This window comes from Rhizobium rhizogenes NBRC 13257 (assembly GCF_000696095.1).
Lineage (GTDB): Bacteria > Pseudomonadota > Alphaproteobacteria > Rhizobiales > Rhizobiaceae > Rhizobium > Rhizobium rhizogenes.
In genome coordinates, this window is the sequence record NZ_BAYX01000007.1 from 281,211 (window position 1) to 395,340 (window position 114,130).

Below are 114,130 nucleotides of genomic sequence, written 5' to 3' on the forward strand. Positions count from 1 at the left end.
GAACCGGCGCTACCTGCTGGAAGAGCTGCGGCGCGCTCCAAAAACGGTCAACGAACTGGCGCGGGGCCTCCCCATCAGCCGCCCTGCCGTGTCGCAACATCTCAAGGCGCTGCTCGACAGCAATCTCGTTTCCGTCACATCCGAAGGCACGAAACGCATCTACGCGGTCAACGGCCCCGGTTTCGACAAGCTCAATTTGTGGCTGGATCAGTTCTGGGCCTGAGAGCGGCCCTTGGCGCCTTGTGGCGAATTCCCGGTATTTCACAGACAAATTGCGCCAGCTTCCACTCGTAACGTGTTGAAGCCGGCGCATCGATTTTAGCTGGAATGGTCACCACCTGCGACCGGGGAACTCTCCCCGGGGCCTTTTGGCCGGCCTGTCCTCCCAGGCCGTAATCGGTGGTTTTGTCCCTTATAAAGAACGTCGCGTCAGTGAACTGACGATTTCAGACGGTGAATTTCATCCTTGAGGCGCAACTTCCGGCGCTTGATGTCGGCTATTTCGGTATCATTGATAGAGGGAGATGTCAGTGCAGAATGCAGCGCCTCCTCGAGAGCGACATGTTTCTTTTCGAGCGATTCAAGATGTGCTTGAACAGTCATATGACCCTTCCTTCCTCTTACGATCCCCGGCTATCCGTCGCCAGAGCTCTAGGTGTCAACCCTACCACTGTGACATAATATTGAACCCTTGTCGAAGGCGAAAACGTGGCCTTTGGGCGACAAATTCATGATGCTGGATAACTTCCCGTCCCCGCCATTTGGTGATAGGAGCTTGCGGAATTCATGAGGCGGAACGAACGCGATTCCGCAAGCATTGGGGAAATAAGCATGGCCGATCAGGAACAGGCGGAAATCAGACTGATCGTGGCGCGGTTGCGCCAGGAGCATGAGGATTACGACGCCGCGATCAATGCCATGATCCAGACGGGCTGCGAGGCCCTCCGCATCCAGCGCATGAAAAAGAAGAAGCTCGTCATCAAGGACAGGCTGACCAAGCTGGAAGACCAGATCATCCCCGACATTATCGCCTGAGGAGCAAGACGCGCCGATGATGACAGAAAGACCGCCCGTTGCCATTATCATGGGCAGCCAGTCCGACTGGGAAACCATGAAGAGCGCCGCGGATACGCTGGAAGCGCTGGAGATCACCTATGATGCGCGCATCATTTCCGCGCACCGCACGCCGGACCGGCTGATGAGCTTCGCCAAGGGTGCGCGCGACGAGGGCTTCAAGGTCATCATCGCCGGCGCCGGCGGCGCTGCCCACCTTCCGGGCATGGCCGCCTCGATGACGCCGCTGCCGGTCTTCGGCGTGCCGGTGCAATCGCGCGCGCTGTCCGGACAGGACAGTCTTCTTTCCATTGTGCAGATGCCGGCCGGTATTCCCGTCGGCACATTGGCGATCGGCAAGGCCGGCGCCATCAATGCCGCCCTTTTGGCCGCCGCTGTGCTCGCACTTGGCGACGAAGAGATCGCCGACAGGCTCGACGAATGGCGCGCCCGGCAGAGTGCTGCGGTTGCCGAATATCCGATGGACGACCTATGACTGCAAAAACGATCGGCATCATCGGCGGCGGCCAACTCGGCCGCATGCTGGCCATGGCCGCGGCCCGGCTGAATTTTCAGACCCTTATCCTGGAGCCGCAGGCCGATTGTCCGGCAGCCCAAGTGGCAAACGAGCAGATCATCGCCGCCTATGACGATCCGGCGGCCCTTGCCGAACTGGCGAAGCGCTGCGACGTCGTCACCTATGAATTCGAAAACGTGCCGGTCGTTGCCGCCGAAAGGCTGGCCAAGGATGTCGCCGTCTATCCGCCGCCAAAGGCGCTGGAAATGGCGCAGGACCGGCTGACCGAAAAGCGCTTCATCAACGATTGTGGCATTCCGACCGCTCGCTTCCACGCCGTCGACAGCCAGGCCGATCTCGAAGCCGCCCTTGCCGATTTCGGCGGACAGGGCGTGCTGAAGACCCGTCGCCTCGGCTATGACGGCAAGGGCCAGCGTGTCTACCGCTCGTCCGCCGACAGCGCCGAAGGCGGTTATACAGCCCTCGGCAATGTGCCGCTGATCCTCGAAAGCTTCGTGTCCTTCGAGCGGGAGATTTCCATTATCGCGGCCCGCGGCCTGGACGGCGCAATCGCCTGCTATGATCCGGCGGAAAACATCCACCGCAACGGCATCCTCCACACCTCCACCCTGCCCGCGAGCATTTCCGCCGAGACGGCGGCAGCAGCCCGGGAGGCTGCGGAGAAGATCCTAACCGCGCTCGGCTATGTCGGCGTCATCGGCATCGAGTTCTTCGCGCTTGCTGACGGCAGCCTGATCGCCAATGAAATGGCCCCGCGCGTGCACAATTCCGGCCACTGGACGGAGGCTGCCTGCGTCGTCTCGCAGTTCGAGCAGCATATCCGCGCCGTCGCCGGCCTGCCGCTCGGCAATCCCGTCCGCCATTCCGACTGCGTGATGCAGAATCTGATCGGCGACGACATCCTCTCGGTCCCCGATTGGCTGCGCCGTGACGATGTGCTAGTGCATCTCTACGGCAAGACAGAGTCGCGTCCCGGCCGCAAAATGGGCCACGTCACGCAGCTTCGCCGCTAACAGTACAGGGAAAAAGCCCTGACGTGGTTGACAGGGCCCAGGCGACGAGGTATTTGCTCCCCACCCTAAAGAGCGCGCCCTGAGCGCGCTTTTGATTGTTAAAAGATACGGGCGAATGTGACATTCCCCCTCAGAGATCGCGGATCAGAAAAATGAAGATCAAGAATTCGCTCAAGTCGCTCAAGGCGCGTCACCGTGACAACCGTCTGGTTCGCCGCAAGGGCCGCATGTACATCATCAACAAGCTGAACCCGCGCTTCAAGGCTCGTCAGGGCTGATTTTGCGTGGAGCCCGGTTTGAGAACCGGGCCGGCCGTCCGACGGTCGGATTATGATCTCGCATCATAATCGTTCGGGATGATCACATCAAAATTGTTTTGATCTTCGACATTGGCGGGCTACTATGCCCGCCATGCGCGTTTTTGCTTTGTCATATCCGGCCCTGCCGATTCTCCTTGCCCTGACCGCCGTCGCACCGCATGTCGCGATGGCCGATGATTCTGGTATCGTTGAGAAAAAAGATCCCGGCACCGCTGCCGCGAGCCTGTCGCCGAAGCAGCAGGTCGACAATCTCTTCACAGCTCTGAAGCGCCAGCGCGATCCCGATCAGGCTAACCTGATTGCCGACCAGATCCGCGTGGAATTGAGTGATTCCGGCAGCGCCACCATCAATCTCCTGATGCAATGGGCCGACAAGGCCATCCAGGAAAAGCGCAATGCGGCGGCCATGGATTTTCTCGACCAGGTCATTTCGCTGAAGCCGGACTATGTCGAGGGCTGGAATCGGCGCGCAACGCTGAATTACGCCATCGGCGACTATCGCAAGTCGATGGAGGACATCAATCAGGTCTTGCGGATAGAGCCGCGCCATTTCGGCGCGCTCGGCGGCATGGCCGCAATCCTGAGCGAGACCGGCAAGGACGAGATGGCGCTGAAGGCCTGGGAACGCTTCCTTGAGGTCTATCCCGCGAATCGCGCCGCTCAGGAGCAAGTGAACACGCTCTCGGAAAAAATCGCCGGGAGCCGTACTTGAGATTTATCAACAACGGGCAAGCCTGCGACGGACGAGAGGTCATAAACGTCGGATAGGCTGACGGCCCCAATAGCTGCATCATACCGCAATGATCAATGTGCTGTTTTACGCCCTTGTTTTCATTCTGATCGCCGCCGCCGGTTTCTCGGCCTTCAAGACGCGCGCCATAGAGCAAGCCCATCCCAATATCGGCGAGTTGACCGATATCGGCGATCTCCGCATCAATGCCCTGCATCTACCGCGCCCGGCCACAGCCGACCTGCCGCCCCTGATCTTCATCCATGGTGCCAGCGGCAATCTGCGCGACCAGTTCGAAGCCTTTGCCGGCCCGCTTGCAGGCCGTGCCGAAATGCTGTTCGTCGACCGCCCCGGCCACGGCTATTCCGAACGCGGCGGCCCGGAAAACGCCCTACCTTCCGGTCAGGCCGACGCAATCGATCGATTGATGGAGAAGCTGGGCATCGCAAAGGCCATCATCATCGGCCATTCCTTCGGCGGTGCGATCGCCGCCTCCTTCGGCGTTCGCCACCCCGACAAAACTGCCGGCCTGCTCTTCCTCGCACCGGCGACGCATCCCTGGCCCGGCGGCATCGACTGGTACTATACGCTTGCCGCCATGCCGGTCCTCGGCTGGCTCTTCTCGCATCTGCTGGTGATACCGATGGGTCTGCGGCGGGTGGAAAGTGGCACGCGCAATATCTTCCGCCCCAACGAACGCCCGACCGACTACGTCGAAAAGACCGCCCCGGCGCTGGTGTTGCGGCCAAAGACCTTCCGCAACAACGCGGTCGATGTCGTCAACCTCTTTGCCTATGTTTCAGCTCTGGCGCCCCGCTATCGCGAGATCAAGGCGCCGACCGTCATCATCACCGGAGATAGCGACGATATCGTCATGGAGGAGTTGCATTCGCGCGGCCTGGCACGCGACATTCCCGGCGCAGAACTCGTCACCATCCGCAATCTCGGTCACAAGCCGGACTATGTGGCAACCGATGTCGCCATCGCCGCGATGGAACGCCTCGCGGGCGCATCACGCGACCTCCAGTCACTCGCCCGACAGGCGGAAGCGCGCATCGCCAACCTGAAGCCACAGCCGGCGACCGAAATCGCCGCGCCGTCTCAGGCAGTCTCGACCTCGTAATCCGGCTTGTCAGCAAAGACCCGCCCCTGCGGCATGGTCTCCACCGTCTGGCGCACCGCTTGCAGCATGATCGAAGCCAGCCGTTCCGTCGCCGGGCTCGCCTCCGCCTCGGCGCGATGCAGCACGAGATCGAGCTTCGGCAATGGCGGCAGGCCGGCTTCGCCTGCCATTAGCGGCCGCACCTTGTCCGGCAGGCCCAGCGGCGTACGCACCGTCACGCCCAGGCCCGCCGCCGTCGCGGCCCAGAGACCGCCAAGGCTCGGGCTGACAAAGGAAATCCGCCAGCCAATGCCGGCGCGATCCAGCACCTTCGTCGCAATCGACCGCAGCAGGCACGGCGCCTCCAGCGATGCCAGCGGCAGCGGCTCGCCTCCCGCGGCGCGCCAACGGATGGCCCCCTCAGCCGGCCCGACCCAGCACATCGGCACTTCGGCGATCCGTTCGCTGTGGGCGGTGCGAAATCCGTCGCTCCAGGCAAGCGCCAGATCGAGTTTGCCGGATGTTACCCGGTCGACCAGCTCCGCATTGCGAACCACGCGCGCCTCGATGCGGACCTTCGGATGGGCACGGGCAAAGCGCCCCAGCACCTCCGGTAGCAGCGTCTCGCCGAAATCCTCCTGCAGGCCAAGCCGCACCCAACCCTCCAAATCCCCGCCATGGATCGCGGTCGCGGCCTCGTCGTTGAGATCGAGCAATCGCCGCGCATAGGCGAGCATGGTCTCACCGGCCTCGGTCAGTGCCAGCCCGCGCCCGGCCTTGCGGAAGATCGGCGTGCCCGCCTGCTCCTCCAGCTTCTTCAGCTGTGCGCTGACAGCCGATGTCGAACGCCCGAGCCGGTCGGCCGCCTTGGCGAAGCTGCCAAGCTCCATGCCGGTGACGAAACTGCGCAGGACGTCGAGATCGAAGATGATTTTCCGCACGGCCAATCGTCCATATTTTTGGGACTATACGTCCAATATTTTCTGATTTTCAGCACGATTATCCCGTGACATGGTGAACTCGTCAAGTGGACAGAGAACAGGAGCACATCATGCCCTTCACCAATATTTCCCTTCTTCGAGGCAAGTCGACAGAATATCTGAAGGCACTCTCGGATAATTTCCACCGCGCCATGGTCGAGACCTTCGACGTGCCGCCGACCGATCGTTTCCAGGCGTTTCACCAGTTGGAACCGAACGAGCTGATCTTCGACCGCACCTATCTCGGCGGCCCGCGCTCGGACGATTACGTCTTCTTCCACATCACCATCGGCAAGCCGCGCTCGACCGAGGTCAAGAAGGCCTTCTACCGCCGTCTCGTCACCTTGCTTGCTGACGCGCCGGGCGTGCGGCCCGAGGATATCATGATCAACATCATCACCACCACGCGCGAGGACTGGTCCTTTGCGGACGGCATCGCGCAGATGATCGAGCAGGATTGACCACGATGAGCCAGAAAACCGCTGGGCAGTCACCCCCGATCCATCGCGCCGGCGCGAATACCCAACGTTCGCCCGAAGGCATCGCCAGCGCACTCTTTTGGGTGGAAATGCTGGTCGAGAGCAGAGAGGACGGCGGCCTGACCGCCATGCGCTGCACGCTCGAACCCGGCACTATGACGCAGTGGCATACTCATCCGCACGGCCAGATCCTCTACGTCCTCTCGGGCGTCGGGCTGACCGAACGCGATGGCGAAGCGGCCGAGGAGTTGCGCGCCGGCGACTGCGTCACTTTTGCGCCTGATGAGCGCCATCGCCATGGTGCTACACTGCATAGCACCTTCGCCTATATCAGCATCCAGGCTGTCCTAGGTGGCAGCGCCGTGACCTGGCTCGAGGATTGAACCATGATCGCCATGCAATACATCTTCACCCCACCCGCCGACTACGACATGACGATCATCGATCGTCGCATCCGTGAGAAAGGCCCCTTGCTCGACAGCTTGCCCGGCCTGAAATTCAAGGCCTATCTCACCGCCCGGAAAGGCGATGCGATAACCGGCAGCCGGGACAATTTCTACGCCCCCTTCTATGTCTGGAACAAGGACGAGGGCCTCAGTGATTTCCTCTGCGGTCCCGGCTTTGCCGGAGTGACCGAGAGCTTTGGCTGGCCACAGGTAAAGACGTGGGTGGTCTGGAGCGCTGACGTCTCGCCGGATATCCGCAAGGCCCGCTTCGCCACAAGGGAGATCATCCAGACTGAACCCTATGCGCCGCTTGCCGAGATTCGCCGGCAGGAGAGCGAGGAGGCCACCGCCGAAGTCGCCCGCGGCGAAGCGCTCGCCTCCGTCGCCGCCTTCGAGCCGACGAGCTGGACGCGGGTGCGTTTCCGGCTCTTCACCGATCTGCCAAAAGACGCGCTGCGGCCGGGCGTGCAGGCCTATAATGTCGGCCATCTTTCAGCGCCGGACGTAAGCTGAAGTGTCACCGGGACAAAGTCATTGTTTTAAAGAGGACCACGGCGTTTTATGGATGGAGAGATTTTCCGCAGCAAAAGAGTGATCCCTCCATGGTCGATATTGCAATGATCGAAGCTGCCCGCGCGCGTATAGACGGTCGCGCGCGGCGTACACCCCTTCTTTCCTCTCCCTTCCTCGACGAAATCGCCGGGCGGCGGCTGTTCGTGAAGGCGGAGTGCCTGCAGCACACGGGATCGTTCAAATTCCGGGGCGGCTGGTCGGCCGTGTCAGCGCTGGAACCCTCGGTACGCGCCAGGGGCGTCATCGCCTTTTCCTCCGGCAACCATGCCCAGGGCGTGGCGCTGGCCGCGCAACTGCACGGCATTCCCGCCGTCATCATCATGCCGTCCGATGCACCGAAACTGAAGATCGCCAACACCCGCGCATTGGGCGCCGAAGTCGTGCTTTACGACCGCGTGAAGGAAGACCGCGACGAGATCGGCGCACGGCTTTCTAGAGAGCGCGGCCTGACGCTGATCAAGCCTTTCGACGAACCGCAGGTCATTGCCGGCCAGGGAACGACCGGGCTGGAAATCGCCGAACAGGCGGCAGAAGAGGGCATCGATACCGCGACCGTGCTGGTCCCCTGCGGTGGCGGCGGCCTGACATCGGGCATCGCACTGGCGCTGGAAGCCCGCGCCCCCGGCTTCAAGGTCCGTCCCTGCGAGCCCAAGAATTTCGAGGATACCACTCGTTCGCTGGTCTCGGGCCAGATCGAGCGCAACGCCGCGCTGCAGGGCTCGATTTGCGACGCCATCATCACGCCGCAGCCCGGCAACATCACCTTCCCGATCCTGAAGCGCCTCTGCGGCCCCGGTCTGGTCGTGACCGATGAAGAAGCGCTGGACGCTATGGAACTCGCTTTCAAGCGCCTGAAGATCGTCGTCGAGCCCGGCGGCGCTGTGGCGCTGGCAGCGGCCCTCTTCCATGGCAAGGAGATCGACGGCGACACCGTGATCGCGGTCACCTCCGGCGGCAATGTCGATACGGACGTCTTTGAGGCGGCTCTGCGCCGCCATTAACTCTCAGTTTGCAGCGCGACGATAAAGCGCCAGCGAACCCGCCAATGCCAGGAGCGCGCCGCCACAGGCGCGTTCCAGCCATTTCGCACCTTCCGCCTTCAGGAACCGCACGGCCTGCGAGCCGAAAACGGCGTAGCCGAACATGATTGCGAAATCGAGCGCGGCGAAAACCAGCGCCAGGATGGCGTATTGCGCCATCAACGGCGCGACCGGATCGATGAACTGCGGCAGGAAGGCCGAGAAGAACAGATATCCCTTGGGATTGGTCACAGCCACCATGAAGCTCTTCAGCCCGATGGAAAGCACGGTGTCCTTCCCCTGCTCGGCATTGGCCCTCAGCATGCCGTCGATCGTGCCCTTGGAGCGCAGCATCATGATCCCAAGGAAAGCGAGATAGGCCGCACCCGCCCATTTCAGCGCCGAGAACCAGAATTCCGAAGCCGCCAGCAGCGCGCCGAGACCAATCGCAACCGCGCCGATCAGCACAAAATCCGACAACACGGCGCCGACCATGCCGGCCAGCGCGCGACGCACGCCGAAGCGGGAACCGTTGGTCAAAGCCAAGAGTACCGTCGGCCCCGGCGTCGCGATACCGATGAAGGAGACTGTGATGAAGGCAAGCAGAGTGGTGGCGTGCATGGTTTCCTCCCCTATGGTTGTCGGAAAGTTGCATGCGATGTCGCGCTTGGCAAGTGGGCGCCATTCCGACGGATGCGGCAATCCTAGCGCAGCAAAAAACCCGCTATCTTGCGACAGCGGGTTCAGGATGTTCTCAAAGGGTACGTCGGTAGGCGTTATACGCCGGACTGGCCGTCCGAACCGATATAGGCAAGGCGCAGCATGTTGGTAGCGCCGGGTGTGCCGAGCGGCACGCCGGCCGAGATGATGATGCGATCGCCGGGCTTTCCGAAGCCTTCCTCGGCAACGATGCGGCAGGCATTGTTGACCATATCGTCGAGATCGGTGGCGTCATGGGTGACGACGCAGTGCATGCCCCAGACCACGGACAGGCGGCGGGCCGTCTGGATGATCGGCGACAGCGCCAGAATCGGAACCTGCGGGCGTTCGCGCGAGGCGCGCAGGCCCGTCGTGCCCGACGACGTGTAACAGACGATGGCGGCAAGCTTCAGCGTCTCGGCGATCTGCCGGGCGGCGAGCGAAATCGCGTCGGCGCCGGTTGCTTCCGGCTGGGCGCGCTGCGCGTAGATGATGCCCGAATAATGCGGTTCGCGCTCGATCGTGCTGGCGATCGACGCCATCATCGACACGGCCTCGACCGGATAGTCGCCGGAGGCGGATTCGGCCGACAGCATGACGGCATCGGCGCCTTCGAAGACGGCGGTGGCGACGTCGGAGACTTCGGCGCGGGTCGGAACCGGCGCTGAGATCATCGATTCCAGCATCTGCGTGGCGACGACGACCGGCTTGCCGGAACGGCGGCAGGCGCGGATCAGCTGCTTCTGGATGCCGGGAACGGCTTCGAGCGGCATTTCAACACCGAGGTCGCCGCGGGCGACCATCAGAGCGTCGGAAAGCTCGATGATTTCCTCGATACGCTCGACGGCCTGCGGCTTTTCGATCTTCGACATCAGGCCGACGCGGCCGCGCGAGATCTTGCGGACTTCGGACAGGTCTTCCGGACGCTGAATGAAGGAAAGCGCCACCCAGTCGATTTCATTGGTAGCGAGCACGGCGTCGAGGTCGACGCGGTCCTTCTCGGTCAGCGCGCCGACGCCGAGCAGCGTATCGGGCAGGCTGACGCCCTTGCGGTCGGAAATCTTCGTGCCGGAAATGACGGTGGTGACGATGCTCTTGCCGTCGCATTTTTCAGCGCGCAGAGCCAGCTTGCCGTCGTCGATCAGCAGGCGATGACCGGGCTGAACCGCTTCCAGGATTTCCGGATGCGGCAGGAACACGCGGGTGTTGTCGCCGGGCGTGTCGTTATTGTCGAGCGTGAAGGTCTGGCCGGGCTTGAGATCGACCTTGGTATCGGCAAACTTTCCGACGCGCAGCTTGGGACCCTGCAAGTCGGCGAGAATACCGATCGGACGGCCACAGCGGGCCTCGACGGCGCGGATGCGCTGGATCAGCGAGCGCATGACGTCATGGCTGGCATGGCTCATGTTGATGCGGAACAGGTCGGCACCGGCCTCATGAAGCTTCTGGATCATCTCCTCGGAGGAGGAGGCCGGGCCCAGCGTCGCTAGGATTTTGACTTTTCTGTTGCGTTTCATCAGTTCTGGCTCTCTTGGCTGCCCGGAGTATCGGAAAGCTGAACCATCCAGCTCGCCTGACGCCCCGTGTCGTATTCCTTGAATCCCATTTTCTGGAAGCCGCGCGCGTAGCAATCCTTCACGCCTGGGATTTTGAATTCATTTTCCGCCACGCACATTTCGACGTCACCCGTCCAGCGGCCGCCACGGGCCGCATCTTCTGCGTAGAGGTAATAATAGCGGGACTGGAGCGGTCCCTCGATCAATGTGGCGCAGGTGGTGGCCGGAACTTGCCACCATCCCTCGGTGGTCCAACCTTCCTTCGCCCGATAGCCGATCGCCACGCCCACAAGATTCTGCGTACCGTTGCAGACACGGAAGTCGGCATGGGCTGCATTCGGCGCAAAGAAAAACGGCGCGGCGGCGGCAAGGATGAAAAAAGCGAATCGGGCAAGCGGCCCTGACCGCGTAACGAAACTTGGCGCGACTTGGCTGAACACGGCTTCCAATGGGCTCCCGGTTATTCGTTGTTGCGTCTTCTTGCGCCGCCATCCAACGAATGTCAACGCAACTCTAATCGATTATATTTTCTTCACGGGATGGTGACGACGCCCTCCAGCGCGCCTTACCCGATCAATCAGGCGAGCCTTGCACCTTCCGCCCTCGCATGCAATCAAACAACGAGATGAAAATGCAATAATCGACAATCCACATGAACGACTTCAAATCCTTCGAGACCATATTCGGCAATCGTGACAAAGGCATGGTCATTCTCGGCGATCATGCAATGCGCCACCTTCCTGAGGCTTATGGCCGGCTTGGCTTGCCCGAAACCGCCTTTACGCGGCACATCGCCTATGACATTGGCATCGAGGGCCTTTGCCGCCAGCTTGCCGCCCGGCTCGGCGTCCCGGCGGTGCTCGGCGGCTTTTCCCGCCTGCTGATCGATCCCAATCGCGGCGAGGACGATCCGACGTTGATCATGAAGATTTCCGACGGAGCGATCATCCCCGGCAATCATCCGATCACCGACGAAGAGTGGAATTATCGTATCAAGACCTTCCACCGACCCTATCATCGCGCTGTTGAGGAGACGATCGCCTCGGTCGCGGATGCCACCGGCAAGGCACCGCTGGTGCTGTCGCTGCATTCCTTCACACCGGCCTGGAAAGGCGTTCCCCGCCCCTGGCATGCGAGCGTGCTCTGGGACAGTGACGAGCGCGCCGTCTTGCCGCTTCTTGCAAAGCTTGGCGCCGATACCGATCTCGTCATAGGCGACAACGAACCCTATGACGGGGCGCTGAAAAACGACACCATGTACCGCCATTGCATGGTAAAGGGCATTCCGCATGCGCTGCTGGAAGTCCGCCAGGACCTGATCGGCGATGAGGCCGGCATTGCCGAATGGGCCGAGCGGCTAGCGCCGATCTTTTCAGCGATGAACGACGATCCGGCGCTGCACGAATACAAGATCTATCCGTCGCGCACTGGAGCATACAAAGAGGCTTGATCCCAAAAAGTGTGAAGCGGTTTTTGGATAAGATCATGCCATAGAGGAAATGTAAGGAAGCCAAGATGAGCGCGCTCAGCAAGCAACAACAGACAGAACTGGAAGCGGCAGCCTTCCGCCGTCTCGTCGCGCATCTGCGCGAACGCAGCGACGTCCAGAATATCGATATGATGAATCTCGCCGGCTTCTGCCGTAACTGCCTGTCCAACTGGTATCGCGAGGCAGCCGAAGAGGCGGGCCTGCCGGTAACCAAGGACGAATCGCGCGAGATGGTCTACGGCATGCCCTATGAGGACTGGAAGAATCTGCATCAGGCCGAAGCCTCGGCTGTGCAAAAAGCCGCTTTTGAGCAGAACAAGCCGAAAGAATAGACCGGCTTTCGCCAAGACGGCTTGACCTCGCGCTCCATTCGCGGCACGTCAACGGCCCGATCGAATTCGAAACCCCACGCACTCCGGAGACGATGTATCCGAGACTGCCGGCGTCACCCGCGATCAGCTTTGCGCTTCCGTCGAAGCGGATCGAGCGGATGGACGCGCAAGACAAGCGCATGGGATTTCGGCCAGGAATTTCGTAGTTCCCGCTTTTAAACAGGGAATTGCATGAACCACAGAGCAGCGCAGGCTGCTGCCTTGAAAGGAAAAGAAAATGGACGACACGACGAGTGTTGAGAATGTCGCCGCCGCCGAACTGCGGGCGTTCATTGAGCGTATCGAACGGCTTGAAGAAGAAAAGGGCGCCATCCAGTCCGACATCAAGGACGTGATGGGCGAGGCAAAGGGACGCGGCTACGACACCAAGGCGATCCGCACCATCATCCGCCTGCGCAAGAAGGACGCCAACGAGCGTCTCGAAGAAGAATCCATCCTGCAGACCTATATGGCTGCACTCGGAATGGAATAGGCCGCAGCCCGCCTTCGGGAGCTGTGCTGAAAACCTATGATCAACAAAACCCAACGGCCGGCATTGTCCGGCCGTCGATCGTTCCGCCTGCTCCATGGATCAGGCGCAGACCAAATTGCCGCATTGAGCTCACCTGACGAATGTCGTAGGTGCTTTATCTGCAAGAGGCGATGGGGACGATGGTGGGGAAAAAACTCTCCGGAACAACACAGTGGCTGCTGCGCATTCTATGCGCCTTCGCGCTGTTGTCCGTCGGCTTTGCCCATCAGCCGGCCATTTCCAGCGCCGACGAACTGACACCCGCTGCACTTGCCCAATACAGGCTGCCGGACGGAACCCTGCCGGTTCTCTGCGTCACCGAAAAGACGGCGGACGGCAAGGAACACAGCAAGGCGCATGCGCCGAGCTGCGAGGCCTGTCGTATCTCTTCGGCGGCTCTGCTTCCCTTACCGCCGGCGGATATCTGCGAGCATCTCGCCTTCGCAAGCCAGGATATCCCGGCCCCGAAAACCGAAGCCTTCCACCGCCAGCTCTATCCGCCGAACACCGGCCCGCGCGCGCCACCCATCCTCCGTATCACCATTGCCTAAGCCTGCGTTGCGGCCCGCGCCGTGACGCTCGTCGTCAACGGCGGCCGGACCATGCACGAGCTCTGATCGTGCCGGCTGCGGGTGGATTGCCTCCATGCTGATCATCACTGCGCGAAACGGGCGGCCTCGGCAGCCCGACCGTGCGCGCAGATCCGCATAAGGCTGAGACCGGAACGGTCGTCACCTCCCCCGCAGACAGGTCCTCCCGCCGCCAGCCGGATTTCCGGAGGATTTTTCATGTCTGCCTTCACCACGGCCGAACCTGCCGCTGCAACCACCGACACCATCTCGCTCTACCGCGCGATCTGGCGCTGGCATTTCTTCGCCGGCCTGCTCGTCATCCCCTTCATGCTCAATCTGGCGATCACCGGATCGCTCTATCTCTTCAAGAACGAGATCGACACCACCTTCTATGCCCATCGCCATGTCGTCGCCGATACCGGACCTGCGCTGGTACCGCAGCAGATCATCGACGCGGCAACCGCAGCTATGCCGGGCGCCAGGGCTACCTCCTATCGCGAAGCCCCGGCCGGCAATCGATCGGCCGCGGTCACCGTATCGAAAGGCGGCCAGTCGACCGTCGTCTATGTCAATCCGCACAATGGCGAAGTGCTGGATTCGGTCGGTTCCAAACAGGATTTCGGCTGGGTCGTCCGGCGGCTTCACAGCCTCGACTATTTCGGGACATGGACCAACCGGCTCATCGAGATTGTCGGCGGCTTCGCTCTCGTGCTTGTCGTCACCGGCATCTATCTCTGGTGGCCGCGCAAGCAGACCGGCGGCGTCCTTATCGTTCGCGGCACGCCTTCTCGTCGCGTCTTCTGGCGTGATCTGCATGCCGTCATCGGTGCCGGCGCGGGCGTCCTCATTTTCTTTCTCGCCCTCAGCGGTATGCCGTGGTCTAGCTATTGGGGCACCAATGTCAAAACCTGGCTGACGGAGCACGATCTCGGCTTTCCCGCCGCCCTCTGGGACAATGTGCCGACATCGACAAAGGTCACGGACGATATCCTGCCGGCGCCGGGCTGGATCGTCGAAAAGGCGCCAATTCCCCTATCCGATGTGGCCGCCACCCAATCGGCCGGGCCGATCGGCATCGACAGGGCGGTGGAGATCGCCAAGGGGCTCGGCATGGCGCCGGGTTTTGCAACCGCCATCCCTTCCGATGCAACAGGCGTCTACACCGCAGCACTCTATCCCGCCGACCTTGCCGACGAGCGCACCATCCACATCGACCAATATTCCGGAAAGCCGCTCGTCGATCTCTCCTTCAGCCAATACCCGGCTCTCGGCAAGGCGATCGAATGGGGGATCAACGTCCATCTGGGCCAGGAATGGGGCCTCTTCAACCAGCTTCTGATGCTGACGACCTGTCTGGCGATCATTCTGTCCTGCGTGACGGCCGTCATCATGTGGTGGAAGCGCCGCCCAGTGGGTCGCCTCGGCGTTCCGCCCATGCCGCCACGGAAGTCCGTCTATATCGGCCTATGGCTGATCGTCATCGCCTTCGGCGCAGCCTTCCCGCTCACCGGGCTCGCCATCGTCGCCATGCTGCTCTTCGACCAGATCCTGTTGCGCTTCGTGCCGCCATTCAGGCGCTTCTTCTCATGACGGCCTCTCCCCCATTTTCAAGAAGGATATCGATCATGCTGAAACTCGTCACAACGCTTACTGCCTTCGGCCTTGCATCCCTTCTGTCCCACGCCGCCTTGGCCGAGGACTTCGCCATCGGCGATCTCCGCATCTCCGATCCCTATGTGCGGGCCATGATACCGGGCGCGCCGGTCGGCGGCGGCTACATGACCATCACCAATACCGGCTCTACCGACGATCGACTGGTCGCGGCGAGCTCGCCGCGTGCGAGGATGGTCCAGATCCACGAGATGACGATGGACAAGGACGTGATGGTCATGCGCGAGCTTGCGGATGGCCTGCCCATCCCCGCCGGAAAGACTGTCGAACTGAAGCCTGGCGGCTATCACGTCATGTTCATGAAGGTCGGCGAGGGCTTCAGAGAGGGCCAGACAGTGAAAGCCACCCTCAATTTCGAAAAGGCAGGCCCCGTCGATATCGAGTTCCCGGTCGGCCCCGCCGCCGGCGGCAAGGTCAGCAATCGCGAAGACATGGGCGCGATGACCATGCCCGATGCGGCTGCGGGAGGCGCACATGCCGACCAGACGAAGTAAAGCCGCTGACCGCATTGGGGCGTTCCCTTGCAAACCGCTGAAGCCGCTTGTCCTCATGCCTGTCCTGCTGCTTTCGGGCTGCAACATGGTCGTGCTGGCACCGTCCGGCGACATAGCGATGCAGCAGCGCAATCTCATTGTCATCTCGACCCTGTTGATGCTGCTCATCATCATCCCGGTGATCTTTCTGACCCTGTTCTTCGCCTGGAAGTACCGTCAATCTAACACCGAGGCGGCATATGATCCCGAATGGCATCATTCCACACGCCTGGAGATCGTCATCTGGTCGGCACCATTGGCCATCATCGTCGCGCTCGGGGCCGTCACCTGGATCAGCACCCATCAGCTCGATCCCTATCGGCCCTTGGACCGGATCGATGCCTCGCGGCCTATTCCTCAGGGCATCAAACCACTGACGGTCGAAGTGGTGGCGCTCGATTGGAAATGGCTATTCCTCTATCCCGATCTTGGCATCGCGACGGTCAACGAACTCGTCGCACCCGTCGATATCCCGATCAACTTCAAGATCACCGCCGCTTCGGTGATGAACTCCTTCTTCGTCCCCGCTCTTGCCGGCCAGATCTATGCCATGCCGGGCATGGAGACGAAGCTGCATGCGGTCATCAATCGCGTCGGCGACTATGAGGGTTTCTCCGCCAATTACAGCGGCGCCGGCTTCTCCAATATGCGGTTCAAGTTTCGTCGCCTCGAAAAGATGGATTTCGAGGCCTGGATTGGCAAGGTCCGCTCGGGAGGAAGGCCTCTCGGCCGTCTCGAATATCTGAGGCTGGAGCAGCCGAGCGAGAAAGAGCCGGTCCGTTATTTCTCCTCCCTCGATCCAGCACTTTACGACGCAATTCTCAACATGTGCGTCGACCAGGCGAAGATGTGCGTCAGCGAGATGATGGAAATCGACGCCAAGGGCGGCGGCGGCATGGAAGGCATCAACAACATCATGCGGCTGACCTATGACGACCGTCTGGGCGGCCAGCAGACAAAGCGGCCAGCCGCCCCTTTCGTCGCTGCACTCTGCATCCCGAACGGCAACGGTCCGGGCGGCAGCGTCACCATCGCCGCGCCGGTGCAAAAAACCAACCTCGAATGAAAACGCAAGCGACGTGGCGGCGGCAATCGCGCCGCCGCTCGACCCGTACCCTACACGCAAAGGAGAATCCAATGTTCACGAGAGAGTGGACCATCCCCGCCATCCTGGGCATCGTCCTGCTGATCGTCTGCGGCGCGCTCGGTTATTTCACATGGAGCCTGATGCCGCGGGCGGACGCGGCGGAAACCAATATCGGCGCTGCGTTCACCCTGACCGACGACCGCGGACAGCCCATCACGGAGCAGGCGCTCAAGGGTCACCCATCGCTTATCTATTTCGGCTACACCCATTGCCCCGAAGTTTGCCCGACCACGCTTTACGAGATGGCCGGTTGGTTCAAGGCGCTTGGGGACCAGGGCGACGCGCTGAAGGCCTACTTCTTCTCGGTTGATCCCGAACGCGACACACCACAGATCATGCACAACTACACCGGCAACTTCACCGACCGGATCACCGGGATCACCGGCGATCCGAACGAGATGCAAAAAGCGATCAAGGGCTGGCGCATCTATGCCAAGAGGATGCCGACGCCGGACGGTGACTACACCATGGATCACACCGCTTCGGTTCTGCTGGTGGGTGCTGACGGCAATCTCAGGAGCATGATTGCCTATGGCGAGGATCCCAACATCGCCTTGCAGAAGATCCGTAATCTTCTGCAATAGAGGCGCTACCTCCCCCGATTACCCGGCCGGACAGGATCCGGACGGACTATCCAGCGGCCATGATCGACCGCCGGAAACCTGCCGCAGAAGCCCTGCGGATCATCGATCCTTAAAGGACAATCACCATGCCCCAGATGAAGAAACTCCTTATCGCAGCCTTCACCGCCAGCTTCGCCTTCGCAGGCCAAGCCTTCGCCCATGCCCATCTCAAATCAGCCGTGCCAGCTACCGACGGCACCGTGAAGGAGGTGCCTTCCGAACTCGACCTGACCTTTACCGAAGGATTGAACCTCAAATTCAGCGGCGTGACTGTCACTGGCCCTGACAAGACGGTCGTGAAGACGGGCGAAGCCATGCTGATGAAGGGTAATACCACGCTGATGATCCCGGTCACGGACAAATTGGCGGCCGGTAAATACACCGTCGAATGGCACGTCCTTTCCACCGACGGCCACAAGACGAACGGCACCTACAGCTTCACCGTCGCGCCGTAAGATCTTCATGATCCCATCGCCGCTAGACGTGCAGCCAATCTACCCGGAAACACATTTCCGGATGAAATGGAGCCAGCTGTCATTGCGGCGAACCGTGGCGCGCGGCAGACCAAAGGGATCATGGTCCTGCCGCGCCCTGCCCCGTCGTGTCGTCGTTGCCGCACTGTAGCCGGCCTCATAGGCCAGAACCCGATCAAGCGGCATTTCGTCCCCATAGGGGAAACAGAAGGAAGAGACGATCTCGTCCAGCATGTCCTCCAGCAGCTCCCGGGAATGGGCGATCTGGCGGCGGGCCTCCTGCATCGGCAATTGCGGAAGATGCACATGATCGAGCGTATGCGAACCGACCTCATGTCCGAGCGCCACCCATTTGCGTAGCTGCTCCAGCGACATGCAGGGCGCCCACGCCACACCGTTGGGAATGTCCCAGACGTTGCTGCCGCCGACCTGATTGGCAACTACGAAATTCGTGGCGGTGAAGCCGAACTCCTGCAAGACGGGCAAGGCGTTTTCGTAGACATTGGCATAGCTGTCGTCGAAGGTGATGGCGGCAACCTTGCCGGTCTTGGCGCCCTGGATGTAGGGGAGCGCCTCACGCAGCGAAAGACCCTGTACGCCCAGTCTTTTCAACCACGCCATCTGGTTATGGAAAGCCTCCGGATGCACGGCCATGCTTCTGAAAGGCGCGCGCCGCGAGGGCGGCACCGCGATCTGATGATAGAGTAGAATTGGAACGGCCAATGTGTATGGTCTCAGCTTGAACGGCGGGAACGTATTGCGATTTTTGCACGATAGAGCGGCCGCAGGATCTCTCTCGACAGCTTCTCGAACACGGTCTTTCTGCTCTTGATGGTGCTACCGCCGAGTTGCGAGGATATTTCATGCACACCGCCCGGCAGGACAGCGAGGGGCGACAGGCCGGTTATCCAGCGCATCTGGACGGTCGTGTCGACCGGACGGTCAAACAAGGCCGTCGCCTCCAGCAACCGGATGGCGGCGTCGCGACTGACGAGCTGCGCCACCATGCCAAGACCGACGCGGCCCGGCTGGATGACGCTGGCCTGACCATGCGTCAAAACGCACTCACCATGTTCCTTGCCCATCCGGAAAGGAAAGCGAATGAAGGCACCCGGCGTGAGGCATGCCTGTGCGGCGGCAAAAGCGGCGTGAAACGAGGCGTCGATCTCCACGTCATCTTCAAACACGAGGCCGGCATCGACACCCTGCTCGACGATCGCCGCCCATGCCTTGCGATGCGAGAGGAAACAGGCGATCTCGCCGACACTCATCTCGAAGGGATAGCGCGGTGTATGCAAATGCCGACGATAGACGAGGTCTATGTCCGCGTCAGGAAAAGCGCTTGCATCAACGGCCTGGATGATGTCGCTCCGAACCGGAAGCATGGCCGCGAGCCTTTCCACCTGGGGCAGACGATCGCGCGCGCGATCCAGGTGAATGATGAAGCCGCGTATGTTCGCCTGAGCCGGCCGCGCGTTGATCGTGCCCAAAGGAACTTGATCCGGCTCCAGCCCGGCATGAGCTCTTTCAAGCGGGGCGGCAGCCGAAAAGCCGATTTTATAGGTCTGCATCTATGAGATCTCGCTGTCTTATCCGAGACCCCGTAACAATCGTGAATGAAGGCGAACTTAGGCAAACCTGACGCGAAACTGAAAACGAACACTTTCAATGTTCCCGTGCAGGCGCATCGCCCCTGCACGGCGACGTTCTAGGCAAGCATGCTGATACGGCCGCTCGCTATCTGATCCTCGACCCAGCGGCGCTCGTCCTGCCAGGCATGGCGCTTCCACCCCTCCCAGCTGAATCCGCATAGTTTCACGTCCCATTCGCCTGCGGGAAATTTTGAAAGAACATGGCAAATGCCGAGAAACCCCGTGCTCGGAAACACCTCACGCATCCTGAGGCCAGAGACACCTAGAGCCGCGCAGCCATCAAGATAGAATTGCGGCGGCATGATGCGGATTTCCTTCCCCGCACTGCCGATCAGCTCGATTGCCTGCATCGTCCAATCGGCCCGCCTTCCCTTCATACGCGAGAGGATATTCGGCCTAGGGTGATATTTGCGGATGATACCCGGGTGATAGACCAGCACCACCTCTTTCACAGCCTTGAAGGCAGCGCTTTCCAGAAAGGCCGGATCGACCAATCGCCGCTGCATCGCCTTACTCGACGCAGCCAGCATGAGCATATCCGTACGCGTGCCGCTCATGCCGCCGGACAGGTTCGGCGCGTTGAAACGCATCACGAAGTCCGCATCGTCAACGATCCGCGAGAGATCGTGGTGCAATTTTCCATTGCCGATGATAACAGCCGTCTTGCACGTCAATAGAGGATATCCAGCCCTGTCGCTGTGACGGACTAGCAGCGCTTGCTGAGCCAAGGATGAAATTCCCGGCAGTTACAAGAAGCAACGGAGACATCACTCCACTAGAACCGGGTGAAATGATCTCCGCCTTGTTCACAATGGCAACGAAAGCTCGCCTGACGCTATTCTTTGCAGCGTTTGGACGAAGAGATCGCATTCCGCCTGCATTACGCGGCACTCGATAGCTGCTACATCGTCCGAAGGATTTATGCGAACTTCCGTGGCGGCGATGATACGGCCGTGATCGTATTCCGCGTCCACCAGATGGATCGTGGCCCCAGTCACGGGCTCCCGTGCGTCAAGAACGGCTTGATGTACTTTTCTGCCATACATGCCCACCCCGCCATATCTTGGCAGAAGCGCCGGGTGGACGTTCAAGATTCTCCCCTCGAAAATTGAGAGGGTCTTCGGACCCAGCCTTCGCAGATAGCCCGAGAGAATGACCAACTCGACGCCAGCCTCAACAAGGGCTGCATGCAGCTTTTCGTCAGCCTCGGATTCGCCCCCCTTTGTCGGAATGTACAAAGCAGGAATACGGCAAGCGGCGGCATAGTCGAACACGGGGGCGCTCAAACGATTGCTTACCAGAAGCGAAATGGTCGCATCGAGCTTGCCAGCAACAATCGCCTCGGCGATGGCGCGGACGGAGGAACCATTGTTCGAAGCCAGAGCTGCGATGCGAAGCGTTTTCATCGACGTTGATGCTCAACCGGTGTTCTCAACATCGTCCACGATGTTGAAAGAAAAAATCGCCCGCAGCGCCATGCTGCAAGCGATCTCATCTCTAACTCAACATTTTCGAAGAACCAGGATCGCCCCGACTACTCGACCGAATTGAACTTCTTGACCTGCAGGAAGTTCACGGCCGTGCCGCTGAAGCGCTCGGGATCCATCGAGGCGGTCTGCACCTTGAAGCCTTCCGTGTAGACGGCGGTCGGCTGGGCACGAAGCGTCGGACTGACGAAGCGCGGTGCCTTGACCGGGCGATTGACGATCTCGACGCGGGCATTGGCGATCGCCCATTGCGAAATCATCTTATCCGTCAGCTTCGGCGGGGTGGTAACCGCGGCGCGACCGGAATCGGCCACCACGGCATCCCGCTTGTTCGGGCGGCCGCCCTTCGTGGCGATGCCAGCGGCAATCGGACGTTCCTGCGGCGCCATCACTTCAAAACTGTCGTTGAAGCGGCGGCTGCTAGCCTTGCTTTCGCTGGCGGTCGGCGCAAGGGCCGCCACCTGCATCGGCATCTGCTGCACCGGCCGCTTCTGCGGCAGCACAGCGGCAATAGCGCGCACGGCATCATTGTCGGCCGCTACGCTATTCGCCGGCGGCACCTCATCCTTGGAGGCGACATTGTTGGCGACCGTATTGACGGCAACGCCTGCATTCGCATCCGACTGATCGGCGCGGCGCTGCTCGAGCGCGGCAACGATCGCGGGCGAAAGCGTACCCTGATCAGCCGCATCGTCGATCGCATCCGGGTCGGCATCGGCGGAAGCCAGAAGATTTTCGGCGATTTCCGGACGTTCGACCGGAACCGGAACACCGATGGCCTGATTCGTCACGTCAGATTCGGCAGAGGCCATTTCGGCATCACCGGGCGTGCGACGGTTGAGCAGGGCCGGAACCGGAACGCGATAGTCGCGCAGATCGGCATATTGCTGCTGCTGGGCATCCGCTGTCGGCATTGCCGCGGCAAGCGCATCCTGAGCGGCATTACGCGGCGGCGACATCAAAGCCGAAGCGACCTCGCTGCCGGCCTGGTTCCCGAAAGCCGGACGAACCTGCGGAACAGGCGCATTGACGCTGGCAACCTGCTGCGTCACCGGCTGGCTGTCGTCGCCGTCGTCCGTTGCTACAGGAGCCCGTTGGGTGTTCTTGGCAACCAACGTGGTCGGCGCTGCCGCTGCCGGCGCACCGGTATCCGCATTATCCTCTTCCTCATCAGCACCACCGCCGCCAAACAGCCGGGCGAAGAAGCCACGGCGCGAGGGCGAAGAGCTCGCGATCTGGATATCGTCGGACGACATGCGGCGCTTGTAATCCGCAACAGCCTGCTGGTAGCCAGGCAGCGGACGGCCGTCGGCCGGAATATGCATGGTCTTGCCATCGGGGAACAGACGGACGAGTTCCTGGCGATCCATACGCGGCCATGCGCGCACGCCGCCGACGTCCATATGTACGAAAGGCGATCCGGAGGTCGGATAGTAGCCGACGCCGCCGACCTGAAGCTTCATGCCGATTTCGCGCAGCTTGGTAAGCTTGACGTCGGGAATATAGAAATCCATCGCATTGCCGAGCATATGCTGGCTCTTCTTGGCGACGCCGGTATGGGCCGAACGCGTGCGCAGCATCTCGTTGGTTCCCGGCGAACGGAAGCCGCAGACGACATTGATGAATTCATGGGAGCCGCTTTCGCGGTAGACTTGCCAGATCAGGTCGAACAAATGCGGGTTCATCTTGGTCGGCTGGTTTTTACGCCAGTCGCGCAGGATGCGGTTCAGCTTCTCCAGACCGGCCGGGTCGAACTTGCCGTCACGCTTGTAAGTGATGACGGCCTTTTCGCCCGTATGCACGAAATAGATCTTGAGGCTGCGGGTCTCCCCGCTCGCTTTCGACGGCGAACCAACGAAAACAGGAGTAGAGACGGCCAGCGCCAGCAGGCCAACGGCTAGAACCTTGGCCACCTTGCGAAATATCTCAGAGCACGCAGAATGCCAGCTCAAGCTATTAGGCTTGGTATTTCCACTCAGATTCGGCAATTCGATCCCCGTCCGACAGACAATGTCGCATCGTGTTCCAAATGGCTGTCAATTGCGGTGACACGATGGCAAAAATGCCACACATGGTCGCCCTCTTCATACATGGTGAACGATGCACTAACAAGTGCTTTACGACAGGTAACAAAATATGCTTGCCTAAACGTTAAACCGTGCTCACGCCGCGTTTTTTTGCGGGTCATCCGGGTCTATCCCATAGTCTTTCAACTTGCGATAGAGCGTCGAACGGCCGATTCCGAGCTTCCTTGCCACCTGACTCATTTGCCCTCGATAGAATTTGAGAGCGAACCTTATGAGCTCTTCCTCGACATCCGCAAGCTTTCTGACATCGCCGGATGTATCGGTGCTGACGATGACATTATCCGACGCTTGCGCGGATGACGTGTCCACGATCGAGAGCGGCGAGGTTGTAGTTTCCTCCGATGACGCGACCCGCAAGCCGCGCTCAAACCTGTCTGCCGCGACGCTATCGGCGCCGTAGGTCTGGGAATTATCCACAACTAACGTCGGATGCTCGCCAGTGAAATAGCCGGGCAACTGCGCCGCGATCTGCGGAAAATCGGTTTCCAGCAGCTCCGGTCCCTCCGACAGCACGACCGCGCGGAAGACCGCATTTTCGAGCTGGCGGATATTGCCTGGCCAGTCATAGGACGTCAGCAGCGCCAAAGCGCCATGGCTGATCGCCAGCGAATGACCGAGCTTCTGTTCGAACGCGAACCGATCGGCGAAAGCGCGCGCGAGATGCGGAATGTCCTCCTTGCGGCGGCGGAGTGCCGGCATGGTGATCGGGAAGACGTTGAGGCGGTAGTAGAGATCCTCGCGGAACCGTCCGGCCTTCACCTCTTCGATCAAATCCTTGTTGGTGGCCGAAATCAGCCGGACATTGACCTTCTGCGCCACGCGGGCGCCGACCGTCTCGATCTCGCCCTGCTGCACGGCACGCAGGAGCTTGACCTGCACCTCCAGCGGCAGATCGCCGACCTCGTCGAGGAACAGCGTACCGCCGTCCGCTTCCATGAACTTGCCGACATGCCGTTCCGTGGCGCCGGTGAAGGCGCCCTTCTCATGACCGAAGAGAATGCTCTCGACCAGATTATGCGGAATGGCACCGCAATTGACCGTGACGAAAGGCTTGCCGGCGCGGTCGCTGGCGGCCTGGATGGCACGGGCCACCAGTTCCTTGCCGACGCCGGATTCGCCTTCCAGCACCACGGGTATATTCGATTGCGACGCGCGATGGGCGAGATCGAGCACCCGCATCATCGCCGGGCTCGCCGAGACGATGTCGTCGAAGCTGATCGCACTCGAGCGCGATTTGCGTCCGGCGCGGGCCTTGGCCTCGCGCTGATCGAGTTTCAGCGCGTTGGCGATCGACGCGCCTATCCGTTCCGGCGAAACCGGCTTGACGACGAAATCGAAGGCGCCGGCCCGCATGGCCTGCACCACGGTCTCGATACCGCCTTGCCCGGTCTGCACGATCACGGGAATATCAGTACCCATGTCGCTGAGAGCGCCCAGAAGCTCGAGGCCGTTCATCTCCGGCATCATGAGATCGAGCACGATCACATTGATCTGATCGCCATTGCGCTTCAGAAACTCGAGGCCGAAGCGGCCATTTTCTGCCAAGTGAGCAACGTGTCCGTGCCGCTCGATGGCATTTTTTAGCAGGCGTCGTTGGATCGGATCATCCTCAACAACGAGAACCTGCGCGCCCCCCTTGGCGCTATTCAATATGGTCATTGGTGCCTCACTTCATGCGAAACCTAGGGGAACCTTCGCAGAAAGGCTTGAACACGAAGTTTTGCCAAACCATCGTATTTTAATCATTATGACGAATGTAACATCGTCTATGACTCCATTGCCCGACCGCAGAAAATCCGCACTTGCAGCGGCCTTTTCGGCCGAATAGACACGAATTGACCGGATCGTTCTGAAAAGAAAATAGAGGAAATACCGTCCATGAGCCCGACCTCGCTGCATTCGTCCCTTAAGTTTTCCACCGGCCCGGCCGCTGCCGCGACCAATGCCGCGCTTGGGGATCTGCCCGCCTGGAAGCTCAGCGACCTCTATCCCTCGGCCACTTCAACCGCTTTCACCGGCGACATGGAAAAGGCCGGCAAGCTGGCCGTCGCCTTTGAAGAAAAGTGGAAGGGCAAGCTTGCCGAGGCCGCGACCAAGAGCGGTGACGCCGGTATCGGTGCGGCGCTGAAGGAATATGAAGCGCTGGACGACATCATCGGCCGCCTCGGTTCCTTTGCCGGTCTCACCTATTTTTCCAACACCAGCAATCCGGCCAACGGCAAACTCTATGGCGATGTGCAGACGAGACTGACCGACTATGCCGCCCATCTGCTGTTCTTCCCGCTGGAACTGAACCGCATCGACGATGCCGTCATGGATGCCTGCATGGCGAACGACCCCACCGCCGGCCATTATCGCCCCTGGCTCGTCGACCTGCGCAAGGACAAGCCCTACCAGCTGGACGACAGACTGGAGCAGCTGTTCCTCGAAAAATCCATGACGAGTGCGGCCGCCTTCAACCGCCTGTTCGACGAGACCATGGCGGAGCTGCGCTTCGAGGTCGATGGCGAGAAGCTGCCGCTGGAAGTCACCCTGAACATGCTGCAGGAAAAGGACCCTGAAGTGCGCCGCAAGGCTGCCGAGGCTTTGACCACAACCTTCAAGGCCAATCTGCGCGTCTTCACGCTAATTACAAACACCCTCGCCAAGGACAAGGATATCGCCGATCGCTGGCGCGGCTTCGAGGATATTGCCGACAGCCGGCATCTCGCCAACCGCGTCGAGCGCGAGGTGGTCGATGCACTGGCCGCCGCCGTGCGCGACGCCTATCCGCGCCTCTCGCACCGCTATTACAAGATGAAGGCCAAGTGGCTCGGCATGGAACAGATGAATTTCTGGGACCGCAACGCGCCGCTGCCGGAAACCTCCAACGCGCTGATCCCCTGGAGCGAGGCCAAGGAAACCGTGCTTTCCGCCTACGGCAATTTCGCCCCGGAAATGGCCGATATCGCCAAGCGCTTCTTCGATGAGGAATGGATCGACGCGCCGGTGCGTCCTGGCAAGGCGCCGGGCGCCTTCGCCCATCCGACCGTGCCATCGGCGCACCCTTATGTGCTCGTCAACTACATGGGTAAGCCGCGCGACGTGATGACGCTGGCCCACGAGCTCGGCCATGGCGTGCATCAGGTGCTTGCCGGCGGCCAGGGCGCGCTGATGTGCCAGACGCCGCTGACGCTTGCCGAAACCGCCTCGGTCTTCGGCGAGATGCTGACCTTCCGCGCCCTGCTCGACAAGACCACCGACAAGCGCGAGCGCAAGGCGATGCTCGCCCAGAAGGTCGAGGACATGATCAACACAGTCGTGCGCCAGATCGCCTTCTACGAATTCGAGCGCAAGGTGCACGCCGCCCGCAAGAACGGCGAACTGACCTCCGACGATATCGGCGAGCTCTGGCTCTCCGTGCAGTCGGAAAGCCTCGGACCGGCGATCAGGATTTCCGAGGGCTATGAGACCTACTGGACCTATATCCCCCACTTCATCCATTCGCCCTTCTACGTCTACGCCTATGCCTTCGGCGACTGCCTGGTGAACTCGCTCTACGCCGTCTATCAGAATGCCGAAGAGGGCTTTCAGGCTAAGTATTTCGAGCTGCTGAAGGCCGGCGGCACCAAGCATCATTCGGAACTTCTGAAGCCTTTTGGCCTCGACGCCACCGATCCGTCGTTCTGGAGCAAGGGACTGTCGATGATCGAAGGGCTGCTCGATGAACTCGAGGCGCTTGATAGGAGTGCTTGATACCCATTGATGAAGACCCGCGCATGGCCGATACCCAACCCTACGTCCTCTTTAGGGACGACAGCACAGGACAGGTAATGCTCTTCGCCGAACCGGCGGAGAGCATCATCGCCCGGACGCGCGCGGAATTCTTCGATGCCTTGGACCGAATGGAGAAGGCGAAGGCGGACGGAAAATGGTTGGCAGGCTATATGGCCTATGAAGCCGGCCACCTCTTCGAGGAAAAACTGGCACCCTTCACTGAAGAAAATCGCGAAACGCCATTGCTGTGCTTCGGCGTTTTCGATGCTCCGGCAGCCAACGACCATCCCCTCGCCCAACCCTTGCAGCGCCTTGAAAACCAGGAGTTCCTGACCGATGCGACGGCCGCATGGAATTTCCCTATATATAAAGAGAGAATCGACCGGCTGCATGGGCATATCCGCCAGGGCGATTGCTATCAGGCAAACCTCACCATGCCGATCACAGCGCGCTGGAACGGCGACATCAGGGCCGCGTTCTGGTCGCTGATCGAGCGTCAGCCGGTGAAGTACGGCGCCCTCGTCGATCTTGGCGGACCTATCCTTTTGTCACGCTCGCCGGAACTCTTCTTCCGCACGGACGACGACGGCTGGATCGAGACGCATCCGATGAAGGGCACGGCCAAGCGCGGCGCGAATGCCACGGAAGATGCCGAGATCATCAGCGCCATGCTTGCCGACGAAAAGACGCAGGCTGAAAACCGCATGATCGTCGACCTCCTGCGCAACGATATCTCCCGCATCACCGAGGTTGGTACGCTCGACGTGCCGAAACTCTTCGAGATCGAGACCTATCCGACCCTGCACCAGATGGTCAGCCATGTGCAGGCAAAGCTGCGCCCCGGCATGACCATCCGCGATATCTTCGCCGCGCTCTTTCCCTGCGGTTCGATCACCGGTGCGCCGAAAATGCGGGCAATGGAAATCCTGCACGACCTCGAAGACAGCCCGCGCGATGCTTATTGCGGGGCAATCGGCATGATCTCGCCCACCGGCGCCATGCGCTTTTCCGTGGCGATCCGCACCATCACGCTGTTCGACGACGGCCGCGCCGTCTTCAACGTCGGCGGCGGCATCGTTTTCGATTCGACGGCGGAAGCGGAATATGAAGAATGCTTCCTGAAGGCACGCTTCGCCGTGGGGGATCGATGGATCAAGCGCTAGAGGACTTCTCGCTGATCGAAACGCTGCGCTACGAGCCGCAAACGGGCTTCGTGCGTCTGCGCCTGCACCTTGCCCGGCTGCAACGCTCCGCCCGCCGGCTGGGCTTTCCCGCACCGAAGGATGCGCTGACGAAACTGGACGCCGCCGTCGCCGGCGCGACTGCGCCGTTGCGGGTCCGCCTGACCTTCGATCGTGCCGGGCAAACCGATATCACCACCGCCGTTTTCACGCCTCTTGCCGCCGACACCGTCTGGCGCGTCCGCATCGCCAAAACCCGGATCGATTCCGCCGACACGCTGCTGCGGGTGAAGACCACGCGCCGATCGGTCTACGAGGCCGCGCGCGCCGAATATCCATCGACTGAAGCGGACGAAATTCTGCTGCTGAACGAAAGAAACGAGGTCTGCGAGGGCACGATCACCTCGATCTTCCTGGACGACGGCTCGGCCCCGTTGCGAACACCGCCCATCTCTTGCGGCCTGCTTGCCGGTGTCTTGCGCACCGAACTCATCTGCCAGCGCAAGGCCCGCGTCGGCCGGATCAGGCTGGACGATCTGGAAAATGCCACGCTTTATGTAGGAAACTCCCTGCGCGGTCTGATCCGCGTGCAACTCATATGGAATTGACGCAATGCTCATCCTCTCGCTGACCTATCTCAAGGGCAATGACGAAGCCGACAAGCACATGGAGCCACATTTGGCCTGGGTAAAGGAAGGCTACGCCAAGGGCTGGTTCCTCGCTTCTGGCCGCAAGGTACCGCGCACCGGCGGCATCATCTTCGCCCGCGGCGACCGCGCCGAACTGGAAGCCTATGTCGCCGCCGACCCCTTCACCATCCACGGCGTCGCCGCCTACGACATCACGGAAATCGCCCTGACGACCCTGACGGAGGGGCTGGAGGCATTGAAAAGCTGAGAAACGGATGTTGGCGGATGCTCTTCCATCAGGGAACGCTGACGCGATAGACTCGACCCATGACACAACTGACTTACACGCCCTATGACGGTTCCGCCAAACCCTTCACCATCGGCCTTGTGCCACTGGACGCCGCCCGCTGGATCGAGCCCGATGCCGATCTCGGGCGCTATCTCGATGAGAAGCGGCGTCTTTCCCGTGAATATCTAAGCGAGATCTTCGTTGCCGAGGACAATACACAGGACGCACAGCAAGAGGTGCTCGACCTGCTGACGGCCTATCTCTGTGAACAGCACCCGGCCATCTGTTGCCGCGATGGCGATATACTCTCCATCGCCGGTCATTCCGTCGATCTCGCCGACACCTCGGTTCCACCATTGCTGAAGGCCGGATCACTAGTCGCCGACGATCTCGTCATCATGCGCCGCAACGACGACGGCTGGCACCTTGTCGCCGGCCATGTCGCCTTCCCCTCCTCCTGGTCGCTGCAGGAAAAATTCGGCCGGCCGATGCAGGCGATCCACGCCGATGTACCCGGCTTTGGCGAAGGCACGCGCAACGCCGCCCTGATCACCCGCATCTTCGACAATCTACAGGTGTCGCAGCCCGTCGAGCGGCTGAACTGGTCGGTGAATATGACAGACGAGCTATTTTTGTCGGCTTCAAAACACAGGCGGCCGCCAGTCACCACCGCCCCCACGCTCGAAACCCGCTTCGCTCGCGTCGAACGCCAGACACTGCGCAAGCTGCCGGTCTCAGGCGATATTCTCTTCACCATCCGCGTCTATGTCGATCCGATCGCCGCGATCGCCAACCATCCCAGAGCCGCTGAACTGGCATCCAATTTCGCCGCACAACTGGATGCATTGGACGAGCATCAGACGGCCTATAAGGGACTCATCCATCAGAAAGCCGAATTGGCTAGGCAATTGCGGGTGTTGGCTGGCATTTAGCAATGCGATAAGCAACAAACCCGTCGCAAACCGCGTGTATGGTGCCATTCTATTGACTTTCCCCGACGTAGCCCGGAGAGCTCTTTATTGTGACATCAATTTGTGATTAGAGCCGTCCACCTCGCGTTTTCACGCATACATTGATTGAATTTCATAGGCCGAACGGCGTCCTGCCTTTCGAAGGAGACAAGAATGACGAAACACAAATATCCGGTATATGCCGAAATTACCGGCCCGATCGTGATGATCGGCTTTGGCTCCATCGGCCGCGGCACCCTGCCCCTGATCGAGCGCCATTTCAAATTCGACAAGAGCCGGATAGTCGTCATCGACCCGCGCGAAGAGCCAGCCGATATGGAAATCCTGGCAAAGCACGGCGTCCGCCATATCAAGGAACATGTCACTAAGGAAAACTACAAGGAGCTGCTGAAGCCGCTCCTGACGGAAGGCGGCGGCCAGGGCTTCTGCGTCAATCTCTCGGTTGATACCGGCTCGCTCGACCTGGTCAAGCTGTGCCGCAAGCTCGACGTGCTCTACATCGACACCGTCGTCGAACCCTGGCTCGGCTTCTATTTCGACAAGAGCCTGAAGAATGCCGACCGCACCAACTACGCGCTGCGCGAGACCATGCGCAAGGAAAAGGCGAAGAACCCGGGCGGCACGACGGCCGTTTCGACCTGCGGTGCAAACCCGGGCATGGTGTCCTGGTTCGTCAAGCAGGCACTGGTCAACCTCGCCAACGATATCGGCCTGAAGTTCGAAGAGCCGGATCAGCATGACCGCGAAGGCTGGGCCAAGCTGATGAAGAAGGTCGGCGTCAAGGGCATCCACATTGCCGAGCGCGACACGCAGCGCACCAAGCATCCGAAGCCGCTGAACGTCTTTTGGAACACCTGGTCCGTCGAAGGCTTTATCTCCGAAGGCCTGCAGCCGGCCGAGCTCGGTTGGGGCACGCACGAAGAGTGGATGCCGAAGAACGCCAAGAAGCACAAGAAGGGCTCCAAGGCCGCCATCTATCTGGAACAGCCGGGCGCCAACACCCGCGTCCGTACCTGGTGCCCGACGCCGGGTCCGCAATACGGCTTCCTGGTCACGCATAACGAATCGATCTCGATCGCTGACTTCTTCACGGTCCGTGACAAGGACGGCGACGTTACCTATCGTCCGACCTGCCACTATGCCTACCATCCTGCCAACGACGCCGTGCTCTCGCTGCACGAAATGTTCGGCAATGGCGGCACGCCGCAGCCGGTTCATCACGTTCTCGACGAGCATGAGCTGGAAGATGGCGTCGATGAACTCGGCGTGCTGCTCTATGGCCACGACAAGAACGCATATTGGTATGGTTCGCGCCTGTCTCTCGAAGAGACCCGCCGCATTGCGCCCTACCAGAACGCAACCGGCCTGCAGGTAACCTCCGCCGTTCTCGCCGGCATGGTCTGGGCTCTGGAAAATCCGACCGCCGGCATCGTCGAAGCCGACGAGATCGATTACAAGCGCTGCCTCGAAGTGCAACTGCCCTATCTCGGCCCAGTCGAAGGTCACTACACCGACTGGACGCCGCTCGACGGTCGCCCGGGCCTGTTCCCGGAAGACATCGATACCAAGGATCCCTGGCAGTTCAAGAACATCCTGGTTCGCTGATTGACAGAGAATTAGAATAATCGGAAATTAAAATGCTCGCACAGGTCGTGCGGGCATTTTTGTTACGCTCGTCAGATAAATCAAGATGATGAGGGTCTGAAGCCTTGCTTTCAACAAATGGTCGCGCCATGTTTCTTGCAATCGCCACGACGCCAATCCGCCTTCAATCGCGGGAGACATTTATGAAGATCAAAACCAGTCTTGCCCTTGTCACCGCCGCGGCAGCGCTCTCCGCCTGCGTCGATTTCGGCGGATCGAGGCCACCTCCGGTCGCCATGGGCGGGGGCTCGCAGCCGCGTGCAACGACGGTGGACGGCAACTGGAGCGATGCGAACGGACTGAACTCGTCATTTTCGGGCGGCAGGTTCGAGACGCACACGACGGACGGCACGAATACGCAAATGGCGTCCGGAACCTACACGACGGACGCGTCCGGCGTGATCCAGATCAATCTGTATTCGAACGTGAAGCGCACCAGCTCCAAGGTCAATTGCTTCCTGGCCAATCCCAGCCAGCTGAACTGCACCGCGGAAGGCGGCGGGCACTTCTCGCTCAATCGCCAAGGCTGAGACCGGCATCGCGGGCGGGTAGGACGCCATGCGCAGAGTGGCGCTTTACATTATTCTCATCATCGGCTTGCCGCTCGCCGCTCTGGCGGCGGTTCTCCCCGCCAATAGCTACAAGGCCCAAGGCATCGCCGCGCTCGATTGCGACGGGCCGGCGAGCGTTCTGATCATCGCCATGCCCGCCTTGCTGCTCTATGCTGGCGGCATGATCCTGCTCTATCGCGACAAGAGCCGGCGCTTTCATCGCATCGCGGCACTTTGCTGCCTGCTCCTCTCTCTCGCCATCGGCTGGAACATCATCGCCGCCGTGCGGGAAGCTTATGGCGACGCCTCGATCGAGGCCTGCGCCTGATCTCGCGGCCTCCCGCCTGTGGATTTGTAAAATCCGAATGAACCCAACAGCTTTCGCTTGCGCTCACCCCGCCGTGATGGAAACATCGTCATGGGGGCCGCCGTGGGGCACGGGCGGATCGGATTGTGAAAAATAACAGGAGAGAAAGATGACGAAGCCCTTCGGAGTGGGCCTTTTGGCTGCAGCCGCCTTGGCGCTCAGCACAAGCGCCGCTTTCGCGGACTATCAGCTCAACATTCTGCACTTCAATGACTTCCATTCGCGCGTGGAATCGATCAACAAATTCGACACCACCTGCTCGGCAGCGGAAGAAGCCAAGAATGAATGCTTCGGCGGCGCCGCGCGGATGAAGACGATGATCGACCAGCGCCGCGCAGCCCTTGCCGGGCAGAATGTGCTGGTGCTCGACGCCGGCGACAATTTCCAGGGCTCGCTGTTCTATACGACCTACAAAGGCGCGGCCGAGGTCGAGTTCATCAACGACATGAAGATCGACGCCATGACCGTCGGCAACCACGAATTCGATGATGGCGAGGAGCCGCTGGCGGCTTTCCTCGACAAGGCGCAATTCCCCGTCATTACCGCCAATATGGTCGTCGATGGCCAGTCGAAAATCGGCGACCGCATCAAGAAATCCATCGTGCTCACGATCGGCGGCCAGAAGATCGGCATCGTCGGCGCCGTCACCACTGAAACGCCGGAACTCTCCTCGCCCGGCCCACACGTCAAGATCACCGACGATGCCGCCGCCATCAGCGCCGAGGTGGATGCGCTGAAGTCGCAGGGCGTCAACAAGATCATTGCGCTCACCCATGTCGGCTACAAGCGCGATATCGAGAAGATCGCCAAGATCGCCGGCGTCAGTGTCGTCGTTGGCGGCCATTCGCACACGCTGCTGTCGAACACGGACCCGAAAGCCGCCGGCCCCTATCCGACCATGGTCGACAACCCCGCCGGCTATAAGGTCCCGGTCGTCCAGGCCGCGTCCTACAGCAAATATCTCGGAGATGTCGTCATCACCTTCGACGACAACGGCGCCGTCAAGGATGCCAAGGGCGATCCGATCCTGCTGGACGCCTCGGTCAAGCCCGACCCCGCGATCGCCGCCCGCGTCCAAGAGATGGCAAAGCCGATCGAGGAACTCCGCCATAAGGTGATCGGCACATCCGAAGGCCCGATCGAAGCCGCGCGTGAGGTTTGCCGCGTTCAGGAATGCTCCATGGGCAACCTCGTCGCCGACGCCATCCTCGACCGGACGAAGGGACAGGGTATCAGCATCGCCATCCAGAACGGCGGCGGACTGCGCGCCTCAATCGGTGCCGGCGACGTCAGCATGGGCGGCGTACTGACCGTGCTGCCGTTCCAGAACACCGTCGCCACCTTCCAGTTGACGGGTGCGGAGGTCAAGACGGCACTGGAGAATGGTCTCAGCCAGATCGATGAGGGTGCCGGCCGCTTCCCACAGGTTTCCGGTCTCAAATATACCTTCGACAAATCCAAGCCGCCCGGTAGCCGCCTGGTCTCCGTCACGGTGCAGGAGGGCACGGACTTCGTGCCGCTCGATCCCGACAAGACCTACGGCGTCGTCAGCAACAACTATATGCGCGCCGGCGGCGATGGTTATTCCGTCTTCGCGCAGAACGGCAAGAACGCCTATGACTTCGGCCCCGATCTGGCGGGCGTGGTGGCCGATTATCTCGCCGCACACAATCCTTACAAGCCTTACACCGACGGCCGCATAACCCAGATCGCCGCCGCACAGCCGGAGGCCGCAAAACCTGTGCAAGCACAGGAGCCCGCGGCCGCACCGGATCAGAAGCCTGCTTCGGCGGCAGCGAATACCGGCGCAGCACCCGCGACAACCACGGCGCCGGCCACACCAGCACCTGCCGCATCGGCGCCTGCAACCGCCGCGCCTACGACTGCGGCACCGGCGGCAACCGCTCCGGCTGCGGCAACACCCGCGCCCGCCGCAACGGCTCCAGCAACGACGACGGTCGCCCCGGCAACCCAGACCAATGAACCGCCGAAGACACCGACGACCCATGTCATCGTCGCCGGCGACACGCTCTGGGATCTCGCCAAGACCTACTACGGCAACGCCAACGATTGGCACAAGCTGCTGGCCGCCAACCGCAATTTCAAGCCGCACCGCCTCCTGGTCGGTGAAGAATTGAAGATTCCGGCCAAGTAAGGACGATTTGTCTCGCAGGACTTAACCGGTTCGGGCTTTCCCGGGCCGGTTTTTGTTCCTATGTGAGGGGCTTCGTTTCGTTGAGAGGACATGATTGATGACAGCAGAAGCCGCGACCGGCCAATTACAGCAAAAATCCGGCAGAATCGGCATCCTTCTCGTCAATCTCGGCACGCCCGACGGCACCGACTACACATCGATGCGGCGCTATCTACGCGAATTCCTCAGCGACAAGCGCGTCATCGAATTGCCGCGATGGAAATGGTACCCGGTTCTCTTCGGCATCGTCCTCAACACTCGTCCCCAAAAAGTGGGCAAAGCCTATGAGACGATCTGGAACAAGGACAAGAACGAGAGTTATCTGCGCACCTACACCCGCAACCAGTCGAATCTGATGGCCGAGCGGCTGGCGGACCTGCCCGCTGTCGTCGTCGATTGGGCGATGCGCTACGGAACGCCGTCGATCGGCGACCGTATCCAGGCGCTGAAGGACCAGGGCTGCGACCGTATCGTGCTGTTTCCGCTCTATCCGCAATATGCGGCGGCAACGACCGCCACGGTCAATGACAAGGCTTTCGAGAAGCTGGTGAAAATGCGCTGGCAGCCGGCCCTGCGCACGGTGCCGGATTATCACAGCGATCCCACCTATATAGACGCACTCGCCAAATCCATCACGCGGCATCTCGCCACGCTCGACTGGTTGCCGGAAAAGATCCTCGCCTCCTTCCACGGCATCCCGCTTTCCTACTCGGAAAAGGGTGACCCCTATTACGCCCAATGCATCGAGACCGGCCGCCTGCTGCGTGAAAAGCTCGGTCTTGCCGACGATCAGTTCATCGTCACCTTCCAGTCCCGTTTCGGCCCGGAGGAATGGCTGCAGCCCTATACGGACAAGACGGTGGAGAGCCTCGCCAGGGACGGCACCAAGCGTATCGCCGTCCTCAACCCCGGCTTCGTTTCCGACTGTCTGGAAACACTCGAGGAAATCGCCGAACAGGCGGCCGAATCCTTCCACCATAATGGCGGTGAGAAATTCACGCATATCCCTTGCCTCAACGACGGCGAGGACGGCATGCGGGTGCTGGAGGCGGTGGTGCGGCGGGAGCTGTCGGGCTGGGCCTGATCTGAACGGCCCAGCGCCGCCTTATTGCAGATGCGGCTTCCTCAGGAAACTGCTGCGGTCGGCCGACTTGACCCTTAGCCATGCCTCGCGGCCATTGCGCAGGACCCTCATGGGGATTTCTGCTCCGGCGGAACCGCTTTCCCATATCTTCCGGTAGAAATCGGCAAGGCCGTCCACTTCGTCATCGCGGATTTCGGAGATGACGTCGCCTCGGCGCAAGCCCGCCTGCTCGGCGGGGCCGCCCTCGGCCACGCTCATGACAACGACCTCGCCGTCGCTTTCGGCCGAAAAGGCCCCGAGCCAGGGTCTCGGTGGCTTGTTGACCTGACCCCGATTGAGCAGGTCATCGAGAATTGGCGGCAACAGGTCGATCGGCACGACCATGTTGATATCGGCGCTTCCGCCGTCTTTTGCCGCCATCTGCAGGTGTAGCGAGCCGATGCCCAGAAGCTTGCCGTCAGCGTCGATGAGGGCAGCGCCTCCCCAGGAGGGATGGGCGGGCGCGGTGAAGATCGCTTCATCAAGCAGATATTCCCAATAGCCGGCGAATTCCTGCTTGGCGACGATGTTTGCCTGCACGAACTGGCCGATACCATCGGCCATCATGACGGGATCGCCGATATCGGCTTTGGCGACATTACCGAAATCCAGCGGGGGAACATCGAGCCGTCCGAGCGCCTGCACCAGGCCAAAGCCGGTTTCCTGATCATAGGCCAGCGCATGGGCTGGAATCACGCGGCCGTCATTGGTCGTCAGCCAGACCTCCTCGGCCTCTGTGATCAGATAGCCGATGGTCAGCACCAGCCCGTTGTTCCGGATGACCACGCCGCTGCCCTCCCGGCGCGTGCCGAGCGATCCAGCCGTAAAGGCATCCTCCGGAATTTTGGAATGCACGGCCACGACCGAGCGCAAGGTCCTATCGATGTTCATAGCTTCACCTGCTGATGCGCAATGCTTTGGCTCTGAAGACTGCATGGCAGCCGAGCCGGATCTTTCCTTCCCTTAAGGTATGAAGATGCGGAGCCGGAGGCAAGACCTTGGCGAGATTGAATATCCTCGCTGCCGGGCGCGAAAGGTTGGTTGTCGCAGACCATTTCACCCTTGCCGAGAACATGATAACCCACCACATCTGATTGAGCTGCTTCGCGACGTACTCGACCGTGGGCGTCAGAAATGCGGCAACGCTTGGGAATGACGTCAGCCTCGCATCGTCCGGGGAACGTCGATGGAGGATTTTATGGTCATCGGTGGATTCAGCATCTTTGTAATTGCCCTGGTTGTTTTGATCATCCTGGTGCTGTTTGCAGGGATCAAGACCGTGCCGCAGGGATATCGTTACACGGTCCAGCGTTTCGGCCGCTACACCCGCACACTGGAACCGGGCCTCAATCTGATCGTGCCTTTCATCGACACGCTCGGCGTCCGCATGAATGTGATGGAGCAGGTGCTGGCGGTGCCGACCCAGGAGGTCATCACCAAGGACAATGCCAGCATTTCCACCGACGCCGTCGCCTTTTTCCAGGTCTTGAATGCAGCCCAGGCGGCCTATCAGATCACCAATCTCGAAAGTGCGATCCTCAACCTCACCAAGACCAATATCCGCTCTGTTATGGGTTCGATGGATCTCGATGAGCTGTTGTCCAATCGCGACGCCATCAATGAACGGCTGCTGCGCGTTGTCGACAACGCGGTCGAGCCATGGGGCATCAAGGTGACCCGCGTCGAAATCAAGGACATTCAGCCGCCAAAGGATCTGGTCGACGCCATGGGTCGGCAGATGAAGGCGGAGCGCGAGAAGCGCGCCCAGGTTCTCGAAGCAGAAGGTCTGCGCGCCGCGCAAATCTTGCGCGCCGAAGGCGCGAAGCAGTCGGCTGTGCTGCAGGCCGAAGGCCAGCGCGAAGCGGCCTTCCGCAACGCTGAGGCCCGCGAACGTCTGGCCGAAGCCGAAGCCAAGGCAACCCGCATGGTCTCCGAAGCGATCGCCGAGGGTAACGTGCAGGCAATCAACTACTTCGTCGCGCAGAAATACACCGAGGCGCTGACCGCGATCGGTACCGCCGGCAATTCCAAGATCGTGCTGATGCCAATGGAAGCCACCTCCATTCTCGGCTCGCTTGCCGGCATCGGGTCAATCGCCCGCGAGGTGTTCGGCGATAATGGCGATGGCACGTCGCCGCAGTCCCCTCGTCCACGTTCCAGCCCGGCGCGCACCACGCCCTCTATCAATCCGCTGACACCAAGGGAGAGCTGATCCATGTTCGACAATCTCGTCGTACAACTCGGCCCGTGGAGCTGGTGGGTACTGGGACTGGTGCTGCTCGCAGCCGAACTCGTATTGCCGGGCTTCTTCCTGATCTGGGTCGGCCTTGCCGGCATTATCGTCGGCGCGCTATCGCTGCTCTTCTGGGACAGCGCCTTCTGGGTCTGGCAAATACAATGGCTGATCTTCGCGGCATCCGCCGTCATCGTCACCCTGCTCGGCCGTCACTATGTGTATAACAACAGCCAGGCGACGGACGAACCGTTTCTAAACCAGCGCAGCGCCAGCCTCGTCGGTCGCACGGCAACGCTTGCCGAGCCGATCATCGAGGGCCGCGGCCGCATCCGTCTGGAGGATACCTATTGGATCGTGGCCGGGCCGGATCTGCCGGCCGGCACCCGCGTCAAGGTCGTCGCCAGCAACGGGCGCGACCTGACCGTCGAGGCCGCCTGATCAGGCGACGCCGATCCGCAGCAGGTCGTGGAAATGGACGATGCCGATCGGCCGCTTGGTTTCGTCGACAACCATCAGCGCTGAGATATTGTAGCGGTTCAGCAATGCCATCGCCCCAGTCGCCAGCGTCGTTTCCTTCACCGTCTTCGGATTGCGGGTCATCACTTCGTCCACCCGCATCTCAGCGAGGCTGCCGCCGAGATTGCGGGCGATATCGCCATCGGTGATGATGCCGCAAAGGCAGCCGTCGTCATCGATCACGCCGACGCAGCCGAAGCGCATGTTCGAGAGCGTCATCGCCGCCTCTTGCATGCCCGTGCCGAGATTGACCAGCGGAACGCGATCGCCCTTGTGCATGATATCGACGACATGCGAGAGGCTCGCACCAAGCTTGCCACCCGGATGGAAGGTGCGGAAATCCTCGGCGGTAAAGCCCCGCGCTTCCAGCAGCGCCACGACAAGCGCGTCGCCGATCGCGAGCTGCAACAGCGTCGACGTCGTCGGCGCCAATCCATGCGGGCAAGCTTCCTGCTCCTTGGGCAGCAACAGGACCACGTCGGATTCACGCGCCAGCGTCGATGTCTCGCCCGCAGTGATGGCGATCATCGGGATCGAGAAACGGCGAGAATAGCTGATGATGCCGCGCAATTCGGCGCTTTCACCACCCCATGATATGGCGATGATGACATCGTCCTGGGTGATCATGCCGAGATCGCCGTGATTGGCTTCAACCGGATGCACGAAGAAAGACGGCGTTCCCGTGGAGGCAAACGAGGCGGCGAGCTTGTTGCCGATATGGCCGCTCTTGCCGACGCCGGTGATGATGACGCGCCCGTCGATGCCGCCGATCACCTCCACCGCACGGCTGAAAGGCTCGGCCAAACCGTCGGCCAACGCGCGCTCCAGCGCTTCCAGCCCCTGCCTTTCGATCTCGATCGTCCGCATCGCGGATTCGATCGCACCGTTCTCGATGAATTTCACTGCTCTCTTATTCATGACGGAGGCCTACCGCTTTTCTCTATTTCTGTCCACCGGAGATCGCTTTCGCATAGCAAGGACCAAGCCGGTCATCCCCCACTCCTTATAATTCTCTGGCAAGGAAGCGTTAACCATGAGGCTTTAGGATTGGGTAAGAATTTAAGGCATTTCCAGTAAGATCAGACATAGGATCAAATGGACATCGGCAACAACAAGGCGGGTGGACGCTCCCTCCGGCTGACGGCATGCGCTGCATCCGCTCTGCTGGGCTGGGGCGTATTAGCTATGCCGATGCCGGTCCATGCGCAGTCGGCCGACACCAGCCAGGCAGGCTCAACCGACACCGACAGCCTCGATCTTCCCGTCACCGCCACAACAACCGCCAAATCCAAGACGACCAAAACCGCAAACCAGAGCTCGACGGATGCGGACGCGCCAGTCAACGGTCGCCTCCGGCTCGGCAGCATCGACCCTACGACGACCGGCTCGACCCTCGACGACGATCTGCGCCGCGTCAATCTGCGCGAGACCGGCGTCGATGATCTGAGGGCGCGGCAATATCCGGACCGCGCGGACGCGCAGGGCATACCGCTCGGCACCTTTACCCTGCGTCCCTCCATCAACCAGTCCGTCAATGTCGAACGCAACCGCACCGGCTCCACCAATGACGATCGCAGCTTCCTGCAGACAGATCTGCGCAGCACACTGACCTCGGATTGGGACCGCCATGCGCTGACCATCACCGGTGAGGGCGTCTGGCAGAAGAATTTCAGCGGCAGCGGCGCGGAGCAACCGACCGTCAATCTCAACGCCGACCTGCGCCTAGACCTTCCCGCCGACACCGTCGCCCACATCACCGCCGGCTATCAATTCTTCCGCGAGGATACCAGCGATCCGAACGCCATTGCCAACGCCTCGAAGCAATCGGCCGTCAACCAGTTCAATACCGGTCTCTCGCTGGAGCGTGATTTCGGCGTGCTGCGTGGCACGACAGCCGTGGCATTGACCCGCACCATCTATTCCGACGCCGTGCTCTCGGATGGAACGCCGGTGACGCTCAGCGACCGTAACCAGACGGCCGGCACCTGGCGCGGGCGCATCGGTTACGAGCTGTCGCCAGCCCTCATTCCCTTCCTCGAAGCAGATCTCGGCCTTGCCGTCTACGACCAGTCGCATGACAGCAACGGCTACGCTCGCTCGAACCAGAGCTTTGGCGGCAAGGCGGGCGTCGAGCTCGACCTCGGCGAGAAGATGAAAGGTGAGCTCGGCTTCGGCTATCAGCACACGGAATTCGATGATTCGCGGCTCGCCGCAATCGATTCGCCGACCATCGACGGCAAACTCGCCTGGTCGCCGCAGCGCGGCACCGATGTCAGCATCGGTCTTGCGACCACGGTCCAGCCCTCCACGACGGCGGGCGAAAGCGGCTACACCGCCTACCAGCTCACCAGCACCTTGAGCCACCAGTTGCGCGACGACCTCACCGCCAAGCTGACCGGCGGCACGATCTGGCGCAATTATCCCTCCGACAGCTCTTTCGCCGACGAAACGGAATATGACGCAGCTCTCGGCTTCACCTGGGGCATCAACCGCTACCTCGATCTCACCAGCAACGTCGGCTACCAGCTGACGTCACGAAAGACGGGCGACGATACACGACAGGTCCAGGCAGGCGTGGGATTGACGGTGAAGAGGTAAAACTCTCCCCGCCCTTTCGAAACTCTCGAGAGCGGGGAGAGAAGACTTTGATCTCCGTTACTTCAGCGCCGCGACCAGCGCCTTCAGACCGTCTTCGACAGTCGGGCGAATATCCGCGCGGGCGAGCGCGAAGGCGACGTTGGCGAGGATGAAGCCATCCTTGGCGCCGCAGTCGAACGTCTGGCCCTGGAAGTGGTAACCGGCGAAATCCTGCTTCTGGGCAAGCTTCAACATGCCGTCGGTCAACTGGATCTCGTTGCCCGCACCACGCTCCTGGCTCTCCAGGATCTCGAAAATCTCCGGCTGCAGGATGTAGCGGCCATTGATAAAGAAATTCGACGGGGCTGTGCCCTTGGCCGGCTTTTCCACCATCCCGGTGATGCGGAAGCCATTGCCGATGGTGTCGCCGACGCCGACGATGCCGTATTTGTGGGTCTGATCCGGCGTGCATTCCTCGACCGCGATGACATTGCCGCCGCTGGTTTCATAAAGCTCGATCATGCCCTTCATGCAGCCCTTTTCGGCGCTCATGACCATGTCGGGCAGAAGCAGCGCGAACGGCTCGTCGCCGACGATCTCGCGGGCGCACCAGACGGCGTGACCGAGGCCGAGCGGTTCCTGCTGGCGCGTGAAGCTCGCCGTGCCCGCCTTCGGCAAGAGGCCGCTCAAAAGCGTCAGCTCGGCATTCTTGTTGCGCTGGCGCAATGTCTGCTCGAGCTCGAACTGAATGTCGAAATAGTCTTCGATGACATGCTTGCTGCGGCCGGTCACGAACACGAAATGCTCGATGCCCGCCTCCATCGCCTCGTCGACGACGTATTGGATCACCGGCTTGTCGACAACGGTCAGCATTTCCTTCGGCACCGCCTTGGTTGCCGGCAAGAATCGCGTCCCGAGCCCGGCGACCGGAAATACTGCCTTACGCACCTTTTTATGCTGTCCCACTCATACCTCCTGGGGAATTAAATCGTTCTGCGCCAACATTATTTGAGGGTCAGTAGAATAAATTTGCGACTGTTTTGCAATGATGACTGACCCCGGCTTCCATGGTAAACAATTTGTTGACTTCATTCCTGTAATGTCATGCTTGGGCGACTGCTACGCGCATCGCCGCTCCGAAATCCAAGTATTGATGGACACGGCTGTAGATGACTTCAAACCGCAAACACTCCCTTCTCGGTCTCGCTCTGGCGCTCGCGCTCGGCGCCTTTGCGGGATTGACCCCCATTAACGCCAATGCGGACCCAGGGTTCCAAAAATGGATTGCGGGTTTCTACAGCACCGCCGCTAAGAGCGGCATTACGCAGTCGACCTATCGCAATGCATTTGCCGGCGTGACGGACCCCGACCCCACGGTCCTCGAAAAAGCGCAATACCAGCCGGAATTCAAATCCCAGATCTGGGATTACCTGGATTCCCGCGTCAACCCCTATACCGTCGATGTTGGCCGCAAGATGGCGACCAAATACGGTTCCACACTGCGTTCACTTGAACAGCATTTCGGGGTGGACCGCAATATCATGCTCGCCATCTGGTCGATGGAATCAAATTACGGCGCCGTCCTGGCCAAGGAAGAGAAGCTGCATTACGTGCCCCGCGCGCTGGCGACGCTTGCCTATGCCGACCCGAAGCGCGCCAACTACGCCAAGAAGCAATTGATCGCGGCGCTGAAGATCCTGCAGAATGGCGACATATCGCGCAAGGAGTTGACCGGCTCCTGGGCCGGCGCCATGGGCCACACCCAATTCATCCCGACCAGCTACCTGCTCTATGCCGTCGATGCCGATGGCAGCGGCCATGCCGATATCTGGAATTCCATTCCCGATGCGCTGGCGACAACAGCAAACCTGCTGGCCAAGAACGGCTGGAGCACTGGCCACACCTGGGGCTACGAAGTCACCGTGCCGCCGGGCGGCAGCGCGCAGACCGGCAAGACCCGTACGCTTGCCCAATGGGCCGCCCTCGGTTTCGCTCGCCCAAGCGGCAAGGGCTTCCGCCTGAACTCCGAGCGCGCGCAGCTGAAGATGCCGGGTGGTCCCAATGGACCGGGCTTCCTGATGACCAGCAATTTCTTCACCATCAAGCGCTATAATGCTTCCGACAGCTACGCGATCGCCGTCGGCCTGCTTGCCGATCAGCTCGCCGGCTATGGCGGCATGCAGCAATCCTGGCCACGTCCGAGCGGCACGCTGGATGTGAAGCAGAAATTCGAGCTGCAGACGCGTCTGAAGGAACTCGGCTATTATGACGGCGTCGTCGATGGCAATTTTGGCTCCGGCTCCAAGGCCGCCATCGCCGCGGTTCAGCAACGTATCGGCATGGACGCCGATGGCGAACCCTCGATGAGCCTGTTGAACGCGCTGCGCAAATAGGTCGCCGCCATCAACCATGAGCCTTGGATCGGCTGGACGGCGGTGCCGTCCTAATGCGACCATGGGGCATTGAGCGGAAAAGAGCCCGATGAAAAACCGACCTGCCCGCACAATCATGGCTGCCGCGAAATCGACCCTCGCGGCGCTTCTTGCTGTCTGTTTTACCCTTGCTTGCCTGTTGACGGCCGCCGAGGCGCAGGAGCGGCCGCGCAAGACGCTGCTCGACATATTGTTCGGCCGATCCGAGCCCGATATTCCCGACCAATCCTACGATCGGCCGGCTCCGAGACGCTCGACGCAGCCGCGTAAACGGGTCGCGCCACCGCCGAAGCCGCGTCAGGTCGTGGTTCAACCGGATACGCCGCCACCGGCGGAAAAGCTGCCCGACGCCAAGACGATCCTCGTCGTCGGCGATTTTCTGGCAAGTGGGCTCGGCGATGGATTGGCAGACGCCTTTTCGACATCGCCCGGCGTCGTCGTCCAGACCCGCGGCACCGTCGCCTCCGGCCTTGTGCGCCAAGATTATTATAACTGGCCACAGCAACTGCCCACCATGCTGGATCAGTTGAAGCCAGCGGTCGTCGTCGTGATGATCGGCGCCAACGACCGCCAGCAGATCATCGGCGACGGCCTCAACGAAAAATACGGCACCGACCCCTGGTTCCTCGCCTATGAGGAGCGCGTGCAGCAGTTTGCCAAGCTGGTGACGAACCGCCATATCCCCCTCATCTGGGTCGGCCTGCCGGCCTTCGGTTCTGATCAGTTGACCGAAGGCGCGGTGAAGCTCAATCAGCTTTACCAGAGCCAGGTCGCAAGCGCCGGCGGCGAGTTCATCGATATCTGGGACGGGTTTACCGACCAGAACGGCGAGTTCATCGTCACGGGCTCCGATATCAACGGCCAGCAGGTGCGGCTCAGAACCGCCGACGGTGTCAACCTGACGGCGGCGGGCAAGCGCAAAGTCGCCTTCTACGTCGAAAAGCCGGTGCGCCGCCTGCTGGGCGACCAGGCAAGCCCCGACATCACGCGCCTGGACACCAGTAATCCGCTGGCGCCCGAACAAGCCAACCTGCCGGCAACAGAGACGGAAAAGATCACCCGCACCCAGCCGATGAGCATCTCCGACCCCAATCTCGACGGCGGCTCGCAGCTCCTCGGCGGAACTCCCGCCCCGGCGCCCACGACGCCCTCGCCCCGCGACCTCCTGGTCGAGAAAGGCCAGATGGCCCCGGCCCCGACGGGCCGCGTCGATGATTATCGGCTGCCGGGGGCTGCGCCGCCGACGACAGCGACCCGATAGGCGGCACTTGGGCCAATTTGACAACATCACAATTGGCCAATAGAAAATCCGCCTATGAGCACGAACCGCGCAGATCTTACCGATCGTAACCGCACCTGCCTGCAGGCTGCGGTTTTCTGCGCGTTCTCCGGCCGAGGTCTCCGCGTCCAGTTGTGACAGCCGGAAGCAGCGCTGCGACCGGCCGCTGCTGGACGTAAAGCCCTCGCCAAAAACATCAACGTTGCCCAAGGAGAGAGGCATCGTGCTCAATATATACAACGTCAATTCGCTCGTTCACTGGGAAGAGCGGGACATCCGGCTCCGTGACGATCTCGTCCGGTTCTTTTCCGATGAGGTCCGCAGTTTCCTCAGATCCGCAAATCCGGCTTGGGATGTCCGGAGAGTTGAAGCCGCTGCCCTCATGCCACGCCATCTCGTTTCGGATGCCTATTCGAATGCCGACATCTGGGTTCAGGAGCAGATATCCCCGACGGATCCCCAATTGGTGCTTCGGCCGGAGACGACACCATCGACCTATGTCTACATGCAGCATCTCCTCGAAAATCATTCCAGGACACGACTGCCATTATGTGTTTGGCAGGCCGGAAAATCCTATCGTCGGGAGCAGGAGCAACCGACGAAGCATGTCAGGCTCAAGGAGTTCTGGCAGCTTGAGTTCCAATGCGCCTTCACCGCCGATAGCGGCAATGATTATCATGCCGCTTGCCTCGAACCAGTCCGCCGCATGATCGCATCGATGATTCATCTGCCGACAAGGATCGTTCCATCGGATCGCCTGCCGGCCTATTCGCAGGTGACGATGGATATCGAGGTGGATAACGGCGACAAATGGATGGAAGTCTGCTCGATCTCAAAGCGCACCGATTTCCCGCAGCGCTACCGTAGCAAGGGCAAGGCGGGCCCCGTCGTGGATCATGACGTTCTGGTGCTCGAAATCGCCATCGGCCTCGACCGCTGCATCTACAATTGGAACATCGCGGCCAGCAGATAAAAGGAAAGCCGGGCTCTGTACGAGCCCGGCTTTCAATGCTTGCTTGGATATTGGCGAGGCGTTTTACCGCGGCAACACCGTGGCGCCCATCAGGGCCTCGTCGATCGCGCGAGCGGCCTGGCGGCCTTCGCGGATGGCCCAGACGACCAGGGACTGGCCGCGGCGGACGTCGCCGGCGGTCCAGAGCTTGTCGACCGAGGTCTTGTAGCTCTTGTCGTCGGCGACGACGTTGGTCGAGCCGCGCTTGTCGGTGTTGAGCGTCAGCTTGCCGTCGAGGTCCTTGAGCACGCTGTCGGTGAACGGGCCGCGGAAGCCGATGGCGATGAAGGCAAGGTCGGCGCGGATAACGAATTCCGTGCCGGCGATCGGCTTGCGGCGCTCATCCACTTCGCAGCACTTCACGCCGGTCAGCACGCCGTCTTCACCGATGAATTCCAGCGTAGCGACCTGGAATTCGCGCACGGCACCTTCGGCCTGCGAAGAGGAAGTCCGCATCTTCGTTGCCCAGAACGGCCAGACGGCGAGCTTGTCTTCCTTTTCCGGCGGCTGCGGGCGGATGTCGAGCTGGGTCACCTTGACGGCGCCCTGGCGGAAAGCCGTGCCGACGCAGTCGGACGCGGTATCGCCACCACCGACGACGACAATATGCTTGCCGCCGGCGAGGATCGGGTCGGACGGCCAGCCGATGCTGTCGATGTTTTCGCGACCGACGCGGCGGTTCTGCTGCACGAGATAGGGCATGGCATCATGGACGCCGGCAAGCCCGACGCCGGGAATGCCGGCCTCACGCGGAGTTTCCGAGCCGCCGCAATAAAGAACGGCATCATAATCGGCCAGAAGCTGTTCCATCTTGACGTCGACGCCGACATTGACGCCGCAATGGAAGGTCACGCCCTCGCCCTTCATCTGCTCGACGCGGCGATCGATGAAGTTCTTCTCCATCTTGAAGTCCGGAATGCCGTAACGCAGCAATCCGCCGGCCTTCGACTCGCGCTCGTAGAGATGAACCTCATGGCCGGCGCGGCCGAGCTGCTGGGCAGCTGCCATGCCGGCGGGGCCGGAGCCGATGACGGCGACCTTCTTGCCGGTATGGACCGTAGCCGGCTGCGGGCGAATGAAGCCGAGCTCATAGGCCTTGTCGGCAATCGCCTGCTCGACCGTCTTGATCGCGACCGGCGCATCCTCGAGGTTCAGCGTGCAGGCTTCCTCGCAGGGCGCGGGGCAGACACGGCCGGTGAACTCCGGGAAGTTGTTGGTCGAATGCAGGTTGCGGATCGCCTCTTCCCAGTTGTTGTTGTAGACGAGGTCGTTCCAGTCTGGGATCTGGTTGTGCACCGGGCAGCCGGTCGGGCCGTGGCAATAGGGGATGCCACAGTCCATGCAGCGCGCGGCCTGTTTCTGCACTTCCGGGTCCGACATGGGGATCGTGAATTCGCGGAAATGCCGGATACGGTCCGACGCCGGCTGATACTTGCCAACCTGCCGGTCGATTTCCAAGAAGCCTGTTACCTTGCCCATGCTTTCGTTTCCTCACTCTAAAGAGGAGCCCGATGGCTCCCGTGCCTGAAGGCAAATCCCGCTGCCTTGTCCGGCACTGTAATTCAAATCTGATTCCGCTCTTCGACAGCTGCGACCGCCATTTCGGCGATCGCAATCAGGCGCGAAACCCTCGAATGGAAAGGGCGTTGCCGCGGATCACTCCGCCGCCACGCTCATCCGGTTCCGCTCCATGTCCTCAAGGGCGCGGCGGTATTCAACCGGCATGACCTTGCGGAATTTCGGACGGTAATCGGTCCAATGATCGATGATTTCCTTTGCACGCGTCGAACCAGTGTAGTGGAAATGGTTCGAAATGAGCTGGTAGAGCCGCTCCTCATCGTGACGCGTCATGTCGTCGGAGACGTCGACACGTCCTTTATGCATGAGGTCGCCACCGTGATGGTGCAGCTTCTCCAGCAATTCGTCCTCTTCCGGAACCGGCTCCAGCTCGACCATCGCCATGTTGCAGCGGCGGGCGAAATCGCCCTTCTCGTCGAGCACATAGGCAACGCCGCCCGACATGCCGGCTGCGAAGTTGCGGCCGGTTTCGCCGAGCACGACGACGACACCGCCGGTCATGTATTCGCAGCCATGGTCGCCCACGCCTTCAACAACGGCGATGGCGCCGGAGTTGCGCACCGCGAAACGCTCGCCGGCAACGCCACGGAAGTAGCACTCGCCCTCGGTCGCGCCGTAAAGCACGGTGTTGCCGACGATGATCGAATGTTCGGCCAGGATCTTCGAGTTCTCCGGCGGACGGATGATGATGCGGCCGCCCGAAAGCCCCTTGCCGACATAGTCGTTGCCGTCACCGATGAGGTTGAAGGTGACGCCCCGTGCCAGGAACGCGCCGAACGACTGTCCGGCGGTGCCCCTCAGCGTGACGCTGATCGTATCGTCCTTCAGCCCGCGAGCGCCGTAACGCTTAGCGACTGCGCCCGACAGCATCGCGCCGGCCGAACGGTCGACGTTCTTGATGTCCACTTCGATCGCAACCGGCGTCTTGCTGGCAAGCGCCGGCTCGGCCTGCTCGATCAGCTTGCGGTCGAGAATGTCGTCGATCGGATGCTTCTGCAGGGACGTCCAATAGGTCGCTTCCTTCGGCGCATCGACCTTGTGGAAGATGCGGCTGAAGTCGAGCCCCTTGGCCTTCCAATGGGCGAGCATGTCGTCCTTCTCCAAGAGCTCCGAAGCGCCGATGACATCGTCCAGCCTGGTAAAGCCAAGCGAGGCGAGGATTTCGCGCACTTCCTGAGCGACGAAGAAGAAGTAGTTGATGACGTGCTCCGGCGTGCCCTTGAAGCGCTTGCGCAGAACCGGATCCTGCGTCGCGACACCCACCGGACAGGTGTTGAGGTGGCACTTGCGCATCATGATGCAGCCGGCCGCGATCAGCGGTGCGGTGGCAAAACCGAACTCGTCCGCGCCGAGCAGCGCGCCGATGATGACGTCACGACCGGTCTTCAAACCGCCGTCCACCTGCAGGGCGATGCGCGAGCGCAAGCCGTTCAGCACCAGCGTCTGCTGTGTCTCAGCAAGGCCGATCTCCCAAGGCGAACCGGCATGCTTCAGCGAGGTGAGCGGCGAGGCGCCCGTGCCGCCGTCGAAGCCGGCGACGGTGATGTGGTCGGCGCGCGCCTTGGCAACGCCGGCGGCAACCGTGCCGACGCCAACTTCCGAGACGAGCTTGACCGAGACATCGGCGGTCGGGTTGACGTTCTTTAGGTCGAAAATCAGCTGCGCCAGATCTTCGATCGAGTAGATGTCGTGGTGCGGCGGCGGCGAGATCAGGCCGACGCCGGGCGTCGAATGCCGGGTCTTGGCGACGGTCGCGTCGACCTTGTGGCCGGGCAACTGTCCGCCCTCGCCGGGCTTGGCACCCTGCGCGACCTTGATCTGCAGCACGTCGGCATTGACTAGATATTCGGTGGTCACACCGAAGCGGCCAGACGCAATCTGCTTGATCGCCGAGCGTTCCGGGTTCGGCGAACCGTCGAAGAGCGGCATGTAGCGATCGGACTCTTCGCCACCCTCGCCGGTGTTCGACTTGCCGCCGATCCGGTTCATGGCGATCGCCAGTGTCGTATGCGCCTCGCGGCTGATCGAGCCGAAGGACATGGCGCCCGTCGAGAAGCGCTTGACGATGTCGACAGCAGGCTCGACGTCATCGACCGAAATCGGCTTGCGGCCGAGCGCTTCCGCGCTCTTGATCTTGAACAGGCCACGGATGGTGTTCATCCGCAGTGCCGAGTCATTGACCATGTCCGCGAACTCGCGATAGCGATCCTCGGCATTGCCGCGCACGGCATGCTGAAGCGCGGCCACCGCATCCGGTGTCCAGGCGTGGCTTTCGCCGCGCATACGGTAGGCATATTCGCCGCCGATCTCGAGCGTGCTTGCCAGGATCGGATCGGCACCGAAGGCCGACTTGTGACGGGCGACGGTTTCCTCGGCAATGGTCTCGAGGCCGATGCCTTCGATCATGGTCGCCGTGCCGAAGAAATACTTGTCGACCAGTTCTTCCTGCAGGCCGATCGCGTCGAAGATCTGCGCGCCGCAATAGGACTGATAGGTCGAAATGCCCATCTTCGACATGACCTTGAGGATGCCTTTACCGACCGCCTTGATATAGCGATACACGACTTCCGTGGCGTCCACTTCCTTCGGGAATTCGCCGCGCTGATGCATGTCGAGCAGCGTGTCGAAGGCGAGATAGGGGTTGATCGCCTCGGCGCCATAGCCGGCAAGCAGGCAGAAATGATGCACTTCGCGCGGCTCGCCGGTTTCGACGACGAGGCCGACCGAGGTACGCAACCCCTTGCGGATCAGGTGATGGTGCACGGCAGCCGTCGCCAGCAGCGCCGGGATCGCGATACGGTCCGGTCCGATCTGGCGGTCGGAAAGCACGATGATGTTGTAGCCGCCGCGAACGGCTGCTTCGGCGCGCTCGCAGAGACGGTCGAGCATTTCCGGCATGCCTTCGGCGCCGCGCTCGACATCATAGGTAAAGTCGAGCGTCTTGGTGTCGAAGCGATCTTCCGTGTGGCCGATCGAGCGGATCTTTTCCAGATCGCCATTGGTCAGGATCGGCTGGCGCACTTCCAACCGCTTGGCGTTTGCCATGCCGGTATGGTCGAGCAGGTTCGGGCGCGGGCCGATGAAGGAGACGAGGCTCATCACCAGCTCTTCGCGGATCGGGTCGATCGGCGGGTTCGTCACCTGCGCGAAGTTCTGCTTGAAATAGGTGTAAAGCAGCTTCGGCTTGTCGGACATGGCCGAGATCGGCGTATCCGTACCCATGGAGCCGATGGCCTCCTGCCCCGTCGTCGCCATCGGCGACATCAGGAGCTTAGTGTCCTCCAGCGTATAGCCGAAGGCCTGCTGGCGATCGAGCAGCGACACGTCGCGGCGCAGCGCGCGCGGCTCCACCGGCTTCAGGTCTTCCAGGATCAACTGCGTGCGCTTGAGCCAGCTCTGATAGGGATGCTTGCTGGCAAGCTCGGACTTCACCTCGTCATCAGAGATGATGCGGCCCTTTTCCATGTCGATCAGCAGCATCTTGCCCGGCTGCAGGCGCCACTTCTGGATGATCTTCTCTTCGTCGACCGGCAGAACGCCGGCTTCCGACGCCATGATGATGCGATCGTCATTGGTGACGAGATAGCGGGCCGGACGCAGGCCGTTGCGGTCGAGCGTCGCGCCGATCTGCTTGCCGTCGGTGAAGGCAACGGCGGCCGGGCCGTCCCACGGCTCCATCAGGGCTGCGTGATATTCGTAGAATGCCTTGCGCTCGGCAGCCATCAGCTGGTTGCCGGCCCATGCCTCAGGGATGAGCATCATCACGGCATGCGCCATGGAGTAGCCGCCGCGCACAAGGAACTCGAGCGCGTTGTCGAAACAGGCGGTGTCCGACTGTCCTTCGTAGGAGATCGGCCAGAGCTTGGAGATATCGTCGCCGAACAGCGGCGAAGATACCGACGCCTGACGCGCCGCCATCCAGTTGACGTTGCCGCGCAGCGTGTTGATTTCGCCGTTATGGGCGACCATGCGATACGGATGCGCGAGCTTCCACGACGGGAAGGTGTTGGTTGAGAAGCGCTGATGGACGAGGGCAACCGCCGATTCGAAGCGCGGATCGGCCAGGTCCTTATAATAGGCGCCCACCTGATAGGCGAGGAACATGCCCTTATAGACGATGGTCGAGTTCGACAGCGACACTGGGTAGAAATTGCTCTCTTCGCCCTCATATTCCGCATAGATGCGGTTCGAGATCACCTTGCGCAGGGTGAACAGGCGGCGCTCGAATTCGTCATGCGTGCCGGCATCACGACCGGCGCCGATGAAGACCTGCACATGATGCGGCTCGGTGCCGGCAATATCCGGGGCCTTGGAGAGCGAGGAATTGTCGACCGGCACGTCGCGGAAGCCGAGCAGAACCTGGCCTTCCTCGGTTACGACCTGCTTGATGGCGGTCTTGAAATGTTCGATCAGCGTCTCGTCGCGCGGCAGGAAGAAATGGCCGACGCCATATTCGCCAGCCTTCGGCAGGATAACGCCCTGAAGCGCCATTTCCTCGCGGAAGAAACGGTCCGGGATCTGCACGAGAATGCCCGCGCCATCGCCCATCAGCGGATCTGCGCCGACGGCACCGCGATGCGTCAGGTTCTCGAGAATGAACAGGCCGTCGCGCACGATCTGATGCGACTTCTGGCCCTTCATATGCGCGACAAAGCCGACGCCGCAGGCATCATGTTCATTGCGCGGATCGTAAAGGCCTTGCTTCCGTGGGATGCCGGCGGCGCGTTTCGACGTTTTGGCCGCAGCGACAGCATTGGCTGCAGCGATCTGGTCAAAAGTCATGGACGGCGTCCTGTTCGTCATCGTCTTCCCTCCGGTAAGGCCCGCGGCGCGGGCGATCCTTCGTCCCGCGTCGCCCCGTTACCCGGTCCGACGCGCGACAGCGCTGTTGCATTGTGAAGATCCGGTCGCAAACCTGGCCCACGGTGGAGCCTGTCGTCAGCGTTCCGCGCCTTGCTATTCCACCGCCGCTCCGCCCCGTCGCCTCGAAGGCTTAAAAGGGCTCGCTCCCGGTAACTATAGCTCGAAATCCCGACATCGTCAGGACCCCTGGCGCATCTTCGGCCTCGGCGGCCAAAATAGGACAGCAACCCTGTCCTAATTCACCAGCTCTATGACAGAAAGCTTCTGCCTTCGCAAGAGCAAAACGGCAAAATTTCGTCAACGCGCGACGGAAGATTGCCGATGTTGCAAATTTCAAGCAAGAAAGTTTCGCTGCAGCGCATCATTTTGTTTGTTGATTGCTTAGATCAATTTCTGTGATGAGTCCTTCAGCACTGCACTCTTGATAGCCCGCACCATTGGATTAATGTCCGGCAGACCTTAACTACCTTTCCCGCAAACCTGTAGTCTCAGTTGGTGCTATCAATGTTTTTTGCTTCCGATAATTGGGCTGGTGCCCATTCCAAGATCGCCGAACGTCTGCTCGCCGAATCCGGCGGCTTCGCCTCGGCCTACGGCACAAGCGATCTCGACCAGAAGGTCGAAGCCAAGTTCGCCGAGATTTTCGAGCGCGAAGTCTCTGTCTTCTTTGTCGCGACCGGCACCGCCGCCAATTCGCTATCGCTCACCAGTGTCCAGAAGCCGGGCGGGATCAGCTTCTGCCATACTGAGGCGCATGTCGCCGAAGATGAATGCGGCGCGCCGGATTTCTTCAGCGGCGCAAGACTCGCGACCGTTGACGGTCCCGGCGGCAAGATCGACCCGAAGGCGCTCGCCACCAAGGTCGCGCGCTTCCCGCAGGACGCCATCCATCACGGCCGCGCTGCTGCCGTGACCATCACCCAGGCGACGGAAATCGGCACGGTCTATTCGCTCGCCGAGATCGATGCCATCGCCGCCATCAGCAAAGCGAACGGATTGCCGCTGCACATGGACGGCGCCCGCTTCGCCAATGCGCTGGTCGCGCTCGACGCCAGCCCGGCGGAAATGACCTGGAAACGCGGCGTCGACATCCTCTCCTTCGGCGGCACCAAGAACGGTTGCTGGTGCGCCGAGGCGATTGTCTTCTTTAATCCGGAGCAGGCAAAGGAGATGCATTTCATCCGCAAGCGTGCCGCTCAGCTTTTCTCCAAATCGCGTTTCATCGCTGCCCAGTTCGACGGCTATTTCCAGGACGGCCTCTGGCTCGACCTCGCCCGCCATTCAAACCGCATGGCCGATCGCCTGCGCGCCGGCATCGAGCAGGCGCCTGGCGCTCGCCTCGCATGGCCGACCGCATCGAACGAAGTCTTCGCCATCATCTCGAAATCGGCCGCCAAGACCGCCGAAGACAAGGGCGCGAAGTTCTATGAATGGCCGATCCCGGAATCGCAGCCGGATCTGGTGAACGAGAACGAAACCCTGATCCGCCTCGTCACCAGCTTTGCCACGACCGAGGGCGATGTCGCCGGCTTCCTTGGCTGCCTTGCTTGACGATTGAATAAAAAAGAGCGCCGAACTGGCTTTCGGCCAGCCGGCGCTCAGTCTGGCGACAAAAGCCTAGTTCTGATTCCGATGCGTGAACATCGTGAAGTTCGATGCGCCGTCATAAGGAGGCGCACGATGAGCGATCATCGTCATTGCCATTACGCAGGCTACAAGTCCGGAAATGAAGATGGCACCATAGATCATCGGGGCTGATATCCTCGATTCAGCTCATTCACTGCACAACACGATAGCAGCGAAAGCTGACTCCAACCTGAACCGCGTGCACCTCTGAATCGGGACACGCGAAAAGGGAAATGACAGCCGGCGAAAGAATCTTAACAAATCCTTTACGCCTATTCACATGATCCGAAACGGCATTCGTGATCGGCTCAAGACGAGCCCGACGCGTCACATCGACCGCAATCCCCTCACTTTCGCCAGGATATCCTCCGACAAGGCGCTGACCAGCAGCTGATCGGCACCCTTGCGCGGCACCAGCACGAATTCGACATCCTCCAACGCCGGCAGCCAGCCCGGCGCGATTTCCGACAATCCCGCCGGCGCCATGCTGCGCGGCTGAACGAGAACGCCCATGCCGGCGCGGGCCGCCGCCGTCAATCCGCTAAGGCTGCCGCAGGTGCAGACAATGCGCCAAGGCACCTGCTGGCGGCGCAGCGCTTCCAGCGCCACGGCGCGCGTAACGCTCGGCGCTGGAAAGGCGATCAGCGGCAGAGGCCCGGCAAGCGCGCGGATACGAGCAGGATCGCGCGCCAGCCAGACCAGCGGCTCGCGATAGACCAGCCTTCCCCTGACATCGCCGAGACGGCGCTTAGCGAGCACGAGATCGAGATCGCCATTATCCTGCATCTCATAAAGTGTACCGCTGAGCGCGACTGTCAGTTCGAAATCGACCGAGGGATGCGAGCGGACGAAATCCTCCAGCACATCCGGCAACTGGCTGGTGACGAAATCCTCGGAAACGCCGAGCCGCAGACTGCCACGCAGGCTGTTGCCGGCAAAAAGCTGCTGCACCTCGCCTTCGATCGACAACATCTGCCGAGCATGGCCGAGTAGCGCCTCGCCGTCGCCCGTCAACACCACCCGATGCGTGTCACGCGCGAGCAGCCTGCGCCCAAGCGTGGCTTCCAGCCGCTGGATGTGCTGGCTGACGGTCGACTGACCCAGCCCGAGCCGCTCGGCAGCCAGCGTGAAGCTGCCCATCTGCTCGACGGCGACGAAGCTGCGCAATTGCGTGAGATCGAGCATCGCTTTCATCCTGATTTACGATAACTGTTATTCCTTGCATCGTGGATCGCAATAGGTCTATCTGCAAGGACATTCTTACGGTTTGTAATTGCGATTGGGGTTGGCACAATGCGCCGCTTTCTTCCAGACACCTTCACCATGTTGCTCGTCCTGACGGTCCTGACGGCATCCTTCTTTCCCGTTCAGGGAGCGAGCGCCCACTATTTCAGTATCGCCACGAACTTCGCGATCGGCCTGCTGTTCTTCCTGCACGGCGCGCGCCTGTCACGCGATGTCGTCATCGCCGGCATGCTGCATTGGCGGCTGCATCTGGTCATCCTGCTGACGACCTTCGGCATCTTCCCATTGCTGGTGCTCGGCATCGGCCAGGTCGTCCCGAACAGCATTCTGCCGGTGTCGCTTTATACCGGCTTGCTGTTCCTGAGCGTCCTGCCCTCGACCGTGCAGTCGTCCATCGCCTTCACCTCGATCGCCGGCGGTAACGTTCCGGCCGCCATCTGCTCGGCTTCGGCTTCCAACATCTTCGGCATGTTCCTGACACCGCTGCTTGTCGGCGTGCTGTTTTCGGTCGGCGGCCAGGGTGGCGGCTTTTCCTGGGATGTCCTGTGGCAGATCATGTTGCAACTGCTCGCCCCCTTCATCGCCGGCCAACTGTTGCAGCCATGGATCGGTGACTGGATCCGCTCAAAGAAGAAGATCCTGATGCCGGTCGACCGCGGCTCGATCCTGATGGTCGTCTATTCGGCCTTTAGCGAGGCCGTCGTCGAAGGACTGTGGCACACCTTCTCGGTGCTCGACATCGCCACCGTCATCGTTGCCAACATGGTACTGCTAGCAATGGTGCTCTGCATCACCATGTTCGGCAGCCGCGCGCTCGGCTTTTCCAAGGCCGACGAGATCACCATCACCTTCTGCGGCTCAAAGAAGTCGCTGGCAAGCGGCGTGCCGATGGCCAACGTCATCTTCGCCGGCCAGGGTATCGGCGCCATCGTCCTGCCGCTGATGCTGTTCCATCAGATCCAGCTGATGACCTGCGCCTTCATCGCCCAGAAATATGCCGATGCGGCCAAGAGGCGGGAGACGGCCAAGGCGGAAACCGAGGCCAATGGAGCCACGAACGCAGCTTAGCCACATTCCCGATAGTACCAAAGACAAAGGCGGCGCCCCATCGGAGCGCCGCCTTATTTTTTGATCTTGGGAGGATCTGTCCTCAGCCTATCGGCTGACGACGGTTAGCTGATATGAGCTTCGATCGCCTTCGGGGTATCGACCGGCTCGGCGGCGATGGAGATGCGGCGGGGCTTCATGGCTTCCGGAATGTTGCGCAACAGATCGATGTGCAGCAGACCATTCTTCAGCGAAGCCGCCTGGACCTCGACATGATCGGCGAGCTGGAAGCGACGCTCGAAGGCGCGCTTGGCGATGCCGCGATAGAGATATTCGCTGGCTTCCGCCGGCTCTTCGCTCTTTTCACCCTTGACCTGCAGAACATGGGCGTGAGCCTCGATGCTCAGTTCCTTTTCATCAAACCCGGCAACAGCCATGGTAATGCGATAGGTGTTCTCGCCGGTGCGCTCGATATTGTAGGGCGGATAGGTCTGACCCTGATCCGGCTGCGCAAGGCTGTCGAGCATGGTGAAGAGACGGTCGAAACCGACGGTGGAACGGTAAAGGGGAGTAAAGTCTACGTGACGCATGGTGTCCTCCTGTGAGCGACGATTGCGATTTACGATTTGCCCCGCAGCCCCGCTCTGGGCGGCCTTGGGACGGTTTCGCGGGCCCGTTTGGCACCCGCAGAATGGAGATGGTGATCGCATTTCAGGAGTTCAAGGTCCCAATGGCTGGCCTCGGATTTCGGCGAAAATTCGCGTGAACCGCAGATGAACACCCGGTTCGGCACCCGTTCAGGCTGGCGGGACTATCAATATAACCGTCGGATGCATCAAATACATCCGATGACTGAAGCATATCGTCCCTTCTTCTTCAGTCCTTACTCGGCCGGCTCAGCGGATCTCTCTATCTCCGCAAGCCGGCCTTTTTTATGCTCTGGCGGGCTATCGCAGGAGCTTCAGCGAACCGGTCAGCGACTTCACCCATTTCGAAGGACCAGCCAGTCCCAATCCATCGATCACTTCCTCAGACAGATCCCGGCCCGAAAACGTCGCCTCATAGTCCGTGTAATCATGCAGCGAGCGTGCAAAGGCCGGAAAGGGGACGATTGCCCGCTCGTTCGGTTGCGGCAGGGCCTTCAGCATCAGCGCCAGGATCGTATCCGCGTCGGCCTGCAGGATCGGAACCGGCAGGTTGGAGCTGATATCGATGGCGCGATCGTCGCGATCGGCAAGCTGGCAGGCCGCAAGACCCGGAAACCTGGCGCCGAGACCAATGGCGATCGCGCCCGCCGTGTTGGCGATCAGGCCAATTGGCAGTTCCGGATTGATGACGATGGCGAGACGGATATCGGGGAGCATGAGAACCTGCAGCAGATGATGAAACTGCCGCGGAGAATATATCTCACCATGGGAATTATCCTGCCTTTCATTGCCTGAAAATTTTCAGTTATGGTAGATCTTACCCAATTTAACTCCCGATAAGGTGAAGTATGCCCTTTCCGCTTGAAGCCGTCGACACACGCATCCTCGGCGCCCTCCAGAACGATGGCCGCCTGACGAATCAGGCGCTCTCCGCCGAGGTCGGGCTTTCGACCTCGCCTTGTTGGCGGCGGGTTCGGCAATTGGAGGAGAGCGGCGTCATCCAGAGCTATACGGCGGTTCTGGATCGGCGGCAGATCGGCCTCGGAGTTCTCGCCTTCATCCGGGTCAAGATCGACAGCCACAGCGAGGCGGAAGCGGAGGAATTCTCGCAGGACGTCCTGAAGCTGAGCGAGGTCGTCGCCTGCTACAGCATCGCCGGAGACGCCGATTTCCTGCTGCAGGTCGTGGCCGCGGATCTCGACGGCTACGCCGACTTCGCCATGCGGGTAGTGCGCCGCCTGCCGCGCATCAAGGAGATGCAGACAACATTCGTTCTGAAGGAGATCAAGCCATTCCGAGGTTTTCCGCTGGATGTGGCGGGCCGCTGAGCAGCGCATCGGTCGCACCGAAACTCGCCATGCTTTTGCGGTCACTCGTCCCAGCCTACGATCTTCAGCCCGGGCCATAACCCGACCCATCGAGTGACCTTGTTGTCATATATCTCGCGCGTGATCTGCTTCTTGACCGGGCGGACGACCAAGTCGAGCAGGTCGGAGATGCCGTATGGCGCGCAGAGTTCCAGGCCATCGGTCCGGGATTGCAGACCGACGGCCGTTGCAGTTGTTGGAAATGTTGTGATTGCATCGGCGGCCGATGTGTATGGATCTATCGGATATTTGAATTTCGCTTCGTACCAGAGATGAACCCTGGCTTCGTTTTTCACGTCTATCCACACTGGCAAATCAGAGAAAGAACTCCGGATTCGAAATGCGTGCTCCGCCTCCGCACTCTCTGAAAGATCCCCGGCATCAAAGTAGACGATATCGACATCGTTGATGCCATGCGTCAGGGGAAGGCCAAGAGAGTGATTCCAGACCGTTTGCGCAACAGCACCAGCAACCAGCCAGCAATCCGGGAGAGCAATTTTTTCCCAATTGCGCAGGATCGGAGATAGAAGAGGGCTTTCCCGAACGATCGCCTGCAACCGCAAAGACAACGTATCCTCCATTTCGAATCCTCCTAACGAATCTATTCAGAGCCGACGGCGGTTCCCATGAGAAATCTTTCGCAACGGGATTTGCAATGGCACATTTGTCGCGAAAAATAGCAGATGAACGCGTGGAGCAGAGAAGTATTGGGCCTGCCGAGATGATCCAGATACGACCCGCCACAGCGGATGAAGCCGCCGAAATAACCAATCTCCTTCGGCAGATCGCTACTTGGCTCCAGCACAAGGGAGAGCCCCTGTGGAATCCGGAGTCGTTTACGACCTCTCTCGTCCAGAGCGGCATAGAGCGGGGCGACTGGATCCTCGCGAAACAGGGGGCCATACTTGCCGGTATTGTTCTGCGGCAAACGGAAGATCCGGAAGGCTGGCCGGATCGGAAACCGGGCGATGCCTTTTACTTGCATAAATTATGCGTCAGCCGGGCTTTCGCTGGGCAAGGCGTTAGCCGGAAGCTGATCGAGTGGTTGAGCCAGAGCGCCCATTCACTGGGGCATGGCTATTTGCGGCTGGATTGCGCGCCGCGACCGGCACTCCTCAATCTCTACCCTTCCCTGGGCTTCAAGTTGGTCGACCAGCGCTTGATCGGTGGCCACCCCACCCATCGCTTCGAGAGAAAGATTAGGTAAGCACACATCAGAACCGTCGTAGCGCGCTGCTCGCGCGCGGCAAAGACCCTCGATAAAGCAGTTGGAACTCCCCCGCTGCGCTACCCCCTTCGGAAGACCCACCCGCTAGCGAGGCGCGACATCGTCATGGATTCGATCCTCTATTCCACGCCAGACAATCCGGTGCTGGAGAATTGCATCGAGGGGTTCTTCAAGCGCTTTGATGGGCACAAGCCGCGCTATACAGCCATAAATTGCTTATTTTGCTGGTCAACACTTAGCCGCCGTACATGTCCCGCAAGCCCTTTACGTTTGGACCGAAGACATCCTATTCTGGGAGAGTGGCTGCCCAGTCGGGGTATTGAATGTCGGCGCTCCCTTTCTCGAAGATTTCCGCATCGCTGAACGCGCTGCTCGCCGTAGTCGGTCTGTTGACGGTGGCTGCGCTGACGACGCCTGATATAGCCGGACAAACCAGGCTCATCTTGGAAGTGCTGCTCGCCAGCGTCTGGGCCGCCTATGTTCTGCAATTGATCGAGACGCTGTTCATGCAGCGGACGAGAGAGGCTCGCGGCAGGGTGCTGGAAACCACCGTCGACGTGCTTGCGGTTTTGGTCCCCGTGGCCGCATTGCTTTTCGTCCGCGGCCGCGACCAAAGCCTCTATTGTGCTATCTGGCTGTTGAAGCCGCTGCGCGGCTCGACCTTCTTCCGGCTGCTGGGCAGGGTGCTGACCAAAGAGGCGCGCAACCTGATCGGCGTCACCTCTATTTTCGGCATCGTTCTGTTCGGCGCAGCACTGGCAGCCTATATCATCGAGCGCGACGTCCAGCCTGACAAATTCGGTAGCATCCCCCTAGCGATGTGGTGGGCGGTGGTTACGCTATCCACCACCGGCTATGGCGACGAGATTCCGCAAAGTTTCGCCGGTCGCGTCCTTGCCGGCTTGGTCATGATGAGCGGAATCGGCATCTTTGCGCTGTGGGCCGGTATCCTCGCTACAGGCTTCTACGAAGAAGTCCGCCGTCAGGACTTCGTGCGCAATTGGCAACTGGTTGCAGCAGTACCACTGTTTGAGAAGCTTGGTTCGGGCGCGCTCATCGAGATTGTGCGGGCGTTGAGGCCTCGTGTCGTGCCGGCCGGCGCCGTAATCTGCCGTAAGGGCGAGACTGGCGACCAGATGTTCTTCATCGTTGAGGGCCGCGTCAGCGTCGCCACGCCGAACCCAGTAGAGCTCGGCTCCGGCAGCTTCTTCGGCGAGATGGCGCTGATCAGCGGCGAGCCCCGCTCAGCGACCGTCAGCGCTTCGACTGAAGTCTCGCTGTTGTCGCTCTATTCCTCGGATTTCCAGATGCTGTCCAGCAGCAGCCCGGAAATCGCCGACATCATCCGCAAGACCGCACTCGAACGCCGCGGTGCGACACCAAAGGCCTGATGACCACGATGTTTTGAGAAGGCCCTTTTGAAGGCGTCTTAGGTACCAGCGTTGCCATCGGAGAGGCCGATGAAAGAATATCTCAGCACCGGATATTCGACTGCAGAACCGACAATAAACCTGTTGCAATTCCCCCCACCTGCGCTATCCCCTTAAGACGAACCACCCCGCTAGCGAGGCGCGACATCGTCATGGATTCGATCCTCTATTCCACGCCAGACAATCCGGTGCCGGAAAACCGCATCGAGGGGTTCTTCGAAAGCTTCGACGGGCGCAAGCTGCGCTATGCCGTCTTCCGCAGCGAGCAGCCTGTCGCCAAGGGAACCGTGGTGCTGCTGCAGGGCCGCAACGAGTTCATCGAGAAATATCTGGAGACAATCCGCGATCTCACCGCCAAGGGGCTGTGGGTCGCGACCTTCGATCTGCGTAGCCAGGGTGGATCCGAGCGACTGCTGAAGGATCCGAGGCGCGGGCATGTCCACCGTTTTTCCGATTACGAACGCGATCTCACCGCCTTCCTCGACAAGATCGTGCTGCCGGACACGCGCCTGCCCTTCTTCCTGCTCGCGCATTCGACCGGCGCACTGATCGCGCTGTCGGCGGCGCCCCGGCTGGCGAGCCGGATCGAGCGTATGGTGCTGCTCGCGCCCTTCGTCGGCCTCATGGGCCAGGGAGCTTCGCCCGGTCTCGTGCGCGCCATCTCAGGCGCAGCCAGCGCCATCGGTCTTGGCCGGATTCAATTCAGCAAGAAAAATCTGGAAAGACCGTTCTCCGAAAACCCGCTGACCGGCGACGAGCGGCGCTACCAGCGCAACACGGGAATCGCCGCCACCTATCCGCAGCTCGTGCTCGGGCCGCCGACGGCGCGCTGGCTGTCGGAAGCTTTTCGTGCCATCGACCATGTCACCAGACCCGAACATCTGTTCTCGATCAGCATTCCGACCGTACTGATCGCACCGACCCGCGATGGCATCGTGCCCTATGCCGATCAGGAGCGGCTGGCGCGCTACTTCCGCGCGGCGCAATTCGTGCCCATTTACGGATCCAAGCATGAAATCCTGCAGGAGCGGGATATCTATCGGAACGCGGCGCTAGCGGCCATCAATGCCTTCATTCCCGGCAGCGACGCCGAAGCGAATGCCGAGGCAATGGACGTCGGAAGCTAGCGCAATCCCAGGAAAAGTGTACTGCAGGTTGCCGTCCGGAATTGCCTAAAAACAAGAGTTAGCGCGACAGGATGGCTCGCGCTTGATCATAGACTGCGCGGCTGCCGGCGGCGATGATGGAGCCGCCCATTTCCGGCCGGCCGCCGTCCCAGGTGGTGATGATGCCACCTGCCTGCTCGATGACGGGGATAATGCCGCCGACATCATAGGGTTTTAGCGAATTTTCGATGACGAGGTCGATATGGCCCGCGGCAAGCAGCGCATAGGCGTAGCAATCCGTGCCGTAGCGGAAGAGCCGTACCTGGCTCTCGATCTCGCGATACTTCACCATCTCCTCGCCGACAAAGAGATGCGGTGAAGTCGTGAAGAGAATGGCCTTCGACAGGCTGCCGCAATCGCGCACCCGCAGGCGCCTTTCGCCATCCGGACCGGAATAGGTCGAGCCGCTGCCATCGGCGAAATAACGCTCGCCGGTAAACGGCTGGTCGATCATGCCCATGATGGCACGGCCGTTTTTCTGCAGGCCGATCAGCGTTCCCCAAACGGGCACGCCCGAGATGAAGGCGCGTGTACCGTCGATCGGGTCGATCACCCAGACATGCTCGCGGTCGAGCCCGACATTGCCGTGCTCCTCGCCCAGAATGCCGTGATCGGGAAATTCCGCCTCGATCAGCGTCCGGATTGCCGCCTCGGCGGCCCGATCACCCTCGGTCACCGGATCGAAGCCTTGGGCTTCCTTGTTGACCACATCGATGCCGGCGCGAAAGCGCGGCAGAGTTTCGGCCTTAGCCGCTTCGGCCAGACGATAGAAGAACGCGCGATCAGGAAGCATGGTCGATCCGGATAAATGACGGGGCGGGCGAAGTCATAACGCATAAAGATCGGGAAGCAAACCGAATGCCGATGCAAGAGGCGGAATGCTCGCAGATCAAGCAGAAATTCCTAAATTGCCTAAATATTTCGCACTGCAATATTCTGCTTGACATTTGTGCAATGCGGTAGCATCATTCCCCCACAGTCTTCTGACTGTAAATACCCTCCTTGGGTGTTTCCTCCCTAGACTTAGCCGCGCCACAAGCGCGGTTCTTTTTTTGTCGAAGAGAGTCGCCGCGCCTACGGGGAGAGGCCAGATACTGGCACCCGGCAACAGCAAATATACTCGGCCATCGCCGTAGTCAGGCGATTCGACAGATTCTGTTAGTTCTGGAAAATCCGAGATAGCCCCTCATCCGAGGCATCGACATTTCGCTACGCCCTACTCCGCCGCCAGCGCCGGGTCGCCTGCGTAGGATTCCACATGTTCGGCGATGCGCTTCATGAACAGGGTGATGGCGGCAGCAACCTGATCGAAATCGGCACGCTTCTCCAGCGTCGCCTCATCGACATAGAGCGAGCGATTGACCTCAATCTGGAGGGCATGCAGCCCGCGGGAGGGGCGGCCGTAGTGCTCGGTGATAAAACCGCCGGCATAGGGCTTGTTGCGCACCGCGTTGAAGCCGAGTTCTTCGAGGATCTGCATCGCGGCGCGCGAAAGCTCCGCCGAGGCGCTGGTGCCGTAACGGTCGCCCAGGATGAAATCCGGCCGCACGTTGCTGCCGGCGATGCGGATATTGCCCGGCATGGAATGGCAGTCGACCAGGACACCGAAGCCGAACTGGACATGGGTGCGGGCGATCAGCCGACGCAGCGTCGCGTGATAGGGCTTGTAGATCGTGTCTATACGCCTGAGCGCCTCCTCGACGGGCACGCGCCGAGCATAGATTTCCATGTTTTCGGCGACGATTCGCGGGATCGTACCAAGGCCACCGGCGACCCTCAGCGAATTGACGTTGGCGTAAGGCGGCAAAGCACCATCGAACATGCGCGGATCGAGTTCATAGGGCTCGCGATTGACGTCGATATAGGCGCGGGGGAAATTGGCGAGCAGCAGCGGCGCGCCAAGATCGCTCGCCGCCGAAAACAACTCGTCGACATAATGATCTTCCGAGCGGCGGATGGCGATGCCCTGCAGGCGAGACTGGGCGATGAAATCGGGCGGGTAGATACGGCCGCTATGGGGCGAACTATAGACAAAGGGAATTGTCTGGGAGACGGGCTCCAATACCTCGAAAATCTCGAAATTACGCATCTCTGCGGACATCAACATTTTTACCGTGTCTACAACCTGTCGCAATATCCATGTTGCCAGTTGCATGCCCGCAAGTCCATACTAACTTTAGTGAAATGGCCTTAATCCAACGCCATAAAAGCGGCGGACCCTGGGGCCCCGATTTCATGTCCGCGCGAGATGGACTCAGATTGCAACCGCGCAGTAGCGAACGCGGATGATTATATCCCGTCCGACCATTCACGGCTTGTTTACGGCCACCGGCTACCTTACACGCTGGACAAGTCCAACAAGACAACAGTTGATTAGCGAAACAGATGATGACCCAGAAGATACTTCTTGCCGAAGATGACAACGACATGCGTCGCTTCCTTGTGAAGGCACTGGAAAAGGCCGGCTACAAGGTCTTGTCCTTTGACAACGGAGCAAGCGCCTATGACCGGCTGCGCGAAGAGCCCTTTTCGCTGCTCCTGACCGATATCGTCATGCCGGAAATGGATGGCATCGAGCTGGCGCGCCGCGCCACCGAGCTCGATCCAGACCTGAAAGTGATGTTCATCACCGGTTTTGCCGCCGTCGCGTTGAACCCTGATTCGAAGGCGCCGAAGGATGCGAAGGTGCTTTCCAAGCCGTTCCACCTGCGCGAACTCGTCGACGAAGTGAACAAACTCCTTGCCGCATAAGGCTTGCGGCGCACAGCGTCATAAAATTGAAAAAAGCCTATTGACGGCTCCCAAGGTTTTATGATCTATGCGCCGCCATCGGATGGGCGTGTAGCTCAGCGGGAGAGCACTACGTTGACATCGTAGGGGTCACAGGTTCAATCCCTGTCACGCCCACCATCCTAATTCGCTGAAAAGCAAGGGCTTTCGGGAAACCGAGAGCCCTTTTTTCATATTGGTCCGGCATGCCGGACCAATGCTTTCTCCAGGCGAAAAGCGCCCTTTCCAAAGTATGGAAAAGGCACTTCCGAATGCAACAGAAAACGGTCGGCGGATCAGAGATCCAGGAAGTGCTGGAACACCGCCGACGTGGGATAGGCATAGAAGCCGCGATCCACGAAACCGTGTCGATATAAACAATTTCTCAATGCCAGAATATACAGGGTGCTGTTTGGATCGGGCGATCCCCGACGCCAGGAATAGGCCTCCGGTTCGCAACGGTTCAGCGCCCTGTCATATCGCTCCAGAAGCACGGGATCGCTGTCGGCGCGGATACCGCCGTGGTATGATTGATAATTCGAGGGCGCTTCGCCTGCGGAGACGCAAGCCAAGCTCAATAGAGCTCCCAATGCCAACATCATTCTCATCTGCTTTGACCTCTCGCTCATGGCGCCTCGAATGCTCGATCGCGCAGGCTGAGAATAAAGCTCTTTCCTTCAATATCCAATCACATGCTGATGTTCCGCATCAGGACCCATTGCCAGCGGGCAGGATCCGCACAATTTCCACCCATGAGCGCTTGACTTCCGCTCGCGCTGTCACACTACTGTTATGCTAAGGCATTGATCGTACGGGAGGACGAGATGGCGATTGTAAAGAAGCAGTTCTATAAAAATCACAAGCCCAACGGTGATGAGTATCTGTTCCATCTCGCCCGTGACACCGACAGCGGCGAGGTCTTCGTCATCCGCCAATCCGATTATGTCGTCGATGGCGGCACCGAGAAGCAGATGACCCTCTATGACTTTCTGGCCGGCGGCGGCAATCGGCAGAATGCGCTTCTGCAACTGATCGGAACGCTTGTGCCGGAGTAGCCCGGCGCCCTGCCCGCGGTCGTATCTGGGCTCTGCGGGTTGACTGCCACATTTCGATCGGCAAACGTGTCTGGGCTTTAAAGGAGCCCGTAACATGCGATTCGCAGGCCTTGCCATTGCTTTGACAGTCATGACCGTTGCCACGAGTGCCGGCGCGCAGAATTTTCCTGGCCCCGGCGTGGCCGTCATCGACGGCAAGTGCTCCAAGCTTGTCGTCGGCAAGCTCGATGCATCCAAAGGCTGCACGCCGCAGATCGCCAGCGTGACGGGACCGGATGGTTCCGTAACCTTTATCTTTTCGGCAGGCGGCAAGATGCTTGGCTTCCAGGGTGACGGGCGTGGGATAAAGCCTGGCGCGACCAAGGGAACGATACAATTGCCGATCGACGTCATCTCCACCGGCGCGGGCAACAAGATGGCTGGCCAGGTCGAGGCAAAGGGCGTTTGCACCTTCTCCAACCCCTATTCCGGCAAGCCCGTCGCGTTCCAATGCTCGGCGAAATCGACCGAACTGAGCTTTACCGGCAGCTTCCTGTCGAACGGCAAGCCGCCGCGCACCAAAAAATAACCGATAGCTTCAGACCGGCGGACCGCATCCCTGTCGAGGAAGGGCGCCCAAGAGCGCCCTTTCCAGATCTTACTGGGAGCCGCCTTTCTTCCTGCCCGCATGATTGGTGTCGCCCGGCGCCTCGCGCGATAGATCCGCGCCGCTGACATGGGCCGGTACGTGGACATCGTCATGCGTCGTTGGCTGCAACGTCAGATCGACATTATGTGGTGGCAGCACCTGCGCCTGGCGCAGGGAGTTCGGACGCGCACGTTTCTGCCGTGTCGTCAGCTCCGGCCTTTGTTCCTTCGCCTTGGGATGAATGGGATGGGGGCTCATGGAGGTTCTCCTTGTCCGCTGTTTTCTGTTCGGCAATGGACATAGCCGTGCCCACCTGAGAGCCAACGTCCCCTTCTCCGTTTGGTTCCGAAATTTCTGGATTATAGGAGACAATAGCATCATGCCTCGCGCTCGCCCTTGACGTGCGCCGGAACATCATTAATTATCGGCAATGTTCCGCGCCTTCTGACATCGGCTGCGGACTGAATATGGTGCCGGGCCCCTCTGGCGAGAGTTTTTACGGCGCTCTCGCGATGTCGGTACCGCCTGCAGATGAGCCGGCGGATTTCTTTTCATGAATAGTGTGACCATGCCTTACCCGCATGCCGTCTTTGGCACGCGGCTGCGCCTTCGATCCGAATATCTCCCCTTGGTTTGCTGCGAGGTGCGCCCATGACGCAGCCCACCTCCTCCAAATCCGTGCTCGGCTATTTCGGCTGGGCTTTCGCTGTTACAGCCGCCGGCCTCGCCCTCGGCGCGCTGCTGGGCTGGAATGCGACCGGCACGTTCGGCGGCCTCGCGACAGCCTTCTTCATCTGCGCGGTGCTTGCCGTGCTGGAGATATCGCTCTCCTTCGACAACGCCATCGTCAATGCCAACAAGCTGAAAGAGATGACGCCGCTCTGGCAGCATCGCTTCCTGACCTGGGGCATCGTCATCGCCGTCTTCGGCATGCGTATCATCTTCCCGCTGGCGATCGTCGCCATCGCGGCTTGGATCAATCCCTGGGAAGCGCTGAAGCTCGCGGCCGCCGAGCCGGAGCAGTATGCGCGGATCATGCATGACGCCCATCTGCCTATCGCCGCTTTCGGCGGCACCTTCCTGATGATGGTCGGTCTCACCTATTTCTTTAATCACGAGAAGGATGTGCACTGGATCGCCTTCGTGGAAAAAGCGATGGCGCGTTTCGCCACCATCAAGGGCATCGAGATCGCCTTCGTACTGATCCTCATTCTGGTTTTCTCCTCCCTGCTCGACGGCGAGGATTCAACGACGTTCCTGCATGCCTCCATCTACGGTCTCCTGACCTTCCTGCTGGTGGAAGTCCTGGCCGGCTTTCTCGACGCTTCGCAGAAGACGATGAGTGCTGCCGCCAAGGGTGGCTTCGGCGCCTTCCTTTATCTCGAGGTTCTCGACGCCAGTTTCTCCTTCGACGGCGTCATCGGCGCCTTCGCGCTGACCCAGAACCTCTTCATCATCGCCATCGGCCTCGGCATCGGCGCCATGTATGTGCGCTCCATGACGATCATGCTGGTGGAAAAGGGGACGCTCGCCCATTACCGCTATTTGGAACACGGCGCCTTCTACGCGATCCTGATCCTCTCGGTGATCATGTACGTCCAGACGCTCATGCATATTCCGGAGGTCATCACCGGCCTTGGCGGCGCCGCCCTAATCGGCATCTCACTGTGGTCGTCTATCCGCTACAACAAGCGCAACGGCGTCGAGCATGGGCCTGCCCATGAAGAACCGGGCGACCGGGCCGAGGCGTAGAGAAGAATATATGACCGTTGCCGCTTGGAGCGGCGGCGGTCGCCTCTCGCGGCAAACAATCCGCCATACGGCTGCCTCCTTTTCGTCGAAACGTAAGCTCTCCGATGAGAGTCTATTAGAATTTCCACACTAAGATCGATAAAGTTCCCAGTCGACGGCAGATCGCAATGGCGGTAAGAGTTGTCGAAGGAACGGCGCCGATAATCCCATAGGTTGCAAACCTTCGCGTAACGCTTGAACAAGTGTCTAGGAGAGAGAAAGAATGGCAGCGAAAATCGTCCCGGTGATCATGGCCGGAGGCAAGGGAACACGGTTATGGCCGCTGTCTCGCGCCTCGGCGCCAAAGCAATTCATTCAGTTCATCGGCGACAGGACGCTCTTTCAGAACACGCTGGAGCGCGTTTCCGATCCCGAGCTTTATGAAGCGCCGATCGTGCTCACCAACGAAGAATTCCGCTTCCTCGTCGCCGAGCAGGCGCGTGAACTCGGCCTGACACTGGCCGCCGTGCTGCTGGAGCCGGTTGCCCGCAACACCGCCGCCGCCGTCGCTGCCGCCGCCACGCTCGTCACCGAGCTTTTCGGCAAGGATGCGACGATGCATGTCCTTGGCTCCGACTATGAGATCGACGCCAACGCGACCTATTACGATTGCGTCCGGATCGCCCGTGACACAGCGCTTCAAGGCAAGCTTGTCACCTTCGGCATTGCACCGACTGAGCCGGCAACCGGCTATGGCTATATTGAAAGCGGCAAGGCGCTGCCGACCGGGGCCCACGTCGTCAAGCGCTTCGTCGAAAAGCCGGTGCTCGAAAAGGCCAAGGAGATGATCGCCAGCGGCGGGTTCTACTGGAACTCCGGCATGTTCATGTTCTCCGCCGCCCAGCTTCTGTCCGAAATCGGCGAATATGCACCGGAAGTCGAAAAGGCAGCGAGCAAGGCCGTTTCCAAATCCAAGCGCGATCTCGACTTCACCCGCCTCGATGCCGAAGCCTTTGCAAAGAGCCCGGATATCTCCATCGACTATGCGCTGATGGAAAAGACGGCGAACGCAGCCGTCGTCCCCTCGCCCTTTACCTGGTCGGATCTCGGAAGCTGGGATTCGGTCTGGAAGGTCGGCAAGCAGGACGACAACGGGAATGTCGCAGCCGGCAGCACGACGCTGGTCAACACCAAGAACTCGCTTGTCATGACCCACGGCATCCATCTCGCCGTACAGGGCCTTGAGGACGTCGCGGTCATCGCCAGCGAAGACGCCGTCTATGTCGGCCACCTCAAGGACAGCCAGGAAGTCGGCAAGCTGGTCAAGCTACTGGCGGGTCACAAGGCGACGGCCAAGCTCACCGAAACGCATCCGACATCCTATCGTCCCTGGGGCGGCTATACCTCGGTGCTGAACGGCGAGCGCTTCCAGGTGAAGCGCATCTTCGTGCTTCCGGGCAAGAAGCTGTCGCTGCAAAAGCATCACCACCGCTCCGAACACTGGATCGTCGTCAAGGGCACGGCGGAAGTGACGGTCGGCGAAAATGTGCAGATGCTGCGCGAGAACGAGTCGGTCTATATCCCGCTCGGGGAAGTCCACCGCCTGTCCAACCCCGGCAAGATCCTGCTGGAGCTGATCGAGGTGCAGACGGGCTCCTATCTCGGCGAAGACGACATCATCCGTCTGGTCGATGAATTCGGCAGAAGCTAGCGCATAACCCTTTAAATCGGAATCGATTTAAGGAAAGGATTATGCGCCAGTTGAAAGTGTTACTGCGACCCTAGCGCGTCCGGTTGGACGCGCGGCGCAGTAATGTCTTAGACAGCAATGATTTCAAGGCGGCGGGCGAAAGCTTGCCGCTTTTGCTTTGGCATTGTACGGGACAGCCCCGATTGACCGCCAAGACGCCTTGCATTCTCTCGCTGCATTGCACACACTGCCACCGGGAACAGCAACTGCCGCACAACGATGCGGGGCTAGGCAAAGAGACAATATGGCGATCAAAGCGAGCATCTATCATCTCACCCATTACAAATACGACAATCCGATCCGCCTTGGCCCCCAAGTCATCCGCCTGAAACCAGCCTCGCATTCCAAAACACGCGTTCTCAGCCACTCGCTGAAGGTCACGCCCTCCAATCACTTCGTCAATCTGCAGCAGGATCCCTACGGCAATTATCTCGCCCGCTTCGTTTTCCCCGATCCGGTGACCGAGTTGAAGATCGAGGTCGATCTCGTTGCCGACATGACGGTCTACAATCCCTTCGATTTCTTCGTCGAGGAAGAGGCCACCAAATGGCCCTTCGACTATCCCGAGACGCTTCGCGAGGATCTGTCGATCTACATGAAGCCGGAGGTGCCGGGACCGCGCCTCGAAGCCTTCCTCGCCACGCTCGACCGCTCCGAGCAGCAGCCCACCGTCGACATGATCGTCGGCATCAATGCGCGGCTGCAGCAGGAGATCGGCTATGTTATCCGCCTGGAAACCGGCGTACAAACGCCGGAGGAAACACTGGAGACGGTCAAAGGCTCCTGTCGCGACACGAGCTGGCTGCTCGTCCAGGTCCTTCGTCATCTGGGTCTCGCCACCCGCTTCGTCTCCGGCTACCTCATTCAGCTCACCCCGGACCTGAAGGCGCTCGACGGCCCCTCGGGCACGGAAGTCGACTTCACCGATCTGCACGCCTGGGTGGAGGTCTATCTTCCCGGCGCCGGCTGGGTCGGCCTGGACCCGACGTCCGGCTTGCTGACCGGCGAGAGCCATATTCCGCTCGCAGCAACCCCGCATTACCGCAACGCCGCCCCGATCTCCGGCGGCTATTTCGGCGAAGCCAACACTGAATTCGACTTCGCGATGAAGGTCACCCGCGTTGCCGAGCATCCGCGCATCACCAAGCCTTTCTCCGACGAAAGCTGGGATGCCCTGAATGCGCTCGGCGAAGAGGTCGACCGCGTCCTGCAAAGCGACGACGTACGCCTGACCATGGGCGGCGAGCCGACCTTCATCTCGATCGACGACTTCGAAGCTGAAGAATGGAACACCACCGCCGTTGGCCCGACCAAGCGCGACCGGGCAGATCAGCTGATCCGCCGCCTGCGCGATCGCTTTGCCCCCGGCGGCTTCCTGCACTATGGCCAAGGGAAATGGTATCCGGGCGAAAGCCTGCCGCGCTGGACCTTCTCGCTCTACTGGCGCAAGGACGGCAAGCCCGTCTGGCAGAACCCCGCCCTGATCGCGCAAGAAACGGCAAAGACCGGCGCCAGCGTGGAGGATGCCGGAAAGCTTCTGAGCGCAATTGCCAAGGAACTGGCGATCGAGCCCGACATGGTGCTGCCGGCCTATGAGGACCCGGCCGAATGGATCATCAAGGAAGGCAGCCTGCCGGAAAACGTCGATCCGTCCAATTCGAAACTGAAGGACCCCGAGGAGCGCAGCCGTATTGCCCGCGTCTTCGAGCGCGGCCTGACAACGGCGACCGGCTATGTCCTCCCCGTACAGGCCTGGAATGCGCGCGCCGCAGGCACGCGCTGGGTGAGCGAAAAGTGGAGCACGCGCCGCGGCAAGATCTATCTGATGCCGGGTGATTCGCCGATCGGCTACCGCCTGCCGCTCGGCACCCTGCCCTACGTGCCGCCGTCCCGTTACCCCTATATCCACACCGTCGACCCCTCCATCCCGCGCACGCCCTTGCCGGATGTCATCGTGCCCGCCGGCCGGGCAATGCCGGAGGCTTCGTTCCAGGCCGATGAAAGCGGGCAATCGCGCGTCGAACAGAAACTTGGCGATATCCGAGGCGCGGTCCGCACCGCCATCTCGGTCGAGCCGCGCGACGGCCGGCTCTGCGTCTTCATGCCACCAACCGAAAGCATTGAGCAGTATCTCGAACTGCTGGCTGCTGCCGAAAATGCGGCGGCGGAACTCGAACTGCCGGTGCATATCGAAGGCTATTCGCCCCCCCAGGACGAACGCATCAACGTGATCCGCGTCGCCCCCGATCCCGGCGTGATCGAAGTCAATATTCACCCGGCATCAAACTGGCAGGACTGCGTCGACATCACCACGGCGGTCTATGAAGAGGCTCGGCTGACGCGCCTCGGCACCGACAAGTTCCTGATCGACGGCCGCCACACCGGCACCGGCGGCGGCAACCATGTCGTCGTCGGCGGCGCCAATCCGGGCGACAGCCCCTTCCTGCGCCGCCCGGACCTGCTGAAGAGCCTGGTGCTGCATTGGCAGCGGCATCCGGCACTCTCCTACCTTTTCTCCGGTCTGTTCATCGGCCCGACCAGCCAGGCCCCGCGCTTCGACGAGGCGCGTCACGACAGCCTCTACGAGCTGGAAATCGCGATGGCCCAGGTGCCGGCCCCCGGCCAGGGCATCCCGCCCCTGCCATGGCTCGTCGACCGCCTGTTCCGCAATCTCCTGACCGACGTCAGCGGCAACACCCATCGCTCGGAAATCTGCATCGACAAGCTGTTTTCGCCGGATGGACCGACGGGCCGCCTCGGCCTGGTGGAATTCCGAGGTTTCGAAATGCCGCCGAATGCCCGCATGAGCCTTGCCCAGCAATTGCTGGTCCGCGCCCTCATCGCCCGCTTCTGGCGCAACCCGATCGACGGCAATTTCGTCCGCTGGGGCACGGCGCTGCACGACCGTTTCATGCTGCCGCACTATATCTGGCAGGATTTTCTCGATGTGCTCGCGGACCTCCGGCAAAACGGCTTCGACCTTCGCCCCGAATGGTTCCAGGCCCAGCTCGAATTCCGCTTCCCCTTCTGCGGCGAAGTCGAATACGAGGGCAGCAAGCTGGAACTGCGCCAGGCGCTCGAGCCGTGGCATGTCATGGGTGAAGAAGGCGCAGTCGGCGGCACCGTCCGTTATGTTGACTCATCATTGGAGCGGTTGCAGGTTCGGCTCGAAACCAACAATCCGGCGCGCTACACTGTTGCCTGCAACGGTCGCGCCATGCCGCTGACGCCGACGGGCGCCTCCGGCGTTTCGGTTGCCGGCGTCCGTTACAAGGCCTGGCACCCGGCGTCCGGCCTGCATCCGGTTTTGCCGATCAATACGCCACTGACCTTCGACATTTATGATACATGGTCCAAACGTTCGATCGGCGGCTGCATCTACCATGTTGCCCATCCGGGCGGCCGGAACTATGACACCTTCCCCGTCAATGGCAACGAGGCAGAAGCGCGGCGCTTGGCGCGATTCGAGCCTTGGGGACATACGGCGGGCGATTATACTCTGCGGACGGAAACGGTGTCGGGCGAATTTCCGCTGACGCTCGATCTCAGGCGGCCGATAGGAGTTTGAAACAGGAATAAGCATGCGCAAAAAACCCGCGACGAAACGGCGTGATGAGGTAAAGGCTGGCATCGGTAACGATCCGGCCTTTGCCTATTCGGCCCTGCCTGGCGTCGCCGACGAGATGGTTGACAATACCGGAGCGGTGCGCCCGGTGTGGCAAAACCTGCTCGCTGCGCTCAGCCGTATGCCGGAACAGGAGCTGCTGGAGCGCTTCGCCCGCGCCGACCGCTACCTGCGCGACGCCGGCGTCTTCTACCGCGCCTATGGTGCAAAAGGCCTCAGCGAGCGCAACTGGCCGATTTCGCATATTCCCGTGCTGATCGACGAGCGCGAATGGCAGACGCTGTCGGAAGGGCTTTGCCAGCGCGCCGACCTGCTCGAAGAGGTCATCGCCGATATTTATGGCGACAACCGGCTGGTGCAGGAAGGCCTGCTGCCGCCGGCGCTGGTGGGCGGCAATCCAGAGTTCCTGCGGCCACTTGCCGGCATCAAGCCTGCGGGCGGGCACTATCTGCATTTCCTTGCCTTCGAGATCGGCCGTGGGCCTGATGGCAACTGGTGGGTGCTAGCCGACCGCGCCCAGGCGCCGTCGGGTGCAGGCTTCGCGCTGGAAACCCGCGTCGCCACCACCCGGGCCTTTTCCGACATCTACGCCGAAACCAAGGTGCATCGCCTCGCCTCCTTCTTCGGCGCTTTCCGCGATACGCTTCAGGGCGCAAAGCGCGGCGCGACGGACCGTATCGCGGTTCTGACGCCGGGGCCGGCCAACGAGACCTATTACGAACACGCCTATATCGCCCGCTATCTCGGCTTCATGCTGCTCGAGGGCGAGGATATCACCGTTGTCAATGACCAGCTCATGGTCCGCACCGTCGCAGGGCTGAGGCCGATCAGCGTGCTCTGGCGCCGCCTTGACGCATCTTACGCGGACCCGCTGGAGCTCAACCAGCAATCCCACATCGGCACGCCGGGCCTGGTCGAGGCGCTTAGGGCGCAAACCGTCACCATCGTCAACGCGCTCGGTTCCGGCATTCTCGAAACCCGCGCGCTGCTCGCCTTCATGCCCACCATCTGTCGGCATCTGCGCGGCGAAGAGCTGAAACTGCCGTCGATCGCCACCTGGTGGTGTGGACAGAAGGCCGAACGCGAGCATGTCGCCAAGCACATCGAAAAGATGGTGATCGGCCCGGCCTATTCCTGCATGCCCTTCTTCGACGACAGCGGCCAATCCGTGCTGGGGTCGACGCTGCGCACCACCGCCAAGGAATCGATTACTGACTGGCTGGTGAAGGACGGCCAGAAGCTCGTTGGCCAGGAGGTCGTCACGCTCTCAACGACACCCGCATGGGTGAACGGCAAGCTGATCCCACGACCGATGAGCCTGCGCGTCTTTGCCGCTCGCACCGAAAAGGGCTGGCAGATCATGCCCGGCGGCTTTGCCCGCATCGGCAGCGGCGACGATGTCGCCGCCATCGCCATGCAGGCCGGCGGTTCGGCCGCCGACGTCTGGATCGTCTCCGACAAGCCGGTCGAACGCCACACGTTGCTGCCGGCCGAAGAGACCTTTACCCGCAACATGCCCGGCAGCCTGCCGAGCCGTGCCGCCGACAATCTCTTCTGGCTCGGCCGCTACATCGAGCGCGCCGAAGGGGCACTGCGCATCCTGCGTGCCTGGCACGCGCGCTTTGCCGAATCGGCCGACCCCACCCAGCCGCTGCTCGCCGATGTCAGCGCCTATCTCGGGGCCGTCGACATCGACACCGAGGAGGCCGTGCCGGAAAGCCTGCTGCGCAACATCGAAAGCGCCGTCTATTCCGCCAGCAACATTCGCGACCGCTTTTCGCCGGACGGCTGGCTGGCGCTGAACGATCTCGCCAAGACCGCCCGCCGCTTCCACGAAACGGTCAAGCCCGGCGACGACGCCAGCCATGCCATGACTATCCTGTTGCGCAAGCTCGCGGGCTTTGCCGGTCTCGTGCACGAAAACATGTACCGCTTCACCGGCTGGCGCTTCTTGTCGCTCGGCCGCTATATCGAGCGCGGGCTGCACATGACGCGCCTGCTCGGCCACATGTCCGGCCCGGAAGCGCCCGACGGTGCGCTCGACATGCTGCTCGAAATCGGCGACAGCGTCATGACCCATCGCCGCCGCTACAACGTCAACACGGCGCGGCTGACGGTGACCGACCTGCTGGCGCTCGATCCGCTCAACCCGCGCTCGATCCTGTTCCAGATGAACGAGATCCACCGCGAAGTGGAGCAATTGCCGAACGCCTTCGTCAACGGCCAGATGTCGCCCTTCTACCGCGAAGCCATGCGGCTGCATTCGGGCCTTGCCGTCATGACCCCGGAAACAATGAACGATGAGGTCTATCAGCGGCTGGAACGAGAGCTGGAACGGCTCTCCGACCTTCTGGCCCAGACCTATCTCGGATGATGTGATGCTATACGACCTGTCGCTGCACATGGGCTATATCTACGACGTGCCGGCCAGCGGCGCGCGCCATATCATGCGCTTGCTGCCGCTGTCGCTTGACAACCGCCAGCGCCTGATTGCCGGCTCGCTGAAAATCTCGCCGCATCCCGACGAGCAATCGAACTTCACCGATTTTTTCCAGCATCCTACGACCTCGATCCTGGTGCGCAATCACCATGAGAAGCTGGATATCCGCATGCAGGCGCGGGTGCAGGTGGAGAGCCAGCCCGTCGCCGCCGACTTCTCGCCCGTGCTGGCCAAGCTGCCGGACGAGATCAGCGACTGCTGGACGGTCGACTCTTCCTCGCCGCATCACTTCCTAGGCATCAGTCCTCGCCTGCCGGAAACACCCGAAATCGCCGATTATGCCCGGCAATGGGCAACGACCAATCTGACGGTCATGCAGATCGCCCATGCCGTCTGCACCCAGATCCACAAGGATTTCACCTACGACGCCAAAGCGACGACAGTGGAGACCACGCCGAAGGAGGCATTCCGCCTGAAACGCGGCGTCTGCCAGGATTTCACGCATGTGATGATCATCGCACTGCGCAGCCTCGGCATTCCCGCCGGCTATGTCAGCGGTTTCCTGCGTACCATCCCGCCGCCGGGCAAGGAGCGGCTGGAAGGCGCCGACGCCATGCATGCCTGGGTGCGCGTCTGGTGCGGCGAAACGGCGGGCTGGATCGAGCTCGACCCGACCAACAACATCCCCGCCGGCACCGACCACATCGTCGTCGCCTATGGCCGCGACTACTCCGACGTCGCGCCCGTCATCGGCGTGCTGAAAAGCTATGGCAGCCAGAAGACGGTCCAGGCCGTGGATGTTATTCCACTAAAGCAGCATTAATTACGCCAGTCGCTAAAAGTCGAACGATCATCTAAACGCCGAGCTTAGATTTCTCGCCGATATTTGCCACCATTCTGAGGCTATTACTTCGTTGGGGCGAACGTGATGATCAATGGTTCGGGTAAATTTCGCAGTCTTCTACAACTTATACACGATCGCACGGGCAATTTCGGCATCCTGACCGCGATTGCCATTCCGGTCGTGGCAGCGACGGCAGGCGTGGCCGTCGATGTCACCAACATGGCCGCGTCCAACAGCCAGTTGCAGCAGGCGACCGATGCGGCCGCCCTTGCGACGGCAACGGCGCTTGGCAATAAAACCGCGACGACAAGTAACGCTCAGCAATTGGCAACCCAATTCGTGACCGGGCAGATGTCGAACTATCTTGCAGGCGACGCAAATGCCATCGCCTCGCTCAAGACCGGCACGAGCGCGAGCGTGACACAGACCACTGATTCATCCGGCAATACCGGTTATTCGGTCGTCGTGAATGCGTCCTATTCGATGCAGACGAACGGCATGACACGCATGCTGGGCTTCTCCTCGATGAACGTTGCCGCATCGAGCACATCGACCAACGGTAGCACCGCTGGCAGCGATTCTTCTTCGGGAACCGGAATAAAGCCGCTGTCGATGTATCTCGTTCTCGACCGCTCCGGCTCGATGGACGAAGCGACTGATACGGTCAATGCCGAGCAGCCGACGGCGACGTATACCTATTCCTGTACGACCACCAACTCGAGGGGCCAAAAGGTCAACAGCACCTGCACGGGCACGAAACCTAATTATTATACAAAGATGCAGTCGCTGAAGATCGCCGTCAGCAATATGGCAGCAGTGCTCAACCAAGCAGATACAAACAGCCAACTCGTTCGCACCGGCGCTGACTCTTATAATTCTGTCGCCCAGACGCCCACCGCACTGGCCTGGGGTACGAGCGGTGTTACCAAATACGTCAACAACCTCTCGGCAAGCGGAACGACGAATTCGGCACCGGCCTTCACGGCTGCGGTGACAGCCCTGACATTAGCATCCGGGACACCGGGACTAACAAACGAACAGCTGCAGCATAAAAACAAAAACGGTACCGCAGACCCGTCCACATACATCATCTTCATGACAGACGGCGACAACAACGTGCAAAGCGCTGATGCGAATACCAAAATTCAATGCGACAAAGCACGCACTGCCGGAATCCACGTCTACACCATCGCCTTCATGGCTCCGCCAAATGGTCAGGCATTGCTGAAGTACTGCGCGACGAGCCCCGGTGATGCCTACACTCCTCAGAATGCCGCGGATCTGTTCACCACCTTTGAGACAATCACTGAGCAAGCGTCGAAGAGAGCAACACTTCTGACCAGATAAAGTCCGCCGTCGGACATACCGGCTACCGCGGATAGACCACAAATACGAAAGCCGCTCCGGAGCGATCCGGGCGGCTTTTTCTTGGCAATCAATCCGCCGATAAGAGCCGGAAAAACAACCGAAATCAAGTCTTTTCGCTGCCTCGGGAAGGCTGACCCGCTATTTTCACCTCCGCCCGAATTCACCTGTTGCAACAACTTTACATCGGTGCGTAAACTGCTAGTTAGACGAGATGGCAATTTGGTTTACTCAGGCATAACATCCTGAATATAAATCACAAATGGCGAGAGTTGATAGTATGAATAGCTTGACGAAGGCCAATCTCCCCGCCCCAGCTCCGCGTAGTTCCCGCCCTGAAATCCTCGCGGAGGAAATCATCGAGCGCCTGACCTATCGTATCGGCAAGGACGCGAAAGTCGCCAAGCCACATGATTGGCTGACGGCAACCATCCTCGTCATCCGCGACCGCGTCATCGACAAATGGATGGAATCGACCCGCAGGGCCTACGAGACCAACGCCAAGCGCGTCTACTATCTATCGCTCGAATTCCTCATCGGCCGCCTAATGCGCGATGCGGTCTCCAACCTCGGTCTGATGGAGGAGATCACCAACGCTCTCACCTCGCTCGGCGTCGATATCCGCGTCATCGCCGGCCTAGAGCCCGATGCGGCGCTCGGCAACGGCGGCCTTGGCCGTCTCGCCGCCTGTTTCATGGAATCGATGGCGACTGTTGAGGTCCCGGCCTATGGCTACGGCATTCGCTACGTCCACGGCCTCTTCCGCCAGCAGATGGCCGACGGCTGGCAGGTGGAGCTGCCGGAAACCTGGCTCGCCCACGGCAACCCGTGGGAATTCGAGCGCCGGGAAAGCGCCTACGAAATCGGCTTCGGCGGCGCCGTCGAAACCGTCGGCGGTCACGACGACCAGCCCCGCTATGTCTGGAAGCCGGCCGAGCGCGTCATCGCCGCCGCCTTCGACACGCCCGTCGTCGGCTGGCGCGGCAACCGCGTCAACACGCTGCGCCTCTGGTCGGCCCAGCCGATCGACCCGATCCTGCTCGACGCCTTCAACGCCGGCGACCATATCGGCGCGCTTCGCGAAAGCAACAAGGCCGAAAGCCTGACCCGCGTCCTCTATCCGGCCGATGCGACGCCCGCCGGCCAGGAGCTGCGCCTGCGCCAGGAATTCTTCTTCTCCTCAGCCTCGCTGCAGGACATCCTGCGCCGCCATCTGCAACAATATGACGACCTGAACAATCTGGCCGACAAGGTCGCGATCCAGCTCAACGACACCCACCCGGCCGTCTCCATCGCCGAAATGATGCGCCTGCTGGTCGACGTTCATGGCATGGAATTCGAACAAGCCTGGGATATCACCCGCAATACCTTCGGCTACACCAACCACACGCTTCTGCCCGAGGCGCTGGAAAGCTGGCCGGTGCCGCTGTTCGAACGGCTGCTGCCGCGGCACATGCAGATCATCTATACGATCAACGCCAAGATCCTGCTCGAGGCTCGCAAGACCCGCAATTTCAGCGACGGCGAAATCCGCTCGATCTCGCTGATCGACGAGAACGGCGACCGGCGCGTGCGTATGGGCAATCTCGCCTTCGTCGGCTCTCACTCGATCAACGGCGTTTCGGCACTGCATACCGACCTGATGAAGGTCACTGTGTTTGCCGACCTGCACAAGCTCTATCCGGACCGCATCAACAACAAGACCAACGGCATCACGCCGCGCCGCTGGCTGATGCAGTGTAATCCGGGCCTCACCGGCCTCATCCGTGAGACTATCGGCGACGAGTTCCTCGATGACGCCGAAAAGCTGAAGCCACTCGACAAATTCGCTCGCGACAGCGCCTTCCAGGAAAAATTCGCCGCCATCAAACGCGCCAACAAGGTGCAGCTTTCCAATCTGGTCGCCAGCCGCATGGGCATCAAGCTAGATCCCAACGCGATGTTCGACATCCAGATCAAGCGCATCCACGAATACAAGCGCCAGCTTCTCAACATCATCGAGACGGTGGCACTCTACGACCAGATCCGCTCGCATCCGGAGCTTGACTGGCAGCCGCGCGTAAAACTCTTCGCGGGCAAGGCGGCACCGAGCTATCACAACGCCAAGCTGATCATCAAGCTGATCAACGACGTCGCCCGCGTCATCAACAATGACCCGTCGGTGCGCGGCCTGCTGAAGGTCGTCTTCGTGCCGAACTACAACGTCTCGCTCGCTGAAATCATGGTTCCGGCCGCCGACCTCTCCGAGCAGATCTCGACCGCCGGCATGGAAGCATCCGGCACCGGCAACATGAAATTCGGCCTCAACGGCGCACTGACCATCGGCACACTCGACGGCGCCAATGTCGAGATGCGCGACAATGTCGGCGAGGACAATATCGTCATCTTCGGCCTGACGGCCGACGAAGTCGCCAATCTGCGTAGCGACGGCCACGATCCCCGCGCCGTTATCGCGCGCTCGCGCGAGCTGGCGCAGGCGCTAGATGCCATCGCTTCCGGCGTTTTCTCGCCGGATGACCGCACCCGCTATGCTGGCCTGATCGACGGCATCTACACCCACGACTGGTTCATGGTCGCGGCCGATTTCGATGCCTATGCCGCAGCCCAGCGCGAGGTTGATACCCTCTGGGCCAAGCCCTCCGAATGGTACACCAAGACGATCAACAACACCGCTCGCATGGGCTGGTTCTCCTCCGATCGGACGATCCGTCAATATGCCAAGGAAATTTGGAGAGCCGGATGAAGAAGCCGAAAAGACCCGTTGACGGCATAGCCTTGAGGGACATTTCGGCAGACGAGATTGCTGCAATTCTCGCAGGCACCCATTCCGATCCGTTCGCCGTTCTCGGCGTGCACAAGACGGAAGACGGCTTCATCGCCCGTTGTTTCATTCTGGGCGCCGAAGCCGTCACCGCCATGGCGCTCGACGGCACCGTCATCGGCGAACTGGATTGCCTCGACCCGGCCGGCTTCTTTGCCGGCAACGTCAAAATCACCAAGCTGCAGCCGGTCCGGTATCGCGCCCGGCGCGGCGACGTCGAATGGGCGGTGACGGACCCCTATAGCTTCGGTCCGGTCCTTGGCCCGATGGATGACTATTTCCTGCGTGAAGGCACGCATCTGCGCCTGTTCGACAAGATGGGCGCACACCCGATAAAACACGAAGGCGTCCAGGGCTTTCACTTCGCCGTCTGGGCGCCGAATGCGCAGCGCGTTTCGGTGGTCGGCGATTTCAACGGCTGGGACGGCCGCCGGCATGTCATGCGCTTTCGCTCCGACGCCGGTATCTGGGAGATCTTCGCACCGGATGTTCCCGCCGGCATTGCCTACAAGTTCGAAATCCGTGGCCATGACGGCGTGTTGCTGCCGCTGAAGGCCGATCCCTTCGCCCGCCGCAGCGAACTTCGCCCGAAGACCGCCTCGGTCACCGCCAACGAGATGACCCAGGTCTGGGAGGACACGGCCCATCGCGAGCATTGGGCAAGCGTCGATCAGCGCCGCCAGCCGATCTCGATCTATGAGGTGCATGCCGGCTCCTGGCAGCGTCGCGACGACGGATCGATGCTGTCCTGGGACGAGCTTGCCTCGCGCCTCATCCCCTATTGCGTCGACATGGGCTTCACCCATATCGAGCTCATGCCGATCACCGAGCATCCCTATGATCCGTCCTGGGGCTATCAGACCACCGGCCTCTATGCGCCAACGGCCCGCTTCGGCGAACCGGAAGGCTTTGCGCGCTTCGTCAACGGCTGTCACAAGGTCGGCATCGGCGTCCTTCTCGACTGGGTGCCGGCGCATTTCCCGACCGACGAACACGGCCTGCGCCGGTTCGACGGCACTGCCCTTTACGAGCATGAAGACCCACGCAAGGGCTTTCATCCCGACTGGAACACGGCGATCTACAATTTCGGCCGTACCGAAGTGCTCGCCTACTTGCAGAACAACGCGCTCTACTGGGCCGAGAAATTCCATCTCGACGGCGTGCGCGTCGATGCCGTCGCCTCGATGCTCTACCTCGACTATTCCCGCAAGCACGGCGAATGGATCCCGAACGAGTATGGCGGCAACGAGAACCTGGAAGCCGTTCGCTTCCTGCAATCGATGAACAGCAGGCTCTATGGCGCCCATCCCGGCGTCATGACCATTGCCGAGGAATCGACCTCCTGGCCGAAGGTGTCCCAGCCTGTCCACGAAGGCGGCCTCGGCTTCGGCTTCAAGTGGAACATGGGCTTCATGCACGACACGCTGAGCTATCTCGCCCGCGACCATGTTCACCGCAAGTATCACCACAACGAGCTGACCTTCGGCCTGATCTACGCCTTTTCGGAAAACTTCGTCCTGCCGCTCTCCCATGACGAAGTGGTGCACGGCAAGGGATCGCTGATCGCCAAGATGGCGGGCGACGACTGGCAGAAGTTCGCCAATCTGCGTGCCTACTACGCCTTCATGTGGGGTTATCCCGGCAAGAAGCTGTTGTTCATGGGCCAGGAATTCGCGCAGTGGAGCGAGTGGAGCGAAGAGCGCGCGCTGGACTGGAACCTGCTGCAATACCGCATGCATGAGGGCATGCGGCGACTGGTGCGCGATCTCAACTTCACCTATCGCAGCAAGCCGGCCCTGCATGCCCGCGACTGCGAGGGTGAAGGTTTCGAATGGCTGATCGTCGACGATTTCGAAAACTCGGTCTTTGCCTGGCTGCGCAAGGCGCCCGGCGAAAAGCCGGTGGCGGTCATCACCAATTTCACGCCGGTCTACCGGGAGAACTACGCTTTGCGCCTGCCGGCTGAGGGACGGTGGCGCGAAATACTGAATACCGATGCCGACATTTATGGCGGCAGCGGCAAGGGGAATGGCGGGCGCGTCCAGGCCGTCAGCGCCGGCGGCAGCATACATGCAACAATAACGCTGCCGCCGCTGGCAACCATCATGCTCGAACCGGAATTTTAAGACCATTACGGACAGGGAGGAATGAAATGGTAGAAAAACGCTTTCAGCCGCTGGCGCGCGACGCCATGGCCTACGTTCTTGCCGGGGGCCGTGGCAGCCGCCTGAAGGAACTAACCGATCGCCGCGCCAAGCCGGCCGTCTATTTCGGCGGCAAGACCCGCATCATCGATTTTGCGCTCTCGAACGCACTTAATTCCGGTATCCGGCGCATCGGCGTAGCGACCCAGTATAAGGCGCACTCGCTGATCCGTCACATGCAGCGCGGCTGGAACTTCTTCCGCCCGGAGCGAAACGAAAGCTTCGATATCCTGCCCGCCTCCCAGCGCGTTTCCGAAACGCAATGGTATGAAGGCACGGCCGACGCCGTTTACCAGAACATCGACATCATCGAGCCCTACGGCCCGGAATACATGGTCATCCTTGCCGGCGACCATATCTACAAGATGGACTATGAGTGGATGCTGCAGCAGCACGTCGATTCCGGTGCCGAAGTCACCATCGGCTGCCTGGAAGTGCCGCGCATGGAAGCCGTCGGCTTCGGTGTCATGCATGTCGACGAGAAGGACCAGATCATCGACTTCGTCGAGAAGCCAGCCGACCCGCCCGGCATTCCCGGCAATCCGGATTTCGCGCTGGCCTCGATGGGCATCTACGTCTTCCACACCAAATTCCTGATCGAATGCCTGAAGCGCGATGCGGCCGACCCGAACTCCAGCCGCGACTTCGGCAAGGATATCATCCCCTACATCGTCAAGAACGGCAAAGCCGTCGCCCACCGCTTCGCGCAGTCCTGCGTTCGCTCCGATTTCGAGCGCGAAGCCTATTGGCGCGACGTCGGTACGATCGATGCCTATTGGCAGGCCAATATCGACCTGACCGCCGTGGTGCCCGAGCTCGACATCTACGACAAGTCCTGGCCGATCTGGACCTATGCGGAAATCAGCCCGCCGGCCAAGTTCGTCCATGACGACGAGAACCGCCGTGGTTCCGCCGTCTCCTCCGTCGTTGCCGGCGATTGCATCATCTCCGGCGCCAGCCTGTCGAACAGCCTGCTGTTTACCGGCGTGCGTGCCAACTCCTATTCCAAGCTGGAAGGAGCCGTGGTGCTGCCGAGCGTCAAGGTCGGTCGTCACGCTCAGTTGAAGAATGTCGTCATCGACCACGGCGTCAATATCCCGGAAGGCCTGGTGGTCGGCGAGGATCCGCAACTCGACGCCAAGCGTTTCCGCCGAACGGAAAGCGGTATCTGCCTGATCACGCAAACGATGATCGACAAGCTGGATATCTGACAGATGAAAGTTCTTTCGGTTTCATCCGAAGTCTTCCCTTTGATCAAGACAGGGGGCCTGGCCGATGTGGCCGGCGCCCTGCCTGGCGCGCTTAATCCTCATGGTATCGAAACGAAGACCCTGATCCCCGGTTATCCCGCGGTCATGAAGGTCATCCGCAATCCGGTGGCCCGCCTCGAATTCGCTGACCTGCTCGGCGAAAAGGCGACGGTCTTCGAAGTCGAGCACAGCGGCATGTCCTTCCTCGTGCTCGACGCCCCGGCCTATTACAACCGCACCGGCGGCCCCTATGTCGACGCCACCGGCAAGGATTATCCCGATAACTGGCAGCGTTTTGCCGCCCTGTCGCTTGCCGGCGCGGAAATTGCCGCCGGCCAGATGCCCGGCTGGCAGCCGGATCTGGTGCATGTGCACGACTGGCAATCGGCCCTGGTGCCGGTTTACATGCGCTACGCGCCGACGCCGGAGCTGCCGAGCGTGCTCACCATCCACAACATCGCCTTCCAGGGCCAGTTCGGCCCAAGCATCTTCCCCGGTCTGCGCCTGCCCGCACACGCCTACTCCATGCAAGGTATCGAATATTACGGCGATATTGGCTTCCTCAAAGGTGGCCTGCAGACGGCCCATGCGCTGACGACCGTCAGCCCTTCCTATGCCGGGGAGATCCTGACGCCGGAATTCGGCATGGGGCTGGAAGGGGTCATCGCCAGCCGCGCCGCCAGCCTCCACGGAATCGTCAACGGCATCGACGACGGCATCTGGAACCCCGAAACCGATCCAATGATCGCCCGGACCTATGGGGCCTCGACGCTGAAGGACCGCGCCATCAATCGCAAGCAGGTGGTCGAACATTTCGGCCTGGACGACGATGACGGCCCGATTTTCTGCGTCGTCAGCCGGCTGACCTGGCAGAAGGGCATGGACCTGCTCGCCAGCATTTCCAGCGAGATCGTCGCCATGGGCGGCAAGCTCGCCATTCTCGGGGCCGGCGACGCCGCCCTCGAAGGCGCGCTCTTTGCCGCCGCCGGTCGCCATCGCGGCCGCGTCGGTGTTTCCGCCGGCTACAACGAAGCGATGTCGCATCTTATGCAGGCCGGTTGCGACGCCATCATCATTCCCTCCCGCTTCGAACCCTGTGGCCTCACGCAACTTTATGGTTTAAGATATGGCTGCGTGCCAATCGTTGCGCGTACGGGTGGTCTCAACGATACGATCATCGACGCCAACCATGCCGCGCTGCAGGCGAAGGTCGCAACCGGCATTCAATTTTCGCCCGTCACCGCCGAAGGACTACTGCAAGCCATCCGCCGCGCCATATACCTTTTCCAGGACCGAAAGGTCTGGACGCAGATGCAAAAGCAGGGCATGAAATCCGACGTATCCTGGGGTAAGAGCGCAGAACGCTACGCGGCTCTCTACTCCAGACTTGTCTCGAGAGGCGCTTAACCCGATGATTAAAACCGTTACCACCACCCCCTTTGCCGATCAGAAGCCTGGTACGTCAGGCCTTCGGAAGAAGGTTCCGGTATTCCAGCAACCGAACTACGCCGAGAACTTCATCCAGTCGATCTTCGATTCGCTCGAAGGCTATCACGGCAAGTGCCTGGTCATCGGCGGCGATGGCCGATACTACAATCGCGAAGTCATCCAGAAGGCCATCAAGATGGCCGCTGCCAACGGCTTCGGCAAGGTCATGGTCGGTAAGGGCGGCATCCTCTCGACGCCCGCGGCCTCACATATCATCCGCAAATACAAGGCGTTCGGCGGCATCATATTGTCGGCCAGCCACAATCCCGGCGGCCCGACCGAAGACTTCGGCATCAAGTACAACATCAGCAATGGCGGCCCAGCGCCGGAAAAGATCACCGACGCGATCTACGAGCGCTCCAAGGTCATCGATAGCTACAAGATCGCCGATTTCCCCGACATCAATCTCGATCGCATCGCACGTGAGGATGTCGGCGGCATGATCGTCTCGGTCATCGATCCGGTCGAGGACTATGCAGCCCTTATGGAAGAGCTGTTCGATTTCGGCGCCATCCGCAACCTCATCAGCCTCGGCTTCCGCCTCAACTTCGACGCGATGAGTGCTGTAACCGGCCCCTATGCCAAGGAAATCTTCGAAATCCGTCTCGGGGCGCCGGATGGCTCGGTACGCAATTTCCTGCCGCTGCCCGATTTCGGCGGCCATCACCCCGACCCGAACCTCGTCCATTGCAAAGAGCTCTATGACGAGATGATGGGAGACGATGCGCCCGATTTCGGCGCGGCATCGGACGGCGACGGCGACCGCAACCTGATCATCGGCAAGGGCATCTACGTCACGCCCTCGGACAGCCTGGCGATCCTTGCCGCCAACGCCAATCTTGCGCCTGGTTATTCGAGCGGGCTTACCGGCATCGCCCGTTCCATGCCGACCAGCGGCGCCGCCGACCGTGTCGCTGAAAAGCGCGGCATCGGCATGTATGAAACCCCGACCGGCTGGAAATTCTTCGGCAACCTGCTCGACGCCGGCATGGCGACGATCTGTGGCGAGGAAAGCTCCGGCACCGGCTCGAACCATGTCCGTGAAAAGGACGGCCTCTGGGCCGTGCTGCTCTGGCTCAACATCCTCGCAGTGCGCGGCGAAAGTGTCATCGACATCGTCACCCAGCATTGGGCGACCTATGGCCGCAACTATTATTCGCGCCACGACTACGAAGGCGTCGACACCGATGCCGCCAACGGCCTGATCGACGCGCTGCGCGAGAAGTTGCCGACGCTGCCCGGCACGAAATACGGCGATCTCACCGTTTCCGCCGCCGACGACTTCGCCTACCACGATCCGGTCGACAAGTCCGTCAGCCAGCATCAGGGCATCCGCATCCTGTTCGAGGGCGGCTCCCGCGTCGTCTTCCGCCTGTCCGGCACCGGCACGACGGGCGCGACCCTGCGCGTCTATATCGAGCGCTACGAGCCCGATTCGACCCGCCACAACATCGAGACGCAGGAAGCCCTGGCCGACCTGATCGACGCCGCCCAGGCGATCGCCGACATCAAGGGCCGCACCGGCCGTGACGCGCCGACGGTCATTACCTAACAACAAAACACCTTCTCCCCGCAAATGCGGGGAGAAGGTGGCCAGACGCTGCTGAACGAAGTGAGGCGGCGACTGGTCGGATGAGAGGCTTTCTCAAAATTCGCCACGACGGCAGAGTTTGCCGAAGGCTCCGCCCCTCACCCTAGCCCTCTCCCCGCCCTTCGATAAATTCAGGAGAGGGGGAAGGGAACGATCTCAAGCCATCCGGAGAGCCCGCGAGACATGTCAGAGCCCGCCACCCGCTCCCTTGGCGCCACCCTCACCGACGACGGCGTGGAATTCGCGGTCTGGTCCAAACATGCCGACAGGATCGAGCTCTGCCTGTTCGATGCCGAAGGCAAAAAGGAGATTGCGCGCCTGCCTCTGGCGCGTGAAGGCGAAGAGCATCGCCTGTTTGTGGAGGGCATCAAGGCCGGCGCGCGCTACGGCTTTCGCGCCCATGGCACCTATGATCCCGACCGGGGGCTGTGGTTCGATCCTTCCAAGCTGCTGGTCGATCCCTATGCCAAGGAGCTCGATCGGTCGTTTCACTACGATCCGCGTCTCGGCACATTCGGCGAGGATACGCAGGATCTCATGCCGAAGGCTATCGTCTCGCGCGATGTCGCGGTCAAGCCGGCCAAACCACTGTTTCAGCCGGGCGACCTGATCTACGAAATAGCCGTCAAGCCTTTCACCATGCTGCATCCGGACGTACCGGCGGAAAAGCGCGGCACGCTGGCTGCTCTCGCCCATCCCGCCGTCATCGCCCATTTGAAGCGCCTGCATGTCGACGCGGTCGAACTGATGCCGATCACCGCATGGATCGACGAACGGCATCTGCCGCCACTTGGCCTCACCAATGGCTGGGGCTACAATCCCGTCGCCTTCATGGCGCTCGACCCGCGTCTCGTGCCCGGCGGCGTGACGGAGCTGCGCGAGACGGTCGCCGCCCTTCATGCCGAGGGCATCGCCGTCATCCTCGATCTCGTTTTCAACCACACCGGTGAGAGCGACCGCTTGGGACCGACGCTGTCATTGCGCGGCCTCGACAACCCCACCTATTTCCGCCATCAGCCGGATCAGCCGGGCACGCTGGTCAACGACACCGGCACCGGCAATACCGTTGCCTGCGACCAGTCGGCAACGCGCCGGCTCATCATCGACAGCCTGCGCCATTTCGTGCTTCACGCCGGCATCGACGGCTTTCGCTTCGATCTCGCCACTGTCCTCGGCCGCACCTCCAAGGGCTTCGACCCCGAAAGCCTGACCCTGCGCTCCCTGTTTGCCGACGAGGTGCTTCAGGATCGCATCATGATCGCCGAGCCCTGGGATATCGGCCCCGGCGGCTACCAGCTCGGCAATTTTCCGGCCCCTTTCCTCGAATGGAACGACCGCGCCCGCGACGATCTGCGCTGCTTCTGGCGCGGTGACGGCGGCAAGATCGGCGACATCGCCACCATCCTTGCCGGTTCGTCCTCCGTCTTCGGCCGCGACGGCCGAACCCAGACGCGCAGCGTCAACTTCCTCGCCGCCCATGACGGTTTCACGCTGATGGACATCGTCTCCTACGAGCGCAAACACAATGAGGCGAACGGCGAGAACAACCGCGACGGCCACAACGAGAACCTCTCCTGGAACAATGGCGTCGAGGGCAAGACAGACGATACGGCCATTCTCAGCAAGCGCCGCACCGACATCGAGGCCATGCTCTCGATGCTCTTTGCCACGCGCGGCACGATCATGCTGACGGCTGGCGACGAAGGCGGCCGCACGCAGCGCGGCAACAACAATGCCTATTGCCAGGACAACGACATCACCTGGATGGACTGGGCAGCACTAGACGAAGAACTGATCGGCCACACTGCATGGCTCACCAGCCTCCGCCGCCGCTTCTCGGCCTTCAGCGACATGGAGTTTTTTAACGGCAAGGGTGACGTGTTCTGGTTTTCTGCCGAGGGCACCGCGATGACGGTGTCTGATTGGGAGCGGCCGGATGCCGGCTTGCTCGGCATGGCAATCGAGACCGAGGATCGCGACAGCAGCAGGAAGACGCGTCTCGCAGTGCTGCTCAACCGGGGATACGAGGAGCAACGCTTCAAGCTGCCAGCGTCGGGTGAAGGTGGCTGGTCGCTACTAACCCCGCAGGGGCCGACGGCAGTTCAGAACCAAATCACGGCGCCGGCGCGCTCCGTCAGCTTCCTCATCGAAAACTGATTTCCTTGCACTTTCCGGCCTTCTTCGCCAGAAAGAGCGAAGAAGCAGCAAAGACGGATGAGGACCCTATGCCCGGCGATATTTCGCTTGTTGAGATCATGAAGCGTGTTGGAACCGAACTCGGCGTCTCCGACTGGATCACGGTCGACCAGACAATGATCGACACCTTTGCCGACGCGACGCACGACCATCAGTTCATCCATGTCGATCCCGAGCGCGCCAAGGCGGAAACGCCCTATGGCGGCACGATCGCCCACGGCTTCCTGACGCTGTCGCTGCTCTCGGCCATGAACTATAGCGCCCTGCCCAAGATCCGCGAGGAGGTCATGGGCATCAACTACGGCTTCGAAAAGATCCGCTTCATGTCGCCGGTCAAATGCGGCGCCCGCGTGCGCGGCCGTTTCGTGCTTGCCGAAACGCGGCTGCGCGGCGCCAACATGCTGATGCTGACCTATGAGGTCAGTGTCGAGATCGAGAACGAGCGCAAACCTGCGCTCACCGCGACCTGGACGACCCTCTCACAATTCGATCCGAAGGATCGGCCGGAAGCGGGCTAAAGCCCGGCATCCTCCGCAGCTTCGCCAAGCAGGCCGAAGGCGTAATCGGAAAAGGACCGCCAGACTTCGACGCGGAACGTCTCTTCGTCAAGCCGCAGCAACACGACTTCCACCTTGCCGAACAGCGTGCGCGAGCAGGCGCCGACGGGGAAAGCTGCGATCGACAGATCCTGCGGGCAACCGCCGGCAAGCGTTGCTTCCGCGCCGGGGCCGGAGACGATGATTGCGGTGTTGCGATGGGAGACATCGGTTGCCGAATGCAGCATGCCTGCGGACGCCGCGAGAGCGACAAGTTCGGTGCCGCTCTCATCGATCACAAGCCATTCGTCCGGGCCGAGCCAGAGGGCGTAACGCCCATGGCCGTGAGCCGACGTCTTCGGCTTGCGCGGGAGTTTCAGCCCGAGCACCTTGGAAAGACCGGCAATCGAATCATCAGGCGCGCGCAGCGCAATGCGGCTGGCGGGAACAGCCGGAGTCAGGCGAACGGTGCCGGAGCCGCCGTGGCGACCGGCGAGCGGCAGTTTACGGGTTGCGAGATCAACCATTGATCCGGCCTCCTTCCTTGTCAAAGAACACCAGATCCGTCACCTCGACGGCGATCGTCTTGTCGGGCATCGGCACGTAAAGCGTCTTGCCCATGCGCTCGCGGCCGCCGGCAACCAGCGCGAAGGCAATCGAGCGGCCGAGGTTTTCCGACCAATAGGCGGAGGTGACATGACCGAGCATGGTCATCGGCTTCTGCTCGTTCGGATCGGCAACGATCTGCGCGCCTTCCTCCAGCACCACCTTCGGATCGCGGGTGACGAGGCCGACCAACTGCTTGCGGCCTTCCTTCACCAGATCCGGCCGCTTCAGGCCGCGAATGCCGACGAAATCCGTCTTCTTCTTGGAGACAGCCCAGGAAAGCCCTGCGTCATCAGGCGTCACCGTGCCGTCCGTATCCTGGCCGACAATGATGTAGCCCTTTTCAGCGCGAAGAACGTGCATGGTCTCGGTGCCATAGGCGCAGGCGCCTAGCGGCTCGGCCCGTGCCCATACGGCTTCCAGAACCGACTGGCCGTAATCGGCCGGCACATTGATTTCGTAGCCGACTTCACCGGTAAACGAGACGCGGAACAGCCGGGCCGGCACGCCGCAGACCTTGCATTCGGCAACGCTCATATGCGGGAAGGCCTCATTGGAAAGATCCTGCCCCTCGACCAGCGGCTCGATGATCTCGCGCGCCTTCGGCCCCTGCACGGCGATGACAGCCCATTGCTCGGTGGTAGACGTCAGCCACACTTTCAGATGCGGGAATTCGGTCTGAAGATAGTCTTCCATATGATGCAGTACGCGCGGCGCTCCGCCGGTCGTGGTCGTCACATGGAAGCGGTCTTCGGCCAGGCGCCCGACGACACCGTCGTCATAAACGAAGCCATCCTCGCGTGTCATGATGCCATAGCGGCAACGGCCGGGCTTCAGCGTATCCCAGGCATTGGTATAGAGCAGATTCAAGAACTGAGCCGCATCCGGCCCGACCACCTCGATCTTGCCGAGCGTGGAAGCATCGAACACGCCGGCCACTTCGCGCGCCGTGCGGCACTCGCGATCGACAGCCTGATGCATGGTCTCGCCGGCGCGTGGATAGAACCATGCGCGCTTCCAGTTGCCGACATCCTCGAAGATCGCGCCATGCGCCTCTTCCCAGGCATGCAGCGGCGTCTTTCGCGCGGGGTCGAAGAAGGCTCCGCGCGAATGGCTGATCAGCGTACCGTAAGTAACCGGCGTATAGGGCGCGCGGAAGGTGGTGAGACCGACCTGCGGAATGTCCTTGCCAAGCATTTCGGCGGCAATCGCCAGACCGTGCATGTTGGAAAGCTTGCCCTGGTCGGAGGCCATGCCGTTGGTGGTGAAGCGCTTGATGTGCTCGATCGAATGCATACCCTCGCGCACGGCAAGGCGGATATCCTTGGCGCAGACATCGTGCTGGAAGTCGACGAAAGCCTTGGCATTGGTGTCCGGCCCCGCCCCTTCGGCAGCGCCGATCATGCCGCCGGTCCATTCGAAGGACTGTTCGGCCTGGATCGATATCTTGCCCTCGCCCTCGGCTCCGGTAGCCTTCGCCATCAGCTCGCCGGCGGCAAGTGATTCTTCGATTGCAGCCTGCAAGCCATCGGTGCCGTTGCAAGCGCCGACAGAGAGACAATCCTGAACATAGGTGCCCGGCAGGAAACGCTGCTTCTCGGCATCGAACTTCAGCTTGCCGCGCGACTGCGAGAACAGATGCACGGAAGGCGTCCAGCCGGAGGAGACGAGCAACGCATCGATGGCGATCTTGCGCGAGCCAGAGCCGCCATTGCGCGCCACCGTCATCGAGGAGACACGCAACTTGCCGGCGGTGTCGATGACGGCATAGTCGCTCAACACTTCGATGCCGAGCTGCTTTGCCTCGGCGGCAACCGCTTCGCCCGGCCGCACGCGGCTATCGACGATGACGGCGATGGAGACGCCGGCACGCTTCAGGTCGAAGGCAGCTTCATAGGCCGAATCATGCGCCGTGTAGACGCCGATCTTGGCACCGACCGCGACGCCGTAATGGTTGAGATAGGTGCGGGCGGCCGATGCCAGCATGATGCCCGGACGGTCGTTGTTTGGGAACACCATGTGACGTTCGATCGCGCCGGTCGCCAGGATGACGCGCTTGGCGCGCACCTGCCACAGACGCTCGCGCGGCAGATCACGGCCGGGCTTGGCAAGATGATCGGTGACGCGCTCGGCAAGGCCGAAGAAATTGTGGTTGTAATAGCCGAATGCCGTCGTGCGGGTCAGCACCTCGACATTGTCCATCGACTTGAGCTTGGCGATGACGCCCTGCGCCCAGACATAGCCCTCGGTACCGTCGATCTTGACGCTGGCATCGAAGCGCAGCGCACCGCCGGCTTCGGCCTGCTCGTCGCAGAGGATGACCTTGGCGCCGGCTTCGGCGGCGGCGAGCGCTGCCGAAAGACCGGCGACACCGGCGCCGACCACCAGCACATCGCAATGGGCGTAGCGGCTGGCATAATGATCCGGATCTTCTTCCGTCGGCGCAACGCCGAGACCGGCGGCGCGGCGGATGAGCGGCTCGTAAATATGCTTCCAGGCCGCCTTCGGCCACATGAAGGTCTTGTAGTAGAAGCCGGCGGCGAAGAAGGATGACAGCAGATTGTTGGCGCCGCCGACGTCGAAGGCAAGCGACGGCCAGCGGTTCTGCGACTGCGCCTTCATGCCATCGAAGACCTCCTGTACGCTGGCGCGCACGTTGGGCTGGCGGCGGGCGGCATCGCGGGAAATATCGAGCAGCGCATTCGGCTCTTCGGCACCAGCCGAGAGGATACCGCGCGGACGGTGATATTTGAACGAGCGGCCGACGAGGTGAACACCATTGGCAAGCAGCGCCGAGGCGACGGTGTCGCCCTCCAGCGCCGTGTAGCTTTTGCCGTCAAAGGTGAAGCGGGCGGTTCTGGCCGGCGTCAGACGACCCTTGCCCGCAATACGATTGGCGCCGCTCATTCCGCAGATCCCTCTTTTTGTGCCGTTTGTTCTTGTGCGTTTTTATCCTGCGCCACCGGCTCATTGGCCGTCGGCAGCAATGTCGAAAGATCCGGCTTCGGCTCGCCGGCCTTATAGGTGAGATAGAAGCGGTCGCTGACCGTATCGCGCGCCGCATTGAAGAAGCGGCCGCAGCCATGGATATGCCGCCAGCGCTCGAAGATCAGGCCCTTCGGATTGTCGCGCAGGAAGAAATATTGCTCGAATTCCTCGTCGGAAATCCCGGCAATGTTTTCCGGCCGCACGATATGCGCGTCGCCGGCATTGCGGAATTCCAGTTCCGAACGCTCTTCCTCGCAATAGGGGCAGTAAATCAGCAGCATCGTTTTCTACCTAATGTTAAAGCTCGGAACCGGAGATATTGGTGCCGGGAGGCTGGGCGCAGAGCTGACGCCCCATGGTAATGAAGGGCGTGATCCGCACCACAAGCTCCTCCAGCGATCCATAGGGCTTCAGCACGTCCGTCATCCCCAGATTGATCATGCTCATGCCGACTAGATCGGTGTCGAGCGCAAAGGCCCTCGTCGCAGGCGGCGTCTTCTCCGGCACGAAATAAACCGCCGGCTGGTTCAACACCTTGACGCAGGCGAGGATGCCGCTCTCGGCCATGAACGGCCAATCCGCTTCCGTCTTCGCTTTGTGAATCACCTGCGTACGCACGTCCTTCACGTCCGGAAAAAGGTCGCTCACCTCGGTCGCAGCAGTAGCTCCGAACGGAATCGAAACTCCGGCCACAGCAGCGAGCGCGAGCGCCATCATCAATGCGCCACGGCGGCAGCCGCCGCTTCGTCGATCAAGCGGCCGGTGCGGAAGCGATCCAGATTGAGCCCGGCATTGAACTTATGCGGCTCGTCGCGGGCGATCAGGTGCGCAAACAGGTTGGCCGAGCCCGGCGTCGCCTTGAAGCCGCCCGTGCCCCAGCCACAGTTCACATAGAGGCCCGGCACCGGCGTCTTCGACTGGATCGCCGAACGGTCCGGCGTGTTGTCGACGATACCGCCCCAGGAGCGCATCATCTTCACGCGCCGGAACATCGGGAACAGCTCGCAGATCGCATCCAGCGTATGGGTAATGATCTGCAGGCCGCCGGTCTGGCTGTAGGAATTATACTGGTCCGTGCCGGCGCCGATGACGAGCTCGCCCTTGTCGGACTGCGAGATATAGGCATGCACCGTGTTCGACATGACGACGCAGGGGAAGATCGGCTTCAGCGGTTCGGAAACCAGCGCCTGCAGCGGGCTCGATTGCAGCGGCACGCGCACGCCGGCCATCTGCATGACGACCGTCGTGTGGCCAGCCGCCGAAACACCGATCTTTTTCGCACCGATGAAACCACGGTTCGTATCGACGCCGGTGACGCGCCCATCCGGTCCGCGCTGAATGCCGGTGACTTCGCAATTCTGGATGATGTGCACGCCGCGATCGGACGCCGCGCGGGCAAAGCCCCAGGCGACCGCATCGTGACGCGCCGTGCCCCCGCGACGCTGCAAAGCCGCGCCGTTGATCGGATAGCGCGCGCTGCCGGAAATATCGAGCGGTGGACAAAAGGCCTTGGCCTGCTCCGGCGTCAGCCATTCATTGTCGATGCCGTAGAGACGGTTGGCATGGATATGCCGTTTGAAGGACTGTTGGTCATGCACATTATGCGACAGCATCATCACGCCGCGCGGCGAATACATGACGTTGTAATTGAGATCCTGAGACAGCCCTTCCCAGAGCTTCATCGAATGCTCATAGATGTGCATACTCTCTTCATAGAGATAGTTCGAGCGGATGATGGTCGTGTTGCGGCCGGTATTGCCGCCGCCAAGCCAGCCCTTTTCGATCACCGCGACATTGGTGATGCCGTGCTCCTTGGCGAGGTAATAGGCAGCACCCAGACCATGGCCGCCACCGCCGATGATGATGACGTCATACTCCTTGCGCGGCTCCGGCGAGGTCCATTGGGCCTCCCAGCCCTTGTGAGCCCGCATCGCTTCCCGTACCACGGCAAAAACCGAGTATTTACGCATTCGCCCTCAACTCCTTCAGGCAACAAGCCCGTTTGATCGGCCATACAAATCGCAAATCGAAAACCGACACAACGGCTCTTTTGCGACGCATTCAGCACCGGCTTTCGACACGGTTAAAAAGAATGCAAAGCCGGATGGTCAACATCTCGTTCATTCGCAGCCCTACTTACGCTGCAGATGGCAGATCTTCACCCGCCCGCCATGGCCATCCTTGCGCCAGACGCAGCCCTCTTTTCGTGGCTTGCGGTCGTAAATGTAGATTCTTGCCCGATGCTTGCTGTCGAACCTCTGGTTTGAAAAATCGTGGCCGCCGACGCGGACATTCTTGCCGAAACGAACTTCGCCGGCGGTGACTGGTGCAAGCGTTGCGGCCAGAATGGCGCAGATAAGCGCCAGCGTCGCAGACAGTCTTCCGGCAGGAAAAACGTTCGTGAATATCATGCTGCGATTCTCCTTTGACGCACGCCGGAACTACCGGGATCGGACAACCGCGGCAGCATATGGTAACAATGTGAAGCAGGATCTTCGCACAGGCGTGTCAGTCTCGCAAAATATGACGAGACATTCCTTATTCGATAGCCGCAGCAACGCGATTAAGGTATAGCGAGCCTGTCTCGCTTGGGGCAAATTGCTTTTTCCCCTGCTAATGCACGATCCGGCTAGACTTTGACAAAGCGATCTGATATCTCGCCTAACCAATCGCAAGGCTGCGGCTGCGCGAACGTTATTTTTTTGCCTCTTGGCGCTGCCGTCGCCTCAGGCATCAACCAAACTAAAGGAACGTGATTCTCGTGCAGGTACTTGTCCGCGATAACAATGTCGACCAGGCTCTCCGCGCTCTCAAGAAGAAGATGCAGCGCGAAGGTATTTTCCGCGAAATGAAGATGCGCGACTACTACGAAAAGCCGTCGCAGAAGCGTGCTCGTGAAAAGGCTGAAGCCGTTCGTCGCGTTCGCAAGCTGGCCCGCAAGCGTGCACAGCGCGAAGGTCTGGTCGCACGGTAATCGTCGTTTTTTCGACGTTTTCAGATGCATGTTAGGCGGGGGCGAATCGTTCGCCGCCGCCTTTTTGATTTATTCTCCGTGCAAATCGGATTAAATCAGAACAGCCTGATATGACGCATGGCGAAAGCGAACCCGATAATGGCAATTACGACGTCCGACCAGTTCCGCACTTCGAACCTCATCTCCTTTGTTTCGAAGCGCGCTGCTGCCCTGCCAGCTTTGGCGCTTCTCGCTGCGATCGGCCTTTCCGGCTGCCAGACAGCCTCCACCGATACGGTGATCCGTATCGACAAGGCGCAGGGCTCCTCGGAAAACATTGCCTCGCTGACCTCGGTCATCAACGCCAATCCGCAGGATCCGGAAGGCTATAACGTTCGCGGCACCGCCTATGGCCGTGGCGGCGATTTCAGTCGGGCGCTGGCGGACTTCAACCAGGCGATCCAGCTCAATCCGAAGTTCTATCAGGCCTATGCCAACCGCGCGCTCATCTACCGCAACATGGGCAAGCTGCCGGAGGCCGTCGCGGACTACAGTGCCGCGCTGCAGATCAACGGCAATTACGATGTCGCCTATATCGGCCGTGGCAACCTTTATCGCCAGTCCGGCCGCGACAATGATGCCTTCAACGATTATTCCAAGGCGATCAGCCTCGGCACGACGGACGGCCGCGCCTATAATGGCCGCGGCGTGATCTTGCAGAAGCGCAATCAGCAGGACAAGGCGATCGACGATTTCTCGAAGGCCATCTCGCTGTCGCCGAATTCGCCCGAGCCCTATAACAGCCGCGGCATCTCCTATCTCGCGCAGAAAGACGAAGACAACGCCTTCGCCGATTTCAACCACGCGATCGACCTCGACAACAAGGTTGCCGAATCCTGGGCCAACCAGGCTTTCGTCTACGAGCAGCGCGGCGACAAGGCCAAGGCCCGCCGTTCCTATCAGCACGCCGTCAACCTCGATCCGACCTACCAGCCGGCCAGGGACGGCCTGGCGCGTGTCGGCGCGGGCAGCTAAGATCGCGGCATATCATCGAAACAGTGGGCCGCCCGGCGATCATCCGCCCGGCGGCTTTTCTTTGCGCTGTCGAGCGCATAGTCTCGCGCCATCCCCCAACCGAACGAGACACACGACATGCCCTCTTCGCAGAAAATCATCGTGGTCGGCGCCGGCATCATCGGTGCATCCATCGCCTGGCATCTCCAGCGCAAGGGCGCTGATGTCACGGTGATTGCCAAAAAAGCCGGCGGCGAGGCGACACCAAATTCCTTTGCCTGGATCAACGCGAGCTGGGGCAATCCCGAATTCTATTACCGCTTCCGCCGCCGTTCGATGGCGGAATGGGCGCGGCTGGCGACCGACATTCCCGGCCTGCCGCTCTCCTGGTGCGGAGGGCTCTGCTGGGACATGCCGGAGGCCGAGCTGGAAGCCTATCTCGCGCAGCATCACGGCTGGGGTTATGACATACAGCCGGTCACCCGCGCGACGAGTGCGACCATCGAACCCAACCTCATCGATCCGCCCACCTTTGCCGTGCATGTCGCCGAAGAAGGCGCCGTCGAACCCGTCGCCGCTGCCAATCTTCTGCTGGAAGACGCCGCCCGCCATGGCGCGACGCTGTCATATGGCGCGGAGGTCAGCCGGCTTTTGCAGGAGAACGGCAAGATTACCGGTGTCGAGACAACAGATGGCGTACTACTTGCCGACCATGTCGTTCTCGCCGCCGGCGCCGATACTCGTCCGCTCGCCGCCGCAATCGGCATCGATGTACCGATCGAAACCCCGCCGGGCCTGATCGCGCATTCCCGCCCTCACTCTCGGCTGCTGAATGGCCTCGTCATGGCACCAGAACTGCATATGCGCCAGACGCAAGAAGGCCGGATCATCGCCGGCAGCGATTTCGGCGGCGGCGATCCCGGCGATGATCCGCGCAAGGCCGCCGAGGCGATTCTTGCCAAGGTCAGAGCCATGCTGCGCGGCGGCGAGCAACTCGAACTCGATTTTTACACGATCGGCTATCGCCCGAACCCGAAGGACGGCTTCCCGATCATCGGCGGCGTCGATAGGGTGCCGGGTCTCCATCTCGCGGTCCTGCATTCCGGCGTGACGCTGGCGCCGCTCGTCGGGCTGCTTGCGGCAGAGGAGATTGTCGGCGGACATCCGGACGCGCAGCTCGCTCCATTTCGCCTGTCGCGATTTGCGAAGGCGGGCGAATGAGCTGTGCGATGATCGACGTCAAATCCACGCGGCGTGCATCGAAAGCGTCCGGCGTCACTTACGATTTAGCGACGGTGACTTTTCGTATGTTGCAACAAAATTTACCGGGCCATAACATGACGCTTTCGAGAACATGCTGCTCGGACAAAAGCATTGGGGGCGCTCGGCATGATGACTGAAACCGCTATTTCCACCTTCGCAGACGCGCTCGAACCCTATGGTGGTCCGATCGGTTGATCGCGTTATGAAAAAGCTGCATTTCCCGAGGGCTTCGATTGGAGCTTATCTGATCGCCATAGCGATGGCGATTGCCTTGCCGATCCTTGCCTTCGTGGCACTCCTGCTGTTCCAGCTCGAAAATAACGAGCGCGACGTCTTGAAGCGCGACGCGGTTCAGGACGCGCAGGCGCTGGGACGTACCATCGACCGGCAATTGCAGGATATGGCGACAACCCTGCGGCTGCTCTCCTCCTCGCCGGAGTTGGAACATAACGATATCACCACCTTCTTCTACCGGACGGAGACGGTGCTGCGTACTGATTCGCTGTTCGTCCTGCTCTTCGAAAAGGACGGCCAGATGCGACTGAATACGCGATGGCCGCTCAGCAGGCCGCTTGGCAAGACCGGCAATATGGCCGCCCTGCAATCGGCGCTCAATTCGGGACGCATCGAGGCGTCCGATGTCTTCGTTGGATCCAACATCCACCGCTGGGTCTACAATGTCACCCTGCCGCTCGACCATTCGCCGGCCGGCGCCGCCCTGGCCATGACGCAAGACGCCAATGATCTCGCCAAGCTCGTGACGACGGATGCCCTTGCTCCTGGCTGGTCGGCCGCGGTCATCGACAGTTCCGGCCATATCGTCGCCGCCAGCGGGCCTGCCAATCTCTCTCCCGGCGATCCGTTCAACAAGGACATCCTGCCGAAACTGATCGCCTCAAGCGGTGTCTATCAGAACGAGGCGATCCTGCCGCACTCCTTGCTCGGCTATGCGCAAATCCCCGGCTGGTCCTGGAAAGCCGTCGTGTGGGGACCCGTCGCCTCTGCGCAGGCTTCGCTCATGAGCACCTGGCGCTTCCTGATCTACGGCGGCGTCACCCTGCTCCTGGGCGCGCTGATTGCCGTCTATGCCCTGGCCCGCCAAGTCCGCACCACCATACGCAGCATCGCCGACATGGCCGAACGCATGGGCCGCGGCGAGATCGTTTCGCCGGTCGAAACCAGCGTCATCGAGGCCAATCAGGTCGCCATCGCGCTGTCCAACGCCTCCTTCGATCGCAGCGAGACGGAGGACCGGCTGCATTTCGTCATGCACGAGCTCGTCCACCGCACCAAGAACCTTTTGGCGCTCGCCCAGGCGATGACCCGCCAGCTCGCCCGGCAGACCGACAGCGTCGATACCTTTCAACGCGCCGTCGCCGATCGGCTGGAGGGGCTTGCGCGTTCGATCGAAGTGCTGACCAGCGAACAATGGTCGGGCGTATCGCTGCGGCGGGTGATCGACATTCATCTCGCCACCTTCCTGCAGGCGCCGCAGCAGCTCGACATTAGCGGTCAGGATTTTGTCCTGAAGCCAGAAGCCGTGCAGAATCTCGGACTGGTCCTGCATGAGCTGGCAACGAACTCGGTAAAGTACGGCGCGCTTTCCGCGCCCGAGGGCAAGATCGCTATCGAGTGGACGAATGTCGACGGCGATATCGGACCGATGATCCAGTTCACTTGGACGGAAAGCGGCGGCCCGCGCGTCAAGAAGCCAACCCTCACCGGCTTCGGCACCACCGTCACAAAGGCCCATGCGGCATCGGCCTTTGGTGGCAACGTCGAGATCGACTTCCGGCCAGAAGGCCTCGTCTGGGTGCTGAATGCCCTACGCAGCACCATGGAGCGTGAACGCGAGCGGACGTGAGGCGAGCGACTACGACATGGACCTCCATATCGACAGTCTCCGGAAATAACCGTCAAAGCAAGCACACCTTTCCTCTCCCCTAGATTGGAGAAGGCAGGCGATTTCTACTCGTTCATCGCCTTGACGATCTCTTCCGTCACCTTCTTGGCGTCGCCGAGCAGCATCATCGTGCCGTCCTTGTAGAACAGCGTGTTGTCGATGCCGGCATAGCCGGAGCCGAGCGAGCGCTTGACGAAGAGGCAGGTCTTGGCCTTGTCGACATCGAGGATCGGCATACCATAGATCGGCGAGGTCTTGTCGTCGCGCGCAGCCGGATTGGTGACGTCGTTGGCGCCGATGACATAGGCGACGTCGGCCTGGGCGAGTTCCGAATTGATGTCCTCGAGCTCGAACACCTCGTCATAGGGAACATTGGCCTCGGCAAGCAGCACGTTCATATGGCCGGGCATGCGGCCGGCGACCGGATGGATGGCATATTTCACGTCGACACCATGCGCCTTCAGGCGATCCGCCATCTCGCGTAACGCGTGCTGGGCCTGCGCCACCGCCATGCCGTAACCCGGCACGATGATGACCTTCGAGGCATTCGCCATCAGATAGGCGGCATCCTCTGCCGAGCCGAGCTTGACTGTCTTGTCGCTATTGTCAGTGCCTCCAGCAGACGCCTCACCGCCAAAACCGCCGAGAATGACAGAGACGAAGGAGCGGTTCATGCCCTTGCACATGATATAGGACAGGATCGCGCCCGAGGAGCCGACCAACGCGCCGGTGATGATCAGCGCCAGATTGCCGAGCGTAAAGCCGATGCCGGCAGCCGCCCAGCCGGAATAGGAGTTCAGCATCGACACGACGACTGGCATGTCGGCGCCGCCGATCGGCACGATCAGCAGCACGCCAAGCGCCAGCGCGAGGACGACGATCGCCCAGAAATCGAAATGGCTCTCACTGATCGCCAGGCCCACCATGAAGAACAGGATCAGTGCCAGCAGGGCCGCATTGATAAGATGACGATAGGGCAGCAGGATCGGCTTGCCGGACATGCGGCCATCGAGCTTCAGGAAGGCGATGATCGAACCGGTGAAGGTCAGCGCGCCGATTGCGACGCCGATCGCCATTTCGATGCGTGCCTCGGTATGGATCGAACCGATATTGCCGATGCCGAAGGAAGACGGCGTATAAAGCGCAGAAGCCGCAACCAGTACGGCCGCAAGACCGACCAGCGAATGGAAGCCGGCCACGAGCTGCGGCATCGAGGTCATCGGGATGACACGGGCGATATAGGCCCCCGCCCCGCCGCCGATGGCAAGACCCAGAACGATCAGCACCAAGCCACCGAAGGACGGCGTCGCCAGCACCAGCGTCGTGGCAATGGCGATGCCCATGCCGACCATGCCGTAGAGATTGCCGCGGCGGCTGGTGGCCGGATGCGACAGGCCGCGCAGCGCCAGAATGAACAGCACGCCAGAAACGAGATAGAGGAAGGCCGCGATATTGCTCAGCATGCCGCTCTCACTTGTCTTTCTTCTTGTACATCGCCAGCATGCGCTGGGTGACAAGAAAGCCGCCGACGATATTGACTGAAACCAGCACCAGCGCCACGAAGCCGAAGCCCGTAGCAAGCCCGCTCGCGGAAATGCCGACCGCCAGAAGGGCGCCGACGACGATGACCGAGGAGATGGCGTTCGTCACCGCCATCAGCGGCGTATGCAGAGCCGGCGTCACCGACCAGACCACATAATAGCCGACGAAGATCGCAAGCACGAAGATCGCAAGCTGGAAGACGAAGGGATCGATCGCGCCGCCGGATACGGCGCTGACGGCCTCCGGGGCCTGCGCAGCGGCAGTCCTGACCGCAGTAACGGCGTCATTCAGCTGTTGGAGCGCCTGATCCATTGCTTGGCTGGCCATTTAGACATCTCCCTTGTTGACGGTCGGCTGATCCGGGTCGACGAAGTTTGGGTGCACGACTTCGCCGCCATCGGTCAGCATCGTCGCCTTGATCAACTCGTCGGCGCGGTTGAGTCCGAGACTCTTCGTATCCTTGTCGACCATCGTCTCCAGGAAGGTGACGAGGTTCTTGGCGTAGAGAGCGGACGCGCTCGCCGCAACGCGACCGGCCATATTGGGATAGCCGACCACCTTGACGCCTTCGACATCGGCGACAGTCCCGAACTCGGCGCCTTCGATATTGCCGCCGCGCTCGACGGCAAGGTCGACGGCGACCGCACCGGGCCGCATCGCCTTCAGCATCTCGCGGCTGACGAGCCGTGGCGCCGGGCGGCCGGGGATGAGGGCCGTCGTGATGACGATATCCTGCTTGGAAATATGTTCGGCAACGAGGGCCGCCTGTTTGGCCTGATAGGCCTGTGACATTTCCTTGGCGTAGCCGCCGGCGGTCTCCGCCGCCTTGAACTCCTCGTCCTCGACGGCGATGAATTTCGCGCCGAGCGAGGCGACCTGTTCCTTGGCCGCCGGACGAACGTCCGTCGCCGACACCTGCGCGCCGAGCCGTCGTGCCGTCGCGATCGCCTGCAGGCCGGCAACGCCCGCACCCATGACGAAGACCTTCGCCGCCGGCACCGTGCCCGCCGCCGTCATCATCATCGGCAGCGCGCGGTCATAGACCGCAGCCGCCTCGATCACCGCCTGATAGCCGGCAAGGTTCGCCTGTGACGACAGAACGTCCATCGACTGCGCGCGGGTAATGCGCGGCATCAGCTCCATGGCAAAGCTCGTCAGCCCTGCCTTCGCCATCTCGACCAGCGCGGCTTCGTTGCCATAAGGATCCATGATGGCGATGACGATCGCGCCGCGCTTGTAGCCGCTGATCTCCTTGGGTGTCGGCCGCCTGACCTTGAGGATGACGTCGGCCCGCTTGGCATCCTTGGCCGCCCCGATGCGCGCGCCGATAGCCTCGTATTCGCTATCCGGAATGCGCGACAAGGCGCCGGCGCCCGCTTCCACCACGACATCGAAGCCGAGGCTTTTCATCTTCTTCACCGTTTCGATGGATGCCGCAACACGCGTCTCATCCCCTACGGTCTCCTTGGCGACAAAAACCAGATTGCCCAACGACACCACCTCGCATCAAACGACAGCCCTGCTGGAGACAGCAGCACAACAGCCTGCGAAATCAGGCCAAGATCTCAGGGAAAGCGCGGGCCGAATGGCCCAGCGTCGTTCAGCGCGCGAGAAAGGCGCCTACGATCGAAAGAACGACGAAAATGAGAAACCCGCCGAACAGGCCAGCGTGACCGAAGAAACCCGCTGTCATCGCGATCAACAGCGCGGCGATGATCGCCGATCCAACCCTGGCGACCAAAAGGAACCCGTTATAGGTTTTCTCGTGCTCCTTGTAATCCATCGGAGCACCGGTTTCGATCGGTCCGGTATGATGTTCGGCCATGCAAAAGTCTCCCCTCAATCCGCTCCCCGACAAAGCTTGCAACAGCTGCCGGCTGGAGTTCGCCCTCGAAAGCTGCGGTATCTCTTGATAGGGCACCGCAGCCAGATTTCCTCTACCGAGGCGTTACACAAAGCGAGAAAAAATGCAATGCACGAGAACGTCGCAGAGGAGCGATTGGAAACCGATCGCAGTACTCCCGGCAGCCTTAGGCCAGGATATCCTGGCGCAGGGCCGGCCGATTGCGGTCGAGACCGTCTATCATCTCGCCGACCCGCGCCAGCGACACCGGCATGGAAAACACATAGCCCTGGATCACGTCGGCCAGGCCGCGCTCGTTGATGAGTGCCAATTGTTCCGGCGTCTCGACGCCTTCGACGACGATTTTCAGACCCAGAGCCCGGGAGAGATCGGCGATGCCGCACAGGAGCTTGAAACGGCGGCTGTCGCCGGTGATCTCGTGCACGAAGGAGCGATCGATCTTGACGATATCCACCGGCAGTGAATCGAGATAGCTGAGACTGGAAAAACCGGTCCCGAAATCATCGATGGCAATGGTGATACCCTTGGCCCTGAGATCGGCGAGAATGGAGCGAACGGTGGCAATCTCGTCCATCAGGCAGCTTTCGGTCACCTCCAGATGCAGGCGTGACGGCTCCAACCCCGATGCCTCCAGCGCTTCCGTCACGACAGCGACAATGTCATTGCCGCGCAGATCCTGCGCCGAGAGATTGACCGAGACTGAGAGAGATCGAGGCCAGCCGGCACAATCCCGGCAGGCCCGGTTGAGCATGAAGCGGGTGATGCCGGAAACGATCCCCATCTCCTCGGCAATCTGTACGAAGACATTGGGCGGGATCGACCCTTTTTCCGGATGAACCCAACGCGCCAGCGCTTCGCAGCAATCGATGTGGCCGCCGTCCGGCGTGAACATCGGCTGATAGACCGCATGCAGCTTGCCGGCCTCGATCGCCTCACGCAGATCGGTCTTCAGCTTTTGCCGCTCGATGTAGCGAGCATCCATTTCCTCTTCGAAAGCGGAGCAGCCGCCCTTCGTCCGCAACTTGGTGTCGAACAGCGCCAGATCGGCCTTGATCTGCCATTCTTCCGGACGGAACTCGCTGCTCGACATGGTCACGTAGCCGCCGCTGAAGGAGATACGAAGGCTATGATCATCCACCTCGTAGGTGCCTGCCATCGCGGCATGCAGCGCGGATATGCGCCCATCCAGATCCTCGACGCCGTCATCGTTCGGGAAGAACAGCACGAACTGGTCCCCGACCAGGCGCGCGCAAAGCGCCCTATCGCCCGCCGTCTCCCTCAGCCGCGCGGCGATAGCGACCAGCAGCCGGTCGCCGGTCACATGCCCCTTGAAATCATTGACGTGCTTGAAATCGTCGACATCGAGAACCAGAAAGCCGATCCGGCCGTCGCCAACATGCGCGGCCAGCTTCTCCTTCGTCAATTCGGCGAAGTATTCGCGGTTCGGCAGGCCGGTCAGCGGATCGAAGCGCACCATATGCAGGATCTTGCGCTCGGCCCGGATACGCGCCGTGACGTCCTCGAAGATCAGGATGACGATGCCATCGGCGCGACGGCTCGCCGAAAACTCGAGAAACAGGTCTTCGCCGAGCTCAATCAGCGTGCGCGACAGCGAGCCGTCGACAAGCTGCTCGATCTGTTGCTGGATCAACCCCGGAAGAGAACCGTCGATGGAGGCATGGCGTACACCATAACGCAACACGACGTCGAAATCGCAATCCCTGAGCTGCTCGGGATTCGTCAGATTCAGAAGTTCGCAAGCCTTTCGATTGACCACCAGGATGCGGTTGTCGGCATCCAGCATGAACAGGCCATGCGTCATATTGTTGAGTGCCGTGTCGAACCGATCAGCGATCAGCGATATCTCGCGCGACACTATGACGTTCTTGTAGAGAAACTCACGCAGGTTGCTCGCCATCGAACGCGTCGTCAGTCCGAAAGGCACCAGCATGATGGAAACGATTGCCATATAAGGCTGCCCCGACATCAGGCAGGCGACGATGATCGGCAGGCAGCACGCCATGGTCTGCAGGTCGATCGCCTTCTGAGAACCATAGTTGCGGCCAAGGATCGATACCATCGATCCCATGGTCACCGCGATGCAGATGAATTCCGCCAGCGGATTCTGGACGATCAGGATAGCATAACCGCTGGCAACACCGAGGATCAGCGTCGCCGCCGTCGCGCCGAGCACATAGCGCGTTTCCCAGCGCGCGATATCGGCGCGCGAAAGGACGCTCTTCTCGAGCGCGTCAAATTGCCGGAACGAATGGATGCGGAAAGCGAAGACGATGGCTAAGACAAGGCAAAAACCAAGATAGATGCCAGCGCCCGTACTCAGGAAGACAATGCCATAGGCGAGGATATGAACAAATACCCCCGTAAGCAATGTGCCACGGTTTCCGAAAAGCGAACTGACGAACGACAAATAAACATCCGTCGGCACGATGTTCGGGTTTTGAGGCTTCATTCAGAGCTCCCCTGATGCGGCGCGAACTCTAGTTGAAACGTTTTAAAATTTGATTGCCCAGATCGCGCATATTTGGATGGATTTTCCAATCACACGATAATTGATATCGATTTTTAGTGATATTTTGCACCACATTCGAGCAATAAATGAAACCATGCTCTACTTGGATTATAGTTTCTTCGTCATGAGGCGCTAAAATAGAAAACAGCGATCAGCAAAGCATCTTCGGTCAAATCTTGCCCGCCCGCTGCTGAATCATCATGAAAGTATCGAAAGTGTATTCGGAAAGCTGCATCCAGAGATAGGCATCTTTCTTGTAAGCAACCTGATCCTCATAGATCCGCTTGAAATAATCATTCGATTTCGAAAGGTCAGCATAAATGCCGGTGGCCGCCTGGAAGCAGGCTTCGAGAATTTCCTGGCTGAAGGGGCGCAGTGTCACGCCCTGCTGGACGATATCCTTCAGTGCCTGTGGATTTTTAACGTCATATTTGGCCAGCATGTTGGTGTTGGCAAAGGCACAGGCATCCGCGAGGATCGCCTGATAGTTTTTCGGCAGCCCGTTCCATTTTTCCAGATTGAAGAAGGCATGCACGACGGCACCGCCTTCCCACCAGCCGGGATAGTAGTAATATTTGGCGATCTTCTGAAAGCCGAGTTTCAGGTCGTCATAGGGACCGACCCACTCCGCGGCATCGAGCGTGCCCTTGTCGAGCGCGTCGTAGATGTCGCTGACGGGGACGTCCTGTTGCGGCACGACGCCGATCTTCTCGATCACCTTGCCGGCCAGGCCGGCGATACGCATCTTCAGGCCCTTGAGGTCATCCAGCGTATTGATTTCCTTACGGAACCAGCCGCCCATCTGCACGCCGGTATTACCGGCGGGCAGGCCAAGAATGCCCTGCGTGGCATAGAATTCGTTCATCAGCTTGTTGCCGTCGCCCTGGTAGAACCAGGCATTGGTGAGCCGGGCATTGAGGCCGAAGGGCAGCGCCGTGCCGATGGCGTAGGTCGGGTCCTTGTTCCAGAAATAATAGGAGCAGGTATGCGCCGCCTCGACGGTGCCGGCGCTCACGGCATCGGCCACCTGCGGGCCGGGAACGATCGCTCCGGCCTCATAGGTCTGAATGACGAAATTGCCGTTGGTCGCGTCCGAAACATGCTGCGCGATATCCTCCGCGCCGCCATAGATCGTATCCAGGCTCTTCGGAAACGACGACGTCATCCGCCAGGTGATCTTGGGATATTCCTGGGCGATGGCAGGACTGGCAAGCGCTGAGGCGGCGGCACCCGCACCGACTGCTCCGGCCCGTTTGATGAACGAACGGCGATCCATTATAACCTCTCACACGGATGGCATTGCGGGAGATACATTCTCCCGATCATGGCGCAAGCGTTGGAGCTTAACCATGCCGCGTATTGTCTTTCAAGTTTGCTTTTGCACTGCATTATGGCGATTCCTGTACATCGTCACGACAAAGGGAAACAAAGCCCAGCCGCGACCGTCCCGCGTTGCCGAATGCCTGCTCTTCGCGTAGATTTCTCGGCAAGTTGGCCCATCGCGGCATCGACACCATATTCATTCGGGGTCTCGACCAGGCCCGGCAGTTTTGCATGTTTCCGGAGCCTCGCATGTCCAGACCGATCATAGCCATTCCCGCCGACATCCGCGAATTCGACGGCGCAACCTGGCATGCGGTGCAGCAGCAATATGTCCGCGCCGCCGTCAAAGCCTCCGGCCTGATGGCACTGATCGTCCCGGCAATGGAAGACGGCAACGATATCGACGCCATTCTCGACCGCGTCGACGGGCTGTTGGTGTCCGGCTCGGCCACCAACGTGCATCCTTCGCTCTATGGCAGAGAAGCCCATGAGAGCGACGGCCCCTTCGACCCGGCCCGCGACGCCACATCCTTGCCGCTCATCCGCCGCGCCATCGAGCGTGCCATTCCCATGCTCGCCATCTGCCGCGGCATTCAGGAACTGAACGTCACACTCGGCGGCACGCTTGCCAGCGAAATCCAAGAGCAACCAGGCATCTGGGACCATCGCAAGCCACAAGATGTCGACCGCGACACGATGTATTCGATCCGCCAGAGCGTTTTCGTCAAGGAAGGCTCCTGCATTGCCGCCGTCGTCGGCCCCGGCGAGGTGCGCGTCAACTCGCTGCATCGTCAGGCAATCGCCGACACGGCACCACGGCTGCAGGTGGAAGCCATCGCCGAAGACGGCACGATCGAGGCCGTCTCCGTCATCGACGCCAAGGCTTTCGCCGTCGGCGTGCAATGGCATCCGGAATATTGGGCGGAAACGGACTCCCCGTCGCGCAAGCTGTTTGTCGCCTTCGGCGATGCCGTGCGTAATTATGCGGCGGCCAAGGAACAGCCGATCGCCGCTCCTCGCCGCCAATCTGCACTCTGATCAGCCCTTTGGCTTGACCGGGGTTTCGGGCACCGGCGTCAGCACCGCACCCTTGCCGAACCACTCGATGATGTTGTCCGCAACGAGATCGGCCATGGCATTGCGCGTCGGCACCGAAGCGGACGCCACATGCGGCAGCAGCGAAACGTTCGGCAGGGAGAGATAACCCGCTGGAACATTCGGCTCATCATAGAAGACATCGAGGCCGGCAGCCCCGAGCGTGCCGTTTCCAAGAGCGGCGATTAGCGCGTCGTCATCCACCGACCAGCCGCGCCCGACATTGATGAACACGCCCTGCGGCCCAAGCGCTGACAGGATCTCGGCGTCGATGACCTTATGTGTCTCCGCCGTCTTCGGCACGATGCTGATCAGCGTATCCACGGCCTCCGCCATCGCCTTCAGCGACGGATAATAATCATAGGTCAGTTCCGTGCGCGGCGTGCGGGTATGATAGCCGATCTTCACCTTGAACGGCTCCAGCCGCTTGGCTATCTCCTGACCGATGCGACCAAGGCCATAAATACCGACGCGCCGCCCCTTCAACGAGAAAGGCGAAAGCGGGAAAGGCCCCTCATTCGCCCAGCGGCCCTGCCGCAGCCAAGTTTCCGCCTGCGGAAACTGGCGCAGCGTGTTCAAAAGCAGCGCGATCGCCGTATCGGCCACTTCGTCGTTCAGCACATCAGGCGTATTGGTGACGACGACGCCCTTCGCTGCCGCATGATTGACATCGATACCGTCATAACCGACGCCGAAATTGGCGATGACCTCGATATTCGGAAAAGCGTCGATCCAGGCCGCGTTGAAACCACCGGCGACAGCAACACCACGCACGCGCGCCGCAGTCCCGACATCGACCTGGGGGCTGTCGCTACGATCGGCGGCGATAACATCAAAATGCCCGCCAAGCCTTTCGAGGACACGCGGATGTATCTTCCCCGGAACGAGGATGGCGGTGCGGTTATCGGACATGGATCTTTCCTCTTGAATATGTCGTGCGGCGCTATTGGCGGGCCTGATAGGGAGATGTCGACTGGCGAATACGCATTTCCGGCTTGATAAGATGGATACCATCCGGCTCATGGCTGCCTGCCAGCCTATCCAAAAGCGCGCGTGCTGCAAGCCTACCGACTTCCGCCTGGCCGTTCCACACCGTCGTCAGCGCCGGCGTGGCGATCGCCGCCTCCTCCAGATCGTCATAGCCGGTGACCGAAATATCCTTACCCGGCACAAGGCCGGCGCGAGAAATGCCGTTCATCAGACCAATGGCGACGAGATCGTTCCAGCAGACGGCCGCCGTCGGCTTCTGCGGCAATGACAGGAGATGCACCGCCGCCTCGAAACCGCCCTGCTTGGAACGGGCGCCGGGAATGCGCAGATCCGGATCGACCTCGATACCCGCCTTGCGCAAAGCATTGACATAACCCTGGTAACGATCACGGCCAGTCGAGGTCTGGTCGGTGCCGCCGATCATCGCGATAGTGCGATGGCCGAGGCTGATCAGGTGATTGGTGGCAAGCGAAATGCCGTAGCTGTCGTCGCCGCGAAAGGTCGGCAGATCCAGCCCCTCCATCGAACGGGCGACGAGGATGGCCGGCATGCCGTTCTCCTCCGCCAGATCGAAATCCTCCGCCGGCGTGCCGATCGCCGGTGACATGATGATGCCATCGCCGCCAAGCTGCAGCAGGGTTTCGACGAATGTTCGCTGCTTCTCGACCGAATCGTAATGGTTGGAAAGAATGAACGTATGACGGCTGCGATCGAGCTCGCTTTCGATCGCCTTGAGGATTTCGCCGTAGAACGGGTTCATGATGTCGTGGACGACGACGCCGATGATTCCGGATCGTGAAGTCCTGAGACTGGCCGCGCGGCGGTTGTAGATGTAGCCAAGCGCCCGCGCCTGATCCTTGATCTTCTCACGCGTGTTGACCGCCACCAGCGGACTGTCGCGTAAGGCCAGGGATACGGTTGCCGTTGAAATACCCAGCGATTCCGCAATGGTAGACAATTTTATCTTTTGCGCCATGCGCTCCCCTCCCCGTGAAACGCAGCCGAATAAGCCATTCCGTCGTTTTACGATTCCGGAATTTAAAAACTTTAATTAAAAGCTTTAATCGGCCTGCGCAACTCGAATCCTCGGGAATTCTTAAAATTCCTCAGCATCCTCGTCGTGGTCGCCGATATGAAGGTTGCCCTCGATCGCCTTCAGCAGCCGCACCAGCGAACGGACGTCCTTTTCCGAAAAGCCGCGCGTGGCGAGTTCGTCGCAGGCAGCAGCGGAGCTTTCGATCTCGCTGACGCTGTTGCGGCCCGCTTCGGTGAGATAGACCTTGGTCAACCGCGCATCCTCGGCATCCGGCCGGCGCTCGAGGAAGCCCTGCGCTTCCATGCGGCCGATCGTGCGGGTCATGGTCGGCGCCTTGACGCCAAGCTTCTGCGCCAGCGTTCCCGCCGGTAGACCGTCACTGGCCGCAAGCGCGAGGATAACGCCATCCTGGCCCGCGTAGAGGCCACTGGCCGTCAGGTTGCGCGTCAGAACCGTTCGCATGGACCGCGCCGCCTGCGTCAACGCCGGCGACAGATCAGCGAGCGTGTACTCGCTGTGATCCTTCTTTTTACCCGACTTACTTTTCTTGCCGTCCTTGTGCTTCTTACCCATTGTGATTCCGTTGCTCTTTCCGCCACTGCATCATCACGTTATGACATTGCCTAGGTTATTGACATAAACAAGAGGCACACCTGCAGATGGCACAGCCTTTGCCACGTTTCGATGACAATGATAGGACGCTGGCGCCCGCAGACAGAGCAAACTGGATCGCCGTCCTGCCACTTGGCGCCCATGAGCAACATGGCCCGCATCTGCCGTTCGACACCGATACGCTGATCGCGGAAGGCATCGTTTCCCATTTGAAGGCCGCCCTGCCCGCCGATTTGCCCGTCACATTCTTACCCGTGGAGCCGGTCGGCTATTCCATCGAGCACATGGATGTCGTCGGCACAAAGACGCTCGACTTCGATGAAGCCGTCAACCGCTGGCTCGGCATTGCCGAGGCCATGCATCATCTCGGCATCCGAAAATTCGTCATGCTGAACGCCCATGGCGGCAACTCGCCCCTGCTGACCATCGTCGCGACCGAGGCGCGCATCCGCTTCGACATGCTGGCGGTGGCGACCAGCTGGACACGCTTCGGCGTGCCGGAGGACCTGATCGCGCCGGAGGATAAGGCCATCGACATCCACGGCGGCGACATCGAGACATCGGTGATGCTAGCGCTCCATCCGGAAATGGTCGACGTGAGCAAGGCCACTGATTTCCCCTCCCGGCAGTCCGACTACACGCAGCGCTTCAAGCATCTGCGGGCCTATGGGCCGCATGCATTCGGCTGGAAGATGTCGGATCTGAGCGCTGAGGGCGTGGCCGGCAATGCAGGCGCCGCAACGGCGGAAAAGGGCAAGCGGCTGATTGCGCATGCGGTAAAGGGGCTGGTGGAGCTTTTGCAAGATGTCGATGCGTTTGATGCTGAGGCACTGACGTAAACCTCAACGGATCCGCGATCCCAAGCCTAATGTGATCTTATAACATACAAAAGCCTTTGAACTGACGCGTTCAACTCCTTATATGGAACCCGATCATTTTCCGCCCCCTTGGGGGAAATCCCATATTTCGAGGCTCCCATGACCGAAACAGCCACGCAAAAGCCCATTCCCGTCACCGTTCTCACCGGCTATCTCGGTGCCGGCAAGACGACTCTGCTGAACCGCATTCTCTCGGAAAACCACGGCAAGAAATACGCCGTCATCGTCAATGAATTCGGCGAGATCGGCATCGACAACGACCTGATCGTCGAGTCGGACGAAGAAATCTACGAGATGAACAATGGCTGCGTCTGCTGCACCGTGCGCGGCGACCTCATCCGCGTCGTCGAAGGCCTGATGCGCCGCCCCGGCCGTTTCGACGGCATCATCGTCGAGACCACCGGCCTTGCCGATCCGGTTCCGGTTGCCCAGACCTTCTTCATGGACGACGACGTCCGCGCCAAGACCGAGCTCGATGCCGTCGTTGCGCTCGTCGACGCCAAGCATCTGCCGCTGCGCCTGAAGGACAGCCGCGAGGCCGAAGACCAGATCGCCTTTGCCGACGTCGTCGTCATCAACAAGTCCGATCTCGTGTCGTCGGAAGAACTGGCGCAGATCGAGGACATCGTCCGCGCCATCAACCCGGCCGCACGCGTCTACAAGACCACCCGCTCCGGCGTCGATCTCGCCCGCGTGCTGAACCAGGGCGCCTTCAACCTCGAGCGCGCGCTGGAAAACGATCCGCACTTCCTTGATCACGGCCCTGACGATCATGTCTGCGGCCCGGATTGCGGTCATGACCATCACGACCATGATCACCATCATCATGATCATGACCACCACGATCATCATCACCATGATCACGATCATGGCCACCACCACGCCCCCTCGCCCATCCATGACGTGACGGTGCAGTCGGTATCGCTGCGCGGCGGCGAGATGAACCCGGATCGTTTCTTCCCGTGGATCCAGAAGGTCACGCAGACCGATGGCCCGAAGATCCTTCGCCTGAAGGGCATCATCGCCTTCAAGGGCGATCCCGAGCGCTATGTCGTCCAGGGCGTGCACATGATCATCGAAGGCGACCATCAGCGTGCCTGGAAAGACGGCGAAAAGCATGAGAGCCGCCTGGTCTTCATCG

The 114,130-nt window shown here is 60.8% G+C and carries 105 protein-coding genes and 1 tRNA gene (2 of these 106 only partly in view); 66 read left to right on the forward strand and 40 right to left on the reverse strand.

Going from position 1 to position 114,130, the window contains the following annotated elements:
* Window positions 1-223 carry the 3' portion of an ArsR/SmtB family transcription factor gene (locus tag RRH01S_RS17710; protein ID WP_007701221.1) on the forward strand. Its footprint begins 38 nt before the window's first position, so the window shows 223 of its 261 coding nt (coding positions 39-261); its start codon lies off the left edge, out of view; its stop codon occupies window positions 221-223.
* A gap of 206 nt (window positions 224-429) precedes the next feature.
* On the opposite strand, the gene RRH01S_RS33535 is transcribed toward RRH01S_RS17710, so the two are convergent.
* Complete coding sequence (locus RRH01S_RS33535) at window positions 430-603, reverse strand: YdcH family protein (protein ID WP_007701218.1); 174 nt, start codon at window positions 601-603, stop codon at window positions 430-432.
* 228 nt (window positions 604-831) lie between these two features.
* On the opposite strand from RRH01S_RS33535, the gene RRH01S_RS17720 reads away from it, so the two are divergent.
* From RRH01S_RS17720 to RRH01S_RS17745, 6 genes are all read left to right on the forward strand, one after another.
* Entirely contained in the window at window positions 832-1,035 is a 204-nt protein-coding gene (locus RRH01S_RS17720; protein ID WP_012652299.1) for a YdcH family protein, read from the forward strand.
* A 19-nt stretch (window positions 1,036-1,054) separates the two neighbouring features.
* On the forward strand, window positions 1,055-1,549 hold the full coding sequence (gene purE / locus RRH01S_RS17725) for a 5-(carboxyamino)imidazole ribonucleotide mutase (RefSeq protein WP_042473522.1): 495 nt from the start codon (window positions 1,055-1,057) through the stop codon (window positions 1,547-1,549).
* Window positions 1,546-2,604 (forward strand): 5-(carboxyamino)imidazole ribonucleotide synthase, encoded by a 1,059-nt coding sequence (locus RRH01S_RS17730; RefSeq protein WP_012652301.1) that lies wholly within the window; start codon window positions 1,546-1,548, stop codon window positions 2,602-2,604. The genes purE and RRH01S_RS17730 overlap by 4 nt, the downstream gene beginning before the upstream one ends.
* 152 nt (window positions 2,605-2,756) lie before the next feature.
* Window positions 2,757-2,882 carry a type B 50S ribosomal protein L36 gene (ykgO, locus tag RRH01S_RS17735; RefSeq protein WP_003542835.1) on the forward strand — a complete coding sequence of 42 codons (126 nt, stop codon included), beginning with the start codon at window positions 2,757-2,759 and terminating at the stop codon, window positions 2,880-2,882.
* 124 nt (window positions 2,883-3,006) lie between these two features.
* Window positions 3,007-3,636 carry a tetratricopeptide repeat protein gene (locus RRH01S_RS17740; RefSeq protein ID WP_012652302.1) on the forward strand — a complete coding sequence of 210 codons (630 nt, stop codon included), beginning with the start codon at window positions 3,007-3,009 and terminating at the stop codon, window positions 3,634-3,636.
* 88 nt (window positions 3,637-3,724) lie between these two features.
* Complete coding sequence (locus RRH01S_RS17745; protein ID WP_042473370.1) at window positions 3,725-4,777, forward strand: alpha/beta fold hydrolase; 1,053 nt, start codon at window positions 3,725-3,727, stop codon at window positions 4,775-4,777.
* On the opposite strand, the gene RRH01S_RS17750 is transcribed toward RRH01S_RS17745, so the two are convergent.
* Complete coding sequence (locus RRH01S_RS17750; protein WP_034517577.1) at window positions 4,756-5,697, reverse strand: LysR substrate-binding domain-containing protein; 942 nt, start codon at window positions 5,695-5,697, stop codon at window positions 4,756-4,758. The genes RRH01S_RS17745 and RRH01S_RS17750 overlap by 22 nt on opposite strands.
* 110 nt (window positions 5,698-5,807) lie before the next feature.
* Here RRH01S_RS17750 and RRH01S_RS17755 point away from each other — a divergent pair, with 110 nt between their 5' ends.
* From RRH01S_RS17755 to RRH01S_RS17770, 4 genes are all read left to right on the forward strand, one after another.
* On the forward strand, window positions 5,808-6,197 hold the full coding sequence (locus RRH01S_RS17755) for a tautomerase family protein (protein ID WP_012652305.1): 390 nt from the start codon (window positions 5,808-5,810) through the stop codon (window positions 6,195-6,197).
* A 5-nt stretch (window positions 6,198-6,202) separates the two neighbouring features.
* Window positions 6,203-6,598, forward strand: a complete 396-nt coding sequence (locus RRH01S_RS17760; protein WP_012652306.1) for a cupin domain-containing protein — start codon at window positions 6,203-6,205, stop codon at window positions 6,596-6,598.
* 3 nt (window positions 6,599-6,601) lie between these two features.
* A complete protein-coding gene (locus RRH01S_RS17765; RefSeq protein WP_034517573.1) occupies window positions 6,602-7,174 on the forward strand; it encodes a DUF4865 family protein in 573 nt (190 codons plus the stop codon).
* An 89-nt stretch (window positions 7,175-7,263) separates the two neighbouring features.
* Window positions 7,264-8,235: a threonine ammonia-lyase gene (locus tag RRH01S_RS17770; protein WP_037221231.1), complete on the forward strand. Its 972-nt coding sequence runs from the start codon at window positions 7,264-7,266 to the stop codon at window positions 8,233-8,235.
* Window positions 8,236-8,238: 3 nt separating this feature from the next.
* Here the strand turns inward: RRH01S_RS17770 and RRH01S_RS17775 are convergent, their stop codons facing one another.
* The 3 genes from RRH01S_RS17775 to RRH01S_RS17785 all read right to left on the reverse strand — a co-directional run bounded on the left by RRH01S_RS17775 (window position 8,239) and on the right by RRH01S_RS17785 (window position 10,957).
* On the reverse strand, window positions 8,239-8,874 hold the full coding sequence (locus tag RRH01S_RS17775) for a LysE family translocator (RefSeq protein ID WP_012652309.1): 636 nt from the start codon (window positions 8,872-8,874) through the stop codon (window positions 8,239-8,241).
* Window positions 8,875-9,029: 155 nt separating this feature from the next.
* Window positions 9,030-10,469, reverse strand: coding sequence for a pyruvate kinase (pyk, locus tag RRH01S_RS17780; protein ID WP_007701164.1), 1,440 nt, complete (start codon window positions 10,467-10,469; stop codon window positions 9,030-9,032).
* Window positions 10,469-10,957 (reverse strand): DUF1036 domain-containing protein, encoded by a 489-nt coding sequence (locus RRH01S_RS17785; RefSeq protein WP_007701162.1) that lies wholly within the window; start codon window positions 10,955-10,957, stop codon window positions 10,469-10,471. The genes pyk and RRH01S_RS17785 overlap by 1 nt, the downstream gene beginning before the upstream one ends.
* 203 nt (window positions 10,958-11,160) lie before the next feature.
* Here RRH01S_RS17785 and RRH01S_RS17790 point away from each other — a divergent pair, with 203 nt between their 5' ends.
* The 4 genes from RRH01S_RS17790 (at window position 11,161) to RRH01S_RS17805 (ending at window position 13,451) form a co-directional block, all read left to right on the forward strand.
* Window positions 11,161-11,958 carry an N-formylglutamate amidohydrolase gene (locus RRH01S_RS17790; RefSeq protein WP_041722693.1) on the forward strand — a complete coding sequence of 266 codons (798 nt, stop codon included), beginning with the start codon at window positions 11,161-11,163 and terminating at the stop codon, window positions 11,956-11,958.
* 65 nt (window positions 11,959-12,023) lie between these two features.
* The gene (locus RRH01S_RS17795; RefSeq protein ID WP_007701158.1) at window positions 12,024-12,329 is read left to right on the forward strand and encodes a DUF1244 domain-containing protein; all 306 of its coding nucleotides are present in this window, start codon (window positions 12,024-12,026) and stop codon (window positions 12,327-12,329) included.
* A 277-nt stretch (window positions 12,330-12,606) separates the two neighbouring features.
* Window positions 12,607-12,861, forward strand: coding sequence for a DUF2312 domain-containing protein (locus RRH01S_RS17800; RefSeq protein WP_007701156.1), 255 nt, complete (start codon window positions 12,607-12,609; stop codon window positions 12,859-12,861).
* 170 nt (window positions 12,862-13,031) lie between these two features.
* Window positions 13,032-13,451, forward strand: coding sequence for a hypothetical protein (locus RRH01S_RS17805; RefSeq protein ID WP_042473526.1), 420 nt, complete (start codon window positions 13,032-13,034; stop codon window positions 13,449-13,451).
* Between the two features lie 104 nt (window positions 13,452-13,555).
* Here RRH01S_RS17805 and RRH01S_RS35105 read toward each other — a convergent pair whose 3' ends face one another.
* Window positions 13,556-13,690, reverse strand: a complete 135-nt coding sequence (locus RRH01S_RS35105) for a hypothetical protein (RefSeq protein ID WP_256367195.1) — start codon at window positions 13,688-13,690, stop codon at window positions 13,556-13,558.
* Between RRH01S_RS35105 and RRH01S_RS17810 the strand changes: the two genes are divergently transcribed.
* The 5 genes from RRH01S_RS17810 (at window position 13,689) to copC (ending at window position 17,901) form a co-directional block, all read left to right on the forward strand.
* On the forward strand, window positions 13,689-15,062 hold the full coding sequence (locus RRH01S_RS17810; protein WP_037221236.1) for a PepSY-associated TM helix domain-containing protein: 1,374 nt from the start codon (window positions 13,689-13,691) through the stop codon (window positions 15,060-15,062). The genes RRH01S_RS35105 and RRH01S_RS17810 overlap by 2 nt on opposite strands.
* A gap of 35 nt (window positions 15,063-15,097) precedes the next feature.
* Window positions 15,098-15,637, forward strand: coding sequence for a copper chaperone PCu(A)C (locus RRH01S_RS17815; protein WP_041722696.1), 540 nt, complete (start codon window positions 15,098-15,100; stop codon window positions 15,635-15,637).
* Window positions 15,638-15,722: 85 nt separating this feature from the next.
* A complete protein-coding gene (cyoA, locus tag RRH01S_RS17820) occupies window positions 15,723-16,742 on the forward strand; it encodes a ubiquinol oxidase subunit II (RefSeq protein WP_374188758.1) in 1,020 nt (339 codons plus the stop codon).
* Between the two features lie 71 nt (window positions 16,743-16,813).
* Window positions 16,814-17,407 carry an SCO family protein gene (locus RRH01S_RS17825; RefSeq protein ID WP_012652317.1) on the forward strand — a complete coding sequence of 198 codons (594 nt, stop codon included), beginning with the start codon at window positions 16,814-16,816 and terminating at the stop codon, window positions 17,405-17,407.
* A gap of 125 nt (window positions 17,408-17,532) precedes the next feature.
* Window positions 17,533-17,901, forward strand: a complete 369-nt coding sequence (gene copC, locus RRH01S_RS17830; protein ID WP_034517558.1) for a copper homeostasis periplasmic binding protein CopC — start codon at window positions 17,533-17,535, stop codon at window positions 17,899-17,901.
* Between the two features lie 39 nt (window positions 17,902-17,940).
* On the opposite strand, the gene RRH01S_RS17835 is transcribed toward copC, so the two are convergent.
* From RRH01S_RS17835 to RRH01S_RS17860, 6 genes are all read right to left on the reverse strand, one after another.
* Entirely contained in the window at window positions 17,941-18,642 is a 702-nt protein-coding gene (locus tag RRH01S_RS17835) for a polysaccharide deacetylase family protein (RefSeq protein WP_042473377.1), read from the reverse strand.
* Between the two features lie 11 nt (window positions 18,643-18,653).
* Window positions 18,654-19,490 carry a glycosyltransferase family 25 protein gene (locus RRH01S_RS17840; protein WP_012652320.1) on the reverse strand — a complete coding sequence of 279 codons (837 nt, stop codon included), beginning with the start codon at window positions 19,488-19,490 and terminating at the stop codon, window positions 18,654-18,656.
* Window positions 19,491-19,627: 137 nt separating this feature from the next.
* The gene (locus RRH01S_RS17845; protein ID WP_042473380.1) at window positions 19,628-20,245 is read right to left on the reverse strand and encodes a glycosyltransferase family 29 protein; all 618 of its coding nucleotides are present in this window, start codon (window positions 20,243-20,245) and stop codon (window positions 19,628-19,630) included.
* 132 nt (window positions 20,246-20,377) lie between these two features.
* Entirely contained in the window at window positions 20,378-20,977 is a 600-nt protein-coding gene (gene purN, locus RRH01S_RS17850) for a phosphoribosylglycinamide formyltransferase (protein WP_042473384.1), read from the reverse strand.
* A gap of 128 nt (window positions 20,978-21,105) precedes the next feature.
* Window positions 21,106-23,046, reverse strand: coding sequence for a peptidoglycan L,D-endopeptidase MepK (locus RRH01S_RS17855; protein WP_034517551.1), 1,941 nt, complete (start codon window positions 23,044-23,046; stop codon window positions 21,106-21,108).
* 174 nt (window positions 23,047-23,220) lie between these two features.
* Window positions 23,221-24,804, reverse strand: coding sequence for a sigma-54-dependent transcriptional regulator (locus tag RRH01S_RS17860; protein ID WP_007701115.1), 1,584 nt, complete (start codon window positions 24,802-24,804; stop codon window positions 23,221-23,223).
* A gap of 219 nt (window positions 24,805-25,023) precedes the next feature.
* Between RRH01S_RS17860 and RRH01S_RS17865 the strand changes: the two genes are divergently transcribed.
* From RRH01S_RS17865 to hemH, 10 genes are all read left to right on the forward strand, one after another.
* Entirely contained in the window at window positions 25,024-26,880 is a 1,857-nt protein-coding gene (locus RRH01S_RS17865; protein WP_042473388.1) for a M3 family oligoendopeptidase, read from the forward strand.
* Between the two features lie 23 nt (window positions 26,881-26,903).
* Window positions 26,904-28,064 (forward strand): aminodeoxychorismate synthase component I, encoded by a 1,161-nt coding sequence (locus RRH01S_RS17870; RefSeq protein WP_012652326.1) that lies wholly within the window; start codon window positions 26,904-26,906, stop codon window positions 28,062-28,064.
* Window positions 28,049-28,690, forward strand: coding sequence for an aminotransferase class IV family protein (locus tag RRH01S_RS17875; RefSeq protein ID WP_037221247.1), 642 nt, complete (start codon window positions 28,049-28,051; stop codon window positions 28,688-28,690). Before RRH01S_RS17870 ends, RRH01S_RS17875 begins: the two co-directional genes overlap by 16 nt.
* 4 nt (window positions 28,691-28,694) lie before the next feature.
* Window positions 28,695-28,979 carry a YciI family protein gene (locus tag RRH01S_RS17880; RefSeq protein WP_037221249.1) on the forward strand — a complete coding sequence of 95 codons (285 nt, stop codon included), beginning with the start codon at window positions 28,695-28,697 and terminating at the stop codon, window positions 28,977-28,979.
* Window positions 28,980-29,038: 59 nt separating this feature from the next.
* Complete coding sequence (locus tag RRH01S_RS17885; protein ID WP_042473391.1) at window positions 29,039-29,932, forward strand: heme-dependent oxidative N-demethylase family protein; 894 nt, start codon at window positions 29,039-29,041, stop codon at window positions 29,930-29,932.
* Window positions 29,933-30,124: 192 nt separating this feature from the next.
* Window positions 30,125-31,576, forward strand: a complete 1,452-nt coding sequence (locus tag RRH01S_RS17890; protein ID WP_012652330.1) for a homospermidine synthase — start codon at window positions 30,125-30,127, stop codon at window positions 31,574-31,576.
* Window positions 31,577-31,758: 182 nt separating this feature from the next.
* Entirely contained in the window at window positions 31,759-32,145 is a 387-nt protein-coding gene (gene omp10 / locus RRH01S_RS17895) for an outer membrane lipoprotein Omp10 (RefSeq protein WP_012652331.1), read from the forward strand.
* A gap of 28 nt (window positions 32,146-32,173) precedes the next feature.
* The gene (locus RRH01S_RS17900) at window positions 32,174-32,494 is read left to right on the forward strand and encodes a hypothetical protein (RefSeq protein ID WP_012652332.1); all 321 of its coding nucleotides are present in this window, start codon (window positions 32,174-32,176) and stop codon (window positions 32,492-32,494) included.
* Window positions 32,495-32,642: 148 nt separating this feature from the next.
* On the forward strand, window positions 32,643-34,688 hold the full coding sequence (locus RRH01S_RS17905; RefSeq protein ID WP_012652333.1) for a 5'-nucleotidase C-terminal domain-containing protein: 2,046 nt from the start codon (window positions 32,643-32,645) through the stop codon (window positions 34,686-34,688).
* 97 nt (window positions 34,689-34,785) lie between these two features.
* Complete coding sequence (hemH, locus tag RRH01S_RS17910) at window positions 34,786-35,811, forward strand: ferrochelatase (protein ID WP_042473394.1); 1,026 nt, start codon at window positions 34,786-34,788, stop codon at window positions 35,809-35,811.
* Window positions 35,812-35,832: 21 nt separating this feature from the next.
* On the opposite strand, the gene RRH01S_RS17915 is transcribed toward hemH, so the two are convergent.
* Complete coding sequence (locus tag RRH01S_RS17915; RefSeq protein WP_007701081.1) at window positions 35,833-36,741, reverse strand: S1C family serine protease; 909 nt, start codon at window positions 36,739-36,741, stop codon at window positions 35,833-35,835.
* A gap of 307 nt (window positions 36,742-37,048) precedes the next feature.
* Between RRH01S_RS17915 and RRH01S_RS17920 the strand changes: the two genes are divergently transcribed.
* The gene (locus tag RRH01S_RS17920; protein WP_012652336.1) at window positions 37,049-38,062 is read left to right on the forward strand and encodes an SPFH domain-containing protein; all 1,014 of its coding nucleotides are present in this window, start codon (window positions 37,049-37,051) and stop codon (window positions 38,060-38,062) included.
* Between the two features lie 3 nt (window positions 38,063-38,065).
* The gene (locus tag RRH01S_RS17925; RefSeq protein ID WP_034517540.1) at window positions 38,066-38,524 is read left to right on the forward strand and encodes an NfeD family protein; all 459 of its coding nucleotides are present in this window, start codon (window positions 38,066-38,068) and stop codon (window positions 38,522-38,524) included.
* Here the strand turns inward: RRH01S_RS17925 and RRH01S_RS17930 are convergent, their stop codons facing one another.
* Window positions 38,525-39,520: a KpsF/GutQ family sugar-phosphate isomerase gene (locus RRH01S_RS17930; protein WP_012652338.1), complete on the reverse strand. Its 996-nt coding sequence runs from the start codon at window positions 39,518-39,520 to the stop codon at window positions 38,525-38,527. It lies immediately after the preceding gene.
* Window positions 39,521-39,697: 177 nt separating this feature from the next.
* Between RRH01S_RS17930 and RRH01S_RS17935 the strand changes: the two genes are divergently transcribed.
* Complete coding sequence (locus RRH01S_RS17935; RefSeq protein ID WP_042473398.1) at window positions 39,698-41,200, forward strand: outer membrane beta-barrel protein; 1,503 nt, start codon at window positions 39,698-39,700, stop codon at window positions 41,198-41,200.
* 57 nt (window positions 41,201-41,257) lie between these two features.
* Here RRH01S_RS17935 and galU read toward each other — a convergent pair whose 3' ends face one another.
* The gene (gene galU / locus RRH01S_RS17940; RefSeq protein ID WP_007701064.1) at window positions 41,258-42,145 is read right to left on the reverse strand and encodes a UTP--glucose-1-phosphate uridylyltransferase GalU; all 888 of its coding nucleotides are present in this window, start codon (window positions 42,143-42,145) and stop codon (window positions 41,258-41,260) included.
* Window positions 42,146-42,348: 203 nt separating this feature from the next.
* Between galU and RRH01S_RS17945 the strand changes: the two genes are divergently transcribed.
* The 3 genes from RRH01S_RS17945 to RRH01S_RS17955 all read left to right on the forward strand — a co-directional run bounded on the left by RRH01S_RS17945 (window position 42,349) and on the right by RRH01S_RS17955 (window position 45,863).
* On the forward strand, window positions 42,349-43,572 hold the full coding sequence (locus RRH01S_RS17945) for a lytic murein transglycosylase (RefSeq protein ID WP_012652340.1): 1,224 nt from the start codon (window positions 42,349-42,351) through the stop codon (window positions 43,570-43,572).
* A gap of 88 nt (window positions 43,573-43,660) precedes the next feature.
* Window positions 43,661-44,872 (forward strand): SGNH/GDSL hydrolase family protein, encoded by a 1,212-nt coding sequence (locus RRH01S_RS17950; protein ID WP_012652341.1) that lies wholly within the window; start codon window positions 43,661-43,663, stop codon window positions 44,870-44,872.
* Window positions 44,873-45,113: 241 nt separating this feature from the next.
* Window positions 45,114-45,863 (forward strand): aminoacyl--tRNA ligase-related protein, encoded by a 750-nt coding sequence (locus RRH01S_RS17955; RefSeq protein ID WP_034517538.1) that lies wholly within the window; start codon window positions 45,114-45,116, stop codon window positions 45,861-45,863.
* A 63-nt stretch (window positions 45,864-45,926) separates the two neighbouring features.
* On the opposite strand, the gene RRH01S_RS17960 is transcribed toward RRH01S_RS17955, so the two are convergent.
* Together RRH01S_RS17960 and gltB are read right to left on the reverse strand one after the other, a co-directional pair.
* The gene (locus RRH01S_RS17960; protein ID WP_034517537.1) at window positions 45,927-47,381 is read right to left on the reverse strand and encodes a glutamate synthase subunit beta; all 1,455 of its coding nucleotides are present in this window, start codon (window positions 47,379-47,381) and stop codon (window positions 45,927-45,929) included.
* A 177-nt stretch (window positions 47,382-47,558) separates the two neighbouring features.
* A complete protein-coding gene (gene gltB / locus RRH01S_RS17965; protein ID WP_041722703.1) occupies window positions 47,559-52,283 on the reverse strand; it encodes a glutamate synthase large subunit in 4,725 nt (1,574 codons plus the stop codon).
* Window positions 52,284-52,847: 564 nt separating this feature from the next.
* Between gltB and RRH01S_RS17970 the strand changes: the two genes are divergently transcribed.
* Window positions 52,848-53,894 (forward strand): threonine aldolase family protein, encoded by a 1,047-nt coding sequence (locus RRH01S_RS17970; RefSeq protein WP_012652346.1) that lies wholly within the window; start codon window positions 52,848-52,850, stop codon window positions 53,892-53,894.
* 402 nt (window positions 53,895-54,296) lie between these two features.
* On the opposite strand, the gene RRH01S_RS17975 is transcribed toward RRH01S_RS17970, so the two are convergent.
* Window positions 54,297-55,154: a LysR family transcriptional regulator gene (locus tag RRH01S_RS17975; protein ID WP_012652348.1), complete on the reverse strand. Its 858-nt coding sequence runs from the start codon at window positions 55,152-55,154 to the stop codon at window positions 54,297-54,299.
* Between the two features lie 108 nt (window positions 55,155-55,262).
* On the opposite strand from RRH01S_RS17975, the gene RRH01S_RS17980 reads away from it, so the two are divergent.
* On the forward strand, window positions 55,263-56,282 hold the full coding sequence (locus RRH01S_RS17980) for a bile acid:sodium symporter family protein (RefSeq protein WP_012652349.1): 1,020 nt from the start codon (window positions 55,263-55,265) through the stop codon (window positions 56,280-56,282).
* A 104-nt stretch (window positions 56,283-56,386) separates the two neighbouring features.
* Here RRH01S_RS17980 and RRH01S_RS17985 read toward each other — a convergent pair whose 3' ends face one another.
* Window positions 56,387-56,851, reverse strand: a complete 465-nt coding sequence (locus RRH01S_RS17985) for an Hsp20 family protein (RefSeq protein WP_007701033.1) — start codon at window positions 56,849-56,851, stop codon at window positions 56,387-56,389.
* A 357-nt stretch (window positions 56,852-57,208) separates the two neighbouring features.
* Window positions 57,209-57,625, reverse strand: a complete 417-nt coding sequence (locus RRH01S_RS17990; RefSeq protein ID WP_042473402.1) for a DUF2000 domain-containing protein — start codon at window positions 57,623-57,625, stop codon at window positions 57,209-57,211.
* Window positions 57,626-57,756: 131 nt separating this feature from the next.
* Between RRH01S_RS17990 and RRH01S_RS17995 the strand changes: the two genes are divergently transcribed.
* Window positions 57,757-58,236, forward strand: coding sequence for an Lrp/AsnC family transcriptional regulator (locus tag RRH01S_RS17995; RefSeq protein WP_012652351.1), 480 nt, complete (start codon window positions 57,757-57,759; stop codon window positions 58,234-58,236).
* A gap of 41 nt (window positions 58,237-58,277) precedes the next feature.
* Here the strand turns inward: RRH01S_RS17995 and RRH01S_RS18000 are convergent, their stop codons facing one another.
* Window positions 58,278-58,856: a nucleotidyltransferase family protein gene (locus RRH01S_RS18000; RefSeq protein ID WP_012652352.1), complete on the reverse strand. Its 579-nt coding sequence runs from the start codon at window positions 58,854-58,856 to the stop codon at window positions 58,278-58,280.
* 74 nt (window positions 58,857-58,930) lie between these two features.
* On the opposite strand from RRH01S_RS18000, the gene RRH01S_RS18005 reads away from it, so the two are divergent.
* The 3 genes from RRH01S_RS18005 (at window position 58,931) to RRH01S_RS18015 (ending at window position 62,060) form a co-directional block, all read left to right on the forward strand.
* Window positions 58,931-59,482 (forward strand): GNAT family N-acetyltransferase, encoded by a 552-nt coding sequence (locus RRH01S_RS18005; RefSeq protein WP_049783209.1) that lies wholly within the window; start codon window positions 58,931-58,933, stop codon window positions 59,480-59,482.
* Between the two features lie 344 nt (window positions 59,483-59,826).
* Window positions 59,827-60,894, forward strand: a complete 1,068-nt coding sequence (locus tag RRH01S_RS18010; protein ID WP_012652354.1) for a cyclic nucleotide-gated ion channel — start codon at window positions 59,827-59,829, stop codon at window positions 60,892-60,894.
* 191 nt (window positions 60,895-61,085) lie between these two features.
* A complete protein-coding gene (locus RRH01S_RS18015) occupies window positions 61,086-62,060 on the forward strand; it encodes an alpha/beta fold hydrolase (RefSeq protein WP_042473406.1) in 975 nt (324 codons plus the stop codon).
* Between the two features lie 58 nt (window positions 62,061-62,118).
* Here the strand turns inward: RRH01S_RS18015 and hisN are convergent, their stop codons facing one another.
* Both hisN and RRH01S_RS18025 read right to left on the reverse strand, forming a co-directional pair.
* Entirely contained in the window at window positions 62,119-62,892 is a 774-nt protein-coding gene (hisN, locus tag RRH01S_RS18020; protein WP_007701019.1) for a histidinol-phosphatase, read from the reverse strand.
* Window positions 62,893-63,315: 423 nt separating this feature from the next.
* Complete coding sequence (locus RRH01S_RS18025; protein WP_034519238.1) at window positions 63,316-64,200, reverse strand: N-formylglutamate amidohydrolase; 885 nt, start codon at window positions 64,198-64,200, stop codon at window positions 63,316-63,318.
* A gap of 287 nt (window positions 64,201-64,487) precedes the next feature.
* Between RRH01S_RS18025 and cpdR1 the strand changes: the two genes are divergently transcribed.
* Together cpdR1 and RRH01S_RS18035 are read left to right on the forward strand one after the other, a co-directional pair.
* A complete protein-coding gene (gene cpdR1 / locus RRH01S_RS18030; protein ID WP_004117561.1) occupies window positions 64,488-64,850 on the forward strand; it encodes a response regulator CpdR1 in 363 nt (120 codons plus the stop codon).
* 84 nt (window positions 64,851-64,934) lie between these two features.
* Window positions 64,935-65,009 (forward strand) — tRNA-Val (locus RRH01S_RS18035).
* A gap of 155 nt (window positions 65,010-65,164) precedes the next feature.
* Here RRH01S_RS18035 and RRH01S_RS18040 read toward each other — a convergent pair.
* The gene (locus tag RRH01S_RS18040; RefSeq protein ID WP_007701009.1) at window positions 65,165-65,476 is read right to left on the reverse strand and encodes a hypothetical protein; all 312 of its coding nucleotides are present in this window, start codon (window positions 65,474-65,476) and stop codon (window positions 65,165-65,167) included.
* 216 nt (window positions 65,477-65,692) lie between these two features.
* Here RRH01S_RS18040 and RRH01S_RS18045 point away from each other — a divergent pair, with 216 nt between their 5' ends.
* Both RRH01S_RS18045 and RRH01S_RS18050 read left to right on the forward strand, forming a co-directional pair.
* Window positions 65,693-65,923 (forward strand): hypothetical protein, encoded by a 231-nt coding sequence (locus RRH01S_RS18045; protein ID WP_007701007.1) that lies wholly within the window; start codon window positions 65,693-65,695, stop codon window positions 65,921-65,923.
* A 94-nt stretch (window positions 65,924-66,017) separates the two neighbouring features.
* Window positions 66,018-66,491, forward strand: coding sequence for a hypothetical protein (locus RRH01S_RS18050; protein WP_007701003.1), 474 nt, complete (start codon window positions 66,018-66,020; stop codon window positions 66,489-66,491).
* A 69-nt stretch (window positions 66,492-66,560) separates the two neighbouring features.
* Here the strand turns inward: RRH01S_RS18050 and RRH01S_RS18055 are convergent, their stop codons facing one another.
* A complete protein-coding gene (locus RRH01S_RS18055; RefSeq protein WP_041722707.1) occupies window positions 66,561-66,809 on the reverse strand; it encodes a hypothetical protein in 249 nt (82 codons plus the stop codon).
* Between the two features lie 393 nt (window positions 66,810-67,202).
* Between RRH01S_RS18055 and RRH01S_RS18060 the strand changes: the two genes are divergently transcribed.
* The 13 genes from RRH01S_RS18060 to RRH01S_RS18120 all read left to right on the forward strand — a co-directional run bounded on the left by RRH01S_RS18060 (window position 67,203) and on the right by RRH01S_RS18120 (window position 90,374).
* On the forward strand, window positions 67,203-68,303 hold the full coding sequence (locus tag RRH01S_RS18060) for a DUF475 domain-containing protein (RefSeq protein ID WP_012652360.1): 1,101 nt from the start codon (window positions 67,203-67,205) through the stop codon (window positions 68,301-68,303).
* A 262-nt stretch (window positions 68,304-68,565) separates the two neighbouring features.
* Window positions 68,566-69,993, forward strand: a complete 1,428-nt coding sequence (locus tag RRH01S_RS18065; RefSeq protein ID WP_012652361.1) for a mannose-1-phosphate guanylyltransferase/mannose-6-phosphate isomerase — start codon at window positions 68,566-68,568, stop codon at window positions 69,991-69,993.
* A 283-nt stretch (window positions 69,994-70,276) separates the two neighbouring features.
* Window positions 70,277-73,600, forward strand: a complete 3,324-nt coding sequence (locus RRH01S_RS18070; protein WP_042473410.1) for a transglutaminase family protein — start codon at window positions 70,277-70,279, stop codon at window positions 73,598-73,600.
* A gap of 13 nt (window positions 73,601-73,613) precedes the next feature.
* Complete coding sequence (locus tag RRH01S_RS18075) at window positions 73,614-76,031, forward strand: circularly permuted type 2 ATP-grasp protein (RefSeq protein ID WP_012652363.1); 2,418 nt, start codon at window positions 73,614-73,616, stop codon at window positions 76,029-76,031.
* Between the two features lie 4 nt (window positions 76,032-76,035).
* Window positions 76,036-76,920 (forward strand): transglutaminase family protein, encoded by an 885-nt coding sequence (locus tag RRH01S_RS18080; protein WP_007700981.1) that lies wholly within the window; start codon window positions 76,036-76,038, stop codon window positions 76,918-76,920.
* 105 nt (window positions 76,921-77,025) lie between these two features.
* Window positions 77,026-78,288, forward strand: coding sequence for a vWA domain-containing protein (locus RRH01S_RS18085; RefSeq protein ID WP_042473413.1), 1,263 nt, complete (start codon window positions 77,026-77,028; stop codon window positions 78,286-78,288).
* A gap of 298 nt (window positions 78,289-78,586) precedes the next feature.
* Window positions 78,587-81,049: a glycogen/starch/alpha-glucan phosphorylase gene (locus RRH01S_RS18090; RefSeq protein ID WP_007700975.1), complete on the forward strand. Its 2,463-nt coding sequence runs from the start codon at window positions 78,587-78,589 to the stop codon at window positions 81,047-81,049.
* Window positions 81,046-83,253, forward strand: coding sequence for a 1,4-alpha-glucan branching protein GlgB (glgB, locus tag RRH01S_RS18095; protein WP_012652366.1), 2,208 nt, complete (start codon window positions 81,046-81,048; stop codon window positions 83,251-83,253). The genes RRH01S_RS18090 and glgB overlap by 4 nt, the downstream gene beginning before the upstream one ends.
* Window positions 83,254-83,279: 26 nt before the next feature.
* Entirely contained in the window at window positions 83,280-84,542 is a 1,263-nt protein-coding gene (glgC, locus tag RRH01S_RS18100) for a glucose-1-phosphate adenylyltransferase (protein ID WP_007700968.1), read from the forward strand.
* A 3-nt stretch (window positions 84,543-84,545) separates the two neighbouring features.
* Window positions 84,546-85,988, forward strand: coding sequence for a glycogen synthase GlgA (gene glgA, locus RRH01S_RS18105; protein WP_012652367.1), 1,443 nt, complete (start codon window positions 84,546-84,548; stop codon window positions 85,986-85,988).
* Between the two features lie 4 nt (window positions 85,989-85,992).
* A complete protein-coding gene (locus tag RRH01S_RS18110; RefSeq protein ID WP_007700962.1) occupies window positions 85,993-87,621 on the forward strand; it encodes an alpha-D-glucose phosphate-specific phosphoglucomutase in 1,629 nt (542 codons plus the stop codon).
* Between the two features lie 222 nt (window positions 87,622-87,843).
* Entirely contained in the window at window positions 87,844-89,817 is a 1,974-nt protein-coding gene (glgX, locus tag RRH01S_RS18115) for a glycogen debranching protein GlgX (RefSeq protein WP_042473417.1), read from the forward strand.
* Window positions 89,818-89,885: 68 nt separating this feature from the next.
* Window positions 89,886-90,374 (forward strand): MaoC family dehydratase, encoded by a 489-nt coding sequence (locus tag RRH01S_RS18120; RefSeq protein WP_012652369.1) that lies wholly within the window; start codon window positions 89,886-89,888, stop codon window positions 90,372-90,374.
* Here RRH01S_RS18120 and RRH01S_RS18125 read toward each other — a convergent pair.
* The 6 genes from RRH01S_RS18125 to RRH01S_RS18150 form a co-directional block, all read right to left on the reverse strand.
* Entirely contained in the window at window positions 90,371-90,919 is a 549-nt protein-coding gene (locus tag RRH01S_RS18125; RefSeq protein WP_012652370.1) for a sarcosine oxidase subunit gamma, read from the reverse strand. The two genes, RRH01S_RS18120 and RRH01S_RS18125, sit on opposite strands and share 4 nt — an antisense overlap.
* On the reverse strand, window positions 90,912-93,905 hold the full coding sequence (locus tag RRH01S_RS18130) for a sarcosine oxidase subunit alpha (protein WP_012652371.1): 2,994 nt from the start codon (window positions 93,903-93,905) through the stop codon (window positions 90,912-90,914). The genes RRH01S_RS18125 and RRH01S_RS18130 overlap by 8 nt, the downstream gene beginning before the upstream one ends.
* A complete protein-coding gene (locus RRH01S_RS18135; RefSeq protein WP_007700939.1) occupies window positions 93,902-94,267 on the reverse strand; it encodes a sarcosine oxidase subunit delta in 366 nt (121 codons plus the stop codon). Before RRH01S_RS18135 ends, RRH01S_RS18130 begins: the two co-directional genes overlap by 4 nt.
* Window positions 94,268-94,283: 16 nt before the next feature.
* On the reverse strand, window positions 94,284-94,700 hold the full coding sequence (locus tag RRH01S_RS18140) for a hypothetical protein (protein ID WP_012652372.1): 417 nt from the start codon (window positions 94,698-94,700) through the stop codon (window positions 94,284-94,286).
* 2 nt (window positions 94,701-94,702) lie between these two features.
* Entirely contained in the window at window positions 94,703-95,956 is a 1,254-nt protein-coding gene (locus RRH01S_RS18145; protein WP_042473420.1) for a sarcosine oxidase subunit beta family protein, read from the reverse strand.
* Window positions 95,957-96,118: 162 nt separating this feature from the next.
* Window positions 96,119-96,397, reverse strand: a complete 279-nt coding sequence (locus RRH01S_RS18150; protein WP_034517518.1) for a hypothetical protein — start codon at window positions 96,395-96,397, stop codon at window positions 96,119-96,121.
* Window positions 96,398-96,747: 350 nt separating this feature from the next.
* Here RRH01S_RS18150 and rpsU point away from each other — a divergent pair, with 350 nt between their 5' ends.
* The 4 genes from rpsU to RRH01S_RS18170 all read left to right on the forward strand — a co-directional run bounded on the left by rpsU (window position 96,748) and on the right by RRH01S_RS18170 (window position 101,080).
* Window positions 96,748-96,960, forward strand: coding sequence for a 30S ribosomal protein S21 (gene rpsU / locus RRH01S_RS18155; protein WP_003585885.1), 213 nt, complete (start codon window positions 96,748-96,750; stop codon window positions 96,958-96,960).
* Between the two features lie 138 nt (window positions 96,961-97,098).
* Window positions 97,099-97,974 (forward strand): tetratricopeptide repeat protein, encoded by an 876-nt coding sequence (locus RRH01S_RS18160; protein WP_012652373.1) that lies wholly within the window; start codon window positions 97,099-97,101, stop codon window positions 97,972-97,974.
* Between the two features lie 117 nt (window positions 97,975-98,091).
* Entirely contained in the window at window positions 98,092-99,174 is a 1,083-nt protein-coding gene (locus RRH01S_RS18165; RefSeq protein WP_042473426.1) for an NAD(P)/FAD-dependent oxidoreductase, read from the forward strand.
* A 244-nt stretch (window positions 99,175-99,418) separates the two neighbouring features.
* Entirely contained in the window at window positions 99,419-101,080 is a 1,662-nt protein-coding gene (locus RRH01S_RS18170; RefSeq protein ID WP_034517514.1) for a sensor histidine kinase, read from the forward strand.
* Window positions 101,081-101,184: 104 nt separating this feature from the next.
* On the opposite strand, the gene RRH01S_RS18175 is transcribed toward RRH01S_RS18170, so the two are convergent.
* The 6 genes from RRH01S_RS18175 to RRH01S_RS18200 form a co-directional block, all read right to left on the reverse strand.
* On the reverse strand, window positions 101,185-102,579 hold the full coding sequence (locus tag RRH01S_RS18175) for an NAD(P)(+) transhydrogenase (Re/Si-specific) subunit beta (RefSeq protein ID WP_034519234.1): 1,395 nt from the start codon (window positions 102,577-102,579) through the stop codon (window positions 101,185-101,187).
* Window positions 102,580-102,589: 10 nt separating this feature from the next.
* On the reverse strand, window positions 102,590-102,988 hold the full coding sequence (locus RRH01S_RS18180) for an NAD(P) transhydrogenase subunit alpha part 2 (protein ID WP_012652377.1): 399 nt from the start codon (window positions 102,986-102,988) through the stop codon (window positions 102,590-102,592).
* A complete protein-coding gene (locus RRH01S_RS18185) occupies window positions 102,989-104,152 on the reverse strand; it encodes a Re/Si-specific NAD(P)(+) transhydrogenase subunit alpha (RefSeq protein WP_034517513.1) in 1,164 nt (387 codons plus the stop codon).
* A 109-nt stretch (window positions 104,153-104,261) separates the two neighbouring features.
* Window positions 104,262-104,486 carry an aa3-type cytochrome c oxidase subunit IV gene (locus RRH01S_RS18190; protein WP_007700907.1) on the reverse strand — a complete coding sequence of 75 codons (225 nt, stop codon included), beginning with the start codon at window positions 104,484-104,486 and terminating at the stop codon, window positions 104,262-104,264.
* 205 nt (window positions 104,487-104,691) lie between these two features.
* On the reverse strand, window positions 104,692-106,995 hold the full coding sequence (locus RRH01S_RS18195; protein ID WP_012652379.1) for a putative bifunctional diguanylate cyclase/phosphodiesterase: 2,304 nt from the start codon (window positions 106,993-106,995) through the stop codon (window positions 104,692-104,694).
* A gap of 229 nt (window positions 106,996-107,224) precedes the next feature.
* The gene (locus RRH01S_RS18200) at window positions 107,225-108,331 is read right to left on the reverse strand and encodes a TRAP transporter substrate-binding protein (protein WP_012652380.1); all 1,107 of its coding nucleotides are present in this window, start codon (window positions 108,329-108,331) and stop codon (window positions 107,225-107,227) included.
* A gap of 296 nt (window positions 108,332-108,627) precedes the next feature.
* Between RRH01S_RS18200 and RRH01S_RS18205 the strand changes: the two genes are divergently transcribed.
* Window positions 108,628-109,416, forward strand: a complete 789-nt coding sequence (locus RRH01S_RS18205; RefSeq protein WP_012652381.1) for a gamma-glutamyl-gamma-aminobutyrate hydrolase family protein — start codon at window positions 108,628-108,630, stop codon at window positions 109,414-109,416.
* Here the strand turns inward: RRH01S_RS18205 and RRH01S_RS18210 are convergent, their stop codons facing one another.
* The 3 genes from RRH01S_RS18210 to RRH01S_RS18220 all read right to left on the reverse strand — a co-directional run bounded on the left by RRH01S_RS18210 (window position 109,417) and on the right by RRH01S_RS18220 (window position 112,072).
* A complete protein-coding gene (locus RRH01S_RS18210; RefSeq protein ID WP_012652382.1) occupies window positions 109,417-110,385 on the reverse strand; it encodes a 2-hydroxyacid dehydrogenase in 969 nt (322 codons plus the stop codon).
* A gap of 31 nt (window positions 110,386-110,416) precedes the next feature.
* Window positions 110,417-111,439 (reverse strand): LacI family DNA-binding transcriptional regulator, encoded by a 1,023-nt coding sequence (locus RRH01S_RS18215; protein ID WP_007700893.1) that lies wholly within the window; start codon window positions 111,437-111,439, stop codon window positions 110,417-110,419.
* A gap of 120 nt (window positions 111,440-111,559) precedes the next feature.
* Window positions 111,560-112,072: a MarR family winged helix-turn-helix transcriptional regulator gene (locus RRH01S_RS18220; protein WP_007700891.1), complete on the reverse strand. Its 513-nt coding sequence runs from the start codon at window positions 112,070-112,072 to the stop codon at window positions 111,560-111,562.
* Between the two features lie 86 nt (window positions 112,073-112,158).
* Here RRH01S_RS18220 and RRH01S_RS18225 point away from each other — a divergent pair, with 86 nt between their 5' ends.
* Complete coding sequence (locus tag RRH01S_RS18225) at window positions 112,159-112,950, forward strand: creatininase family protein (protein WP_012652384.1); 792 nt, start codon at window positions 112,159-112,161, stop codon at window positions 112,948-112,950.
* A 138-nt stretch (window positions 112,951-113,088) separates the two neighbouring features.
* On the forward strand, window positions 113,089-114,130 hold the 5' portion of the coding sequence (locus RRH01S_RS18230) for a CobW family GTP-binding protein (protein ID WP_012652385.1). Its footprint extends 62 nt past the window's final position; the window shows 1,042 of its 1,104 coding nt (coding positions 1-1,042); its start codon is at window positions 113,089-113,091; its stop codon lies off the right edge, out of view.

What these genes read in the sequence shown, in the direction of transcription:
- RRH01S_RS18025 (WP_034519238.1), bottom strand. Translation starts at nt 64,200, where the DNA reads ATGTCCGCAGAGATGCGTAATTTCGAGATTTTCGAGGTATTGGAGCCC.
- RRH01S_RS18075 (WP_012652363.1), top strand. Translation starts at nt 73,614, where the DNA reads ATGCGCAAAAAACCCGCGACGAAACGGCGTGATGAGGTAAAGGCTGGC.
- RRH01S_RS17765 (WP_034517573.1), top strand. Translation starts at nt 6,602, where the DNA reads ATGATCGCCATGCAATACATCTTCACCCCACCCGCCGACTACGACATG.
- RRH01S_RS17920 (WP_012652336.1), top strand. Translation starts at nt 37,049, where the DNA reads ATGGTCATCGGTGGATTCAGCATCTTTGTAATTGCCCTGGTTGTTTTG.
- RRH01S_RS17875 (WP_037221247.1), top strand. Translation starts at nt 28,049, where the DNA reads ATGGATCAAGCGCTAGAGGACTTCTCGCTGATCGAAACGCTGCGCTAC.
- RRH01S_RS18135 (WP_007700939.1), bottom strand. Translation starts at nt 94,267, where the DNA reads ATGCTGCTGATTTACTGCCCCTATTGCGAGGAAGAGCGTTCGGAACTG.
- RRH01S_RS17740 (WP_012652302.1), top strand. Translation starts at nt 3,007, where the DNA reads ATGCCCGCCATGCGCGTTTTTGCTTTGTCATATCCGGCCCTGCCGATT.
- RRH01S_RS18225 (WP_012652384.1), top strand. Translation starts at nt 112,159, where the DNA reads ATGGCACAGCCTTTGCCACGTTTCGATGACAATGATAGGACGCTGGCG.
- RRH01S_RS17870 (WP_012652326.1), top strand. Translation starts at nt 26,904, where the DNA reads ATGGCCGATACCCAACCCTACGTCCTCTTTAGGGACGACAGCACAGGA.
- RRH01S_RS18150 (WP_034517518.1), bottom strand. Translation starts at nt 96,397, where the DNA reads ATGATATTCACGAACGTTTTTCCTGCCGGAAGACTGTCTGCGACGCTG.
- RRH01S_RS17885 (WP_042473391.1), top strand. Translation starts at nt 29,039, where the DNA reads ATGACACAACTGACTTACACGCCCTATGACGGTTCCGCCAAACCCTTC.
- pyk (WP_007701164.1), bottom strand. Translation starts at nt 10,469, where the DNA reads ATGAAACGCAACAGAAAAGTCAAAATCCTAGCGACGCTGGGCCCGGCC.
- hisN (WP_007701019.1), bottom strand. Translation starts at nt 62,892, where the DNA reads ATGCTTCCTGATCGCGCGTTCTTCTATCGTCTGGCCGAAGCGGCTAAG.
- RRH01S_RS17890 (WP_012652330.1), top strand. Translation starts at nt 30,125, where the DNA reads ATGACGAAACACAAATATCCGGTATATGCCGAAATTACCGGCCCGATC.
- RRH01S_RS17810 (WP_037221236.1), top strand. Translation starts at nt 13,689, where the DNA reads ATGTCTGCCTTCACCACGGCCGAACCTGCCGCTGCAACCACCGACACC.
- RRH01S_RS17975 (WP_012652348.1), bottom strand. Translation starts at nt 55,154, where the DNA reads ATGCTCGATCTCACGCAATTGCGCAGCTTCGTCGCCGTCGAGCAGATG.
- RRH01S_RS17800 (WP_007701156.1), top strand. Translation starts at nt 12,607, where the DNA reads ATGGACGACACGACGAGTGTTGAGAATGTCGCCGCCGCCGAACTGCGG.
- RRH01S_RS17755 (WP_012652305.1), top strand. Translation starts at nt 5,808, where the DNA reads ATGCCCTTCACCAATATTTCCCTTCTTCGAGGCAAGTCGACAGAATAT.
- RRH01S_RS17745 (WP_042473370.1), top strand. Translation starts at nt 3,725, where the DNA reads ATGATCAATGTGCTGTTTTACGCCCTTGTTTTCATTCTGATCGCCGCC.
- RRH01S_RS17930 (WP_012652338.1), bottom strand. Translation starts at nt 39,520, where the DNA reads ATGAATAAGAGAGCAGTGAAATTCATCGAGAACGGTGCGATCGAATCC.
- RRH01S_RS17880 (WP_037221249.1), top strand. Translation starts at nt 28,695, where the DNA reads ATGCTCATCCTCTCGCTGACCTATCTCAAGGGCAATGACGAAGCCGAC.
- RRH01S_RS18085 (WP_042473413.1), top strand. Translation starts at nt 77,026, where the DNA reads ATGATCAATGGTTCGGGTAAATTTCGCAGTCTTCTACAACTTATACAC.
- omp10 (WP_012652331.1), top strand. Translation starts at nt 31,759, where the DNA reads ATGAAGATCAAAACCAGTCTTGCCCTTGTCACCGCCGCGGCAGCGCTC.
- glgA (WP_012652367.1), top strand. Translation starts at nt 84,546, where the DNA reads ATGAAAGTTCTTTCGGTTTCATCCGAAGTCTTCCCTTTGATCAAGACA.
- hemH (WP_042473394.1), top strand. Translation starts at nt 34,786, where the DNA reads ATGACAGCAGAAGCCGCGACCGGCCAATTACAGCAAAAATCCGGCAGA.
- RRH01S_RS18215 (WP_007700893.1), bottom strand. Translation starts at nt 111,439, where the DNA reads ATGGCGCAAAAGATAAAATTGTCTACCATTGCGGAATCGCTGGGTATT.
- RRH01S_RS17980 (WP_012652349.1), top strand. Translation starts at nt 55,263, where the DNA reads ATGCGCCGCTTTCTTCCAGACACCTTCACCATGTTGCTCGTCCTGACG.
- purN (WP_042473384.1), bottom strand. Translation starts at nt 20,977, where the DNA reads ATGAAAACGCTTCGCATCGCAGCTCTGGCTTCGAACAATGGTTCCTCC.
- RRH01S_RS18090 (WP_007700975.1), top strand. Translation starts at nt 78,587, where the DNA reads ATGAATAGCTTGACGAAGGCCAATCTCCCCGCCCCAGCTCCGCGTAGT.
- RRH01S_RS17945 (WP_012652340.1), top strand. Translation starts at nt 42,349, where the DNA reads ATGACTTCAAACCGCAAACACTCCCTTCTCGGTCTCGCTCTGGCGCTC.
- RRH01S_RS17860 (WP_007701115.1), bottom strand. Translation starts at nt 24,804, where the DNA reads ATGACCATATTGAATAGCGCCAAGGGGGGCGCGCAGGTTCTCGTTGTT.
- RRH01S_RS17970 (WP_012652346.1), top strand. Translation starts at nt 52,848, where the DNA reads ATGTTTTTTGCTTCCGATAATTGGGCTGGTGCCCATTCCAAGATCGCC.
- RRH01S_RS17995 (WP_012652351.1), top strand. Translation starts at nt 57,757, where the DNA reads ATGCCCTTTCCGCTTGAAGCCGTCGACACACGCATCCTCGGCGCCCTC.
- RRH01S_RS18065 (WP_012652361.1), top strand. Translation starts at nt 68,566, where the DNA reads ATGGCAGCGAAAATCGTCCCGGTGATCATGGCCGGAGGCAAGGGAACA.
- glgX (WP_042473417.1), top strand. Translation starts at nt 87,844, where the DNA reads ATGTCAGAGCCCGCCACCCGCTCCCTTGGCGCCACCCTCACCGACGAC.
- RRH01S_RS18070 (WP_042473410.1), top strand. Translation starts at nt 70,277, where the DNA reads ATGGCGATCAAAGCGAGCATCTATCATCTCACCCATTACAAATACGAC.
- RRH01S_RS18160 (WP_012652373.1), top strand. Translation starts at nt 97,099, where the DNA reads ATGGCAATTACGACGTCCGACCAGTTCCGCACTTCGAACCTCATCTCC.
- RRH01S_RS17905 (WP_012652333.1), top strand. Translation starts at nt 32,643, where the DNA reads ATGACGAAGCCCTTCGGAGTGGGCCTTTTGGCTGCAGCCGCCTTGGCG.
- gltB (WP_041722703.1), bottom strand. Translation starts at nt 52,283, where the DNA reads ATGACGAACAGGACGCCGTCCATGACTTTTGACCAGATCGCTGCAGCC.
- RRH01S_RS17760 (WP_012652306.1), top strand. Translation starts at nt 6,203, where the DNA reads ATGAGCCAGAAAACCGCTGGGCAGTCACCCCCGATCCATCGCGCCGGC.
- RRH01S_RS18050 (WP_007701003.1), top strand. Translation starts at nt 66,018, where the DNA reads ATGCGATTCGCAGGCCTTGCCATTGCTTTGACAGTCATGACCGTTGCC.
- RRH01S_RS18010 (WP_012652354.1), top strand. Translation starts at nt 59,827, where the DNA reads ATGTCGGCGCTCCCTTTCTCGAAGATTTCCGCATCGCTGAACGCGCTG.
- RRH01S_RS18145 (WP_042473420.1), bottom strand. Translation starts at nt 95,956, where the DNA reads ATGCGTAAATACTCGGTTTTTGCCGTGGTACGGGAAGCGATGCGGGCT.
- RRH01S_RS18080 (WP_007700981.1), top strand. Translation starts at nt 76,036, where the DNA reads ATGCTATACGACCTGTCGCTGCACATGGGCTATATCTACGACGTGCCG.
- RRH01S_RS17775 (WP_012652309.1), bottom strand. Translation starts at nt 8,874, where the DNA reads ATGCACGCCACCACTCTGCTTGCCTTCATCACAGTCTCCTTCATCGGT.
- RRH01S_RS18200 (WP_012652380.1), bottom strand. Translation starts at nt 108,331, where the DNA reads ATGGATCGCCGTTCGTTCATCAAACGGGCCGGAGCAGTCGGTGCGGGT.
- RRH01S_RS18055 (WP_041722707.1), bottom strand. Translation starts at nt 66,809, where the DNA reads ATGAGCCCCCATCCCATTCATCCCAAGGCGAAGGAACAAAGGCCGGAG.
- cpdR1 (WP_004117561.1), top strand. Translation starts at nt 64,488, where the DNA reads ATGACCCAGAAGATACTTCTTGCCGAAGATGACAACGACATGCGTCGC.
- glgC (WP_007700968.1), top strand. Translation starts at nt 83,280, where the DNA reads ATGGTAGAAAAACGCTTTCAGCCGCTGGCGCGCGACGCCATGGCCTAC.
- RRH01S_RS17985 (WP_007701033.1), bottom strand. Translation starts at nt 56,851, where the DNA reads ATGCGTCACGTAGACTTTACTCCCCTTTACCGTTCCACCGTCGGTTTC.
- RRH01S_RS18205 (WP_012652381.1), top strand. Translation starts at nt 108,628, where the DNA reads ATGTCCAGACCGATCATAGCCATTCCCGCCGACATCCGCGAATTCGAC.
- RRH01S_RS17925 (WP_034517540.1), top strand. Translation starts at nt 38,066, where the DNA reads ATGTTCGACAATCTCGTCGTACAACTCGGCCCGTGGAGCTGGTGGGTA.
- copC (WP_034517558.1), top strand. Translation starts at nt 17,533, where the DNA reads ATGCCCCAGATGAAGAAACTCCTTATCGCAGCCTTCACCGCCAGCTTC.
- RRH01S_RS18220 (WP_007700891.1), bottom strand. Translation starts at nt 112,072, where the DNA reads ATGGGTAAGAAGCACAAGGACGGCAAGAAAAGTAAGTCGGGTAAAAAG.
- RRH01S_RS18060 (WP_012652360.1), top strand. Translation starts at nt 67,203, where the DNA reads ATGACGCAGCCCACCTCCTCCAAATCCGTGCTCGGCTATTTCGGCTGG.
- RRH01S_RS18180 (WP_012652377.1), bottom strand. Translation starts at nt 102,988, where the DNA reads ATGGCCAGCCAAGCAATGGATCAGGCGCTCCAACAGCTGAATGACGCC.
- RRH01S_RS17770 (WP_037221231.1), top strand. Translation starts at nt 7,264, where the DNA reads ATGGTCGATATTGCAATGATCGAAGCTGCCCGCGCGCGTATAGACGGT.
- RRH01S_RS17795 (WP_007701158.1), top strand. Translation starts at nt 12,024, where the DNA reads ATGAGCGCGCTCAGCAAGCAACAACAGACAGAACTGGAAGCGGCAGCC.
- RRH01S_RS18000 (WP_012652352.1), bottom strand. Translation starts at nt 58,856, where the DNA reads ATGGAGGATACGTTGTCTTTGCGGTTGCAGGCGATCGTTCGGGAAAGC.
- glgB (WP_012652366.1), top strand. Translation starts at nt 81,046, where the DNA reads ATGAAGAAGCCGAAAAGACCCGTTGACGGCATAGCCTTGAGGGACATT.
- RRH01S_RS18125 (WP_012652370.1), bottom strand. Translation starts at nt 90,919, where the DNA reads ATGGTTGATCTCGCAACCCGTAAACTGCCGCTCGCCGGTCGCCACGGC.
- RRH01S_RS17865 (WP_042473388.1), top strand. Translation starts at nt 25,024, where the DNA reads ATGAGCCCGACCTCGCTGCATTCGTCCCTTAAGTTTTCCACCGGCCCG.
- RRH01S_RS18170 (WP_034517514.1), top strand. Translation starts at nt 99,419, where the DNA reads ATGAAAAAGCTGCATTTCCCGAGGGCTTCGATTGGAGCTTATCTGATC.
- RRH01S_RS33535 (WP_007701218.1), bottom strand. Translation starts at nt 603, where the DNA reads ATGACTGTTCAAGCACATCTTGAATCGCTCGAAAAGAAACATGTCGCT.
- RRH01S_RS18045 (WP_007701007.1), top strand. Translation starts at nt 65,693, where the DNA reads ATGGCGATTGTAAAGAAGCAGTTCTATAAAAATCACAAGCCCAACGGT.
- RRH01S_RS17790 (WP_041722693.1), top strand. Translation starts at nt 11,161, where the DNA reads ATGAACGACTTCAAATCCTTCGAGACCATATTCGGCAATCGTGACAAA.
- ykgO (WP_003542835.1), top strand. Translation starts at nt 2,757, where the DNA reads ATGAAGATCAAGAATTCGCTCAAGTCGCTCAAGGCGCGTCACCGTGAC.
- RRH01S_RS17815 (WP_041722696.1), top strand. Translation starts at nt 15,098, where the DNA reads ATGCTGAAACTCGTCACAACGCTTACTGCCTTCGGCCTTGCATCCCTT.
- RRH01S_RS18165 (WP_042473426.1), top strand. Translation starts at nt 98,092, where the DNA reads ATGCCCTCTTCGCAGAAAATCATCGTGGTCGGCGCCGGCATCATCGGT.
- RRH01S_RS18015 (WP_042473406.1), top strand. Translation starts at nt 61,086, where the DNA reads ATGGATTCGATCCTCTATTCCACGCCAGACAATCCGGTGCCGGAAAAC.
- RRH01S_RS18210 (WP_012652382.1), bottom strand. Translation starts at nt 110,385, where the DNA reads ATGTCCGATAACCGCACCGCCATCCTCGTTCCGGGGAAGATACATCCG.
- RRH01S_RS18005 (WP_049783209.1), top strand. Translation starts at nt 58,931, where the DNA reads ATGGCACATTTGTCGCGAAAAATAGCAGATGAACGCGTGGAGCAGAGA.
- RRH01S_RS17805 (WP_042473526.1), top strand. Translation starts at nt 13,032, where the DNA reads ATGGGGACGATGGTGGGGAAAAAACTCTCCGGAACAACACAGTGGCTG.
- RRH01S_RS17915 (WP_007701081.1), bottom strand. Translation starts at nt 36,741, where the DNA reads ATGAACATCGATAGGACCTTGCGCTCGGTCGTGGCCGTGCATTCCAAA.
- RRH01S_RS17900 (WP_012652332.1), top strand. Translation starts at nt 32,174, where the DNA reads ATGCGCAGAGTGGCGCTTTACATTATTCTCATCATCGGCTTGCCGCTC.
- RRH01S_RS17960 (WP_034517537.1), bottom strand. Translation starts at nt 47,381, where the DNA reads ATGGGCAAGGTAACAGGCTTCTTGGAAATCGACCGGCAGGTTGGCAAG.
- RRH01S_RS18195 (WP_012652379.1), bottom strand. Translation starts at nt 106,995, where the DNA reads ATGAAGCCTCAAAACCCGAACATCGTGCCGACGGATGTTTATTTGTCG.
- RRH01S_RS17825 (WP_012652317.1), top strand. Translation starts at nt 16,814, where the DNA reads ATGTTCACGAGAGAGTGGACCATCCCCGCCATCCTGGGCATCGTCCTG.
- RRH01S_RS18120 (WP_012652369.1), top strand. Translation starts at nt 89,886, where the DNA reads ATGCCCGGCGATATTTCGCTTGTTGAGATCATGAAGCGTGTTGGAACC.
- RRH01S_RS18110 (WP_007700962.1), top strand. Translation starts at nt 85,993, where the DNA reads ATGATTAAAACCGTTACCACCACCCCCTTTGCCGATCAGAAGCCTGGT.
- RRH01S_RS35105 (WP_256367195.1), bottom strand. Translation starts at nt 13,690, where the DNA reads ATGAAAAATCCTCCGGAAATCCGGCTGGCGGCGGGAGGACCTGTCTGC.
- RRH01S_RS17840 (WP_012652320.1), bottom strand. Translation starts at nt 19,490, where the DNA reads ATGCAGACCTATAAAATCGGCTTTTCGGCTGCCGCCCCGCTTGAAAGA.
- RRH01S_RS17730 (WP_012652301.1), top strand. Translation starts at nt 1,546, where the DNA reads ATGACTGCAAAAACGATCGGCATCATCGGCGGCGGCCAACTCGGCCGC.
- cyoA (WP_374188758.1), top strand. Translation starts at nt 15,723, where the DNA reads ATGGTCGTGCTGGCACCGTCCGGCGACATAGCGATGCAGCAGCGCAAT.
- purE (WP_042473522.1), top strand. Translation starts at nt 1,055, where the DNA reads ATGACAGAAAGACCGCCCGTTGCCATTATCATGGGCAGCCAGTCCGAC.
- RRH01S_RS17720 (WP_012652299.1), top strand. Translation starts at nt 832, where the DNA reads ATGGCCGATCAGGAACAGGCGGAAATCAGACTGATCGTGGCGCGGTTG.
- RRH01S_RS18190 (WP_007700907.1), bottom strand. Translation starts at nt 104,486, where the DNA reads ATGGCCGAACATCATACCGGACCGATCGAAACCGGTGCTCCGATGGAT.
- RRH01S_RS18130 (WP_012652371.1), bottom strand. Translation starts at nt 93,905, where the DNA reads ATGAGCGGCGCCAATCGTATTGCGGGCAAGGGTCGTCTGACGCCGGCC.
- RRH01S_RS17990 (WP_042473402.1), bottom strand. Translation starts at nt 57,625, where the DNA reads ATGCTCCCCGATATCCGTCTCGCCATCGTCATCAATCCGGAACTGCCA.
- RRH01S_RS18040 (WP_007701009.1), bottom strand. Translation starts at nt 65,476, where the DNA reads ATGAGAATGATGTTGGCATTGGGAGCTCTATTGAGCTTGGCTTGCGTC.
- RRH01S_RS17935 (WP_042473398.1), top strand. Translation starts at nt 39,698, where the DNA reads ATGGACATCGGCAACAACAAGGCGGGTGGACGCTCCCTCCGGCTGACG.
- RRH01S_RS17950 (WP_012652341.1), top strand. Translation starts at nt 43,661, where the DNA reads ATGAAAAACCGACCTGCCCGCACAATCATGGCTGCCGCGAAATCGACC.
- RRH01S_RS18140 (WP_012652372.1), bottom strand. Translation starts at nt 94,700, where the DNA reads ATGGCGCTCGCGCTCGCTGCTGTGGCCGGAGTTTCGATTCCGTTCGGA.